We start from the raw sequence: 110,878 nt of genomic DNA on the forward strand, positions 1-110,878 counted from the left end.
ATTTCCCCTGTGGGTGATGTACAGCGTAATGGCAAAGTGGCGAATATTGATGATGCCACACGCCAGAAAGCTATCGATTATCAGACTGCGCTGCGCCGTGATCTGCCGTGGATTGATAGCGGGGCTAAACAGCGCCTGGAAAAAGGGCGCATTGCGCTGGACCGCGTCATTGTTCAGAAACTGGGGCAGAACAGTAATGTGCGTCAGCGTCTGACCACGCTGGACGGGCAGCTTAAGCAGCAGATGAACCGTATTATCGAGAAGCGTAGCGACGGTTTAACCTTCCATCATAAGGCGGTTGAGCAGGTGCGTCAGGATGGCGAGCGTCTGGTACAAAACGCGATGGGTGGGGTGGTGCAGGACAGTCTGAACGAGATGGGCAGCAAGCAGGCAGGAAACGGCGATAACCCGTTGCAGGCGATTATGGGTAATCTTGGTGGTTTACAGCAGGCGATTCAGGCCGAATGGAGCAATCAGGAGCAGGATTTCCAGAATTTCGGTCATGAAGTCTGTAATCGTGTGACCAGCCTTGAAGGCCAACGCAAGGCGTTGATTGCCGGGTTGAAGTAAGCGTTTATGCCGGGCGAGGCATGCCTCGCCCCTACGGGGATACGCGTTATTTCGTCCGGGCGGGGCATTCGCGTTATTTCGTCCGGGCGAGGCATTCGCGTTATTTCGTAGGGGTCAGGCATGCCTGACCCGAACCGCATTACTCCGCTAAAAACAGCTCCAGCAGCGAATTCAGGAACAGTTTTCCCTTCTCCGTAATCTGCCACTCTTCAGCCGTTTCCGTTAGATACCCTTTGGCGAGGGCTTCGTCGATCTGCGCGCGAATGGTGCTTTCCGGCAATCCGGTATAGCGCGTATATTCCTCACGCGGTGCGGCTTCCAGCAGGCGAAAACGGTTCATAAAGAATTCGAACGGCTTCTCGGCGTCGGCTACATTGTGGCGCTTATCGAGATATTTTCCCGTCATAAAACCGCGCGGATGCTTGGTTTTAGCGGTGCGGATAATGGTACCGTCTGGCTGAGTCAGTTTACCGTGAGCACCGCAGCCAATACCGAGGTAATCACCAAAGCGCCAGTAATTGAGGTTGTGCTCACAGCGGTAGCCGGGTTTGGCGTAAGCTGAAGTCTCATACTGCTGATAACCCGCCGCTGTCAGCAACGCATCACCTTGCTCGAAAATATCCCACAGGTCATCTTCATCTGGCAGTCGCGGCGGCCGTGAGGCAAACAGCGTGTTTGGCTCAATGGTGAGCTGATACCAGGACAGGTGCGGCGGATTGAGGGCAATCGCCTGGCGCAAATCGTCCAGCGCCTCTTCCAGCGACTGATCCGGCAGACCGTGCATCAGATCGAGGTTAAAGCTGCGCAGCCCGAGGTTCTCAGCCAGCTGCGCTGCCCGCTTCGCTTCCTCAGGCCCGTGAATGCGCCCCAAACGCGCCAGTTTGGCCGCACTGAAACTCTGCACGCCAATGGAGATACGGTTGATACCGGCGCGCTGATAGCCGCTGAAACGCTCTGCTTCGACCGCCCCCGGATTGGCTTCCATGGTGATCTCAGCCGTGGGTGACAGCGGCAGGCGGGCACGAACGCCGTCCAGCAGCATCTGCATCGCTTCGCTGCTTAACAGGCTTGGCGTACCACCACCGATAAAAATGGTGCTGACTTCGCGCCCGGAAGTCAGCGGCAGGTCAATATCCAGATCGTTCAGCAGATGCTGCACGTACTCTTCGTGCGGCACCTCACCTTTTAACGCGTGGGAATTGAAATCGCAGTACGGACACTTCTGTACACACCAGGGAATATGGATGTACAGGCTTAACGGGGGCAGATTAACCATGTTTCATGGCGCTCAACAACAGCTCTAAGGCCTGCCCACGATGTGACACCGCGAGTTTTTCTGCCTTGCTCAGTTCTGCTGCGGTTTTACCCAGCGCAGGGACGAAGAAGATCGGATCATAGCCGAAGCCCCCTACGCCTGCCGCGCTGCGGGTAATTTCCCCGGCCCAGCTGCCGTGAAACACCAGCGGTGTCGGATCTTCAGCATGGCGCAGATAGACCAGCACGCAGTGAAACTGCGCCTGACGTTTCCCGTCCGGCACCGATTCCAGTGCCGTCAGCAGCTTTTCCAGATTCTGCTGGTCGCTGGCATCAAGCCCGGCATAGCGCGCTGAGTAAATCCCCGGAGCGCCACCCAGAGCATCGACAGCCAGCCCGGAGTCATCGGCAATGGCCGGGAGCCCGGTAATGGCCGCCGCATGGCGCGCCTTAAGAATGGCATTTTCAATAAAGGTCAGCCCGGTCTCTTCGGCAGACTCCACGCCCAGTTCCGTTTGCGCCACGATATCCAGCCCAAACGCGGCTAACAGGTCAGCCAGCTCACGAACCTTTCCGGGATTGCCGGTGGCGAGTACAACTTTTTGCATAGTAGATCCAAGAATATTATTAATTTATAACGTTTTAACCGAGAATTTTGCCCTACAGGAAGGCGGCAACTGAGTGAATCCCCGGGAGCTTACTGTAGTAAGTGACCGGGGTTCACAAGGGCAGCCAACGCATCTGTAGGGTAAAAGACGACAGCTAAAACTGGGCCCAGCCGGGGATGTATTCTAAGCCCAGGAAATTCAGCATATACAGAATCAGAATCACCGCCATTGCCGAGAAGTCGATACCGCCCATCGCCGGAATAATACGGCGCACAGGTGCCATCAGCGGCTCTGTTAACTGAATCAGCACGTAATCAACCGGGTTACGCCCCTGGCTGACCCAGCTCATCAGTGAACGCACGATAATGACCCAGAAGACCAGCACACCCGCCGCCTTCACCAGGATCACCAGACCCAGGTAGAGGAAAATCGGATCCGGCACGAACAGGCGCAACGTCACCGGTCCCAGCAGCACGCTGACGATATAAGCCAGCAGCAGTGAAGCCGTATCAAGCGGCCCGATGGACGGGATTATGCGGCGTACAGGTTTAACGATCGGTTGGGTGATTTTCACCACAAACTGTGAGAATGGGTTGTAGAAGTCACACCGTGCCCACTGCATCCAGACGCGCAGTAACAACACTTTGATGTAAATCGCAATCACCGTTGTGACCAGAAAGATCAACGCTAGCATGAGGTTCCTCAGTTGTTGTGATGAACGGCGGCATGACCGTAGTCGCGCGCGCCGAAAATTGCGGTGCCGATACGCACCATGGTACTGCCTGCCGCGATTGCGGCGTCCATATCGTCACTCATTCCCAGCGAGAGGGTATCCACGCCGGGATAATCTTGTTGCAGCTGTTGAAACGCCTCAGCCATCTGCTGACATACCGCCAACTGGCGCGTGTAGTCGGCTTCGGGTGCCGGGATTGCCATCAATCCGCGCAGTGTGAGGCGCGGCAGATCGGCAATCTGCTGTGCCAGCGCGGGCAGGTCAGCCAGCCTGATACCGGATTTGCTCTGCTCATCGCTGATATTGATTTGAATCAGGACGTTAAGCGGAGGCAAATCGTCAGGGCGCTGCTCGTTGAGACGGCTGGCAATGCGCAAACGGTCAACGGTATGGCACCAGTCAAAATGCTCCGCGACCAGACGGCTTTTGTTAGATTGCAGCGGGCCGATAAAGTGCCAGGTCAGGGCAGAATTTGCCAGTAGCTGGATTTTATCCACGCCTTCCTGCACATAGTTTTCGCCAAAGCTACGCTGCCCGGCCGCCACCGCTTCTTCGACCGCGCTCGCAGGTTTGGTTTTGCTCACTGCAAGCAGCTCAATCTCTTGTGGATCACGCCCGCATTGTGCTGCCGCCGCTGAGATCCGCTGGTGGACTTGCTGTAAGTTGTGCTCAATCGAAGTCATAGTCAGGGATGAAATATGGATATTGAGGAAATTGTGGCCCTTAGTGTAAAGCATAATGCCGGGGATCTGCACCTTTGCAGTGGTCATTCTCCATTCTGGCGCTGTGATGGCCGTCTGACAGCGATTGACGGCGAGCCTGAGGTGCAAAATGCCTGGCTGGAAAGCGTGGCACAGCAGTGGCTGACAGCGTCCCAGCAGCAGGAACTGGCACAGCAGGGGCAGGTGGACTTTGCCCTGACGATGGCAGGGGGTGTGCGCCTGAGGGGCAATCTTTTCCGCCAGCGTCACGGGCTGTCGCTGGCGTTGCGTCTTATTGCCCGTCACTGCCCGGGAATGGACGCGTTGCACCTGCCGGAGGTGACACGAGCGTTGCTGCACCACAAAGAGGGGTTAATCCTGATTACAGGTGCCACCGGCAGCGGCAAGTCCACTACACTGGCGGCGCTGATTGGCGAAATTAATCAGCATCAGCAGCGGCATATCCTGACGCTGGAAGACCCGGTGGAATATCTGCATAGCAGCGCACAGTCGCTGATCCAGCAGCGTGAGAAGGGCCTGCACTTCAACGGTTTTGACTCGGGACTGCGTGCGGCACTGCGTGAAGACCCGGATGTGATCCTGCTGGGCGAACTGCGTGATGCAGAAACCATCCAACTGGCACTGACTGCTGCGGAAACCGGGCATCTGGTGCTGGCAACGCTGCATACGCGCGGGGCAGCGCAGGCAGTGGAGCGGCTGGTGGATGTGTTTCCCGGCAATGAAAAGAACCTGGTGCGTAGCCAGCTGGCAGGGAGTTTACAGGCGGTGATTGCCCAGCGTCTGGTGCAGGCAAAAACGGGCAGGGTCGCGTTGTTCGAGGTGCTGGTTAACAGCCCGGCGGTGGCGAATCTGATCCGCGAGGGGAAAACGCATCAGCTCCCGGCGCTGTTGCAGACGGGCAGCCAGCTGGGAATGCAGACGTTTGAGCAGAGCCTGGCGGAACGGCAGAGATTGGGGGTATTGAGTTAATGTTGTGCCGGGAACGGGCGGGTCATGCCGCGCTCCTACGGCGGGAGGGCGATTGCGTAGGGGGGCTGATATGCCTGACCCGTCTGGCTCATTTACGTGTAATGGTTCTCGAACCAGCTTTCCAGAATGATGACCGCAGAAAGCGAATCGACGCTGCCTTTGCTCAGGGCGCGAAAACCCCCACGCTCAAACAGTTCGGCACGGGCTTCGACAGTGCTCAGACGCTCATCGTGCAGCTCAATCTGAACGCCAAAGCGACCATGCAGACGATTGGCGAATTTGCGCGCCCGCACGGTCAGCGGTTGTTCGGTGCCATCCATATTCAGCGGCAGCCCGACCACTACGCGGTCCGGCTGCCACTCTTTCAGCAGCGCTTCAATTTTGTTCCAGTCCGGTACGCCATCATTGGCTTTCAGCGCTGTTAACGGGCGGGCTGTGCCGGTCAGTTGCTGGCCAATCGCCACGCCAATACTTTTCGTCCCAAAATCAAAGGACAACATGGTCATACTGCTCATCAGGCGTGTCCTGCTTCACTGGCGATATTATGGATATCGACACCCATACTTTTTGCTGCTTCGCGCCAGCGCTCGGCAATCGGGGTATGGAACAGGATATTGCTGTTGGCGGAGGTCGTCAGCCAGGCATTTTCCAGCAGTTCGCTTTCAAGCTGGTCTTTTTCCCACGCACAATAGCCCAGTGCAACCAGTACCTGTTCGGGTTGATCCGGCGTACCTAACGTTTCCAGTACATCGCGGGATGTAGTGATCACCGTGTTGTCAGACACACGAATGCTGGAGGCAAATGTTCGTTGTGCAGAATGCAGAATAAAACCGCGATCCTCTGCCAGCGGCCCCCCGGCAAACACCGGTTTATCCAGTCTTGCATCGGGTTCACGTGGCTCTGGTGAAATTTTTAGCTTGGTGAGAATGCCGTCAACCGTCAGATTTTCCATCGGTTTATTCACGATCAGCCCCATCGCACCATCATCATTGTGTTCGCAGATATAGACCACTGAACGTTTGAACAGCGGGTCCTGTAATGTTGGCATGGCAATCAAAAAGTGATGCTGTAAATTCATACTTAAGTGTTCTGTAGTCTGGTTAACGCCCGGGCGGTTCGCCACGGGCGTTAATGGGTGAGCGGAGGGCAGTCCGGCCCTGCCGCAACAATCAGGCCAGGCGTTTTTCAATCGCATCCATCAGCATGCCGGTGATAGAAATCGGGAATGCGGCTTCGATCTCACGAACGCAGGTTGGGCTGGTCACATTAATTTCAGTCAGTTTGTCACCGATAATATCCAGGCCGACAAAGATCAGCCCTTTCTCTTTCAGGATTGGGCCAACGCGGCGGGCAATTTCCCAGTCGCTTTCGGTCAGTGGGCGAGCTTCACCACGGCCACCGGCGGCCAGGTTGCCACGGGTTTCACCGGATTTAGGAATACGCGCCAGGCAGTAAGGCACCGGCTCACCGTCCACCACCAGCACGCGTTTATCCCCGTCTTTGATGCCAGGAATAAAGTTTTGTGCCATGCAGTAGAACTCGCCGTGGCTGGTCAGGGTTTCGATGATCACTGACAGGTTCGGGTCTTCTTTCTTGACGCGGAAGATAGACGCGCCGCCCATGCCATCCAGGGGTTTAAGGATGATGTCGCCGTGTTCCTGCCAGAATTCACGGATCTGGCTGGCATTACGTGTGACCAGCGTATCCGGGGTCAGTTCGGCAAACCAGGCGGTGAACAGCTTTTCGTTACAGTCACGCAGGCTCTGCGGCTTGTTAACGATCAGTGTGCCTTTCTCTTCCGCACGCTCAAGAATGTAGGTGGCGTAAATAAACTCGGTATCGAACGGAGGATCTTTGCGCATCAGCACCACGTTAAGATCGGCCAACGCAATATCCTGCTCGCTGCCGAACTCGAACCATTTGTCATAGTTCTGCTCTACGCTCAGCAGGCGGGTGCGGGCACGGCCTTCGCCACCACGCAGATAGAGATCGTTCATCTCCATGTAGTGAATTTCGTAACCACGGCGCTGTGCTTCCAGCAACATGGCAAAGCTGGTGTCTTTTTTAATATTGATGGAAGTGATCGGGTCCATCACGATGCCAAGCTTAATCATTCTTTCTTCTCCACTCAGAGCTATCTAGCCTGCAAACTGCCTGCGACGATTACGCTCAAGTATGTTTATTAGTTTTAGCCCAGGTCGCCAAAACGCACCTGCAGGGCGGTAATCGCCGTCAGGGCGGTGGTTTCGGTACGCAGTACGCGCGGCCCCAGCAAAATATCGGTGAAATTATGCTGTGCGGTCATACTGATTTCATCGGACGTGAGTCCTCCTTCCGGGCCAATCAGCAACCTCACGCGCTCAACCGGGAGCGGCAGTGTGTTGATGCTGTGTTCAGCTCGTGGATGGAGATTTAATCTTAACCCGTGATCCTGCTCTGCACACCAGGCGTCAAGTGCCATGGCTGGCCTGACTTCCGGTACGCTGTTTCGCCCACACTGTTCGCAGGCGGCAATGGCGATTTTCTGCCACTGCTGAATTTTTTTCGCCAGACGATCTGCATCCAGCTTTACGCCGCAGCGTTCAGAAAACAAGGGGGTAATCACATTTACTCCCAGTTCTACGGCTTTCTGTATCGTAAACTCCATCTTTTCACCGCGTGACATCACCTGCCCAAGATGCAGATGAAGGGGGGACTCGCGGCTGTCGGCGCGGGTTGCGGTGATTTTGACACGCACATTTTTTTTATCTGCCTGAATAATCTCGGCGGCAAAAGTCAGATTTGTGCCATCGAACAATTCCAGGGCCTGGCCTGGCACCATACGCAGTACGCGGCCAACGTGGTTAGCCGCTTCTTCGCTGAGGGCGGTTTCACTTCCTGTCTCTAATGATTCAGGGTGGTAAATGCGGGGTATACGCATGGAAATCCTGTCAAAATGAATGCACGGATGCTGTGCAGTGTAGGTCAGTGATTTTACCGCTGGCAAGCCTGCTGTACATAAGGGTTATGATTCCCCTGCACACGCGCAATGCGGCGGTCGCGTTCGCACTCCCACTGAGTGGCCGGGTACTGCTTATTCCATGCGGTCATCAGCTGGGTTTGCTGTTTTGACATTTGCAGCTGGTACTGGTCACGCATATAGAACCAGGTGCGGGCAATCGCGCCACGGGCGCGCACTGGCGGCTCAGCCAGCTTATTTTTAAAATCGACCTTCATGGCGCACTGACCGTACTGTGATTCCCCACCGTTCCACTGACTGTACATAAAGTTACCCCGATCGCCGTTCACTTCGCCGATAGAGGGTTGTAGGTTGTGCAGATCGGTTTCCATGCGGCGGTAGCCCTCATCTTTGGCACAGTTTTTACGGCCGCCATTTTGCCAGCACTGACGCTGGTGGCCAAAGCTCCAGGCCGGAACCACATGCTCCCACTCAATACGGCTGGCGCGGTTGGCGTTCTTACGCACCTGATAACCGCATGAGGCGAGGTCAGGCACGCCTTTTTTCCCCTGCCAGTGAATTTTACAGCCGCAGTAGAAAGTGCCGGGCGCAGCCTCATTGATCTGCGCAGCATAAGCTTTCGCCTGGTTGAAGCTGTTCTGATGATAGTTATCCAGGCTGAGGGCATGGGAAAAAAAGGCGGGTAACAGCAGAGCAAAGGCCACAGAGGCTAAAATTTTGCGAGACATATTCCAGTAAATCTGTAATCCATGAAAGGGGCAGGGAGAGTAACAGATATGCGGGATATTACGAATAAGTGGCAGAGATAAGCGTCTTAAATTGCCTGATTTTCAGTCACATCAGGCGGATTTTAAGCGTTCTGGAAGTCACCGGACTTGAGGATGTCACCACAGTGCAGACAGCGGTATTCGCTTTCACCGCGTAACACCCGGTTATGGCGTCTAACCGTCAGCTGATGTTGCTGGCAACGGCAGAAATAGGGGAAGGCCCGGCTGCGGACGGATTCCACTTCGAACTGATGGGTACGGCGTGCGGGAACACCAAGGATGCTTTCCATCATCCATTTCCACTCTTTACCGTGGGGGGCAACGCGACCGAAGTGTTTCCATACCAGCAGGTGCGCCAGCTCATGAGGGACAACTTCATCAATAAACGCCTGCTGATTTTCCAGCAGTAAGACCGGATTCAGGCGGATTTCCCAGTGCTGTAGCCAGGCGGTTCCGGCAGCGGTTCCACGCTGCTGATAAACCAGTGCCGGTTCGGGATAGTCGCGCTCCAGCCGCACATTGGCCTGCTGCAATTTTTCACGCAGCTGGCGCATCACGGCCTGCTGCAAAGCGATGGGAAGTCTCTGGGATTTCATGCAGGCAAGAATACGGTCCGCCACCGGGCAATTCAAGCTGTAGCTGGCATCTTCTGGCGCTATAAAAAGAAACCGGGCCAGCATCATCGCTGGCCCGTTTTTATCGTGGGTCTTTGGTGTCACTGATTGTTCAGTCGCGCTGACCGATATTGCGCAGTTTTTTACCGCCTAACAGATTGCGTTCGATGTGCTCCAGTGAAACGTTTTTCGTTTCCGGGATCAGCCACAGTGTCAGGACAATAAAGAACAGGTTCAGCGCGCCGTACACCCAGAAGGTGTTGGCGTTACCAAGGGTGTTCAGCATGGTCAGGAAGGTGGCTCCGACAATCATGTTGGCAATCCAGTTGGTCGCGGTCGACACCGTGATACCGAAATCACGCCCTTTCAGCGGCTGGATTTCTGAACACAGCACCCAGATCAGCGGACCGGCACTCATCGCAAAACCAACGATAAACATCAGCAGCATCGCAATAGCGAAGTATTGCGCGCCTTCTGAGTGAATCCCCACGTGCAGCATGGTACCCAGCACGCCCATACCGGCAGCCATCACAATGAAGCCAAGGATTAGCGTCGGCTTACGGCCCCAGCGATCCACCAGACCAATAGCGATAAAGGTGGCCAGCACGTTGATCAGTCCGACAATCACCGTTCCCCACATCTGCTGGGTGGTATTGGTGAAGCCAGCAATTTCGAAGATTTTTGGCGCGTAGTACATGATGACGTTCATGCCGGTGAACTGCTGCATCACCTGCAATAACACGCCCAGATAGACCGCGCGGCGGAAGTTGCTGTTGTCTTTGAACAGCGACCAGCCAGACTGCTTGATCTTCAGACTTTCACGAATTTCATCCAGTTCACGTTTAGCCTGTTCGCTGGTATCACGCAGACGATCCAGCACCCGCTGTGCGCTGCGGAAATCACCTTTCGCCGCCAGCCAGCGTGGGCTGTTCGGCAGGAAGAACACACCGACCAGCAGCAGCAGGGCAGGGATAGTGATCACGCCGAGCATCCAGCGCCACTCACCGGAGTAGCTGAAAGCAGTATCCGACAGATAAGCACCGAGAATACCGATGGTAATCATCAGCTGGTATAGCGAGATCATGCTGCCACGGATCTTCTCCGGTGCAATCTCGGACAGATAAAGCGGAGCAGTATACGATGCGACACCTACCGCCAGGCCCAGCAGTACGCGGGCAACAATCAGCATTTCCGGGTTAGGGGAGAAGGCTGACCACAGGGAACCGATAACGAACAGCACAGCCCCGATCATCAGGCTTTTTTTACGCCCGAGGTAGGATGACATCCAGCCGCTGCCGACGGCACCGATTGCGGCGCCAAACATCATTGAACTGACTATCCACTCCTGTTGGTGAGGGGTCACGCTGAAGTCTTTCGCGATGAAGGGTAATGCGCCGGCAATTACACCGATATCCAGGCCGAACAGCAGGCCTGCCAATGCTGCGAGGAAACAGACAAACAGGGTCATGGCCTTGTTTGATGTCCTGCTGCGTTTTTTATTATCAGGCATGGTCGCCTCCATTGAGTAGTACCGCATGTTGTTGTTATAGATGTTAGGAAACCCTGGTACAGCAGACTGTGCTTCAGATCACATTGGTGTAATCGCTTACACACTGGAAGTTTCTGAAAAACACTTTTTATCCCGCTGTAACTCTTTGTAACCAGTAAGTCATAGCACGTTATAGCTTTAACCGTTTTTACAATGAACGGCTATCGGACAACGCTGAAAATAGCGCATTTTAGGATTTAGTTGAAGATTTTGTTTGTTGTAACACTAAGAAAAATAAAGAATTATTTGATGTAATCGTTATCACTGTCTGCAATGTGTTTAGGGCCTTTCAGGCATAAAAAAGGGCACCCGAGGGTGCCCCTGATGCATCAGGCTTGAGTTTATTTCAGGCCGGCAGCATCACGCAGCAGTTCAGCTTTGTCGGTTTTTTCCCAAGGGAAATGCTCGCGACCAAAGTGACCGTATGCGGCCGTTTCGCGGTAGATCGGATGCAGCAGGTCCAGCATCTGAATCAGGCCGTAAGGACGCAGGTCGAAGAACTCGCGCACCAGCAGGGTCAGTTGTTCGGTAGAGACTTTCTCTGTGCCGAAGGTTTCCACCATGATAGAGGTCGGTTCTGCTACGCCGATAGCGTAGGAGACCTGGATTTCGCAACGATCGGCCAGGCCAGCGGCTACGATGTTTTTCGCCACGTAACGTGCCGCATAGGCCGCAGAGCGGTCAACTTTAGACGGATCCTTACCTGAGAACGCACCGCCGCCGTGACGTGCCATGCCGCCGTAGGTATCAACGATGATTTTACGCCCGGTCAGACCGCAGTCGCCCATTGGGCCACCAATAACAAAACGGCCAGTTGGGTTGATATGGTATTTGGTGTTGGCGTTGATCCACTCCGTTGGCAGAACCGGCTTGAGGATCTCTTCCATCACCGCTTCCTGCAGATCTTTCTGCGAAATGTCTTCGGAGTGCTGAGTCGACAGAACTACCGCATCAATACCGACAATTTTACCGTTGTCGTACTGGAAGGTGATCTGGCTTTTCGCATCCGGACGCAGCCACGGCAGGCTGCCGCTTTTACGTACTTCGGCCTGACGCTGCACCAGACGGTGCGCGTAAGTGATCGGCGCAGGCATCAGCACGTCAGTTTCGTTGGTGGCGTAGCCAAACATCAGGCCCTGGTCGCCAGCACCCTGCTCCAGCGGGTCGGTACGGTCAACGCCCTGGTTAATGTCGGGAGACTGTTTGCCAATCGCACTCAGTACGGCACAAGAGTTGGCATCAAAGCCCATATCGGAATGGACATAGCCGATATCACGCACGGTCTGACGAGTGATCTCTTCAATATCGACCCATGCGCTGGTGGTGATTTCACCGCCAACCAGAACCATTCCGGTTTTCACATAGGTTTCGCAGGCCACGCGAGCTTTTGGATCTTGCTCGAGGATGGCATCGAGCACAGCATCTGAAATCTGGTCGGCGATTTTATCAGGATGTCCTTCTGATACGGACTCGGATGTAAAAAGGTGTTTAGCCATTTTATTCTTTACCTTGACTCTAACGGGTTGAAAATCGACTGCATGCGCCAGGACCGGAAACCAGTCTGGAAACTCAGACATGACGCCCCCACAGGCAAAGCCATGAGCAGTACAAACAAGACGCTGATAAGCGTCATACTTCAAGCTGTGGCTTCGCTGGCGACGCTTGTTTGTCGCCCTGCTACAACTCGAATGATTTAGGGTATAGAAGTTAACCAGTTTAGACGGATTAACATCTGGACGGCTATTCTAGGTTACTCATTAATCGGATTGCCAGCGTTTTTTCTTTAATGAAAGTTTCAACTATTGTTCAAAGTGTCAAATTTTCATGACAGAGGGCGCATTGTGCACATTAAGATTTTGCATAATGTTATACTTAAGAGGTTGTTCGGTGCGGAATTTCAGCGTTTTGTGCTGTCTAACCCGCCAGTCGATGGGTTGTTGTCGCGGGTTTTCCCTGCGATAGTAGTTTACTGTTTCGCATCAATGAAATTCGAGGATCGAAATGTCTGACGACATGAAGACAATTAAGGGTTCGTCAGCAGGCGAACAGGGCGTACTCCGTTCCATGCAGGAGGTCGCCATGAGCGATTTGGACGCCAGCAAAATGCTGCGGACTTACAATATCGCCTGGTGGGGTAATAACTACTACGACGTGAACGAACTGGGCCATATCAGTGTTTGTCCCGATCCCGATGTGCCGGAAGCACGCGTCGATCTCGCCAAGCTGGTGAAAGAGCGCGAGGCGGAAGGTCAGCGCTTACCCGCCTTGTTCTGTTTCCCACAAATTTTACAGCATCGCCTGCGCTCGATTAACGCCGCGTTTAAACGTGCGCGTGAGTCTTACGGCTATCGCGGTGATTACTTCCTGGTGTATCCGATCAAGGTTAACCAGCATAAACGCGTCATTGAGTCCCTGATCAACTCCGGTGAACCCCTGGGGCTGGAAGCAGGCTCGAAAGCTGAGCTGATGGCCGTGCTGGCCCATGCCGGGATGACGCGTTCGGTGATCGTCTGTAACGGCTATAAAGACCGTGAATATATCCGCCTCGCACTGATTGGCGAGAAGATGGGCCACAAGGTCTATCTGGTGCTGGAAAAAATGACCGAAGTGAAGCTGGTACTGGAAGAAGCGGAACGCCTGAACGTGGTACCACGCCTGGGTATTCGTGCGCGTCTGGCTTCGCAGGGCTCCGGCAAATGGCAGTCGAGCGGCGGAGAGAAATCTAAGTTTGGTTTGTCCGCGACTCAGGTGCTGAAGCTGGTTGAGATTATGCGCGAAGCAGGCCGTATGGAAAGCCTGCAACTGCTGCATTTCCATCTCGGCTCTCAGATGGCAAACATTCGTGATATTGCGACAGGTGTGCGCGAGTCAGCGCGCTTCTACGTCGAACTGGCGAAGCTTGGCGTTAATATCCAGTGCTTTGACGTGGGTGGTGGCCTCGGTGTGGATTATGAAGGCACGCGCTCGCAGAGCGACTGCTCTGTTAACTACGGTCTGAACGAATACGCTAACAATGTGATCTGGGCTATTGGTGATGCCTGTGAAGAACACGGCTTGCCGCATCCGACGGTGATCACGGAATCCGGCCGGGCAGTGACCGCGCACCATACGGTGCTGGTCTCCAACATTATCGGTGTGGAACGTAACGAATTCAGCGAGCCTCAGGCGCCGCTGGAAGACTCCCCGCGCCCGATTGTCAGTATGTGGGACACCTGGCAGGAGATGCATGAGCCGAGTAACCGCCGCTCATTGCGTGAATGGCTGCATGACAGCCAGATGGATTTGTTCGATATCCATACCGGCTATTCGCAGGGGACTTACGATCTGACCCAGCGTGCCTGGGCCGAGCAGCTGTATCTCAGCATCTGTCACTATATTCAGCAGCACCTTGACCCAAGTAACCGCGCGCACCGCCCGATTATCGATGAGCTGCAGGAGCGTATGGCGGATAAGATTTACGTCAACTTCTCGCTGTTCCAGTCGATGCCGGATGCCTGGGGTATCGATCAGCTGTTCCCGGTGATGCCGCTGGAAGGGCTGAATCAGGTGCCTGAACGCCGCGCCGTGCTGCTGGACATTACCTGTGACTCAGACGGTACTATCGATCACTACATTGACGGTGACGGCATTGCCACCACCATGCCAATGCCGGAATACGATATTGATAATCCGCCGATGCTGGGCTTCTTTATGGTCGGTGCCTATCAGGAAATTCTCGGTAACATGCACAACCTGTTCGGGGATACCGAAGCGGTCGACGTCTTTGCTTTCGCCGACGGTTCGGTGGAAGTACAGCTTTCTGACGAAGGCGATACTGTGGCCGATATGCTGGAATATGTGCAGTTGAACCCGGCAGAGTTGCTGACGCACTTCCGGAATCAGATCAAGCAAAGCGATCTGGACGAAGAGCTGCGTGCGCAGTTCCTGGAAGAGTTTGAAGCAGGCCTGTATGGCTACACGTATTTAGAAGACGAGTAAGTCTGGTCCCCAAATGGTCATACTGAATTAACGAATCCCTTCCGGGTCGGGCTAACGACGCGGTGGGGATTTTTTTCATCTTTTGTTTGTCAGTCAGAAAGGAGTTGCTATGAATAACACCCTGGGTAACCAGTACGATAACTCGCTGGTTTCTAACGCCTTCGGTTTTATGCGTTTTCCGGTCAATTTTCAGCCTTACGACAGTGATGCCGAGTGGGTGATTACCGGTATTCCGTTTGATGCAGCCACCTCCGGTCGTCCGGGAAGCCGTCTTGGTCCAGGCGCTATTCGTCAGATTTCTACCAATCTGGCCTGGGAAGGTTGCCGCTGGCCATGGGAGTTCGATCTGCGTCAGCGCCTGAATGTGATTGACTGCGGTGATCTGGTTTACGCTTTCGGTGATTCTCAGGATCTGAGCGACAAATTGCAGGCACATGCGGAAAAGTTGCTGGCTAACGGCAAACGTATGCTGACGTTCGGCGGCGATCATTACATCACGCTGCCACTGCTGCGCGCGCATGCCAAAACATTCGGTAAGATGGCGCTGGTTCATTTTGATGCGCACACCGACACCTATTCTAACGGCCCGACGTTTGACCACGGCACCATGTTCTATACGGCGCCGAAAGAAGGGCTGATCTCGCCTGAGCATTCCGTACAGATCGGCATTCGTACCGAGTTTGATAAGTCTCTGGGCTTTAATGTGCTGGATGCTGCTCAGGTCAACGACCGCAGTGTGGATGATATTCTCGCGCAGGTGAAAGCGATTGTCGGCGATCTGCCCATCTATCTGACGTTCGATATCGACTGCCTGGACCCGGCCCATGCTCCAGGCACCGGAACGCCGGTGATTGGCGGCCTGACCAGCGATAAGGCCAGCAAGCTGGTGCGCGGTTTACAGGGGATGAATATCGTTGGTATGGATCTGGTGGAAGTGGCACCGGGTTACGATCAGTCCGATATCACGGCGCTGGCGGCTGCCAGTCTGGCGCTGGATATGCTGCACGTACAGGCAGCGAATAAAGGGTAGTTTCCTGTGAGAAGGGCTGACCGCAACAGAAGGTCAGCCCCTGGGTCTGCCGGGGCGACCTTTTTTCGGTCGCCCCATGCCGATTATTTACCGGCCGCAATACGCTGTTTGATGTGGTCTGCACGCGCCTGAGAAGCCGGGTGCGAATCAAACATGCTGCTTTCGTGAGTCCCTTCCATCTTCGCTAACTTCTCGAAACTGGTCACCAGCCCCTGCGGGTTAACGTTACGTTTTTTCAGCAAATCGAACGAGTAGTCGTCTGCCTGGGACTCCTGGCTCTGGGAGAACTGTGCATTGACCAGTTTCTCGCCCAGTGCACCCAACTGAGACTGCGACAGCGATGCGGCAACGCCACCCGCAGAAGCCGCGGCAGTACGTGCGGCAGTGGTGGCATAGGCCAGCTGCATGGCTTTACGTGAGTGGCCCAGCGCGACGTGGCCCATTTCGTGGCCCAGCACGCCTTCGACTTCGTTATCAGTCATCATGTCCATCAGGCCGCTGTAAACGCGGATACAGCCATTAGCCATCGCCCAGGCGTTGACGTCTTTAGTCAGATAAACTTTATAATTTGCCGGGGTGCCGTTGATGTTATCGCCGAGAGCCGCTGAGATTTTGCTCAGGCGTTTGGCATAGGTGCTGCTGGCAGGGGCGATCTGCGCTTCGCTATCCATCTGCTGACAGGATTTATCGCTTAACTCTTTGACCTGCGCATCGCTCAGTGTGGCAGCCTGGTAGGCCTGCGCACCGGACTGCATCAGCGTGTTAGCGTCAAAATTCTGACAGCCAGAGAGGGTCGTTGCCAGTGCCAGTGCAGCGAAAGAAATACGTTTCTTCATTCCAGTTCATCCATTTAGGTAACAAGGTAGTAAAATCATTAAGTTGGAAAAAAACGTCGGAAAAAAAAAGCCGACGGAAGAGGTGTTATAGCGCGTGTAAAGGCGATTGCCTAGTCGCGATGCTCTCAAACTGCAACTTCTGTGATTTTTTTTACATCCTGCGCCATGTACATGTTACCCGTATTTCATGTACATTGATGGTCGACTTTCCTTCGGCTTTGCCTGATAACTCATTCATTACAATAGGTTAAGGACGGCGAAGCGTTAAATCCGACCTGGAGTAGAAAATGTCTTCTCGTAAAGAGCTTGCCAACGCCATTCGCGCATTAAGTATGGATGCGGTGCAAAAAGCCAAATCCGGCCACCCGGGTGCCCCAATGGGTATGGCCGATATCGCCGAAGTCCTGTGGCGTGACTTCCTGAATCATAACCCTACAAACCCTCTGTGGGCAGACCGCGACCGCTTTGTGCTGTCTAATGGTCACGGCTCTATGCTGATCTACAGCCTGTTGCATCTCAGCGGTTATGACCTGCCAATCGATGAACTGGCTAACTTCCGTCAGTTGCACTCCAAAACCCCAGGTCACCCTGAATACGGCTATACCGCTGGCGTGGAAACCACCACCGGCCCACTGGGCCAGGGTATCGCGAACGCGGTAGGTATGGCGATTGCTGAACGCACGCTCTCAGCGCAGTTCAACCGTCCAGGCCACGATGTGGTCGACCATAACACCTACGTGTTCCTGGGCGACGGCTGCATGATGGAAGGTATCTCCCACGAAGTGTGTTCACTGGCGGGAACGCTGAAGTTGGGCAAACTGGTGGCGTTCTATGACGACAATGGTATCTCCATTGACGGCCACATTGAAGGCTGGTTCACCGATGATACGGCGAAACGCTTCGAGTCTTACGGCTGGCACGTTGTACGTGGCGTCGATGGCCACGATGCTGAAGCCATCAAGAAAGCGGTTGAAGAAGCGAAAGCGGTCAGCGATAAGCCTTCGCTGCTGATGTGCAAAACGGTTATCGGTTTCGGTTCTCCGAACAAAGCCGGTACGCATGATTCTCACGGTGCACCGCTGGGTGATGATGAAATTGCACTGACGCGTAAGCAGCTGGGCTGGAACCATGCGCCGTTTGAAATTCCTTCAGACATCTATGCGCAGTGGGATGCTAAAGAAGCCGGCAAGGCGAAAGAAGCCGCATGGAATGAGAAGTTTGCTGCCTATGCGAAAGCCTTCCCTGAACTGGCGGAAGAGTTCAAACGCCGTGTGAACAACGAGCTGCCAGCGAACTGGGCAACCGAGTCGCAGAAATTCGTTGAAGAGCTGCAGGCTAACCCGTCTAAAATCGCCAGCCGTAAAGCGTCACAGAATGCCATCGAAGCCTTTGGTAAACTGCTGCCGGAATACCTGGGCGGCTCCGCTGACCTGGCACCAAGCAACCTGACAATGTGGTCTGGTTCTAAGCCAATCAACGAAGATGCTGCAGGCAACTACATCCATTACGGCGTGCGCGAATTCGGTATGACCGCGATTGCCAATGGTATCACCCTGCACGGTGGTTTCCTGCCGTACACGGCAACCTTCCTGATGTTCGTTGAATATGCCCGAAATGCGGCGCGTATGGCGGCACTGATGAAGATCCGCCAGGTGATGGTCTACACCCATGACTCTATCGGTCTGGGCGAAGACGGCCCGACTCACCAGCCGGTTGAGCAGATCGCCAGCCTGCGTGTCACGCCGAACATGAGCCTGTGGCGTCCGTGTGATCAGGTCGAATCAGCGATCGCATGGAAATATGCGATTGAGCGTAACGATGGCCCGACTGCCCTGATCCTGTCACGTCAGAACCTGGCACAGCAGGACCGTACTGCGGAACAGCTGGCAAACGTAGCACGCGGTGCTTACGTGCTGAAGGACTGCGCAGGTACGCCTGAAGTTATCCTGATTGCGACCGGTTCAGAAGTTGAGCTGGCAGTAGGCGCGTATGACAAACTGACGGCTGAAGGCCGCAAGGTGCGCGTTGTGTCTATGCCGTCTACCGATGCTTTCGACAAGCAGGATGCTGCCTACCGTGAAGCTGTGCTGCCGAAAGCAGTCAGCGCACGCGTGGCGATTGAAGCCGGTATCGCAGATTACTGGTTCAAATACGTGGGTCTGAACGGCGCTATCGTCGGTATGACCAGCTTCGGTGAGTCAGCGCCCGCTGAGAAGCTGTTCGAACTGTTTGGCTTCACCGTGGATAACGTTGTCGCTAAAGCCAAAGGCCTGCTGTAATAGCGTAACGGGTGAGGCATGCCTCACCGCTATGAGGGCCGGGCGTGCCCGACCCCTACGCAGTTTACCTGAAGGGTCGGGCATGCCTTATCCTTACACAGTTCCCCGTAGGGGTCGGGCATGCCCGACCCTTCTTTATCCCGCCAGAAAAATTCCAAATTTGTGACGTAGATCGAAAGTTACGCTCCACAATTGATCCGAATCATTCCTATTATTCCTCACTTCTATTATTCTAGCTGAAGCGTTTCAGTACTATGTCACACAAGGATCACCATTCAGACTGAGCCTTGTTATGATGCAAGAATATCCTGTACAAATCGCGGTGGCTGGCTCAGGCTAATCCTCCGATTTCATCGTGAATTCTGAAGCAGGAGTGATATGACGGTTCGCATTGCCATTAACGGATTTGGTCGCATAGGGCGCAACGTGTTGCGTGCACTGTATGAAACCGGCCGCCGTGCTGAGATTACCGTGGTTGCCATCAATGAGCTGGCAGAGGCCGCCGGAATGGCGCATCTGTTAAAGTATGACACCAGCCATGGGCGCTTCGCCTGGGATGTGCGTCAGGAGCGTGAACTGCTCTCCGTTGGCGATGACACGATCCGTTTGCTGCACCATACTGATATTTCGGCGCTGCCGTGGCGCGATCTGAATGTGGATATCGTGCTGGACTGTACCGGGGTTTATGGCAGTCGTGCAGATGGCGAAGCCCATTTGCAGGCCGGGGCCAAAAAGGTCTTGTTCTCACACCCTGGTGGTAACGATCTTGATGCCACAGTGGTCTTTGGCGTGAATGAAAAAGATCTGCTGCCTGAGCATTTGCTGGTGTCGAACGCCTCCTGCACCACGAATTGCATCATCCCTATTATCAAGCTGTTGGATGATGCGTGGGGTATCGAGTCGGGTACGGTGACAACCATCCATTCTGCCATGCATGACCAGCAGGTGATTGATGCTTATCACCCGGATTTACGCCGTACACGTGCGGCCAGTCAGTCGATTATTCCTGTCGACACCCGCCTGGCTGCCGGGATTACGCGTTTCTTCCCAAAATTTAACGATCGTTTTGAAGCGATTGCGGTGCGTGTTCCCACCATCAACGTGACGGCGATTGACCTCAGCGTCAGTGTGCGGGATCCCGTCAGCGCCTGCGAGGTTAACACCCTGCTGCAAAGTGCGTCAGAAGGGGCATTTAGTGGTATAGTTGACTACACGGAATTGCCGTTAGTCTCCATTGATTTTAACCATGATCCGCACAGTGCTATTGTCGACGGCACCCAAACGCGGGTCAGTGGTCAGCACCTTATCAAGACGTTAGTCTGGTGCGATAACGAATGGGGCTTCGCTAATCGTATGATCGATACAACGTTAGCGATGGCCGCCAGCGGTTTCAGGTAAGGCGCGTACAGCGTCTGTAAAACTTTGAGAATCAACGAGAGGGTTCACCATGTCTGTAATTAAGATGACCGATCTGGATCTGGCTGGTAAACGTGTTCTGATCCGTGCGGATCTGAACGTGCCAGTAAAAGAAGGGAAAGTGACGTCAGATGCACGTATTCGTGCTTCTCTGCCGACCATTGAGGCGGCACTGAAGCAAGGCGCAAAAGTGATGGTCACCTCGCACCTGGGTCGCCCGACCGAAGGTGAATACAACGAAGAATTTTCTCTGCTGCCGGTAGTGAACTACCTGAAAGACAAGTTGGGTGCAGATAACGTTTCCCTGGCGAAAGATTACCTGGACGGCGTTGAACTGACCTCGGGTAAACTGGTTGTTCTGGAAAACGTGCGCTTTAACAAAGGCGAGAAAAAAGACGACGAAACCCTCTCTAAAAAATATGCTGCCCTGTGCGACATCTTCGTGATGGATGCTTTCGGTACTGCTCACCGTGCTCAGGCGTCGACCCATGGCGTGGGCAAATTTGCCCCAATCGCCTGTGCGGGTCCGCTGCTGTCAGGTGAACTGGAAGCGCTGGGCAAAGCCCTGAAAACCCCTGCACGCCCAATGGTTGCTGTGGTTGGTGGTTCTAAAGTGTCTACCAAATTCGATGTGCTTAACTCGCTGGTGAACATTGCGGACACCGTGATTGTGGGCGGGGGTATCGCGAACACCTTCGTGGCTATCGACAACAACGTGGGTAAATCTCTGTACGAACCTGATTTCGTTGATGCCGCTAAGAAACTGCGCGACGAATATAAAATTCCGGTGCCAACTGACTCTCGCGTAGGCACGGAATTCTCTGAAACTGCACCTTCTACCGTGAAGAAAGTGTCTGAAGTTCAGGATAACGAAGAGATCATGGACTTCGGTGACGAAACCGCACTGGCAATGGCTAAGTTGTTGAAAGAAGCCAAAACTATTCTGTGGAACGGCCCGGTAGGCGTGTTCGAATTCCCGAACTTCCGTAAAGGCACCGAAATCATCGCGAACGCGATTGCAGACAGTGACGCATTCTCCATTGCAGGCGGCGGTGATACGCTGGCTGCTATCGACCTGTTTGGTATCGAAGATAAAATCTCTTATATCTCTACCGGTGGCGGTGCATTCCTTGAGTTTGTGGAAGGCAAAACCTTACCTGCGGTTGCCATGCTGGAAGAGCGTGCAAAGCAGAAGTAATTAAACCTCAGCGCGGGGTGTCAGCACCCCGCATGAGAACTGAATCCTTTAATACGACCGAAGAAACAGGACAAGCTAACATGTCTAAAATTTTTGATTTCGTAAAACCAGGCGTTGTCACCGGTGACGACGTGCAGAAGATCTTCCAGGTAGCGAAAGAGAACAAATTCGCTCTGCCAGCAGTTAACTGCGTGGGCACTGACTCCATCAACGCCGTTCTGGAAACCGCAGCGAAAGTGAAAGCGCCGGTTATCATTCAGTTCTCCAACGGTGGTGCTGGTTTCATCGCCGGTAAAGGCCTGAAATCTGACAAGCCTCAGGCTGCGGCTATTTTTGGTGCCATCTCTGGCGCACACCACGTTCACCTGATGGCTGAACACTATGGCGTGCCAGTTATTCTGCATACTGACCACTGCGCGAAGAAACTGCTGCCGTGGATCGACGGTCTGCTGGATGCGGGTGAAGAGCACTTCGCTAAAACCGGTAAGCCACTGTTCTCTTCTCACATGATCGACCTGTCTGAAGAGTCTCTGGAAGAGAACATCGAGATCTCCAGCAAATACCTGGCGCGCATGGCGAAAATCGACATGACCCTGGAAATTGAACTGGGTTGCACCGGTGGCGAAGAAGACGGCGTGGACAACAGCCATATGGACGCTTCTGCTCTGTACACTCAGCCAGAAGACGTTGATTACGCTTACACCAAGCTGAACGCTATCAGCCCGCGTTTCACTATCGCTGCTTCATTCGGTAACGTGCACGGCGTGTACAAGCCAGGCAACGTGAAACTGACCCCGACCATCCTGCGTGATTCTCAGAAATACGTCAGCGAAAAACACGGCCTGCCAGTGAACTCACTGGACTTCGTGTTCCACGGTGGTTCCGGTTCATCAGCGGCTGAGATCGAAGAATCTATCGGTTACGGCGTGATCAAAATGAACATCGATACCGATACCCAGTGGGCAACATGGGACGGTATCCTGCAGTACTACAAAAAGAACGAAGGCTATCTGCAGGCGCAGCTGGGTAACCCGGAAGGCGCTGATAAGCCGAACAAGAAATACTACGACCCACGTGTATGGCTGCGCTCTTCACAGGCTTCCATGATCGTGCGTCTGGAGCAGGCATTCAAAGAGCTGAACGCAGTCGACGTACTGTAAGTTCCCGCTCTGTTTAAAAAAGGCCCTTAGGGGCCTTTTTTTATGCATTCAATCCTGAATTTTCATGTAATTTCGCCGCTTATTTGGCACAACCCCCTTTTCTTGTTTACCATTAACGCCATCGGCTGCTGATTTAACAGCAGAAATTCGAGCGCCTCTTTTGGGCAACTATAAGGAATGGGAAATGGATGATTTAAATGTGGTAGGGGGTATTAGTAGCGCGGGTGGATGGCTGGTACGTAACCAGGCTTTGCTGCTGAGCTACGCGGTGAATATCGTCGCGGCCATTGCTATCATCATCATCGGTATGATTGCTGCCCGGTTTATTTCCGGGACGGTGAATAAGCTGCTTGTTACACGAAAAATTGACCCTACCGTCGCTGACTTCCTGTCCGGGCTGGTACGCTACGGTATCATCGCCTTTACGCTGATTGCTGCTCTGGGGCGCGTAGGCGTGCAGACGGCCTCGGTAATTGCTGCGCTGGCTGCAGCAGGTTTTGCGTTTGCACTGGCTCTGCAAGGTTCGCTCTCGAACCTGGCCGCGGGTGTACTGCTGGTCACCTTCCGTCCGTTCCGCGCGGGAGAGTTTGTTGATCTGGGCGGTGTGATGGGAACGGTGCTTAATGTACAGATCTTCTCGACCACATTACGCAGTGCTGACGGTAAAATTGTTGTGGTGCCAAACGGCAAAATCATTGCGGGGAATATCATTAACTTCTCCCGCGAGCCAGAACGCCGCAATGAATTTATTATTGGCGTCGCCTACGATGCTGATATCGATGAAGTGCTGACACTGCTGCGCGGCGTGGTGGATGCCGAGCCTCGCGTTCTACAGGAGCGCGGCGTGCAGATTGGCCTGAATGAGCTGGCTGCCTCTTCGGTTAATGTGGTGATTCGCTGCTGGAGCAAAGCGGGTGACTTACAGGATGTCTACTGGGACCTGATGAGAAACTTCAAACGTACGCTGGATGCCAACAACATCGGTATTCCTTACCCGCAGATGGATGTTCATCTGCACCAGGTCAAAGCGCCAGAAGCAGAAGTGGCGAAAGCGGAATAATCCTGTCAGGGCCGGCCATTTTCCGGTCGGCCCTTATCTTACTTCGACTCTCTCAATATTAGCCTTCCTTATTAACCATTAAATCTTTCAATTTCCCCTAATGATATTGCCGCTATACACTTGCCGAAAATCTTGACTGGTGAGGCGATTTTAATGTTATCCGTTTATTTTCAGGGGGTTGCCATGGGCGCAGCGCTTATTCTTCCGCTTGGCCCGCAGAATGCCTTTGTGATGAATCAGGGCGTGCGCCGCCAGTATCATCTGATGACCGCTGCACTCTGTACGCTGAGTGATATTGTGCTGATCTGCGGCGGAATATTTGGCGGCAGCGCGCTGCTTAACCAATCCGAACTGCTACTCAATCTGGTGACGTGGGGCGGGGTGGCTTTCCTGTTATGGTATGGCTGGGGCTCGCTAAAAACGGCGTTCAGCGGCGATATCAACCTGGCATCTGCCGCCGTTTTAAAGCAGGGGCGCTGGCGCATTGTCGCGACCATGATGGCGGTGACCTGGCTCAATCCGCACGTCTACCTGGACACCTTTGTGGTGCTGGGCAGTCTGGGCGGGCAGCTACCGGATGAAGCGCGCCGCTGGTTTGCTTTAGGCTCCGCCAGCGCCTCTGTGCTGTGGTTCTTCGGCCTCGCGCTGTTAGCCGCCTGGCTGGCACCGCTGCTGAATACCACGCGTGCCCAGCGCATTATCAATCTGCTTGTGGGGCTGGTGATGTGGGCGATTGCGCTGAAACTGGCGCTACAGGCGCTCGGGATAGCGTAGCGGGAACTCACTATCAGAATCGATGTCATAGTGTGATGCACTGATGTGCCCTAAAATATGTTGTACCGCCGTATTTTGACGGAATAATTCGCTATCGAATGACCGATGGCACTATCGATAAAGATAATGACAGACCCCATGGAGGAAGCAGTGAAGCTAACGAAACTGGCCCTGGCCGCAATGATTGGATTGGGTACTTTACCCTTAGCAGTGCAGGCTGATGAATTACCCAATGGCCCGCACGTGGTGACCTCCGGGCAGTCGAGCGTTGATGCCGCGCCGGATATTGCGACACTGGCTATCGAAGTGAGTGTTTCTGCTAAAGATGCCGGTGAAGCGAAAAAACAGGCAGACAGTCGTGTTGAGCAATATTTTTATTTTCTGAATAAAAACAGCATTGAGAAGAAAGATATCAACGCTGCCAACCTGCGTACTCAACCAGAATATGACTACCTGAAAGACGGTAAATCGGTGCTGAAAGGGTACCGTGCTGTGCGTCAGGTTCAGGTCACGCTGCGTCAGCTGGATAAGTTGAATGAACTGCTCGATGGCGCACTGAAGTCAGGCCTGAACGAAATTCGGTCGGTTGAACTGGGTGTGGCGAACCCTGAAGAGTACAAAGCGAAAGCGCGCAAAGCTGCCATTGATGATGCAACAAAGCAGGCGGGCGATCTGGCGCAGGGCTTCGGTACGAAGTTAGGGCCGGTTTACAGCATTCGTTATCACGTGGCTAACTATCAGCCAATGCCGATGGCACGGATGTACAAAGCCGCTGATGCTGCACCAATGACCTCTGCCGCCCAGACCTATGAGCAGCAGAGTATCCATTTCGACGACCAGGTTGACGTGGTATTTGAATTGCAGCGTAACCCTTAATTCAGGCAGGCTGACGGAAACAAAAGGTCAACCTCTACGCAGAATGTTCCAGGGGCTGGCCTTTTTTCTGGTCGACCCCTGGCCGGGTTATTCTGTATCCTGGCGTAGCACACGATGACCATGCGCCAGCAGGGCATCGGTCACCTTGCGCATCAGACGGCTTTCCGGCGCAAAGCGGTGCCAGTAAAGCATCCGGCGCTGCAACAGACCCGGCGTTAAATCAATCAATTCCCCTTCCGCCAGTTCGCGCTCAATCTGCAAATGCGGGATCATACAGCAGGTGGTTCCCTGACGGGCCAGCTGCACAAAAGCTTCTGACGAGTTGACGATATGGCAGGGCACGCTGCCCGGAGACAGATCAAAATTCTGCTGTAAAAACGCCTGGTGCATATCATCCAGATGGTCAAACGCAACGGCGGGTGCTTTCAGCAGCGCAGAGCGCGTCACGCCATTTGGGAAGTAGCGGGCAGCAAACTCTTTTGAGCCGACAAACAGATAATCGAGCGCACCGAGTTGATCGACCAGACAACTGGGCAACGGCTGCGGCTGGATACTGACGGCACCGACCACTTCACCACGACGCAGGCGCTCCTGGGTGCGGGTTTCATCTTCCACCTGAAGATTCAGGCGTACTGGCGAATCAGTCAGCACGGTTTTCAGCGCGGGCAGCAACCAGGTCGCGAGACTGTCGGCGTTCACCGCCAGCGACAGCAGTAACGGCGTGGTGCCGCTATTATCGTCACCCAACCACTCTTCTTCCAGCAGTTCTACCTGGTGCAATAACGCCAGCAGTTTCTGGCCCTGTTCCGTTGGGCGCGGCGGTACGGTTCGCACCAGCAAAGGCTGGCCAAACATATTCTCAAGCTGCTTAATGCGCTGTGAGACCGCAGACTGGGTAATACAGAGCTTTTGCGCGGCACGTTCAAAGCCGCGCTCGCGAATCACTGCATCCAGCGCCTGAAGCGTTCGATAATCCGGGCGTGTCATTAATCGTTCTACTCTCTTTCAGGTGTGGTTGTGCACTATGCCATAGATTGGGGGTATAGCTTACGCCACTTTACGAATCAACCACTTTGTGGGGTGTGTTCCAATCTCGTCAATCAAACCCCTTGCAGGGCGGTGATTTTGCCCAGCCTTGCTTTATACTACGCGCACACAGTGGCTCACAGGTTTTAAACATACCATGACACAAGACGAACTGAAAAAAGCTGTCGGCTGGGCAGCTCTGGATTACGTCACTCCGGGCACTATCGTTGGCGTTGGCACCGGGTCGACTGCTGCCCATTTCATTGATGCACTGGCGTCGATTAAACATCAAATTGAAGGGGCGGTCTCCAGCTCAGAAGCTTCCACGGCAAAACTGAAAGGCTACGGCATCCATGTCTTCGATCTTAACGAGATCGATCAGCTGGCGGTCTATGTTGATGGTGCCGATGAGATTAACGGGCAGATGCAGATGATCAAGGGCGGCGGCGCAGCGCTGACACGCGAGAAAATTATTGCTGCCGTGGCCGATCGTTTTATCTGTATTGCGGATGCATCCAAGCAGGTTGATGTGCTGGGGCGGTTCCCTTTGCCAGTCGAGGTTATCCCGATGGCGCGCTCGTACGTTGCTCGCGAACTGGTGAAGCTCGGTGGTCAGCCGGAGTACCGCCAGAATGTGGTCACCGACAATGGAAACATCATTCTCGATGTCCATAATCTCAAGATCATTGACCCGATTCGTCTGGAAGCCGCCATTAATGCGCTGCCAGGCGTCGTCACCGTAGGATTGTTTGGTGCCCGTGGTGCGGACGTGGCGTTGATCGGTACCGCCAGCGGCGTGCAAACTATTCAGAAATGATCTGTCTGGCATCCGCGTGGTGCCGGTTATTTTTATGCGAAAAACATCTTTTCTTTTGCAGGCGAAATTTAGTGACTTATGTCACATAGTGGCTGCCTGAGGCGCGATCCTCCTGAAGGTTCACGTTGCACCATGATTTTCTGCCGCAATGTTCTGTGAGTCGGGGGCGCCATGCTGGAGGCCAGGCAATCGTTTGTATTGCCGCCAGCGTAGATTTTGTTATTTTGACAGAAGGCTATCTTATATCCCCACGGTTTTCCCATTGCAGCTGACAGCGATTACGTTGGTCAACGGGAGCAATGATGGGGATTAAGCCACATCTGAAGTCTGCTAAATAGGGTCGGGAAATGGCAAAAGTATCACTGGAGAAAGACAAGATTAAATTCCTGCTGGTGGAAGGCGTTCATCAGAGTGCAGTTGATAATCTGCGCTCTGCGGGCTACACCAACATTGAATTTCACAAGGGCGCATTGGATAGCGAAACACTGAAGGAATCCATCCGTGATGCGCACTTCATCGGGCTGCGTTCGCGCACCAACCTCACCGAAGAGATCTTTGCTGCGGCAGAAAAACTGGTTGCCGTTGGCTGTTTCTGCATCGGGACAAACCAGGTTGATCTGAATGCGGCAGCGAAGCGTGGTATTCCGGTGTTTAACGCACCTTTCTCCAATACCCGATCCGTAGCTGAACTGGTGATCGGTGAGCTGTTGCTGATGCTGCGCGGTGTTCCGGCGGCCAATGCGAAAGCACACCGTGGCGAGTGGCATAAACTGGCTGTGGGTTCCTATGAAGCACGCGGCAAAAAGCTGGGCATCATTGGTTACGGTCATATCGGTATGCAGCTGGGTGTGCTCGCCGAGAGCCTGGGTATGCACGTGTTCTTCTACGATATTGAGAGCAAACTGCCGCTGGGTAATGCCACGCAGGTACAGCATCTCTCTGACCTGCTGAATATGAGCGATGTTGTGAGCCTGCACGTGCCTGAAACGCAGTCCACCCAGAATATGATGGGCCCGGAAGAGTTGGCGCTGATGAAGCCCGGTGCGCTGCTGATCAACGCCTCGCGCGGAACCGTGGTGGATATTCCTGCGTTGTGCCACGTGCTGGCCACGAAGCACCTGGCGGGCGCGGCGATTGACGTCTTCCCGGAAGAACCTGCGACTAACAGCGACCCGTTCAATTCACCGTTGTGTGAGTTCGACAACGTGATCCTGACACCTCATATCGGTGGCTCGACCCAGGAAGCTCAGGAGAACATCGGTATTGAAGTCGCGGGTAAACTGGCCAAGTACTCTGACAATGGCTCTACGCTGTCAGCGGTTAACTTCCCGGAAGCCTCACTGCCAATGCACGGTGCAAATGCCAGCCGTCTGATGCACATCCATGAGAACCGTCCGGGTGTACTGACGGCGATCAACCTGATCTTTGCTGACCAGGGCATCAACATCTCCGCTCAGTATCTGCAAACGACACCGCAGATGGGTTACGTGGTCATCGACGTTGATGCACCGCAAGATGTGGCTGACAGAGCACTGCAGCTGATGAAGGCAATTCCTGGTACCGTTCGCGCACGTCTGCTTTATTAATTATCCGCGTAGGGGTCAGGCATGCCTGACCCAGGGCGAGGCATGCCTCGCCCCTACGGCGATCCCCCCTCACCACTGCCAGATCTTTGAAGGGGTTATCAACGCAGGCAAGGGGATATCCCATTGCTCTACCGGCAAGGTATCTACCTGCTGACAATCATGCGCCAGCCCTATCGGCATAAAGCCGTGCTGCTGCCAGTTCTGTAGCGTCCTGTCATAAAATCCGCCCCCCATCCCCAGACGTTGTCCTCCGGCATCAAACGCCACCAGTGGCACGAGCAGCACATCCAGCTCGCTTAACGGCAGCAGATTGCGGATATCCAGCGACGGTTCAGGAATACGCAGGCGGTTTATTTTCAGTTCGGTATTCTCGTCGTAACGCAGAAACAGTAACTGACCCGCCGAGAAAGGATGAAGCACGGGCAGGTAAACCTGCTGCTTTCGCTGCCACAGTTTGGCGATTAACGGTCGGGTATTGATCTCGCCATCGACGGAAAGAAACAGCGCGATATGCTTCGCCTGCTGTATCGGGGCAAAATTCAGGGCATGGTCTGCCGCCTGCACAGCGGCAAGTTGCTGCTGTTCACCGCTGATTTCACGACGCAAATTGCGTACGTGCTTACGGATATCCTGACGAAGCATCAATGTGGGGTTCATCACGTGGCTGACTCCATGAAATCGTACAGAAGCGTGCCGGATAGCTTAGAGAAAAATGAAATCGATCGGGAGGGGGAGAACAAAAAAAGGGAGGTTCTCCGAGATGCCGCCGCAGGCTGTAACCCTTGAACCCATGGTTCAAGGTGAGTATGCCGTCGTAACCATCAGGCTTCTCGGACGGACCGAGCTTGCGCACAGGTTACAGAGCGTCACACTCTGTTTGGTATTAATTATCGGCTCAGGGGACGGGCCCGCTTGCAAACATCTCAGAGAATTTTTTACTTCACCGTCACTCTATCACAGGTAACGCTAAAGTGTTATTCGAACTTCGCACCGGTACGTTCAGTTATGCGACCTTGCTCAAGCAATGCTTGTTCAATGGTCTGTTGTAGCATCCGAATTCGTTGTTCCATGTTCGACGCATAGTCACGGGTTTTGACTTTTTCCTGCGCGAGTTCATGGCAAATGTTCAGTGCTGCAATGAATACCAGTTGCTCTGTATTTGTGACTCTAGTGCGAACTTTTAAGTCTTGCAACCGTTGATTGAGGTCTTCGGCAGCCAGATTCAGCGCATCTTGCTGTTCGGGCGGACAATTTACTCTTAATGAACGGCCAAAAATTTGAATATCTACCGGTTGTGCAGACATGCCACCATCCTGACTGATTACTGCGCCCGCAATCACCCTTACCGCTCAAGGGCTTGGGAGGGGCGCCACTATAACTACCCCTAATATAAGAAACAACCCCTTTCTGGAATCGTTGAGGCACCTGGTGGTAGCATATCACGAACTTATCCAGCCAACGACGATCAAAACTCATGTCACTAACCAACATAATGCCGGGCTACAACACGCTGGCCTCAGTACTGACGCAGCAGGGTGTAGGAATGACCCCTGCAGAAATGCATGGCCTGATCAGTGGATTGATCTGTGGCGGCAGCCATGACAGCAACTGGCAAACGCTGGTGCACGACCTGACAAACGAAGGCATGGCGTTCTCACAAACCCTGGCGCAGCCTTTGCAGGAGATGCACGAAGCGATCGGCAACTCACTGGAAGATGAAGGCTTCCTGTTCCAGCTTTACCTGCCTGAAGATGACGACATCACCGTATTCGACCGCGCTGATGCGCTGGCCGGCTGGGTGAACCATTTCCTGCTGGGTCTGGGAGTGGCACAGCCAAAAATTGGTCAGGTCAAAGGGGAAACCGGTGAAGCCATCGACGATCTGCGTACCATCGCGCAGCTCGGTTATGATGAAGATGAAGATCAGGAAGAGCTTGAACAGTCGCTGGAAGAGGTGATCGAGTATGTGCGCGTCGCCGCACTGCTGTGTCACGATACCTTTACCCGCGCGATACCGACCAATGTCGTGATGAAAAAGCCAACGCTGCACTAGGGCTGTGCCATCCCGGCCGCCAGTGGTGATGTAACGGAACAGCATTCAGGAGGTCAAATGACCCAGCAAGAGTTTTTGCGCCGCCGTCAGGCGCTGTTAGCGAAGATGGCTCCGGCCAGCGCAGCGGTGATTTTTGCCGCACCGGAAGCAACGCGCAGTAATGACAGCGAGTATCCCTACCGACAGAACAGTGATTTTTGGTACTTCACCGGATTTAACGAGCCGGAAGCCGCGCTGCTGCTGATTAAAAGCGCTGATAATCATAATCACAGCGTCCTGTTCAACCGTGTACGGGATCTGACGGCAGAAATCTGGTTTGGTCGTCGTCTGGGTCAGGATGCTGCACCTGCGACCCTGGCGGTTGACCGTGCTCTGCCGTGGGATGACATTGGCGATCAGCTGCATCTGCTGCTGAACGGCCTGGATGTGGTTTACCATGCTCAGGGTCAGTATGACTTTGCTGACACCATTGTTTTCAAAGCACTGGAGACACTGCGCCGTGGCTCACGACAGAACCTCTCTGCGCCCGCGACGCTGACAGACTGGCGCCCATGGGTGCATGAGCTGCGTCTGATTAAATCACCTGAAGAGCAGGCGGTGCTGCGTGAAGCCGGGCGCATCAGTGCACTGGCCCACACGCGTGCAATGCAAACGTCGCGCCCCGGGATGTATGAATACCAGCTGGAAGGGGAAATTCATCACGAATTTAACCGCCACGGTGCCCGCTTCCCGTCTTACAACACCATCGTTGGCGCGGGCGATAACGGCTGTATTCTGCACTACACAGAAAACGAAAGTCAGATGCGCGACGGGCAGCTGGTGCTGATCGACGCCGGGTGCGAACTCCAGGGGTATGCGGGCGATATCACCCGAACCTTCCCGGTGGGGGGCAAATTTACCGCACCGCAGCGCGCCATCTACGACATTGTACTGGCGGCGCTTTACCGCTCACTGGAGCTGTATCGTCCCGGCACCAGCATTCGTGATGTCACGGCGGCGGCGGTTAACGTCATGGTCAGCGGCCTGGTGAAACTGGGCATTTTGCATGGCGATGTCGACACGCTGATTGCTGAAAATGCCCACCGTCAGTTCTTTATGCACGGCCTGAGCCACTGGCTGGGGCTGGACGTGCATGATGTGGGTGACTACGGTGTGGACCGGGACCGTATTCTGGAAGTGGGCATGGTGCTGACTATCGAACCGGGTTTATACATTGCGCCAGATGCCGATGTACCCGCCGAGTACCGTGGTATTGGTATTCGCATTGAAGATGACATCATTATCACCGCCGAAGGTAACGAAAACCTGACGGACACGGTGGTCAAAGATGCCGATGAGATTGAAGCACTGATGGCGGCAGCGAAGCGTTCATGAGCATAATTATCGCAGGGGGAGGGATGGCTGGCGCTACGCTGGCACTGGCGATCTCACACCTGACGCAAGGAAAACTGGCGGTAACGCTGGTCGAGGGGACGGAGCCTGCCAGCCGGGCCCATCCCGGTTTTGACGGACGGGCGATTGCTCTGGCCGAAGGCACCTGTCAGCAACTGGCCGCTATCGGCCTCTGGCCGGTGCTGGCATCGGCTGCGACCGCGATCACCGATGTGCATGTCAGCGATCGCGGGCATGCCAGTTTTGTCTCGCTGGCGGCGGCTGATTACGATGTGTCGGCGCTGGGGCAGGTGGTTGAGCTGCATGAAGTTGGGCAGCGGCTGTTCGCCCGCCTGAAAAAAGCATCCGGCATCACCCTGCGCTGCCCGGACAAAGTCGCCGGGGTGGAACGCACTCAGGAGAGCGTCAGCGTATTACTGGAGAGCGGTGAGCGGTTGACGGGCGATCTGCTGGTGGCGGCCGATGGTTCGCGCTCACGTGTCGCTGCTGCCTGTGGTATACAGTGGCAAAGTGCGGATTACCAGCAGGTGGCCGTCATCGCTAACGTCTCGACCCAATTACCGCATCAGGGGCAGGCGTTTGAGCGCTTTACCGAACATGGGCCGCTGGCACTGCTGCCCATGTCCGGGGGGCGCAGCTCACTGGTCTGGTGCCATCCGCTGGCGCAGAAAGCGGCGGTCGATAGCTGGAGCGATGCGCGCTTCCTCGCTGAATTACAGAAAGCCTTTGGCTGGCGGCTGGGGCGCATCACCCAGGTGGGGCAGCGCGACAGTTATCCGCTGCAACTGCAAACCGCTGCTCAGCATATTTCCCATCGACTGGCGCTGGTCGGCAATGCGGCACAAACGCTGCATCCGATTGCCGGTCAGGGGTTTAACCTCGGTATCCGTGATGTCATGTCGCTGGCGGAAACGCTGGCGGCCGCATGGCGTGCCGGGCAAGGGGTCGGGGCGTATGCCACGCTGAACCACTATCAGCAACGACGCCAGCCGGACGCGCAGGCCACGATCGGCATCACCGACGGGCTGGTCCGACTGTTTGCAAACCGATATACGCCGCTGGTTGCAGGGCGCAACCTGGGGCTGATGGCGATGGATCATCTGCCGCCATTACGTAATTTGCTGGCCGAGCGCACGTTGGGCTGGGTTAAGCGTTGAGGAGAAAGCAGTCATGCAAACCTATGATGTGATCATCGCCGGTGGCGGAATGGTCGGGCTGTCCGTGGCCTGTGGCCTACAGGGCAGCGGATTGCGCGTTGCGGTACTGGAGCGTGAAATACCGCAGGCGCTGGACAATGCCGCCCCTCCTGCATTACGCGTTTCTGCGATTAATGCGGCCAGCGAACGCCTGTTGCAGCATCTTGGCGTCTGGGATGCGATCCTCAGTTCCGGTGCCAGTGCCTATCACGGCATGGAAGTGTGGGACCGTGACAGTTTTGGTCATATTGCTTTTGATGATGAGCAGCAGGGATTAGCGCACCTCGGGCATATTATTGAAAACCGGGTCATTCACCAGACGCTGTGGCAACGGGCAGAAAGCCTCAGCGATATCACGCTGGTGGCCCCAGCGCAGCTTCAGCAGGTAGCATTTGGTGATAATGAAGCCTTTGTCACGTTGCAGGATGGCAGCATGATGACCGCCCGGCTGCTGGTGGCCGCAGACGGTGCCAACTCCTGGCTGCGTAACAAAGCCGATATTCCGCTGACCTTCTGGGATTATCAGCACCATGCGCTGGTCGCCAATATCCGCACGGCGCAGCCCCATGAGTCGGTAGCCCGTCAGGTGTTTCACGGTGACGGTATTCTGGCCTTCTTACCACTGAGCGATCCGCACCTCTGTTCGATTGTCTGGTCGCTGTCACCGCAGGAGGCTTCGCGCTTACAGGCGATGCCGGAAGCGGTGTTCAATCAGCAGCTATCGGTGGCGTTCGATATGAAGCTTGGCTTGTGTACGCTTTCAAGTGAACGTCAAACCTTCCCGCTGATGGGGCGCTATGCGCGTAACTTTGCGGCACATCGTCTGGCACTGGTAGGCGATGCGGCACATACCATTCATCCGCTGGCCGGGCAGGGCGTTAACCTCGGCTTTATGGATGCCGCCGCGCTAATCGGTGAGGTTAAGCGCCTGCAACAGCAGGGCAAAGACATTGGACAGCACCTTTATCTGCGTCGCTATGAGCGCACTCGCAAGCACAGTGCCGCCGTGATGCTGGCCAGTATGCAGGGCTTCCGCGAGTTGTTTGACGGCAACAACCCGGCGAAAAAACTGCTGCGTGATGTGGGTCTGGCGCTGGCAGACAACCTGCCCGGCGTGAAGCCGCGTCTGTTGAAACAGGCGATGGGCCTGCACGACCTCCCTGAGTGGCTGCGTTGAGCTGAATGAAAGAGCAGGGGAGCTGAGGCTCCCCTTTTTTTATGCCTGCCGTTCTATATTTCTTCTGCTGTGCAATCAGAGTGCAGCGGTTGCCCCTTTTTTGCACATCGTTTGAAAAATTCTAATTTCACCTGTCTCTTCGCATTACTTTTACTAATGTCATCGCTATTATTCGGAAGTCTTTTTTTAGGCTAAGAATGCCATCACTATGTCTTTGAACTGTCTTATTGCCCGTTAATTGCCATCTTTGTGTGTGATAACGCATTTTTCCAGCGAAAAAAACCAGAAAATGGGTTCTGCTCCTTTTTGGCTCAGAGCGAATTCGACCTCGTTTATCTTATGGTTAATTGACAACTTCAGTGGTAAGTTCGTAGCGAAGGTAACGATTGCGTTGGCCGCAGCAGGCGGTAAAAAACACTCGTCAGCAACCGGATGGCACAGGAAAACTATGACTCAGCAAACCCCGACTCAGCAGACCCCGTTATTCGAACAACACCATGCAAGTGGTGCCCGCATGGTCGATTTTCATGGCTGGATGATGCCGCTCCACTATGGCTCTCAGATGGATGAACATCACGCGGTACGTACTGATGCCGGGATGTTTGACGTTTCCCATATGACCATCGTCGATCTGCGCGGTGCGCGCACCCGCGAGTTTCTACGCTATCTGCTGGCCAACGATGTCGCCCGGCTGACTCAGCCCGGCAAAGCCCTCTACACCGCCATGCTCAATGCATCCGCTGGCGTAATAGACGATCTGATTGTTTACTTTATGAGCGAAGACTTTTTCCGACTGGTGGTTAACTCCGCCACACGTGAAAAAGATCTGGCGTGGATCGGCGAGCATGCAGCGGCCTTCGGTGTCCTGCTGACAGAGCGTGATGACCTCTCGCTGATTGCCGTGCAGGGGCCTCATGCTCAGCAAAAAGCACAAACCTTATTCAATGAAGAACAGCGTGCGGCAGTCAGCGCCATGAAGCCGTTCTTCGGCGTTCAGTCCGGCTAACTGTTTATTGCCACGACCGGATACACCGGGGAGTCTGGCTATGAAATTGCCCTGCCCAATGAGCAGGCGGTCGGTTTCTGGCAACAACTGCTGGCTGCGGGGGTGAAACCTGCTGGGCTGGGCGCGCGCGATACCCTGCGTCTTGAAGCCGGAATGAATCTCTACGGCCAGGAAATGGACGAAGGGGTTTCTCCGCTGGCCGCCAATATGGGCTGGACCATTAGCTGGGAACCCACCGACCGCCAGTTTATTGGCCGCGAAGCGCTGGAACTTCAGCGCGAGAAGGGAACGGAACAGTTGGTGGGTCTGATCATGACGGAGAAAGGTGTGCTGCGTAACGCATTGCCAGTGCATTTTACCGATGCCGATGGCAACCTGCGTGAAGGGACTATCACCAGCGGCTCATTTTCCCCAACGCTGGGTTGCAGCATCGCCCTGGCGCGTGTTCCTGCGGGCATTGGTGAACATGCCGTGGTGCAAATCCGCAACCGCGAAATGCCGGTGCGCGTCACTAAACCTGTTTTTGTTCGTGCCGGTAAACCGGTGACAAAATAGTGATTCCACGCCGCAGAACTTCTGCGGCGTATAAAGATAAGACGATTTTTGGAGAGCATGTTGATGAGCAATGTACCAGCAGAACTGAAATACCGTGACAGCCATGAATGGGTGCGTAAAGAGGCCGATGGCACTTATACCGTTGGGATTACCGAACACGCGCAAGAACTGTTAGGTGACATGGTGTTTGTTGACCTGCCGGATGTGGGCAACACCTACAGCCAGGGCGAAGACTGTGCGGTGGCAGAGTCAGTCAAGGCAGCCTCAGATATTTATGCACCGTTAAGTGGTGAAATCGTGGAAGTGAACAGCGGTCTGGATTCAGAGCCGGAACTGGTCAACAGCTCCCCTTACACCGATGGCTGGTTGTTCCGCATCAAAGCGGTTGATGATACCGAGTTTGAGACGTTGTTAGATGCTGCCGCCTATCAGGGACTGATTGAATAAGCGATCCCATCGCTATCTTACTTGTCATTTCGGGATTGGGCCGTTGCCCGTCCCGTCTCTTTATGCCCGATGCAGGATTGACCGATCATGACCCAGAAACTCAGCCAGCTTGAACATCACGGTGCATTTATCGAGCGCCATATTGGACCTTCGCAGGAACAGCAGGACGCCATGCTTCATGCTATTGGCGCGGCCTCACTGACCGATCTGATAACCTCGATTGTGCCCGCCGACATCCAGCTTCCCAGCCCGCCCGCGGTGGGTGATGCGCTGACGGAGCATCTGGCGCTGGCCGAGTTGAAAGCGATTGCAGCGCAGAACCAACGCTATAAATCTTATATCGGCATGGGTTATAGCCCCGTGCTAACGCCACCGGTGATCCTGCGCAATATGCTGGAAAATCCGGGCTGGTACACCGCTTACACCCCTTATCAACCGGAAGTGTCGCAGGGGCGACTGGAAGCGCTGCTGAACTTCCAGCAACTGACGCTGGATCTCACCGGGCTGGATATTGCTTCCGCCTCCCTGCTTGACGAAGCCACCGCCGCAGCTGAAGCGATGGCGATGGCGAAGCGCGTCAGCAAACTGAAACATGCCAACCGTTTCTTTGTCGCGGACGATATTCATCCTCAGACGCTGGATGTGGTGCGTACCCGTGCGGAAACCTTCGGGTTTGACGTGCTGGTGGACAAAGCGGAAAAAGTGCTGGAGCTGGACGATGTCTTTGGTGTGCTGCTGCAGCAGGTGGGGACTGGCGGGGAAGTGCATGATTATGCTGACCTGATTACCGAGCTGAAAAGCCGCAAAGTGGTCGTGAGCGTGGCGGCCGACATGATGACGCTGGTGCTGTTACAGGCACCGGGTAAACAGGGCGCAGATATTGTCTTCGGTTCTGCCCAGCGTTTTGGCGTGCCAATGGGTTACGGCGGCCCACATGCTGCCTTCTTTGCTGCGCGTGACGAGCATAAACGCTCGATGCCAGGACGCATTATCGGCGTATCCCGTGATGCCGCCGGTAATACCGCACTGCGTATGGCGATGCAGACCCGCGAACAGCATATCCGCCGCGAGAAAGCCAACTCCAACATCTGTACCTCTCAGGTACTGCTGGCCAATATTGCCAGCCTGTATGCGGTTTTCCACGGTCCCGTTGGCCTGAAGCGGATTGCCAGTCGCATCCACCGCCTGACCGATATCCTCGCGCAGGGCTTGCAGCAGCGCGGTCTGAAACTGCGCCATGCAACCTGGTTCGATACCCTGACGGTCGAAGTCAGCGATAAAGCGGCGGTGCTGGATCGGGCGCTGAGCTTTGGCATGAACCTGCGCAGCGACATTCTGAATGCCGTGGGCATCACGCTGGATGAAACCACCACCCGTGAAGATGTGGCCTCACTGTTCTCTGTGCTGCTGGGTAATGAACATGGGCTGGATATCGATGCACTGGATACCGACGCTCAGGCGATCCCGGCGGCGATGATCCGTCAGGAAGCGATCCTGACCCATCCGGTATTTAACCGTCATCACAGTGAAACCGAGATGATGCGTTACATGCATAGCCTGGAGCGTAAAGATCTGGCTCTGAACCAGGCAATGATCCCGCTCGGCTCCTGCACCATGAAGTTGAACGCGGCGGCGGAGATGATCCCCATCACCTGGCCCGAATTTGCCGAACTGCACCCGTTCTGCCCGGCCGAACAGGCAGGCGGCTACCTGCAAATGATCGGTCAGCTTTCCCGCTGGCTGGTTCAGCTGACGGGTTACGATGCACTCTGTATGCAGCCGAATTCGGGGGCGCAGGGGGAGTACGCCGGTCTGCTTGCGATCCGCCGTTACCACGAAAGCCGCAACGAAGCGGGGCGTCATATCTGTCTGATCCCAAGCTCAGCACACGGTACCAACCCAGCTTCTGCACAGATGGCGGGCATGGAAGTGGTCGTGGTAGCCTGTGATAAGCAGGGCAATATCGATCTCCACGATCTGCGTTTGAAAGCCGAACAGGCGGGCGACGCGCTCTCCTGCATTATGGTGACCTACCCGTCGACCCACGGTGTTTATGAAGAGACGATCCGTGAGGTCTGTCAGATCGTTCATCAGTTTGGTGGCCAGGTCTATCTCGATGGTGCCAATATGAATGCCCAGGTGGGGATCACCACGCCGGGCTATATCGGCGCAGATGTGTCGCATCTGAACCTGCACAAAACCTTCTGCATTCCGCACGGCGGCGGCGGGCCAGGTATGGGACCGATTGGCGTCAAGGCGCACCTGGCACCGTTTGTTCCGGGCCACAGTGTGGTACAGATTGAAGGCATGCTGACCGGACAGGGCGCGGTTTCTGCTGCGCCGTTTGGCAGCGCCTCCATTCTGCCTATCAGCTGGATGTATATCCGCATGATGGGTGCGGAAGGGCTGAAGCAGGCGAGTTCCGTGGCGATCCTCAATGCCAACTACATTGCTCACCGTCTGCAATCGGCTTACCCGATCCTCTACGCCGGACGTGACGGCCGCGTGGCGCATGAATGTATTCTGGATATCCGCCCGCTGAAAGAGCAGACCGGCATCAGCGAGTTGGATATCGCTAAACGCCTGATCGACTACGGTTTCCATGCGCCGACCATGTCATTCCCGGTGGCCGGTACGCTGATGGTGGAACCGACTGAGTCAGAGAGCAAAACCGAACTGGACCGCTTTATCGATGCCATGCTGGCGATCCGCAGTGAAATTGACCGTGTCGTCGAGGGTGAATGGCCGCTGGAAGATAACCCACTGGTGAATGCACCGCATACCCAGATGGAAATTGTCGGCGAGTGGGGCCATCCTTATACGCGTGAACTGGCGGTATTCCCGGCCGGGAGCGCGAATAAATACTGGCCAACAGTGAAACGTCTGGATGATGTTTACGGTGACCGTAATCTGTTCTGTTCCTGTGTACCGATGAGCGAATACGAATAACCGCATCGTGATCAGCGGCGGATAATCTGTAAGGGTTGACCTTCGTTTCGGTCAACCCTTTTTTATGGGATAAACAGCATGAAAATCGCATTAGTGACAGGCGGCAGTCGCGGCATTGGCCGGGCTACCGCCATTCTGTTGGCACAAATGGGCTGGCGGGTCGCCGTCAACTACGCCCGGCGTACCGATGCTGCGCTTGAAGTCGTGGATCTGATTGAGCAGCAGGGGGGCAGTGCTTTTGCCCTTCAGGCGGATATTGCTGATGAAGCGCAGGTGATGGCGATGTTTGCTGACATCGACCGCCAGCCGGGGCAACTGACGGCGCTGGTTAATAATGCCGGTATTCTGTTTCAGCAGGCCACGCTGGAACAGCTCACGGCAGAGCGCATTAACCGGGTCTTTGCCACCAATGTCACGGGCAGTTTTCTTTGCTGTCGGGAAGCGGTTAAGCGTATGGGCCACCATCACGGCGGGAGCGGCGGGGCGATTGTCAATGTTTCCTCGGCGGCCGCCAGAACGGGGGCGCCGGGTGAATATGTTGATTACGCTGCATCAAAAGGGGCGATGGATACGCTGACTAAAGGGTTATCGCTGGAAGTGGCGGCGCAGGGTATCAGAGTGAACGGCGTGCGTCCGGGTTTTATTTACACCGACATGCATGCGGACGGGGGGGAACCGCAGCGGGTCGATCGGCTGGCACCCGGCATTCCGATGCAGCGCGGTGGCCAGCCGGAAGAGATCGCGCGCGCGATTGCCTGGTTGCTCAGTGATGAGGCGTCATATATTACCGGAACATATATTGATGCGGCGGGCGGCCGCTGAGATAACGTGGTCGGATGATGGCAATAAACGATAACGCCTAAGGCCTATCTTATCGGGTAGAGGGACTGGCTGAAAAAGGTCAGCCCCTCCCTCTCTCTTAAAGCTCGGAAATATAGCCGACATCGTCGGACGTGGGATTCCCGGCCGCCGCGCGTGCCAGCTCATCGCAACGTTCATTCTCAACGTGGCCCGCATGACCTTTAACCCACTTCCAGGTGATCTCATGGTGGCTGAGGGCCGCATCCAGGCGCTTCCACAGGTCGACATTCTTAACCGGCTTTTTATCGGTGGTTTTCCAGCCGCGTTTTTTCCAGTTATGTATCCAGGTGGTAATTCCCTGACGAACATACTGACTGTCGGTACTCAGCACCACCGCACAAGGCTGTGTCAGCGCTTCCAGTGCCACAATCGCCGCCATCATTTCCATGCGGTTGTTGGTGGTCAGGTGGAAACCTGCGCTGTACGTTTTCTCATGCTTGCCATAGCGCATAATCGCGCCATATCCCCCGGGGCCAGGGTTGCCAAGGCACGAACCGTCGGTGAAAATTTCTACCTGCTTAAGCATCTCTGGTAGACTCCCTGTAGAAAAACGCCAAGTCTGCCATAAAACGGGTCCTATGAGCACAGTAAATACCACACGTCAGATCGTTCTCGATACCGAAACCACCGGTATGAACATGATCGGTGTCCATTATGAAGGGCATCGCATTATTGAAATTGGTGCCGTAGAGGTGATTAACCGTCGTCTGACGGGCAATAACTTCCATGTGTATCTCAAGCCCGATCGGCTGGTGGACCCGGAAGCCTTTGGCGTACACGGTATTGCAGACGAATTCCTGCTGGATAAACCCACCTTCGCTCAGGTGGCAGATGACTTCCTGGCGTATATTGATGGCGCAGAGCTGGTGATCCATAACGCGTCGTTCGATATCGGCTTTATGGACTATGAGTTTGCCAAACTGCAGCGTGGCATTGCCAAAACCGAAACTTTCTGTCAGATCACCGACAGCCTGGCGATGGCGCGTAAGATGTTCCCCGGCAAGCGTAACAGCCTTGATGCGCTGTGCTCACGCTATGAGATAGACAACAGCAAACGTACGCTGCACGGCGCACTGCTTGACTCCGAAATACTGGCCGAAGTCTTCCTGATCATGACCGGCGGGCAGACCTCGCTGACCTTCTCAATGGAAGGGGATCGTGAAGAACAGGATGATGGCGAAACCATTCACCGCATTACCCGGCCCTCCTCGGGTCTGCGCGTGGTGCGTGCCAGCGAGCAAGAGCGGATCGCACATGAGTCGCGCCTTGATCTGGTGCAGAAAAAAGGCGGCAGCTGTTTATGGCGCCCGATCGATGCCAGTGATGTATAAGTGATTAAAAAGCAGGCGAAAACGCACTTTCGGTGAAAAAGAGAGCAGTTGAGATAATTCCACAGAAAAAGCGTTGACGCAGCGCAGGCCGCCCCGTAATATGCGCCTCGTTCCCGACGGGGAACATCGGTGGAGCGGTAGTTCAGTTGGTTAGAATACCTGCCTGTCACGCAGGGGGTCGCGGGTTCGAGCCCCGTCCGTTCCGCCAAGCATTTAGAGAAAGGCCGATTCGAAAGAATCGGCCTTTTTCGTTTTACGACGATGATGCCCTTCCTGAATATCTCACCCATCCTGTCTGCTTATCCTTTCGATCGTTATCGTGCTGCCGCGCGGTGAATCACCTTATATCGTAAAATATCTATAGATAATGACCGGGAGTCGATGTATCACTTTCCATCCCTCTGATATAAGAAAAAAGATGAAGATTAAACCGTTCAAGGAGGAGCGATGATAAAGCCGATATTTCTCTTCACCGTACTACTGATCGTTACACTGATATCCGGATTACAAGCAGCCCCCGTTTATGCCGATAAACCTACTGCTGAAGCATCGGATCTCATGAAGCAATATGTCATGTCATCGGTGGCGGAGCGTGCTGAGGTTCTGCACAGACTGGAAGTGCTCTCTACCAAACACCCTGATAATGTTAACGTAAGACGGATGTATGCCAACCTGCTAGTCTCTGACAGAAAATATGATAGTGCCATCTCACAATATGAAATGCTGAATAAAAAAAATCCGCGCCCGGTGCTCTTACTACCGGAATGTATGTTGAAAGAAAGGGTGGGTAAGAAAGAAAAAGGGTGTTACCAGTCTGTCATTGCGATCGCTGAAGAGAAAAACATCCTGGATAGTGATTATCTTACCGCGCTGTATTTTGCGGACGATCAACGTTTCTTGGCAGAGAAAGAGAAACTTATTAACGCTGATAAAATGACAAAGGCTGAACTTGCTGTTTTTTCATTAAGCCGTGATCGCATTCTTTATACCCTGTATCCGTAACTGCGGGCAGGCTTACGGTACAACAAGAAAGCACAGGGGCCAGAAAATCTCTGGCCCCTGGTCATATCACTCTTTCTGCATCGCGACTTTCGCGTTATAGCCTTGTGTCGCGGCATTCTCCACATCGCCACGGGCGATCCAGCGATAGCTGCCAGCGCCCAGCGCCACCCCGATAAACCAGCTAAAGTTGGCCACCGCATGCAGCGAAGGAATAAAGCTGATCACCAGGCCAATGGCTACCGATGGCAGCAGCGCCACAATCGCTTTTGGGTTAAAACCACCGCGATACCAGTATTTACCTTTTGGCGTGGCATCAAACAGATCATCAACGGAGATCTGGCTGCGTTTGATCAGATAGAAATCGGCCAGCAGGATGCCGAACAGTGGCCCGATAAACGCGCCCAGCACATCCAGCGTATAGTGGATCAGCTCCGGTGACTGGAACAGATTCCACGGCGTCAGCAGCACGGAACCGACCGCTGCGATCATCCCGCCGGTGCGGAAGCTGATCTTCTGTGGCGAACAGTTGGAGAAATCGAAAGCCGGAGAAACAAAGTTGGCCACGATGTTGATGCCGATGGTGGCGGTAATCATCGTCAGCAGACCAATCGCCACAGCCAGATCGTTACCGACCATACTCACTGTCTCAATCGGGTCGGTTATCATTCGGCCAAACAGCGACTGCGTACCCGAAACAATCACCACGGTGACCAGCGAGAACAGCAGAAAGTTAAACGGCAGGCCCCAGCGGTTACCCCGGCGGATTTCACCCATACTTTTACCGTAGCGAGAGAAATCACCGAAGTTCAGCAGCGGGCCAGAGAAGTACGACACCACCAGCGCGGTAGCCGTCAGCATCTGCCATGCCTGCTCGCCGCCCGTCAGCGTCTTGCTTGCCAGGGTGAAGGAGATACCGTCAAACCCGGTTTTGTATACAATCCATCCTGCCAGCGCCACCATCACCACGTACACCGCCGGGCCAGCCACATCAATGAAACGCTTAATTGCGCTCATTCCGTGCCAGAACACCATCGCCTGCAACAGCCACATAATACCGAAGCAGATCCAGCCGAGCTGCGATAGTCCCAGCCAGGAGGCGTGCGTCAGTGACGACAGCGCAGGCCAGAACTTCAGCGAGACCAGCATCAGTGCATTCGCTGCAAGGTACGTCTGAATGCCGTACCAGGCAAAGGCGATTAACCCGCGGATCACCGCCGGGATATTGGCACCAAATACGCCGAATGCCTGACGACAGATCACCGCATAGGGTACGCCCGCCATCTGGCTGGGTTTCGCCACCAGGTTGGCACAGACCTGCACAATACAGATGCCGACCAGCAGACACAGCAGCACCTGCCAGCTGGCGAGGCCCAGCGTGAAGAAGCTCGCGGCTACCACATAGCCACCCATGCTGTGTACATCGGACATCCAGAAAGAAAAGATATTGTACCAACTCCAGTTCTGGTCACGCGTTGGCGCCAGATCCTCATTGCACAGCCGTGGGCTGTAGTTGGCGGTGGCGTCTGACGCCGCTGCCGGGGAAGAACCATGATTATTTGGCATGAAACCTGCTCCTGTGAATACAGTTATCAATAAACCGGGTTACAGGAGACATTGCAGGATCCAGGCCAGAATGTAATTTCATGTATACAAAAGTCAGTTTTCATGTGTACGATTCTTGACGGAAATGATGTTTACCGGAGTAGGGAATGAAGAGTGAAACCGGGCTGAAAACGGCCTCCGACCTGAGTGACAAGGATGAGCCTATCTATCAGGCGCTGATGACGGCAATCGTGGAACATCAGTTACCACCGGGGAGTAAATTACCGGAGGAGGCACTCTCCGAGGTGTTCGGCGTCAGCCGTACCGGCATTCGAAAAGTGCTACAACGCCTCGCCGCAGTGCAAATGATCACGCTGACGCCCAAACGTGGTGCGCAGGTCGCTACGCCAACCGTTGAGGAGGCGCAGGATATCTTCCGTACTCGCAGCCTGATTGAGTGCGCGAACCTGTCAGAGGTATTAATGCACTGCCAGGCCCCTCATCTTGCTGCCCTGGAGAAACTCAATCTCCAGGAGCAGCAGGCCCACGAAAATCACGATGGTGCAGCGGCGATCCGCCTCTCAGCGGCATTCCATATTCAGTTACAGGCGATTTCGGGCAACCAGGTGCTGACCGAAATCGTGACGCGGCTGACCCAGCGCTCCTCGCTGGTGGTTGCGGCATATGGTGCGCCCTGGCAGCAGGGCTGCCGCTGTGACGATCACGATCGGCTGGTGGTGCTGTTGCGGGAAAAATCACTGACCCAGTTGACTGACGCACTACGGCAACATTTCGATCATATCGTCGGCAGTCTGCGCTTTGAACGCAGCGGCGAAACGCTGCCGGACTTTTCCCGGCTGTTTGCGTCAAAAGGAGCATGATGATGAGTAGCAAACAGGTCATTCAGGTGATCAACCCCAACACCAGCCTGGCAATGACGGAAACCATCGGTGCAGCGGCACGCGCGGTGGCGGCAGGGAATACCGAGATCCTGGCGGTGTGCCCGACGCAGGGCGTGCCGTCGATTGAAGGGCATTTTGATGAGGCCATCGCCGCCATTGGCGTGCTGGAGCAGATCAAAATCGGCCGTGAGCAGGGCGTCTGTGGCCATGTGATTGCCTGTTTCGGCGACCCGGGATTACTGGCCGCACGCGAGATGGCGCAGGGACCGGTAGTCGGGATTGCCGAAGCCGCGATGCATATGGCGACCCTGGTGGCCACACGATTTTCCATCGTCACCACGCTGCCGCGTACCCTGATTATTGCCCGCCATCTGCTTCAGCAATATGGCTTTGAGCATCACTGTGCAGCCCTGCACGCCATCGACCTGCCGGTGCTGGCACTGGAAGATGGCAGCGGGCTGGCGCAGGAGAAAGTGCGCCAGCGTTGTATACAATCCATCCGCGAAGATGGCTGCGGTGCCATCGTGCTCGGCTGCGGTGGTATGGCCGATCTGGCGCAATCGCTGACACGTGAACTGGGCGTACCGGTGATCGATGGCGTGACGGCTGCCGTGAAAATGGTGGAGTCGCTGGTAGCATTAGGTCTGAACACCAGTAAGCACGGCGATCTTGACTACCCGATACGAAAAAACCTGTCGGGCCAGTTTGAGCGCCTAAACTGAACAGTCGGGTCCCATTTCTTTTTGCGACGTTAAGGACTGAGACGATGAGCAACACACCGGAAAAAAAAGAGTACAGCTTCAACAAAAACTATCCCCGTGACCTGCGCGGCTATGCGGGCAAGCCGCCCCATGCGGCCTGGCCGGGTAACGCGAAGATCGCGGTGCAGTTTGTCCTCAACTACGAAGAGGGCGCCGAAAATAATGTTCTGCATGGTGATACAGGCTCCGAGCAGTTCCTCTCCGATATCATTGGGGCGGCCAGCTATCCTGAGCGCCATATGTCGATGGACTCACTGTATGAATATGGCTCACGCGCCGGATTCTGGCGCATCCATAACGAATTTCAAAAACGTGGCCTGCCGCTGACGGTCTTTGGCGTGGCCATGGCGCTGGCACGGCACCCGGAGATCGTCGAGGCGATCAAAGCCGCTGATTACGATGTCGTCAGTCATGGCTGGCGCTGGATCCACTATCAGGGCATGGATGCAAAAACAGAACGCCAGCATATGCAGCTGGCGCTGGATACCCTGACCGACCTGTTTGGCAAGACGCCAACGGGCTGGTATACCGGTCGCGACAGCCCCAACACCCGGCGTCTGGTCGTGGAGCAGGGCGGCCTGACCTATGACAGCGACTATTATGGCGACGATCTGCCGTTCTGGACGCAGGTCACCTGTCAGGATGGCACGGTGAAACCGCATCTGATCATCCCTTATACGCTTGAAACTAACGATATGCGTTTTGCCACGCCGCAGGGGTTTAACACCGCGGAGCAGTTTTACACCTACCTGAAAGACAGCTTTGATGTGTTGTACGAAGAAGGGGACAGCGCACCGAAAATGCTGTCGATTGGTATGCACTGCCGTCTGCTCGGTCGCCCCGGCCGCTTCCGCGCCTTACAGCGCTTCCTTGACCATATCCAGCAGCATGAAGGGGTGTGGATCTGTACCCGCCAGCAAATCGCTGACCATTGGGTGAAAACCCACCCGGCACCGAAAGCGTAATGCTGACAGCGAGGCTTGCCTCGCTGCCCTGAGCCCGTCCTGTATTATCGCAGAGACCATCAGGTCTCTGCGTACCTGTCAGCTCATCAAACTGACTTGTGCCGCCACGATGCGCCAGCCGCAGGGTAGCCTGACCCAGGTCTGCTGCTGACGACCGATTTTGTCGCTGCCCTCGCGGGTGAACTCTGTGCTGCACACCGCAAAATCATCACCGTAGCTGGTGATCACCGTATTCTGTAACTGACGGAATAACCCGGCTGAAGGACGTGCAGCCCGAAATTCGCGAATCGCATCAATACCGTACAAGTTCTCTCCCGCACCCAGGCGCACTGTGCGTTCGTCATGCCAGAAAAGTTCATCAAGCACCGCAATGTCATTACTGATCAACGCCTCTTCGTAACGATAAAACGCGGCGGTAACTTCGGCGAGGATCGCCGGGCGGTCAATATGTTCACTTTTCATGATCAATGCTCCCTATCCGCAGGGGCCGCGTGCGTAATGCCCATCTGCTCCAGCGCGCTGGCGGCACGCAGGCAGGCGGCTTCATTAAACGGGGCGGCAATCAGTTGCAGACCGATAGGTAATCCGCTGCGGGTGCGTAATGGCACCGTGGTCACCGGCAGGCCGAGGAACGAAATGGGCTGGGTTAACATGCCCATGCTGGCGCGGATCGGCAGGTCATTGCCGTTAATGTGCATGGTCTCCTGGCCAATCAATGTGGCGCTGGTGGGGGTAGCCGGTGCAATCAACACATCCACATGATCGAACAGCGGCAGCACCTGCTGCTGGAAGTAGCGGCGGAAGCGCTGGGCCTGAATGTACCAGGCGGCGGGGATCATCGCCCCGGCCAGCAGGCGCTCACGCGACAACGGTTCAAAGCGATCAGGTGCACGGCGTAGCGCGGGCAGATAATGATTCCCGCCCTCAGATGCGCTGATAATAAACGCCGACGTACGCGCCAGTTCGGCCTCCGGCAGCACGACCTCTTCGCTGGCATTCAGTGCGCTGGCAGCCACCGCCACCGCAGCGCGGGCGTCGTCATCGCACCATTGCTGAAAGTAACCGCCCAGCACGCCAAAGCGTAACCCTTCACTGCCGCATTCCAGCAGGGGGCTGACTGCCTGCATAGCCTTCTCCGCCTGGAAGCTATCGGCAGGATCGCTCCCCTGTAACACATCGTAGACGTGGGTGAGATCGCTGACGCGGCGGGCAAATGGACCAATATGGTCAAGGCTGGCGACAAACGGATGACTGCCGCTGCGCGACAGGCGACCGTAGGTCGGCTTAAGACCAAAAATGCCGCACAGTGAGGCCGGAACGCGGATCGAGCCGTTGGTATCCGAACCGAGGGAGAAATGGACCAGCCCGGCGGCCACGGCGGCAGCCGACCCCCCCGACGATCCCCCGGCAATCCGCGCCAGATCGTGTGGATTACGCGTGGCACCATAATGGCTGTTTTCGGTGGTGAAACCGTAGGCATACGCATCCATGTTCAGCATCCCGGACAGCAGTCCGCCGGCGGCGGCCAGCTTCTGCACGGCCCAGGCATCCTGACGTGCCACCGGACGATCGCTGAATAAACTGGCCCCGGCCAGCGTCGCGTGTCCGGCCACATCAAACAGATTTTTGACTGCGTAAGGCACCGCTGCCAGTGGGGGGAGCGGCAGGTTGCCCTGTTTCAGGCGATCAACCCGGTCCGCCTCCTGCAACATGCGCTCCTGCGTGATTTGGGTCCAGGCATTCAGCTCAGGGTTATGCTGCGAGATCGCCGACAGCGTATGCAGGGCGATCTCGCGTGCACTCAACTCACCTTTAGCCAGCAATTGGGTCAGTTCGGCAATCGACAGTGCGGCCAGATTCATGCTTTATACACTCCAGCCACTTCCAGGCGATCGTCCAGCGGGAAGGCCATCAGCGGCGCGGCCATGCTGGCAATGCGGTTGAACTGGGTCAGCAGCTCGGCGCGGCGTGCGTCGTCGAGTTCCAGTGCCAGCACCTGCTCCATCTGTGTGACATAGGCTGCCCAGTCGGGCGCCGTTTGCTTGATACTCATCTCAGTTTCCCTCTTTTTCAAAACCCGGCCGCGCTGCCGTTGCTACGCGGATCGAATGCCCCTTCGAGCATCCCGTTGTTGTGACGCACAATCGCGCCCGCATGGCCCACGGCTTCGCTGAAATCAGGCAACAGCTCAACTTCATGGCCCAGCGCCCGCAGCGTGGCAATGGTTTCTGGCGGGAAGCGGCCTTCCAGCTTGAGTGAATCGGAGGCCTGGCCCCAGGTGCGCCCCAGCAGCCAGCGTGGCGCACTCACCGCCTGCTGCAATCCCATGCCCTGTACCACATGGCGGGTAAAAATGGCCGCCTGAGTCTGTGGCTGGCCATCGCCGCCCATCGATCCGTATACCATCGTCCTGCCATCGTTCAACCGTGCTGCCGCTGGGTTCAGCGTGTGGAATGGCTGTTTACCCGGCATCAGCGCCAGCAGGTGATCGGGATCGAGGCTGAAAGCCGCGCCGCGATTTTGCCAGGTAATGCCGGTGCCGGGGATCACCACACCGCTACCAAATTCGTGATAAATGCTCTGAATAAAGGAGACGGCCAGCCCGCTGCTGTCCATCACGCCCATCCACACGGTGTCGCCCGGCCCTTTACCCGTTCCCCACGGCGCCGCCTGATTGACGTCGATCTGCGCCGCCATCTGTTGCAGACGATCGCTGTCGAGCAGCGTTTGCATCTGTTCACGCATATGTTGCGGGTCGGTGATGTAACGGTCGCGCAGGCCAAAGGCCAGCTTGGTGGCTTCCACAATGCGGTGAATGGTTTGTGCCTCATCGGCATCGGCCATATTCAGATGGTCGGTGATCCCCAGGATCGCCAGTGATACCAGGCCCTGCGTGGGCGGTGTCATATTAAAGACATCACCGTACTGGTGGCGGATACGCAGCGGCGTCCGGCGTTTCGCCTGCTGACGGTTCAGATCTTCCAGCGTGACTGGCATTCCCAGGCGTGACATCTCACTGGCGAGCTGGCGTGCAAACGGGCCGCGATAGAAGCTGTCCAGCCCGGCTTCGGCCAGATGAATGAGGGTGTTTGCCAGATCGGGCTGGGTAAAACGGCTGCCACACGACGGCACTTCGCCATCGGGTAAGAAGGTGGCGGCAAATCCCGGTTGATTCACCAGTTCGGCTTGTTTACTGGCGGTGGCGGCCGCCTGGGAGGCGGTGACCGGAATGCCATCGGCGGCATAGCGGATCGCATCCGCCAACAGGCGCGGCAACGGCAGTTGCTGGCCGCCCAGTTCACGCGAGATGTCCAGCGCTTCTGACCAGCCGCTGACCGTACCCGCCACCGTCAGGGCCGATTTCGGGCCGCGATGGGGAATGCTGCTGCTGCCCTGATAGAAGTCGATCGTCGCCAGCGAGCCTGCCGCACCGCTGGCATCGATCGCCACCGGGTCGCCCTTTGGTGGCACAATCAGCCAGAAACCATCGCCTCCCAGACCATTCATATGAGGATAGGCAACGGCAACCGTCGCAGCAGCAGCCACCATCGCCTCAATGGCATTCCCCCCTTCACGTAAAATACCCAGTGCGCTTTCACTGGCCAGATGGTGCGGCGTCACCGCCATGCCCAGCGGGGCCATATTACTTTGATTCATTCCATTCCCGTCGTTCAGATAACTGATAGGTTGACTAAAGCAATAGCCGTTCCAGTTTGTCGAGCGGCAGAATGTTAACAATTGAATATCTGTCGTATGGCTCCGGTTTTTGATTCAAAACCGGCTGATTTTCAGCCCGCAACGGTGCGCGCTACAGACAGGCACGTTATTTGTATATCATTCTGAGGATGAAACAAACGTTACAGGGTTAATCACATGATGCAGCTTGATGAACGCCTGCGCAGTCACTACGCGCAGCTTTCGCCGCAGGAACAACGTATCGCTGATTTTGCCTTCGATCATTTCGATGACCTGATCAGCTACAACAGTGCCGATCTGGCACGTCTCAGCGGGGTGTCCAAGGCCACGGTAAGCCGTTTGTTTAAGCGCCTGGGCTATGAAAAATATAAAGATATGCGCGACGAACTGCGCACCCTGCGCCAGAGTGGGATGCCGCTCACTGACCACCGTGATGCGGTGCAGGGGAATACGCTGCTGGCCCGTCACTATAAGCAGGAGATGGCCAACCTCACCCAGTGGGTGAACGGGATTGATGCGGCGCACTTTGGCGAGGTCGTTCAGGCACTGGCAAACAGTAAACGTATTTTTATCATTGGGATGCGTAATGCATACCCGGTGGCACTGCACCTGCGCCAGCAGTTATTGCAGGCCAGAGCACAGGTGCAGATGCTGCCACAGCCGGGGCAGACGCTTTCTGAAGAGCTGGTGGATCTGACCCCGGAGGATATGGTGGTGGTGATGGCGTTCCGGCGCCGCCCACGCATTATCCGCCCGTTGTTACAGCAGCTACAGCACAACGGCATTCCTGTGCTGGCACTGTGTGAACCCCAGGCGCAGGCGGTGATTGCCCTGGCGCGCTGGCAGCTGTGCGCGCCGCTGGACAGTGTCTCTGCCTTCGACAGCTATGCAGCGGCTAACAGCCTGATCAACCTGCTGGCCAACGCATTACTGCACGAATTACTCAGTGACGGTCGTCAGCGTATTCATCAGATTGCTGACCTCTACACCCAGCTGGATGAACTGGAACAGCGCTAATGGGGCGCTATTCTGGTGCATTGCATGGTTTTGGGGCGCCGCAGGGCGCCCTTTTTCGGACCCTTTTTCCCGCCAGTGTTTCCCTCTTTTGCCCGGTTTTTCTGTGCTGAAAATCAGTTTTCTGGGCTGTAATAACGCTTAATGTTTGGATTTAACACACTTTTTGTTTTCTGCGCTTTTACCGTCAAGTAAAAAATGTGAAGCAGATAACGCGCTGGCACATTAGTTGCAATTAAATTCTTTAAGAATCTTTCGTTTCATGATGTATTAACCGGGGAAGTGAAGATGAAAAAAGGGTTATTCGCATTACTGGCAGGTGCCGTGCTGTTTTCTCAGGCCATCACGGCGCATGCCGATCAGTTACAGGACATTGAAAAACGCGGCGTTATCCGCATCGCGGTCCCTCAGGACTTCCCGCCGTTTGGTTCCGTCGGTACCGATTTACAGCCGCAGGGCTATGACATCGATATGGCGAAGTACCTGGCGAAACAGATGAAACTTAAGTTGCAGCTGGTGCCCGTGACCAGCGCCAACCGCGTCCCTTATCTGCAAACCGATAAAGTGGATCTGGTGATCTCCAGCCTGGGGAAAAACCCGGAACGTGAGAAAGTGATCGACTTCAGCCGTGCCTACGCGCCGTTCTTCCTCGGTGTGTTTGGCCCGAAAGACGGCACGCTGAAAGATGCGGCAGCACTGAGCGGCAAATCGATCGGCGTCACCCGTGGGGCAGTGGAAGATATGGTGCTGACCAGCATCGCGCCGAAAGAGGCACAGGTGAAACGTTATGAAGATAACAACACCACGCTGTCGGCTTATCTGTCGGGTCAGGTGGAATATGTGGCCACCGGCAACCTGGTGGTAGCAGCCATTGCTCGCCAGAACGCGGATAAAGCGCCCGTGGCGAAATTTATGCTGAAGGATTCACCGTGCTTTATCGGCATGAAGAAGAATGAACCGGCACTGAAGGCCAAAGTCGATGCGCTGATTGAGCAGGCGATTCAGGACAAAACCCTGAACGGTCTCTCAGAGCAGTGGCTGAAAGCACCGCTGCCAGCCGATCTGGGCTAGTTGGGGCTGACTGATGATGGGGCAACTGAATTTTCCTGCACTGTGGCCCTTCTGGCCGGAGCTTCTCTCCGGCCTGTGGGTGACGATCCAGCTAACGGTGATGGCAACGGTGGGCGGGGTGGCACTGGGTATCTTCGGCGCGGCGCTGCGCAGCGGTAAACCGTCGACGTTGAGCCGTATCTGGGGTGTATATGTCGAGCTGATCCGCAATACGCCGTTTGTGGTCCAGCTGTTTTTTATCGTCTTTGGCTTGCCCAATCTGGGGTTGAAACTCACGGCAGGGGAAGCGGCGCTGCTGGCGATGCTGATTAACCTGGGCGCTTACAGCACGGAAATTATCCGCGCCGGAATACAGGTGACGCCAAAAGGGCAGTGGGAAGCAGGGCGGGTGCTGGGCCTGACGCGCACGCAGACCTTTATTCGGGTAGTGTTGCCACCGTCGATGAAGCGCATTTATCCGGCGCTGGTCAGCCAGTGCATTATCGTGATGCTCGGTTCATCGGTGGTGTCGCAGGTCTCCTATGAAGAGCTGACCTTTGCCGCCAACCTGATCCAGTCGCGCACCTTTTTGAGTTTTGAAGTCTACCTGGTGACCACGCTGATGTATCTGGCGCTGTCGATTGCCATGCGTCAGTTATTACTGGCCGCGGGCCGTAAGTGGTTTGGAGAGCAGCCATGATGACAACCTTTACCGACTGGGACATCCTGCGCAATCTGCTGCTGGCGGCGCGCTGGACGATTGTGCTCTCCCTGACCGCCTTTTTCGGTGGCACGCTGGTGGCGATGCCGCTGGTGATGGTGCGCCTCAGCGGGCGTAAATGGCCGAACCGCATTATCCGCTGCTATATCGAACTGTTCCAGGGTACGCCGTTGCTGATGCAGCTGTTCCTTGCCTTCTTCGGCGTGGCGCTGTTCGGCATAGATGTGTCGCCGTGGACGGCGGCCTCGCTGGCCCTGACGTTTTACACCAGTGCCTTTTTAGTTGATATCTGGCACGGCAGCATCAAAGCCCTGCCAAAAGGCCAGTGGGAAGCCTGCCGCTGCCTCGGTCTGAGTGTTGGCCAGACGCTTTACCGCGTGGTGCTGCCGCAGGCGCTGCGCATTGGCATTGCCCCCACGGTGGGCTTTGCCGTACAGGTGGTGAAAGGAACGGCGCTGGCCTCGATTATCGGTTTTATCGAGCTGACCAAGGCGGGTACCATTCTGAATAACGTCACCTATCAACCTTTCAAAGTGTTCGGATTAGTCGCCCTCGGCTACTTCCTGATGTGTTACCCGCTGTCACGCTACAGCCAGTATCTGGAGAAGAAATTCAATGCCGCTCATCACCATTAATCAGGTGCAGAAATATTATGGCGACAACCACGTACTGAAAGGCGTGGATCTCGACATCGAAATGGGTGAAGTGATCTCCATCATTGGTCGCAGTGGCTCGGGTAAAAGTACCCTGCTGCGCTGCATCAACGGGCTGGAAGGTTACCAGGAAGGCAGTATCAAGCTGGGCGGGATGACCATCACCGATCGGGATACCCAGGCCCGCGATATCAGCCGCTCCGTCGGCATGGTATTTCAGAACTTCAACCTGTTCCCGCACATGACAGCGCTGGAAAATGTGATGCTGGCACCGCGCCGGTACTGAAAAAAAACGACGCCGAGTGCCGCGAGCTGGCGGCCCGGATGCTGGAAAAAGTCGGTCTGGGCGACCGAATGGATTACTATCCTGCCAATCTGTCCGGTGGCCAGCAGCAGCGCGTGGCGATCGCCCGTGCCCTGGCGATGTCACCCAAGGTGCTGTTGTGTGATGAAATCACCTCCGCGCTGGACCCGGAGCTGGTGGGTGAAGTGTTGAAAGTGCTTGAGCAGCTGGCCAAAGAGGGCATGACGCTGATCCTCGTGACGCACGAAATGAATTTTGCCCGTGAAGTCGGTGACCGCGTGGTGTTTATGCACCAGGGGCGGGTATGGGAGCAGGGCGACAGTAAAACAGTCTTCTCTGACCCGCAAACGAATGAATTAAAACAGTTTATCTCCTCGGTGCGTGGGCTTTAGGCGACTTTGTTTGTCATTTTGAACCTGGGCAGTGCTCAGAATCCTCACGTACTACGTGTACGCTCCGGTTCTTGCGCGCTGTCCGTGTTCAAACTGCCTGCACCAGTAACGCCTAAGGGGTTATTTCAATATAGGAATCGATGATGGATCTCTCTACATTTACCCAAATTAACCCGCCGCAGCGCCTGCTGATGGGGCCGGGACCGATCAATGCCGATCCGCGCGTGCTGCGTGCTATGTCCAGCCAGCTGCTGGGCCAGTACGATCCGGCGATGACGCAATACATGAACGAAGTGATGGCGCTTTATCGCGGCGTGTTTCGCACTGAAAATCGCTGGACGATGCTGATCGACGGCACCTCACGCGCCGGGATCGAAGCCATCCTGCTGTCGGCGATCCGCCCTGGCGATAAAGTGCTGGTGCTGGTATTTGGTCGTTTCGGCCACCTGCTGTGTGAAATTGCCCGCCGCTGCCGCGCTGAAGTCCACACCATTGACGTGCCGTGGGGGGAAGTGTTCACCCCGGACCAGATCGAAGATGCTATTAAAAAAGTGAAGCCGCGCCTGCTGCTGACAGTGCAGGGCGATACCTCCACCACGATGCTGCAACCGCTGGAAGAACTGGGTGCCATCTGCCGCAAATATGGCGTGCTGTTCTATACCGATGCTACCGCTTCGTTCGCCGGAAATGTGCTGGAAACCGATGCCTGGGGATTAGATGCTGTCTCCGCCGGGATGCAGAAATGCCTCGGTGGCCCGTCCGGCACCTCGCCGATCACGCTGAGTCCGGCAATGGAAGCCGTGATCCGCCAACGCAAATGCGTGGAAGCCGGGATCCGCACCGATGCGCATCAGGACGGCGATGACGAGATGATCTACTCCAACTATTTCGATCTCGGCATGATCATGGATTACTGGGGCCCTGAGCGACTGAATCACCATACGGAAGCCACCTCGGCGCTGTTTGGCGCCCGTGAATGTGCGCGTCTGATCCTCGAAGAGGGGCTGGACAACGGTATTGCCCGCCACAAGCTGCACGGCGATGCGCTGCTTAAGGGCATCCAGGGAATGGGGCTGGACACCTTCGGTAACCTCGAACACAAAATGAATAACGTGCTCGGCGTGATGATACCGCAGGGTGTCAACGGCGATCAGGTCCGTAAGCTGATGCTGGAAGATTTCGGCATCGAGATCGGCACCTCATTTGGCCCACTGATCGGCAAGGTCTGGCGCATCGGCACCATGGGGTACAACGCGCGCAAAGACTGCGTGATGCAGACCCTGAGCGCACTGGAATCGGTGCTGAACTACCTCGGTTTCCGCAGTACTCAGGGTGCAGCGATGCAGGCGGCCTGGGATCACTACAACGGGAGCCGCGGATGAGTGAGAGCCTGATGAATGCCACTGCCGCCGCCGCCGCCGCTGCGCGCGTGATGGCACGCTGTGATGCGCTGGCAGAAATCAGTGAAACCCCGGAATACCTGACCCGCGTTTACCTCTCGCCGGAGCATTTGCGTGCCAATGCCATGGTGGGCAAGTGGATGAAAGCCGCCGGAATGCAGGTGTGGCAGGACAGCGTGGGTAATATCTGCGGGCGTTATGAAGGCGAGCGGCAGGATGCGAAAGCGCTGTTGTTGGGTTCACATCTGGATACCGTGCGTAATGCCGGGCGCTACGACGGTATGCTCGGCGTGCTGGCGGCGATTGAAACCGTGCAGTATCTGCACGATCGTGGCGAGCGCCTGCCGCTGGCGATTGAGATCATCGGTTTTGCCGACGAAGAAGGGACACGCTTCGGCATCACGCTGCTCGGCAGCCGCGGTCTGACCGGCACCTGGCCCGACAGCTGGCTGACGCACCCGGACGGCAACAGCATTACCGTGGGGCAGGCGATGAGGGATATCGGCTTTAACCCGGATCTGCTGTGGCAGGCTGCGCGTGACGTCGAAGATTTCGTTGCCTACCTGGAGCTGCATATCGAACAGGGGCCTTGCCTGGAGCAGGAGCAGCTGGCGCTGGGGGTGGTCACGGCCATTAATGGTGCCCGCCGCCTGAACTGTCGCTTTACCGGCGAAGCCGGACATGCCGGCACGGTGCCGATGAGCCACCGGAAAGATGCACTGGCCGCCGCCGCCGAATGGATGGTGTTTATTGAGCAACGCACCCCGGAACATAACCCGCAGCTGGTGGCGACCGTCGGGACACTGCAGTGCCATCCGGGTGCGGTCAATGTGATCCCGGGAGAGGTGACCCTGACGCTGGACGTGCGTGGACCGGAAGATCGGCCGTTGGCCGAATTGCTCTCTGAACTGCTGGTTCAGGGCGAAGCCATTGCGCTGCGTCGCGGACTGAGCTTTAGCGCTGAAGAGTATTATCAGATCCCGGCCACACGCTGTGATGACGGTTTGCAGGCGGCGCTGAGCCGTGCGGTGACCACTGTCCAGGGGCGCAGTCTGTCGCTGCCGAGCGGTGCCGGGCATGATGCGATTGCCATTGCCGAACGCTGGCCAGTAGGGATGCTGTTTGTGCGTTGCGATCGGGGTATCAGCCACCATCCGGCGGAATCCGTGATGACGGAAGACGTGGCGCTGGCGGTGCAGGCCTACGTAGAGGTTGTCGTAGGGGTCGGACATACGGCCTGGCCTTCGTAAGGGGCAGGCTTTCGTAGGGGGCGGACATACGGCCTGGCCTTCGTAAGGGGGCATGCTTTCGTAGGGGGCGGACATACGGCCTGGTCTTCGTAAGGGGGCAGGCTTTCGTAGGGGGCGGACATACGGTCTGGTCTTCGTAAGGGGGCAGGCTTTCGTAGGGGGCGGGCATCCCCGCCCCGGCTTGGTGGAGTGATGACTATGAACCTGACGCAGTTCAACCAGGTGAGTGCTGCCGACGCGCAGCACAGTATTGAACACTGTGTCGCGCTACCTGAGTGGGCTGCGGCAGTGGTGGATGCCCGGCCTTATGCTTCGCTGGCGGCGCTACTGGCGCAGGCTGAGTCACTGTCGCAGACCTGGGATGGCGTAGCGCTAGCTCAGGCACTCACTGCTCATCCGCGTATTGGCGAGCGTGCAGGCGGGTCAGGCAAAGAGGCTGCACTGTCCCGCGGTGAACAGGGGCAGGTCAATGCTGCGGACCTTCCGCTGGCGCAGGCATTACAGGCAGGTAATGCGGCTTATGAACAGCGCTTTAGCCAGGTTTTTCTGATCCGCGCCAAAGGCCGCAGCGGTGAGCAGATCCTTACGGAGCTGCAACGCCGCCTGCAAAACGATGCGCAGCAGGAACAGCACGAAGCCCTGCAACAGCTACGCGACATCACGTTATTACGCTTAGAGGAGACGTTCCGTTGAGCACTGTAACTACGCATATTCTTGATACTGCCCTGGGGAAACCGGCGGCAGGTGTGACGATTGCTCTTGAACAAAACAGCCCGACAGGCTGGCAGCTCCGGGCTTCTGGTGTCACCAATGCTGACGGCCGTATTGGCGATCTGACGCCGCAGCCGCTGGCACCGGGCCACTATCGTCTGACGGCCGAAATCGGCGACTATTTTGCTGCCGACGGGCGTGAAACCCTGTACGTCAACGCGCAGATTGATTTCGTGATTGCCACCACCGGCCACTACCATTTACCCTTTTTGATCACCCCGTGGTCGTGGTCCACCTATCGCGGTTCATAAATCGGGGCGACTGGAAAAAGGGTCGCCCACTCTGTTTTCATCGACCCGTGACAATCACAAACGAAAACTGTCCGCATCACGCCATGCCGGGAATTTCTCGCGGTACTCGCGCAGGTTCTCCAGCGACAGCGTGGCATCCAGACGGGCAGGTTGATGCGGTTCACCCTGGGCTAAGATTTCTCCCTGCGGGCTGATGATCCGGCTGTCACCGCTGTACGCGTGGCCGTTGCCATCGGTACCCACGCGGTTACATCCGGCGATATACGCCTGGTTCTCAATGGCGCGCGCCTGTAACAGCGTCTGCCAGTGCAGCGCACGCGGCGCTGGCCAGTTGGCGACATACAGCGCCAGGTCGTAATCGTTCTGATTGCGGGAAAACACCGGGAAGCGCAGGTCGTAACAGACCTGCGGCAGAATACGCCAGCCACGCCACTCGATCACCTCACGGCGATCGCCCGCCAGATAGTGTTCATGTTCCCCGGCCATACGGAACAGATGGCGCTTGTCATAGAAATGCACCTTGCCATCAGGTTCCACGAGGAAGAAGCGGTTCACCGCGCCTTTCTCCACCTGAATCGCGGCGCTGCCAGCCACCATCGCATGGGCCGCGGCGGCTTTCGCCTGCAGCCAGGCAATCACCTCGTTTTCGGGCAGTGAGCTTGCCGCCGCCTCCATGGCAAATCCGGTGGTGAACATTTCCGGCAGGATAATCAGGTCACGATGCTGGATATCGGCGAGCAGACCGTCAAAAAAGGTCAGGTTAGCCGGGCCATCCATCCATACCAGCGGCTGCTGAAGGACGGTAATGTTTAAAGTTGACACAGGCGCTCCGCGGCAGCGTCCAGCGTGGCTTCCTGTTTGGCGAAGCACAGGCGGATCAGTTTATGGGGGAAGGCATCAGCGCAGAATACCGACAGCGGTATGGCGGCCACGCCCACTTCTTTAGTCAGCCACTGGCAGAATGCCACATCATCCAGATCGGAGATGGCGCTGTAATCGGCCAGCAGGAAATAGGTGCCTTCGCACGGCAGCAGTTCGAAACGGCTGCCCGACAGGGCTTTCACAAAGCGGTCACGGCGCGCACGGTAGAAGTCTGGCAGTTCGCGATAGTGTTGCGGTTCAACTTCCAGCATATCCGCGATAGCCAGCTGCGCAGGCGTATTGACGGAGAAGGTCAGGTATTGGTGTACCTTGCGCACTTCAGCACTGATTGCCGCCGGGGCCACGCAGTAACCCACTTTCCAGCCGGTCATATGGAAGGTTTTACCAAATGAAGACACCGCAATAGCACGGGCACGCAGCTCAGGATGTGCCAGCACGCTGGCGTGACCGTTCGCATCGAAACAAATGTGTTCATACACTTCGTCGCTGAGAACGTAGATTTCCTGCTGGCGAATGGCTTGCCACAGCTGGGCGAAGTCGCTCTGCTGCCACACGGTGGCTGACGGATTATGTGGGGTATTGAGGATCACCAGCCGCGTTTTTGGCGACAGCAGTGCGGCAAACGCCTGCCAGTCAGGGCGGAAGCCAGGTGGCTGCAAGGCGATGCGTTTCATCACGCCGCCAGCCAGCGTAACGGCGGGCGCATAGCTGTCGTAGCTCGGGTCAAAGCAGATCACTTCATCGCCCGGACGGACCAGCGCGGTAATTGCTGCATAAAGGGCTTCGGTAGCGCCAGCGGTCACAGTAATTTCGGTGTTCACATCCGGCGCGTAGCCGTACAACCCGGCGGTTTTCTTCGCAATCGCTTCACGTAACGGGGCGACTCCTGTCATCGGGGCATACTGATTTGCGCCCTGGCTGACATGATGTGCCAGACGCTGTTGCAGATATTGCGGGCCGTCAAAGTCGGGAAAACCCTGGGACAGATTGATAGCGTTGTACTGCTGCGCGAGCGCGCTCATCTGAGTGAAAATGGTGGTGCCCAGCGCAGGCAGTTTGCTCTCTGGGGTGAACGGCGTCTGGCTCATCAGTAATAACCCTTTTGCAACGCAGAAATGTGATGTTGGAGTCCTGTATTGCTGCCAATATAACACGATGTTACTATTTGGCAATCAAGACGCTTAGACGTCTATATCTACCTTTATCATCTTTCACACTAAGGAAAGAGATGACACAAAGCTCTCAGTTAGATCAATTAGTTGCTGCCTGTCACTGGATTGGCGCTCGCGGCTGGGCTCCGGCTACGGGGGGTAATATGTCGGTACGCCAGGATGCACAGTTCTGCCTGCTGAGTGAGTCCGGCAAAGACAAAGGCAGCCTGACGCGTGACGACTTTATCCAGGTCGATATTGCTACCAATCTTGTCCCCTCCGGGCGTAAGCCATCGGCGGAAACGGGTCTGCATACGCTGATCTACCGCCTGTTTCCTGATGCGGGGGCGGTGCTGCATACCCACACGGTGAATTCCACCGTGCTGTCGCGTGTGGAGAAAAGTGCGGCGCTGACGTTGCAGGGCTATGAGATGCAGAAGACGCTGGCCGGACAACACTCGCATCTTGATGCGGTGCCGATTGCCCTGTTTGATAACGACCAGGATATTGACGCGCTGGCCCAGCGTATTGAACAGTTTGCGACCCATACCCCACTGCGTTATGGTTTTCTGCTGCGCGGCCACGGGCTGACCTGTTGGGGCAAAGACGTCAATGACGCGCGCCGTCATCTTGAAGGGCTGGAGTTTTTATTCCAGTGTGAATTACAACGTCGCGTTCTGGAGAAATCATGATCCGCGCCATTATCACTGATATTGAAGGCACCACCAGCGATATTCGCTTTGTGCATAACATCCTGTTTCCTTATGCGCGTCAGCATCTTCCCGCTTTTATTACTGAACATCAGCAGCAACCGGCGGTGGCCCAGGCGCTTGACGATCTGCGTGTGGAGGCCGGTAAACCGCAGGCGACACCGGATGAACTGGTGCAGGTGCTATTCGGTTATATGGATCAGGATCGTAAATCCACTGCGCTGAAAGCCTTACAGGGCATGATCTGGCGTGCGGGTTATGAGAATGGCAGTTTCACCGGGCATCTGTATGCCGATGTGCTGCCTGCATTAAAACAGTGGCAGCAGCAGGGCGTGGCGCTGTATGTTTATTCATCTGGCTCCGTAGCTGCGCAGAAATTGTTATTTGGCTACAGCGACGCCGGTGATATCACTGGCCTGTTTAGCGGATACTTTGATACCCATGTGGGTGCCAAACGTGAAGTCGATTCTTATCGCAACATTGCCAGCCAGATTGGGTTGCCCGCAGAGGATTTGCTGTTCTTATCCGATATTCATCAGGAGCTGGACGCCGCACAGGATGCAGGCTGGAATACCGTGCAGTTAATACGCGGCGACGCGGACACTGAGAGCCGCCATCGTCAGGTTGCAGGTTTTGATCAGATTAACCAGGAGCTGTTGAACTCATGAGTGCACTGACTATTTTTACCGATACCGAAGCGACCACACCGGTCTGGCACAGCACCGATGCGGCAGAGATTGCCGACAAGTTGCACAGTAAAGAGGTGCGCTTTGAGCGCTGGGAAGCGGACCGTGATCTGGGTGAAAACCCGGATGCCGCAACGGTGATCAACGCCTATCAGCATGCCATTGATCGTCTGGTGGCAGAAAAGGGCTATCAGAGCTGGGATGTCATCAGCATGCGTGCAGATAACCCGCAGAAAGAGGTGCTGCGCACCAAGTTTCTTTCTGAGCACACCCACGGTGAAGATGAAGTGCGTTTCTTTGTGGAAGGGGCGGGGTTGTTCTGTCTGCACCTTGACGGGCACATCTACCAGATCCTGTGTGAGAAGAATGATCTGATTTCGGTACCCGCCGGAACGCCGCACTGGTTTGATATGGGATCGTCACCCAACTTCACTGCTATCCGTATTTTCGATAACCAGGAAGGCTGGGTCGCGAAGTTTACCGGTGACACCATCGCCGATGCATATCCGCGTTTACCGTAATCCCCGTCATTCTTCAAGCTGCAGCTGCGTTGACTGCAGCTGCTCACCCTGGTCACATAGCTACCTATGCTGCCAGGGACTCACAGCTTTGCCGCCTTGCTGCAACTCGAATAATTTAGGGAATTCATCGTTCTTAAAGCCGTGGCTGAAACTCACCCGCTTCTACCTGCACAGGGGTGACGACCCCGGTATCCAGCACCCAGCCACTAATCAATGAGGCAGGCGTCACATCAAACGCCGGGTTATACACCTGCGCATCGTCTGGCGCCCACTGCACATCACCAAAGCTTCCGGCCACACCCGTCACTTCGCGGGCAGCACGCTGCTCAATCGGGATGGCCTCTCCGTTCGGGCATTCACGGTCCAGCGTGGTATGCGGTGCCGCAACGTAGAACGGAATGTTGTGATACTTCGCCAGTACCGCGAGGCTGTAAGTGCCAATCTTGTTGGCCACGTCACCGTTGGCAGCAATGCGGTCAGCGCCGACCCAGATAGCATCAACCTGTCCCTGAGCCATCAGACTGGCGGCCATCGAGTCACAAATCAGGCGGTAAGGGACACCCAGCTCACCCAGCTCCCAGGCGGTCAGTCGGCCACCCTGCAACAGGGGGCGGGTTTCATCCACCCAGACGCTGGCGACCGTGCCTTCCTGCCAGCCGCGTGCAATCACTCCTAACGCCGTGCCAACGCCTGCGGTGGCCAGCCCGCCGGTATTGCAGTGGGTCAGCAAACGGCTGCCGGGCGTAATCAATGCGCTACCGGCAACAGCAATGCTGTCACACAGCGCTTTATCTTCATCGATCAGGCGCAGTGCTTCTGTGCCCAGCGCGCTAACGAAATCATCCTGCGCCAGTGCCAGCTTCATGCGATCAAGGTTATTCATCAGATTTACCGCCGTCGGGCGCGAAGCACACAACACCTCCAGCGCCTCAGCAAGCTGCGGTTTTGCCATGCCGTTTTCGGCCAGCAGGGCCAGCAACAGGCTGGCAGACAGCCCGATCAGCGGAGCACCGCGCACACGCAGGGCTTTAATATGACCCACCAGCCCGGCAACGTCCGGCGTCGGGCACCAGATTTTCTGCTGCGGCAGGGCCTGCTGGTCGAGGATCCAGAGCTGATTATCACGAACCTGTAAGCTGGTGGTACTGAGTGTTTGCATGAGTTAAATCCTGGTTGCTTTAATGCATCATATTGTGCCAACATGGCCAACGGATGTATAGACGTCTGAACGGCTTATTACAACGAAACATGGGTTATTTTTGAGGGGCAGATCAATGTCGCAATACCGTACGTTCACCGCAGCGGATGCCGTGGAATATGCTCGCCAGTTTGGCGGCGTGGCGAACCCCGAGACGCTGGTTGATTCGCAGGAAGTCGGCGATGGTAATCTCAACCTGGTGTTCAAGATTTTTGATACGGCCGGCGTCAGCCGGGTCATCGTCAAGCAGGCGCTGCCTTATGTGCGCTGCGTGGGCGAATCCTGGCCTCTCACCCTGGACCGTGCGCGTCTGGAAGCGGAAGTGCTGATTGAGCACGGAAAATTCTGCCCGCAGCATACGGTCAACATCCTGCACTACGATCCGGAACTGGCGGTGATGGTGATGGAAGATCTCTCTGACCATGCGATCTGGCGTACCGAGCTGGTGAACGGCGTTGAATATCCTCAGGCGGCAGGGCAACTGGGTGAGTACCTCGCGCAAACCCTGTTCCATACCTCTGATTTTTTCCAGCATCCGTACCAGAAAAAAGCGGACGTGATCCGTTTTACTAACCCGGAGCTGTGCGATATCACTGAAGAGCTGTTCTTCAACGAACCCTACGAAGTTCATGAGCGAAATGCTTATCCGCGTGCGCTGGAGCCGCTGGCTGAATCCCTGCGGGATGATCAGGCCTTAAGGCTCGCCGTTGGCGGCCTGAAGCATCGCTTCTACTGCCACGCAGAAGCCTTGCTGCATGGGGATGTTCACAGCGGTTCGATCTTTGTGAAAGAAGGTCGTCTGAAAGTGATTGATGCGGAGTTCGGTTTCTACGGCCCGATGGGCTTTGATATCGGCAGCGCACTGGGCAATCTGTTGATCAGCTACTGCGCAGCACCGGGCCTGCTGCCACCGCGTGAAGCGGCCGCCGCGCGGGAAAATCGTCTTAACGATGTGCGTGAAGTATGGCTGAGTTTCACCGAGGGTTTCCTGGCGTTGGCGGCAGAGAAGAGCCGCGATCGTGCGCTGGCCGTGCCGGGCTACTCCCGCGAATTCCTGCGTAAGGTGTGGAGCGATACCATCGGCTATTGCGGCACTGAACTTATCCGCCGTACCGTGGGGATGTCGCAGGTCGCAGATATCAAGAAGATCGAAGATGAAGCGATGCGCATCGAATGCGTGCGCCAGGCGATAATCCTGGGGCGCAGCCTGATCCTGCTGGCTGATCATGTGCCGGATGTGGAAGCACTGATTGCACGTATCCGCCAGAACGGTTGAGGATACGGCTGGCAATAGCAAAGGGCCAATCGTATTTTACGACTGGCCCTTTGCCTTTCAGATCGCCGCGCTCTTGTTACGCCGTTTCGCGTTGTGCAGAGCGTTGTGGCAGCAGCAGAATGCAGACGGCTATAAACAGCATCAGCGTGAATGAGGCCCCGTAACGGCTCAGCGCCAGTCCGCCGTGTGCCAGTGGTTTATCCAGGAAGTCTCCGACCACTGCCCCGAGTGGACGCGTCAGGATAAAGGCAGCCCAGAAAATCGCCGTGCGTGACCAACGGGTAAACAGATAACATCCCAGTAAAGCCACCAGTGCCACAACAAAAATGACTATCCCACCAAGATAACCCATTCCTGCCGAATCAGCGGTCCAGTCGCCCAGCGCCGTCCCCAGCGTTTGGGAAAACATAATCGTGACCCAGTAAAAGATCTCTGACTGGCGATTATTCACGGAATATACCGACACCGTGCCGCACACTGCACGCCAGCATAATAAGGAAGTGAATAACAGCAGACTGAGGATAATGGAGCCGCCCAGGTAACCTATGCCTAAAGAGCGGTCGGCAAAGTCGGCCAGCGTTGTACCCACCGTGGTGGTGGCAATCACGGTAAACCAGTAAATATAGGGGTTAAAACGCGGTGATTTAATCTGAACAATCACTGCTGCAATAAATATCACTGCAAAGATCAGTGTGCCCGTCAGATAACCCAGATCCATTGACATGGTCACCGCGTCACCACCGGTTTCACCCAGTGTCGTTGCCGCAATTTTGATTAACCAAAAGATGGCGGTTATCGCCGGAATTTTACTTAAGTTGCGCTGCGTTTCAGTCATTATTATTCCCCCAGAGGAAAGCGATGTGCTTTACGGGAAAATATAAGCGAGTTTTATTAGTTTAAAATTAAGAGCAGGAGCAGGGGGAATAAAAAGAGGGAACGGATCAATAGTACGCTAATATTTAACATCGGTATGATTGATGAAATAAAAAAGGGTGACCCATTTCTGGCCACCCTGTTGATATTATGCGGCTTCAATCTTACGTGGCTCGGCCGCTGGGGATTTGACGGGTTGAGTTGCCAGCGCATCGGCGTCAAATTCATCCACGTTAATTGAGCGCAGACGACTGACTTCAGCACGGATCAGAATATCGGCTTCTTCCTGGGTGACCCATCCCGCCTCCAGCCCTTGTGCTGCCAGTGCATCCAGACGGGTAAACGACAGATGTTTTTTCTGCTGTTTACACAGGCGGTCATGAATCGCTTCTGCGGCCATCACATCGTGCAGCGCTTCTTCCAGCTGGCCTGCCGGGTTGTGTTCACTCGGTGCGAGATACTGACCGCGCCCCAGGCGGCTGCGGGTGGCAGAGGGTACCTGCAAAATAAGCGCCAGTTGATGATCCAGGCGGTCGGACGGCGCCCGGCTGTGACGGCCGGTCGGGAACACCACGGCGCGCACCAGGCCCGCCACCAGGCGGTTCGGGAAGTTGCGCAGCAGGTCGTCGATAGCCGTGTCTGCCTGATTCAGCGCATCCTGAACGCCCCAGTGCAACAGCGGTAAGTCTGCTTCGTTACGTCCTTCATCCTCATAACGTTTCAGCGCTGCCGAGGCCAGATAGAGCTGGCTCAGGATATCGCCAAGGCGCGCCGAAATGCGCTCGCGGCGTTTCAGGCTGCCGCCCAGCACGGACATTGAGACATCCGACAGCAGTGCAAGGTTGGCACTGACGCGGTTCAGATGCTGATAGTAACGGCGGGTGGCATCGCGAGTCGGCGAGGCGCTGGTGCGGCCTCCCGTGAGCCCCAGCCACAGGCTGCGCAGCGTATTGCTGCCCACGTGGCCGATATGGCTGAACAGCGCCTTATCAAAGGCTGTCACATCATTATTCTGCGCTGCCGCCATCTCTTCCAGCACGTAAGGGTGGCAACGAATAGCACCCTGGCCGAAGATAATCATACTGCGGGTCAGAATGTTGGCGCCTTCCACCGTAATGGCAATCGGCGCCCCCTGATAAGCGCGGGCAAGGAAGTTGCTGCTGCCGAGCATAATGCCTTTACCGCCCGCAATATCCATGGCGTCAACAATTGCCCGCTGACCGCGATGAGTACAGTGGTATTTCACGATGGCGGACAGCACCGCCGGTTTTTCACCAAGCATAATGCCACTGGTGATCAGCGTGGCGGCGGCATCCATCACATAGGTGTTCCCGGCGATGCGTGCCAGCGGTTCTTCAATCCCCTCCATCTTGCCAATCGGCAGGCGGAACTGACGACGAATATGCGCATAGGCCCCGATCGCCAGAGCAATGCTTTTCAGGCTGCCGGTGGAGTTGGACGGCAGAGTAATGCCACGGCCCACGGACAGACACTCAACCAGCATTCGCCAGCCCTGTCCGGCCATTTCCGGGCCACCGATAATAAAATCAATCGGCACAAAGATATCCTGGCCGCGTGTCGGGCCGTTCTGGAACGGTACGTTGAGCGGGAAATGCCGTTGACCAATTTCCACGCCCGGTGTCTGCGTCGGGATCAGCGCACAGGTGATCCCTAACTCTTCCGTTTCGCCCAGCAAATGGTCGGGGTCAGAAAGCTTAAACGCCAGGCCGAGCACCGTGGCAATAGGAGCAAGGGTGATATAGCGTTTGTTCCAGGTGAGGCGCATACCCAGCACCTGCTGACCTTCCCATTCACCCATGCATACCACACCAACATCCGGGATGGCACCGGCATCGGAACCCGCTTCCGGGCTGGTCAGGGCAAAGCAGGGGATCTCCTGGCCGCGTGCCAGACGAGGCAGGTAGTGATCTTTCTGCGCTTCAGTCCCGTAATGCTGGAGCAGTTCGCCCGGGCCAAGGGAGTTAGGCACACCCACAGTGATCGCCAGAATACCGGAGACCCCTGACAGTTTTTGCAGTACGCGCGCCTGAGCGTAGGCCGAAAATTCAAGGCCGCCGTACTCTTTCTTGATAATCATGGCGAAGAAGCGGTGCTGTTTGAGATACGCCCAGAGCTCAGGCGGCAGATCGGCCATTTCATGGGTGATCTGGAAGTCATTTGCCATGCGGCAGGCTTCCTCTACCGGACCGTCAATAAATGCCTGCTCTTCCGGCGTCAGTCGCGGTTGCGGATAGGCATGAAGTTTTTTCCAGTCCGGTGTGCCACGGAACAGATCGCCTTCCCACCAGGTGGTACCGGCATCAATGGCTTCTTTTTCGGTGCGTGACATCGGCGGCATCACTTTCTGGAAAGTGTTCAGCGTGGGTTTGCTGAACAGCGCCTGGCGCATGGGCAGGAGAGTAAATGGCAGCAGAATAAGCACCAGCGGAACCAGCAGCCAAAGTGTCCACAGCCCTGCCAATCCGAGCACAGCGGTCCAGAGCAGCAAGACTGCACTGGCAGCCAGCAGATTAATACGGTGATAAAACAGGGCGCCAATCAGCACGATCGTCGCCACAATACTGAGAACCATCATAACATGTGCTCCGTAAGTAGTAAGAGGTCCGACCTGTTGGTTATATGTTTAGATTACCACGGCGCCAGGTGCAATCTGTTTACATAATAATTACAACCTGGCTCACAAAGCGGTGGCACGAAGCGTTAATCCCTCCGGGGGGCGGGGAGATCGCTTCCCGGCTCTCTGGCAACTTGATAAACTCCTACAGTAACTCTTTCCTAAAAGGACATCCCTATGTATCAGGACATCATTCGCGCCGAGCTGAACGAAGCGGCAGAGACGCTGAATAAATTTCTTAGTGAAGATGCAAACATCGAGGCGATCCAGCGTGCGGCCGTGCTGCTGGCTGATTCATTTAAAGCGGGTGGGAAGGTTCTCTCCTGTGGTAATGGCGGTTCCCACTGCGATGCGATGCATTTTGCTGAGGAGCTGACGGGGCGCTACCGTGAAAACCGTCCAGGCTATCCGGCGATCGCGATTTCTGATGTCAGCCACCTGTCCTGCGTCAGTAATGACTTTGGCTATGATTTTGTTTTCTCACGCTACATTGAAGCGGTGGGGAAAGCAGGGGATGTGCTGTTAGGGATCTCCACATCGGGTAACTCCGGTAATATTATTAAAGCGGTTGAAGCTGCGCGCGCCAAAGGGATGAAAGTAATCACCCTGACCGGTAAAGACGGCGGCAAAATGGATGGCGTGGCTGACGTAGAAATTCGTGTGCCGCACTTCGGCTATGCTGACCGCATTCAGGAAATTCACATCAAAGTGATTCATATCCTGATGCTGCTCATCGAAAAAGAGATGGTCAAATAATCCCTTCTTCTTTCACGCCGCAGGTGCGTTGGCTGCTCTCGTGAACCCCGGTCACTTATTCGTGTAAGTTCCCGGGGATTCACTCGTTTGCCGCCTTCCTGCAATGTGAAATCCATTGGGGATAGAATCTATTTTCACGAGGTAATCCTGTGTGCGAACTACTTGGGATGAGCGCGAACGTCCCGACGGACATCTGTTTTAGTTTTACCGGGCTGGTGCAGCGCGGTGGCGGAACGGGTCCGCATAAAGATGGCTGGGGCATTACCTTTTATGAAGGGAAAGGCTGCCGCACATTTAAAGATCCGCAACCCAGTTTTCAATCGCCGATTGCCCGACTGGTGCAGGAATATCCGATTAAGTCCTGTTCGGTGGTGGCGCATATTCGCCAGGCTAACCGGGGTGAAGTGTCGCTGGAAAATACGCACCCGTTTACCCGCGAACTGTGGGGGCGCAACTGGACTTACGCGCACAACGGGCAGCTTAAAGGCTATAAAAACCTGGATACCGGCCCTTATCGCCCAGTGGGTGAAACCGACAGTGAGATTGCCTTCTGCTGGTTGTTGCATAAGCTGACCACTCGCTATCCGCGTACGCCGGGCAACTGGCCAGCCGTCTTCCGCTATATTGCGGAACTGGCGGCAGAGATGCGTGAGAAAGGGGTGTTTAACATGCTGCTGTCAGACGGCCGCTACCTGATGGCGTTTTGTTCGACCAATCTGTTCTGGATCACCCGACGTGCGCCATTCGGCAAAGCCAAGTTGCTGGATCAGGATGTGGAAATTGATTTTCAGAAGCAGACCACGCCGAATGACGTGGTCACAGTGGTGGCCACTCAGCCGCTGACGGCGAATGAAACCTGGCACAAGATTGAGCCAGGTGAATGGGCGTTATTTTGCCTGGGTGAGCGCGAGCGCTGATTCCTCTGCGGCTGAGTTGCCTGCCATCGGGCGGCTCAGTACGTACTTGCCTTCGCTGACGTTGACCGCCGGAGGCTGTTTGGTCTGCACGAACTGCGCATAACCCGGCTGCAACTGCTTCCAGAAATTGATGTAAGTGGAGTAGCGATGGCGCTGCATGTTGCTGTCGGTCATGCGGAACGGATAAATGCTGACTTCAACACGTGGCTGGCCATTGCGCAGCGCGGCTTCCACATAGTGATAAATTTCATCCATATAGGCATCGGTCATGGCATAGCAGCCAATTGACACGCAGTTGCCGTGGATCATCAGATATTTCCCCTGATAACCCTGCTGGCGATCGTATTCGTTCGGGAATCCGACGTTGATCGCACGATAAAAGCGGCTGTCTGGTTTTAACTGGGAAAGTCCCACGCTGTAAAAACCTTCCGGGCTTTTGAAGTCACCCTGTACGCGCTTTGGCCCCAATCCACCCGAAAAATTACAGATGCGATAGCTGTTAAGCAGGCGGAATTCGTTGCCGATTTTGCCGTACAGTTCCAGCGTGCGTTCTTCTTTGAAGATTTGCAGGTACACGGGGGTACCAATTAGTTGTTTCTTTAACTCTTTGCTTACCGGGGCCAGTGGGGTAACCGAATCCGGTACGCTGGCGAAGACAACGGCTGGCAGAAAAATCATCGCAAACAGCAGTGCGATTTTGCCCATTCTGGTTCCCTTGAAATGTAGGGGTTGAAAGCAACGCCGGAAGGCGTCTGTACTGACAATATCGGACAATTCCGCTATCGCTGCGTCACCTTAGCATTGTCTATTTTTTTATCAAGATAGCGAAGAATAAAAACCTTAATTTATGTGCGACCCGTTGCATATTGAACTCTGGTTATTTGACTGTATACTTATACAGTATTATCGGAGGGGGCTATGCGTAAAATCATTCACGTGGATATGGACTGCTTTTTTGCCGCAGTGGAAATGCGCGATAACCCCAGCCTGCGTGATATCCCCATCGCGATTGGCGGCAGTGAAAAACAGCGCGGCGTCATCAGCACGGCGAATTATCCTGCACGGAAATTTGGCGTGCACAGTGCGATGTCAACGGCGATGGCGCTTAAGCTCTGCCCGCACCTGACGGTGATCCGGGGCCGCTATGACGCCTATAAAGAAGCCAGCGCCCATATTCGTGACATTTTTTCCCGCTATACCGCCCTGATTGAACCCCTGTCGCTTGATGAAGCTTACCTGGATGTGACTGACAGCCAGCATTGCCAGGGATCGGCCACGCTGATCGCGCGTGAGATCCGCGACACTATCCAGCAGGAACTGAATCTCACCGCATCAGCCGGGATAGCGCCGATTAAGTTTCTGGCAAAAATCGCCTCCGATATGAATAAACCTAACGGCCAGTTTGTCATTACGCCGCAGCAGATGCCTGACTTCCTGCTGGCCCTGCCGCTGGCGAAAATTCCCGGCGTTGGAAAAGTCACGGCGCGTAAGTTAGAAGAGATGGGGCTGAACACCTGTGCTGATGTGCAAAAAACCGATCTGGTCACCTTGCTGAGGCGGTTTGGTAAGTTTGGCCGCGTGCTGTGGGAGCGCAGTAATGGCATTGATGACCGGGAAGTGATCACCACCCGTGAGCGGAAATCCCTCGGCGTGGAGCGGACGCTGTCGGAGGATATTCATAGCTGGGAAGCCTGCCTGGAGATTATCGACCTGCTGTACGACGAGCTGGCACGGCGGCTGGATAAGATTAAACCGGATCGCCAGATTGCCCGTCAGGGTGTAAAGCTGAAGTTTAATGATTTCCAGCAGACCACGCAGGAGCATGTGTGGCAGGTACTGAATAAGGCCGATCTGATTGAGATTGCGCGAAAAAGCTGGGATGAACGGCGTGCAGGGCGCGGCGTGAGGCTGGTGGGATTGCATGTGACGCTGCTGGACCCGCAGCTGGAAAGGCAATTGTTATTGGGATTGTAAGGGCGGGTCAGGCATACCTGACCCCTGCGAGTGTCGCGATTGTGACAGGGCGCGGGGCATGCTGTAGTAAGGGCGCGGCCTGCCTCGCCCGTATCCTATGCGCAGCATTACTTAACCGGGATCGCCTTCAACAGCGCCGTCAGCAGCTGCCAGTACAGGCCAACGCTTCCAATATGCACCTGCTCATCCGGGGAGTGGGGTCCGGTGATGGTCGGGCCAATCGATACCATGTCCATCTGTGGGTACGGTTCTTTAAACAGACCGCACTCCAGACCGGCGTGGATAACCTGGATGTTCGGGGTTTTATCGAACAGTTTTTCATAGGTTTCACGCACCAGCGCCATCACCGGAGAGGTGGCGTCCGGCTGCCAGCCAGGATAGCTGCCTTTGGCGAGGGTTTTCGCCCCGGCCAGTTGGCCGAGCGCAGTGAGCATTTCCACCACGTACTCTTTGCCGCTGTCGATCAGTGAACGGATCAGCGAGTTGATCTTCGCTTCATTGCCTTCAAACGTCACCACACCGACGTTCAGTGAGGTTTCCACCACGCCTTTCATTACATCTGACTGACGGATCACGCCATTCGGTGTGCTGTTCAGCAGAGCGATAAACGCATCACGGCTGGTGGTGCTCAGAGCCTGCTCCGCATGGGCCAGATCCTCGACCACCACGGCAATGTTTTTCTCTTTCAGGCTCAGCTCATTTTGCAGCGTCAGCAGATAGCCGGCTGCCAGCGATTTCAGCTTATCGAGGCTGGCAACAGGAACGGCCAGCGTGGCGAAGGCTTCACGTGGGATCGCATTCCGCAGCGTACCGCCGCTGAAATCCACCAGACGCAGGTCAAGATCCGCCGCATGGGAGAACAGGAAGCGCGCCAGCAGTTTGTTGGCATTCCCCAGACCAACGTGAATATCACAACCGGAGTGACCGCCTTTCAGGCCTTTCAGCGTCAGTTTTACCGTTTGGTAACCGGCCGGAACCGCTTCACGGGTCAGCGGCAGGGTGCTGGTAAAGTCGATACCGCCAGCACAACCCATATAGATCTCACCTTCCTCTTCGGAATCGGTGTTGATCAAAATATCGGCCTGCAACCAGCCTGCTTTCAATCCGAAGGCACCGACCATGCCGGTCTCTTCGGTCATGGTCAGCAGGACTTCCAGCGGGCCATGTTCCAGGCTGTTATCAGCCAGCACGGCCAGAGCTGAAGCCATACCAATACCGTTATCGGCACCCAGCGTGGTGCCGCGTGCTTTTACCCACTCGCCATCGATCCAGGGCTGAATCGGGTCTTGGGTAAAGTCATGCACCGTGTCGTTGTTTTTCTGCGGCACCATATCCAGGTGCGCCTGAAGCGCCACGGGTTTACGATTTTCATAACCCGGCGTGGCAGGTTTACGGATCAGGATGTTACCCACCTGGTCGCGCTCATTCCAGAAACCCTGCTCCGTCGCCCAGGCGATCACATGGGCAGCCAGTTGTTCTTCATGATAAGAAGGATGGGGAATGGAGCAAATTTTGGCAAAAATATCCCACAGTGGTTGTGGGGATAGTTGAGACAATTCAGACACGATAACTCTCCTGTGTCAGCACTCCCTTTCTGCCGTGCAGGCAGGAAGCATGCGCTGATATCGGTTGGAAAATTCCCGTCAGCGAATCTGACGCGATGGCAAAAGAATATCACCGATTTCTGACACATGCTCACGATGCCCCAGGAAAAAAGGGGGATACAAGGTGCAGCGGGCTGGTTTTTAGTGCCTCAGATCACTATAATTTCGCGCAACCGCTCCCCTTGCACAATTTTTAAGCCAATTTCATTGGCCGGGATTCTTTTAATGAGTGAAAAATACATCGTCACCTGGGACATGCTGCAAATCCATGCCCGTAAACTGGCCGAGCGCCTTCTGCCCGCTGAACAGTGGAAAGGCATTATTGCCGTCAGCCGTGGTGGTCTGGTACCTGCCGCCTTACTGGCGCGTGAGCTGTGTATCCGCCACGTCGACACGGTTTGCATCTCCAGCTATGACCACGATAACCAGCGCGAAATGACCGTGCTGAAGCGTGCAGAAGGGGATGGCGAAGGTTTCATCGTGATCGATGACCTGGTGGACACCGGCGGCACCGCACAGGCTATCCGTGAGATGTACCCGAAAGCGCATTTCGTGACGATTTTCGCTAAACCAGCCGGACGCCCGCTGGTGGATGATTATGTTATCGACATCCCGCAAAATACCTGGATTGAACAGCCGTGGGACATGGGCATTGCCTACCTTCCCCCGCTGGTAAAAAGCTGATTGATTCACTCTGTTATCAGAAACATTTAGTGTGTTAGATCAAAACGCGCCCGATTCTGTCGGGCGCGTCTGTTTTTACCCTTCGCGTGAAACTCCCTGCTACGGTAGACTCAAATCCTACCCGTACGCCAGAGGAACGCCCTGTTATGTCGCCGAAAAACCTCAGCGAAGAACTCTTCAAACCGCGTTTTAAACACCCGGAAACCTCATCGCTGGTGCGACGTCTGCATCATCATCGCCCGTTGAGCATTCAGTCTGCGCTGGATGGTGAAACCCATGCCGGCTGGTATCGCATGATTAACCGCCTGCTGTGGACCTGGCGTGGACTGACGCCGCAGGAAGTGAGTGAAGTGCTGGCACGTATCGCCGTCAGCACCGTTGAGCATACCGATGACCAGCTGCTGGATACGGTCATCGGCTATCGCGGTGGCAACTGGATCTATGAGTGGTCAAAGCAGGCGGCGCTTTGGCAGCAGAAGGCCACCGAATGTGACGATGACGCGCAGGCGGGCCAGTACTGGCTGCATGCGGCACACCTTTACAGCGTGGCGGGTTATCCACATCTGAAAGAGGATGAACTGGCAGAGCAGGCGCAGGTGCTGGCCAGCCGCGCTTATGAAGAAGCCACCCACCGTCTGCCTGGCGAACTGAAAGCGCTGGAATTCGCTATTGCTGGTGGCAGCCCGGTGACCGGTTTCCTGCATATGCCGCCGGACGTGAAAGCCCCTTATCCGACCGTGCTGCTGTGTGGCAGCCTGGATGCGCTGCAAAGCGACCATTACCGTCTTTTCCATGATTATCTCGCCCCGCGTGGCATTGCGATGCTGACGCTGGATATGCCATCCGTGGGATTTTCCTCTAAATGGAAACTGACCCAGGATTCCAGCTTCCTGCACCAGCAGGTGCTGCGTCAGTTGGAAAATGTGGCCTGGGTTGATCACACGCGCGTCGCCGCCTTTGGTTTCCGTTTTGGGGCTAACGTCGCGGTCAGACTGGCTTATCTGGAAAGCCAGCGCCTGCGCGGCGTAGCCTGTCTCGGGCCAGTGGTACACAGCCTGCTCAGCGATACCAACTTACAGGATCGCGTACCTGAGATGTATATGGATATGCTGGCCAGTCGCCTGGGCATGTCAGGGACATCCGACAGTGCATTACGCACTGAACTGAGCCGTTTCTCACTGAAAATTCAGGGACTGCTGGGCCGCCGTTGCCCGACGCCGATGCTGTCCGGTTACTGGGCTCACGACCCGTTTAGCCCGGAAGAAGAATCACGGCTGATCACCAACTCCTCCAGCGCCGGGCGTTTGTTAAAGATTAACACCTCCCCGGCGATGGCGAATTTTGATAAAGGCCTGCGTGACATTTGTGACTGGCTGGCGCAGCGCTTAGACGTATGAGTTGCTAATATTCAATAGTTTGCTACAACTATAGACTCAATTATGGAGGTTTTAACGATGACGTTACCGAGTGGACATCCTAAGAGTCGGCTGATCAAGCGCTTTCACTCTTTGGGTCCTTACATCCGTGAAGGCAAGTGCGAAGGCGACCGCTTCTTCTTTGATTGCCTGGCCGTTTGCGTCAATGTGAAACCTGAACCGGAACTGCGTGAGTTCTGGGGCTGGTGGATGGAGCTGGAAGCCCAGACTGACCATTTCACCTATGAGTATCACTTTGGTCTGTTTGATAAAGAAGGCAACTGGAAGCCGAGCACGGTAAAGGGTAAGGATAATAATGCCCGTCTTGAAGAGACGTTACGTAACTTCCATGAGCGTTTAAAGGCGCAGTTAGCAGAGATCGAGCTGGGCCTGGTCCCGGCAGCCGGTTTTGCTGACCAGCCGGTTAAACTGACCGCGTAGTCCTGCCTGTTTATTCCTGACCCCAAATAAGAAAAGGCTGGATTGCTCCAGCCTTTGTTTTAGACACATAACGAGGGGTAAATCATTTATCGCTGTGGCAGTGGCGTGTCACAGCGCCAAAGGGATTAGAACTGGTACATCACACCCACAGCAACGATATCGTCGGTGTTCAGGTGCAGTTTGTTGTCGTCGTTCAACAGGTTAACTTTGTAATCGACAAAGGTAGACATGTTTTTGTTGAAGTAGTACGTCGCACCGATATCAACAAATTTGTACAGATCAGCATCGCCAACGCCATTTTCCATATCTTTGCCTTTTGTCTGCACATAGGCCAGTGATGGACGCAGGCCCCAGTCGAACTGGTACTGTGCAACAACTTCAAAATTCGACAGTTTATTCACATAACCTGACACGGCGGTTGTTGTGCCGTTAGCCTGAGTGAAGGTTGCACCGCTGTTGATCGGGTTCATGTTACGCGTTTCAGCGTAGGTCGTTGCCAGGTACACACCGTTGTTGTCATATTTCAGACCGGTTGCCCAGGCTTCCGCTTTGTCACCTGAACCGAATGCCGCATTTTTCTGGCCAAGGCCTGGCGTAGTATCATTGGCAATCAGGCGGTTAGAAGAAGAAAATGCACCATTGACACTCAGACCATCAATGATTTTATAAGAAAGGGACGCGCCGTAACCGTCGCCGTTACTCACGTTACCCGCACGTGTTGATGAAGCGTCGTTTTTACCCTGGTACTGCAAGGCAAACTTCAGACCATCGACCAGACCGAAGAAATCGTTGTTACGGTAGGTCAGCATGCTGTTACCACGGGTCAGCATGTAGGTGTCAGCGCGGGTGTAACCGGTGCCGCCGAACTCAGGCATCATATCGGTCCAGGCTTCCACGTCGTAGATCACACCGTAGTTACGGCCGTAGTCGATAGATCCAAAATCGTTCAGTTTCAGACCGGCGAAGCCCAGACGGGTTTTGTTACCGGCTTGCGCATCAGCACCGCCTTCTGAGTTGCTGGCGCTGAAGTTGTATTCCCACTGGCCGTAACCGGTCAGCTGGTCGTTAATCTGCGTCTGACCTTTGAAGCCGATACGGACATAAGATTTGTCAGCATTGTTGCTGGCGTTAGTGTCGGCATCGCTCATGTAACGCATTGCTTTAACTTTGCCGTAGAAATCCAGTTTATTGCCGTCTTTGTTATAGACTTCTGCGGCTTGTGCAGCGGTGGACAGAGCCAGAGCTGCAGTTAAGATTGCCAGTGCGCTTTTCTTCATCATTTTGCTATCAATCCCGAAAGAGTAAAAGTAATAAACGGCCCGAAGGCTCTGTTCGAAGCACGGACTTTTTACCCTTTCTCCATTAAAGTTTTATTACAGTTTTCAACACTTCTTGTTAATTGCGAACTTTTGGACTAGCAAGTGGTCAGGGCTTTTTCGTCCTTTTCCCGCGCTGGCTGTTGGCTTCGGGCACCACACCTGCTAAAACGTTTCTTTGTACTCTTTTTTACGAAATGGCAGGAAATAATGAGCAGCAGCCAGACCCTGGTGGTGAAACTGGGGACCAGCGTACTGACCGGCGGATCGCGTCGGCTGAATCGGGCCCATATTGTGGAGCTGGTGCGTCAGTGCGCACAGCAACATGCCGCAGGCCATCGGATTGTGATTGTGACCTCTGGCGCGATGGCGGCAGGGCGTGAGCACCTTGGCTATCCGGAACTGCCCCCGACCATCGCCTCAAAGCAGCTGCTGGCTGCGGTGGGGCAGAGCCGTCTGATCCAGCTGTGGGAACAGCTGTTCTCGATCTACGGTATTCATATCGGCCAGATGCTGCTGACCCGCGCAGACCTTGAAGATCGCGAGCGTTTCCTTAACGCCCGTGACACCATGCGTGCGCTGCTCGATAACCATATCGTTCCCGTTATCAACGAAAATGACGCGGTCGCCACCGCTGAAATCAAAGTGGGTGATAACGACAATCTCTCTGCGCTGGCGGCCATCCTTGCTGGCGCCGATAAACTGCTGCTGCTCACCGATCAGCAGGGATTATTTACTGCCGATCCGCGTAATAATCCGGAAGCCGAACTGATCCGCGATGTTCACGGTATTGACGATGCGCTGCGTGCGCTGGCGGGTGACAGTGTTTCAGGCCTGGGAACGGGCGGTATGGCGACCAAACTCCAGGCGGCGGATGTGGCCTGTCGCGCCGGTATTGATACCATTATTGCGGCCGGTAACCTTCCTGGCGTGATTGGGGATGTGATTGCCTCCAACCCGGTTGGCACCCGCTTCCACGCTTTTGAAACCCCGCTGGAGAACCGCAAACGCTGGATCTTCGGTGCGCCTCCGGCCGGTGAGCTGGTGGTGGATGATGGGGCGCTGTCAGCGATTCTGGAACGCGGTAGCTCCTTGTTGCCAAAAGGTATCCGTGAAATTAGCGGCAACTTTTCCCGTGGTGAAGTGATCCGTATTCGCAGCTTACAGGGGCGTGATGTTGCCCACGGCGTATCACGCTATAACAGTGACGCCATGCGGATGATTGCCGGGCATCACTCCCAGCAGATCAGCGAAATTTTAGGTTATGAATATGGTCCGGTGGCGATACACCGCGACGATATGATTGTTTCTTAAGGAATACGCATGCTTGAACAAATGGGTAAGGCCGCCAAGGCCGCTTCGTATCAGCTGTCGGTGCTGTCGACCGCACAGAAAAATCAGGTGCTGATGACGATTGCTGACCATCTGGAAGCGCAGAGCGCATCCATTCTGGCCGCCAATGAACTCGACCTGGCGGATGCACGTCAGAACGGCATGAGTGCCGCACTGCTGGACCGCCTGATGCTGGATCAGACGCGCCTGAAAGGGATTGCCGATGATGTACGCCAGGTGTGCCGTCTGGCCGATCCGGTGGGTGTGGTGATCGACGGCGGTAAGCTGGACAGCGGGCTGCGTATTGAGCGCCGCCGCGTGCCGCTGGGTGTGGTCGGCGTGATTTATGAAGCGCGTCCGAACGTGACCGTGGACGTTGCCAGCCTGTGCCTGAAAACCGGTAATGCGGTGATCCTGCGCGGTGGCAAAGAGACGTATCGCACCAACGGTGCCACCGTGCGGGTGATTCAGGATGCTCTGGAACAGCACGGTTTGCCAGCGGGTGCGGTGCAGGCAATTGAAAGCCCGGACCGTGAGCTGGTGAATCAACTGCTGAAGCTCGATCGCTACGTGGATATGCTGATCCCGCGCGGGGGTGCCGGGTTGCATAAGCTGTGCCGTGAGCAGTCCACCATTCCGGTGATCACCGGCGGTATCGGCGTGTGCCATATCTATGTTGATCGCAGCATTGAACAGGATGCGGCACTGAAGGTGATCGTTAACGCCAAAAAGCAGCGGCCAAGCGCCTGTAACTCGGTGGAAACCCTGCTGATTGATGCGGCGATTGCCGACACGTTCCTGCCTGCCCTGAGCGCCCGGATGGCGCAGGAAGGGATCAGCCTGCATGCCGATCCACGCTCGCTGCCGCTGTTAAGCAATGGCCCGGCCAGCGTCAGTGCGGTCACTGAAGCGCAGTATCGCGATGAGTGGCTGGCACTGGATCTGAACGTCAAGCTGGTGGATTCACTGGATGAGGGCATAGCCCATATCCGTGAGTACGGCACGCAGCACTCTGATGCGATTCTGACGCGCACCATTCAGAATGCTGACCGCTTCGTTAACGAAGTGGATTCATCGGCCGTCTACGTCAACGCCAGCACCCGCTTTACCGATGGCGGCCAGTTTGGTCTTGGCGCTGAAGTGGCGGTCAGTACCCAGAAGCTGCATGCCCGCGGCCCGATGGGCCTGGAAGCACTGACCACCTATAAGTGGGTGGCGTATGGCGACGATACGGTGCGTGTTTAACGGATAAAAAGAGGCGGTTGAAATGGTTACGCTTTCCCAGCTTTTACCCTTTGCCGCCATCGCCCTTGGGATGGTGTTAACCCCCGGTCCCAATATGATTTACCTGATCTCGCGTTCCCTTTGTCAGGGGCGCAGGGCCGGGTATATCTCTTTGTGCGGCGTGGCGCTGGGCTTTATGTTTTACATGGTCTGCGCTGCGCTGGGGATTACGGCGTTAGTGATGGCGGTGCCGATGGCTTATGACGCACTGCGCTTAGCCGGTGCGGCCTATTTACTGTGGATGGCATGGCAGGCACTGTTCGGGGGGAAATCCCCGTTTCAGCTGCGCGATCTGCCACCGGACAGCCCGCGTAAGCTGTTTACTATGGGGTTGCTGACCAATCTGCTGAATCCCAAAACGGCGGTGATCTATCTCACCCTGTTGCCGCAGTTTATCCACCCGGAACAGGGCAATGTCCTGGCGCAATCCCTGACGCTGGGCTTCACGCAGATCGCCACCAGTATGCTGGTGAACAGCCTGATTGTTTTTGCCGCTGGCACTATTGCCGCCTTCCTTGCCAGCCGCCCCGGCTGGCAGAAAGCCCAGCGCTGGCTGATGGGAACGGTACTGGCCGGGTTGGCGGTCAAAATGGTGATGGATAAACGCTGAACGGGCCGCCCGGCAGGGCAGCCCACACGTCATCTATCTCTGTCGCGCATGCGCCGCCGCTTTGCGGAACAGCGCATCATCGGGCCGAACGCCGGTATACAGCGCAAACTGTTCCACTGCCTGAATGGCAAACACTTCAGAACCGGTAATGACGGTCTTCTCCTGGCTGCGCGCGTACTGCACCAGCGGTGTCAGTTCCGGCAACGCCACCACGTCAAAAATCACGCTGGCGGCATCAATAGTCGCGCGATCAAATGACAATGCATCGGCATCTGCACCACCCGCCATTCCGGTAGGCGTGGCATTGATCAGCAGCCCAGGGTGTAGTCCTTCCAGGTCAGCACGCCATTCAAAACCGTACAGAGCCGCCAGTTCGCGCCCACGGGTTTCGTTACGCGCAATAATATAACCCTGATGGAAACCGCTGTCTTTTAAGGCGCAGGCCACCGCTTTTGCCATGCCACCACTGCCACGCAAGGCGAAGGTCAGTCCTGTGGGGACCTGATACTGTTTTAACAGGTTATAGATGGCAATGTAATCGGTGTTATAGGCTTTCAGGTAACCCTCGGTATTGACGATGGTATTGACTGAATTGATGGCCTTCGCGGAGGCATCCAGCTCATCCAGCAGGGGAATGCAGGCTTCTTTAAACGGCATTGAAATGGCACAGCCACGGATACCCAGCGCCCGTACGCCGCCAATCGCCGCGCTTAAGTCTTTGGTGGTAAACGCTTTGTAGAGGTAATCGAGATCGAGGGCGTCATAGAGATAGTTATGGAAACGGGTGCCAAAATTGCCGGGCCGTGCCGCCAGTGACATGCAGACCTGGGTGTCTTTATTCAGATTTTTGGTCATCGGATTGTCTCTGTGAAGGGAGTGGCATCCAGCATGGACTAAAATCGCGAGATAAAAAACTGCTGAATTCGCTGACAAATTTCCCCTTTTAAGCGGAACAGAGCGTCATAGACGCTATTTATCTATTTTGTTGATTAATCAAGATTTCAGAGATTAAATTTCAACATTTTGTTTAGTTTGTTGGAGTGGAATGCTAACCTGCTGGGCGATAATCTCCTCACTGTTGAGAACCTGATTGATGACGGACAGAGCGTATTACCACAACGACAGCCTCGAAATGACCAGCGAAGTGATCAGCTGCCAGCCGGATGACAATGGTCAGTACCGGGTGATCCTCTCCTCAACGCTGTTTCATCCGCAGGGCGGTGGGCAGCCCTCTGACCAGGGAACGCTGGGGGGGATTGAGGTGGTGAAAGCCAGCCAGGAAGAGGGGCAGGTGATCCATCTGTTGGCAGCCAGCGTGCCGCTCGGGCCTGTGGCGATCAGGGTTGACGGGCAGGTGCGCGCGCACCATACCCGCATGCACTCGGCCGGGCATTTGATCGGTGTTGTCGGCGAGCAGTTTGGCTGGTATGCCACCAAAGGTGATCATCGCCCCGGTGCCGGGCGCATTGTTTTTACGCCGGGAGAAGAGCCTGTAAAAGCCGTGGACGTGGCAGAACTGGCGCGCATAATCCAGGCACTGGTAGCGGCAGATTTGCCTCGCGTGCTGAGTGAGCAGGAAGGGATGCGTAAAGTCACCTGGGGAACGCTGCCTGCTTACGCCTGCGGCGGTACGCACGTATTGTCGACCGCGCAGGTTGGCCTGGTGCGCATCACCAGTGCCAAAGAGAAGAAAGGACAGTTATCCGTTCAGTACGAACTGGACTGAGGGTCAGCCGCGCAGTGCGGCGGCCATCTTTTGCAGGTGTTCAAGGCTGCTGGTGGCACCACCGCAGACAATGACCAGCAGGTTTTGATAAGCGGCGATCTGCGGATGCTGGTCATAAACCACCGCAAGGCTGGCCCCGCAGGCCGGTTCTACCAGCACCCGGTGATCGTCAAGAAAGCGTTCGCAGGCGGTGACGGCGGCAAGATCAGACACCAGCAGGCTGTGTATCGGATGTTCACCGGCACAGCGTAGCGCCTGGTCGCACACCCGCTTTGCGCCCAGCGAAGAGGCAATACTGCGGATCTCCGCCAGTTCGACGCTGTGCCCGGCGGCCTGCGCCGCATGGAAAGATGCGGCGCCTGTTGTTTCAACGGCCAGCACCGGAACGTCCTGCCAGCCATTACGCTGTAGCCCGGCCACCACGCCTGCCAGCAGGCCGCCACCGCCCACCGACAGCAGCACAGCGTCAGGTTTCATCCCGCTCTGCGCCACTTCATCAATCATCGTTGCGTGCCCCTGCCACAGCAGCGGATCGTCGAACGGATGCAGAAACGCATCCTGTTTGCCCGTCAGTGACTGTGCATACTGATTCGCTTCCTGCCAGGAGCTACCATGTACGATCACCTCAGCGTGCTCCTGCCGCAACAGCTCCTGTGCCCGCAACGGGGTGGTTTCCGGCACCACAACGGTGACGGGCACACCGAGATGGCGCCCGGCCCAGGCCACGGCCAAACCGGCATTGCCCCCTGACGAAGAGACAAAACGCTGTGCCCCCCGGCGCTGCCAGGTTTCGCAGGCGAGGCCAATGCCACGGATTTTAAAGGAACCGGGCGGCTGTAATGCCTCCATTTTCAGCATCACTTCGCGGCCTGTCAGCAGGCTTAACGGGCGTGAAGAGAGAAGCGGGGTGGTGATATGCAGGCTCATAAGGTGCTTCCTGACTGTTCGTCGCGGATTTCATCCAGATAGTTGTAAATGGTGTAGCGGGTCACGCCGAGCGCCGCTGCGGCTTTCTCAATCCCGCCCTTGACGATAAACATGCCGCGATCCTGCATTTTTCGAACCGCCGCCAGTTTGGCCTGCTTACGCGACATGCGCAGGTTGCCATTCAGTTCACTCAGCGAGTCGGCAATGATATCCGCCATGAGCTGCCCCATATCCACGCTCTCTTCTGTTTGAGGAGGCGGCGCATCTGCGTTGAGCAGGTTATCAAGGCAGCGTTTCGCCGCCAGCAGCTCGCTGTTATCAGTATTGATGCAGAGGGCGGCAAACGGCTGACCATTGCTGTCACGATAAAGTGCGGTCGCGCTGCGCAGGGCCTGGCCGTTTTTACCCCGGGTGGGATAGTCAGGGATCACTGTCGGCGTCGTATTGCTCACCTGTGCGTTATCGTTGAGCAGCGCGCGCAGCCCCTGATCCTCTAAGGGAACAGCCAGTACCGGGCTGCCTGGCACGCGGCCGGTGATATGACCGTGAGTGATGGCCAGCACCGATTTTTCCGGGTGTTCCAGGTCATGCAGAACGATTTCTGTATTACGCCCAACCACGCTGCCCAGGGCTGTGATTGCGGCGTGCAGGGTTTGCAGGATCAGGGCGCGTTCGCGGGCAATATCCGGGGAATGGGTTGTCATAATGACTCAACGAGGGTAAGAGAACAGATTGAGGTAGGTTATCAACATAATGTTTATCTATCAACAATCTGTTGATTTTTCAGCAATGATACCGTTTAACAGGCCACTTGCAAAACCCGTGGGCGCTGATTATCTTAAACGCCACAAGGTGATGGTGTTCCACCTTTCCCAACCGCCCTGCCTGTAAGGGGCTGATGACGCCTGATAACCCTGACTCTGTTTAACCAGAGGTCGGTGTATCAGGCCGTGTATCATTTGCCTGTTGGCACCTTCCTCTCCATTTTTGAGGATTTTATGTTGAAACCATTACTGGCTGTCATGATTGGCGGCTGCGCGGGTTGTGTGATCCGCTGGTTGCTGGCTGTACGTCTGAATAGCCTGTTCCCCAACCTGCCACCGGGCACGCTGCTGGTGAATCTGGTGGGCGGTTTTATTATCGGTGCAACGGTGGCCTGGTTTGTGCGCCACCCGGGGATTGATCCGGCCTGGAAGCTGCTGATCACCACTGGGCTGTGCGGTGGGATGACGACATTTTCCACCTTCTCGCTGGAGGTGGTGACGCTACTGCAGGCAGGAAATTATCTTTGGGCGATGACCTCGATTCTGGTGCATGTGATCGGATCGTTGCTGATGACCTTCGCCGGGTTCTGGCTGATGTCTCTTTTATTCTGATTTAGCGTGCCAGCGCACTGGCGCTGGCCTCATCAAACAATGACAGACTTTCTATCTGCTCCAGCATGATCACTTTGCGAAAGGCCATGGCCGATTTCGGTTCTGAATCAAGCGTAATGCCATGTTCGGCATACCAGCGGCTGTAATTATGCTCAATGCATAAATTCAGGTTTTTGCCATCGCGATAACCACTCAGCATCGGGATTAACACAACATTGGCCGTCGCGACATTGTCATAAGAGGCGGCGTGGATCATGCCGATATAGATACGCCGCGATTTCAGCGTAATCCAGGCCAGCTCTCCTTCCTCCATGCACTGAAACAGCAACCCCTCAACGCCATTGGCGCGGGAGAGCTTCTTGTACAGTCTTTTGCGGCCAGAGCTATCCAGTCGGGCGCTACCTGACCAGCTTGAACGGTAAATGCAAAAGGCCACGGCAAAGGTGAGCATGATGACCACGGGGGCCTGAATGCCCAAAAAGCTCCAGGTCATAAATTCGATTTGCCACTGATGATGCTGGCCATCTGCCAGTGACGGAATGGCGTTAAAGGTTGCCGAGGCGGCCAGCAGCAGTAACCAGATCAGTCCGGTAGCCAGAACGCCCTGCAGGACAAAAATGCAGCCATACAGCGCCACCAGGAAGTAGACATCCCAGCCAAATGAACGTTTGATTTTGAAACGTGTGGAGAGATCGCGGCTGGTATACCAGTAACCACAGACCATTAACACCATAAAGATTGCCGTTCCCATCTCAGGCCCTCTTTAGTGCATTAACGTGCCGGGCAAAGTCTTCATGCACTTCCGCACTGGAAAAATTGACCATCGCGCTGCCATCTTCATCAATCAGAATGCGTTCACCCTCTTCGATCGACTCAGCAATATCACGTTGGCTCATCACCTGCAACAGGGACTCCGGGCTGGAAAACAAAGAGCAAATAAAGCGGAACATAGTTTCTCCTCAATGGGTGTCAGGGAAGCCTGGCAGCAGAGTGGGTTTTCCGCTATCAGATGAAGGCGAAAACACACACTGAGAGATTATCTGGAAATCGCAATCATTTGCCTTATCTTGCGGTCTGTCCTGTTTACCAGGATTGGGGAGAGTGGTAGTTTCATACGGATAATCTGATGAGGATAATAGCGACATGAAGCAACTGGTCATCGATATTTTAATGAAGCTCGCCAAAATGGATGTGGATACGAAAGAGCTGACAGCTCAGGTTGAAGCGCAATCCCTGCTGATTGCCGCGCTGCTGTTGACCGCAGGCAAAGAGGGATCGTCCTCGATCTCAGAAAATATCCAGAATGCGGTACTCACCGCGTCACGCAGCGGCGACGGTTTTCTACAAACCGATGTGGATTTACTGTTGACCCACGTCAACCGCCTGCTGGCGGTGACGCGTTATGTGGATGAAGCTGCATCAACAGAAGACAGCTAACGATAAACCTCCCCACACAGCAGCACCACATTGGGGCGGCGCTTCAGGATGCGCTCGGCCATCTCTTCACAGGCGTATCGGGTGGGATAGATATGCTCGGAAACCGGAAGTGCGTCACAAGCATCATATCCACAGGCACTGACGAGTAATACGAAGCCGATTAACATCACTCACTCCTTTGACCGAACAGGGACTGATATTGAGTATAGGCGACAAGTTAAGGGGCGTGTAATCCGCTTGTGCTGAGCTGTTTGGGTTTTTATTACATGCTGTTATCGCATCATCTCTGCAACCTCAGGAGCTTTTATCATGCTGTTCCAAGGACTGTCTGCTTTCCCCATCACGCCTGTAAACTCGTCTGGCGTGGTTGATATTCCTGCTCTGGAAAAACTGTTACTCAGACTGAAACGGGCGGGGGTCGATTCCGTGGGGTTGCTCGGGAGTACCGGGTTGTATGCTTATCTCAGTCGTGAACAGAAGCAGCGATCCATTGAGGCCGCAGTGGCCTGTCTTGGCCCGGATATCCCGGTGATTAGCAGCGCGGGGGCGCTGCGCACCGATGAGGCCTGCCTGTTGGCTGAGGATGCTGAACGCGCCGGCGCTCAGGGGATTTTACTGGCGCCGGTTTCCTATACGCCACTGCGTGAAGAGGAAGTTTTCCAGCACTATTCTGCTGTGGCGCAGTCCAGTCAGTTGCCCATTTGTATCTATAACAATCCTGGCACGACGCACTTTACCTTCACGCAGGGTTTGCTTCAGCGGCTGGCAACATTGCCGCAGATACAGGCACTGAAGCAGCCCGGACAGGCCGATATGCGTGAGAACGATGTCGCGGAGCTGCGAGCGTTGTTTCCCACAACGTTTGCCGTCGGCTACAGCGGTGACTGGCATGCTGCAGGGGCATTGCTGGCCGGGGGCGATGTGTGGTTTAGCGTGCTGGGAGGGTTATTACCGCAACAGGCTCTGGCGTTAACCCGTGCCGCGCAGGGGGGAGAGGGGGAGCGCGTCGCAGAACTCAACCAGCAGCTGGCGCCGTTGTGGCAATTGTTCCAGACGCTGAGTAGCCTGCGTGTGATGTATGCCGCCGCAGATATTCTGGGGATTTGCCAGCCCGTATTGCCACGCCCGCTATTAGGGCTGAACAGTGCCGAGTGTCGTCAGGTTGAGCTGGTGTTACATGCATTACCGGACGTGGGGTGATTTGCAGAAATGGCCCGGCGAGTTCGCAGGGCCATTGAAAGCCTTATGAGACCGGCTTTCTACATGCTGTGTGAAAGAATAATTAACGTGAAACGGTAGAGGTTGTGGTGGTCGTTGTTCCGGTATTGGAGCCATCACCGCCGCCGGAAGTCGCGAGAGCCACGCCTAACAGGGCAGCGACTGCGCCCACGCCGACGGCATCTGAAGTGCCATCTGACATGGATGATGCGCTACTACCTGCTGCCTCACCTGCCCCAGTAACGGCCCAGGTGTTGGCGCTGCCTGCCAGTAATACCAGCAGAAAAACTGATTTAACATATTTCATTTTATTATCCTAAGGTCTGGAGACAGCAGGTGCTGCCAGAGAAGGATAATGAGATTTATTGTGTTGTGATATGGGCATCTCACAGCGGTTTCAGCGAGACTCCAGTCGCAGTGGCAGGAAAAAAGATCCAGTCATAACTGTTCTGTTTTTTCGTCACAATACTGTCATAGTGGGTATTAGCCCAGCGGCGAAAATGCGATGAGAACTTTCTCGCGCTGAGTACGATTAATACTGGCGGTGAAACGTGGCCGCGTGTGACTGGAAAACCGCACTTATTTTCAGAATATCCTCTTAGCGCCATTATCCCTTCCCTGGATGCCCGCGCAGTTTGCGATTAATCCTGGTTTTTGCCAAATAGCCCAGCTTTTAAGAACTTGTTACGCCAGTTATGGCCTACTGAAGATTGCCGTATTGAAGCGAGGGTTTATGTTGCTATCTGCACTGTCATATATCAAAAATAAAACCGGGTATCTCCAGGAGTTTATTGCAGACCCCCGTAAAACGGGCACGATTGCCCCTTCGTCTAAGGCACTATGCAAAACCATGTCTGATGCCGTGGACTGGCAGCACTGCCTGCGAATTGCAGAGCTGGGGGCAGGGGATGGTGTGTTAACCCGTCATCTGTTGACCCGGATGCGCCCGGATGCCAGCCTGCTGACGTTTGAAACGAACCCACGTTTTCATCCACGGCTGGCGGCACTTGATGATGCGCGTTTGCAGGTGAGTGGCGAATCAGCGGAGACGTTATGTGGGGAATTTGATGCAATTTTTTCCGGCCTGCCGCTGTTGTCGCTGCCGCATGAGGTACGTCATCGTATTTTGCAGCAGGCGGCCTCACAGCTGAGTTCCAATGGCGTCTTTATCCAGTTCCAGTACACCTCGCTTTGCGAGCCGTTGCTCTCCGGGTATTTCGCCTGGAATCGCACACGAGTACTGGCGAATTTGCCCCCGGCATGGGTCTATCGTGGCCATTCGCTGGCGCAGTTACCCTGGGCCAGACGTGGACGTTAAATGAGATTGATCTGACTCTGGCTTGTTATTGGTGCAGCTTTGCTATGCTTAATCTTTAACCCAAGAGGAGGACAAGATGAGCACTGAAGAAGCAGTACCGATTTCGAGTGAAGAAGAAGTGTGTACTATCATCGGTAAAGCCGTGGTTGACCTGAGTATTACGGGGCAGCCGGTTAATAAATCCACGCTGGGCTTAAAGCTGCTGGCGATGGCCGATCAGGATCAGGATGACGAACGTATTTTACTCTACTGGATTGCCCGCAGGGCCATCAATCAACCGCACAAATTTGCGGAGGCGAGGTTCTGATACTCGCCTTGTAAACGGTACGTTTGCTACCGGACGACAACGGCCGTTCAGGCAACTCCTGAACGGTCATTGCATCAGATAAGACGTTTCAGCCCTGGAACGCGGTCTATCAACGAGATGAGCAGTACAGACAGCAGATAGCTGGCCAGCGCTACGGCTGGGATCGTCAGTATCGAAGAATAGTTATCAAAGCTGATGGGACACAACCGCATTAGCGTTTCCAGTACCAGCATATGCACAAAGTAAACCCCTACGCTGAGCCTGGCCAGATTGCGGATGATCAGATTGACGCGCCGTGAAAACTGCAAAGGAGCATGCAGCAGCATAAAGAAGCAGGCCAATGCGAGCGTGACAATCGTGGGTGCTGAATAAAACAAGAAAATTTCATTAGGCTGACCAATGCTTTTCGACAGCGAATACCCCATCACTGCCGTTAATACTGCGCTGAGTATAAATATAACCGCCGCAATGGTGACTTTGGGCGCCAGCTTATAACGACGAACCACCCCGCCAATAATATAAAACCCGGAGAGATAAACCACCATGTCGATATTGCTGGGCGTGGGTGCTACCTGGTTTTCCAGTACGGTCTCTTTGAAGTTATCAAATAACATATACACGGAGGCCAGCGCAAACCAGACGGCAATAATGTAGCTAATTCTCTTCTGGCTCCCGTTTTGAATAAACGTATTCAGCAGTGGCGTCACCAGGAACAGCAGGATTAGGGTATAGATAAACCACAAATGCTCGTAGGCTGGGGTGCTGAGCAGATTCAGCAAGCTGAAGGGGGTGGTGCTGTCGTTGATCAAGCGGTCGTAAATAAAATAAATGCCTGTCCAGGCAATCAGGGGTAACAGCAAATTCAACACGCGAGTTTTCAGCGTGCTTAACAACGATTCATTTTTATTCAGTGAGATATAACCGGCGATCAGCAAAAATAAGGGAAATGAAATTCGCCCCAGCGCATCGTACATCACCGCGACTGACCAGGCGCTATGAAACGTGCTGAACGGTATCGCCGCCGTGTGCAACAGAATGACCAGATAAGTAGCGATGAGCGTTAACAGTTTAATATTCAGGGTTTTCAAACAACGGATTCCTTTGCCAGAGGGCTACACTGCATGGCATCTGCAGGTATTCACTGTCTTAAAGGTAACATATCTCTGGTCAAGTCTGATGTTTTTACCCGCAAAAATCCCGGTAGTTTTAACTACGTTGATTATTGATGGTAATTTCCGGGGCGCAGGACTCACCCGGTTTGACGATGCGGAACTCCGCTTTACCCTGATGAACATAGATACAGGCCCGGCCCGCATCACCGCCATCCTGCTCCTGCGATAAAGAAATAACGGTTTTCTCTGCCATGGAAAAAGGCGTCAAAAGGCTCAAACCCGCAAACAAGAGAAATAGCGGGAAGTGTTCAGTGAATTTTATTTTGTCGCTAAATTGCGACATAGCGTGCCCTCCATTAGCCTGTTTTAAGCCGTCGCCAATAAGCGCAGGTCACCATGACCTTTTCGCACTACGATCGTAACTTGTCATAAACCGGAGGCAATATCGGTGTTAATGGGGGCGCTTCTCTATGAGAATACTCTTATTTTATCTGGATCTGAAGTAATGGCGGAAACAATTGCGTTCCCGCGCGAAGACACAGCGATTAATGCTGTAAAAACTGATGCTTGATATGTTTATAGAAGAAGGCGCCTTTAGAGGGAGCCGCCATAAAAAAATGCCAGGTCGTCAGCGGGACATTGCGATAAGTCGACGTCCCATGACCGAGTAATTCCACTTCCAGTATCCGTTTGTCAGCGTCGTAACCGACAGAGTGAATTGCAGATGAGGCAACAACTTGTCGTTTCATATCCCCTCCTGATCCAAATCGTGTGATTAAAATTTAACCTATAAACACGAGTTCATCCTGTCCTAAATCAAATTCATTGAGGTTTTGGCACATTAAGACAAGCGAGGCGGGGAGCGGCAGAAAGAAGCGGAAAAAAATGAGCCTCGGGAAGTGGGAAACCCAGCAACACTTCCTGAGGCCATGCAAATGCATGATTCGTTACAGGGCTACTGTACCTGTCTCGTTAAACTTGTACAAGAATATTTTCATTGCATAGGTTTGGTGGTTTGTATCGATCGGCAAAAAGGATGACGCAAGACGTTCAAACTTGCTAAAGTGCCTTTTTTCACTGGTTTAGCGGAATTTGATATGTCGAATGAAATTGCACACCCGTCCAACAGCCCGAAGCAGGCTGCCTTACAATTGGTGATTGAACTGGTTCGCGCCGGGAAATTGAGCCCGTTGCAGGGCGATGCGGCCAATATGATCTCGATCTATGAGCAGTTTAAGACGCATTTTGAAGCTGAAAAACATAAGCACGCGTCTGACTCCGCGATTTCCTGAGACACGTTTTCAGATAAACAGACGTTCAGCTACGGGCAGGGCCCGTAGCTGAAATGCACTACTTTTTACTGACCCGATCGAAATAGAGCAGGCTGTTGCCCACCCCCTGATAGTCGCCCTGGATATTGTTGCCCAGCCCCACCTGTTTCTGCCCCTGTAATGACACCACATACGGCGAGTTTTGCTGGATGTCGGTTTGCAGTTCCTGATAAAGCGCCGTGCGTTTTTTCACGTCGCTCTCTGCGGCGGCAGCACGTGTTTTGGCACTCAGCTCAGGAATAGACCAGCCGACGCGCCAGGCCAGTGTTTTCGGCCCGCCTTCGACGTTGTAGGCGAAGGTGCTGGCGTTGCTGTTAGCATCAACGTAATCCGCACCCCAGTAGATAAAGATGGACTGGAAGTTACGTCCGCGCATTTTTCCCCAGAGTTCAGACTCTGCCACGGGCTGGATATCAATCTGGATATCCGCTTTGGCAAAGCTGGCCTGCAACGCCTGCGCCACGTCACTGTACGGTGGCTGATTGATAATGGTCAGAGAGAAGCGGGTGCCGGGCTTGATCCCACCCTTCGCCAGAATCGCTTTAGCTTTTGCCACATCGTAGTGGAAGGGTTGATCAGTCAGCGCGCCGTCAAAGCCGGCAGGGAGAAAGGCCTGATGCGTTTGATACTGCCCCTTTAACAGCTGCGTGGACAGGCTATTGTAATCGACCAGCCAGCGTGCGGCCTGCCACAGTGCCGGGTTACCCAGCGCGGGTTGTTGTTTATCCTGGGTATTGAAACCGAGGTAGTAAATCAGTGCAGAGGGATAGCTGGCAACGCGCACATTGGTTTGTTTTTTCAGCGTGGCAAACTGATCTGCGCCCAGATCGTACGCCACATCGGCATCGCCCTTTTCCAGCAACAGTCTGCGTGAACCAGCATCGGCGACGCTCTTCAGCAGCACGCGTTTCAGATGCGGGGCTGGCTGTGCGTTGGGATTCTGTTCGAGCACCAGCGCCTGCTGCGGCACGTACTTGCTGATGGCATAAGGGCCACTGCCTGCCGAATGTGTCCTCAGCCAGTTATTACCGTAATCCTGCTGGCTGACGTGTTGTTTCACCAGTTTGCTGTCGACCGTTGAAGCGACGGCAGAGGTCAGCAGGCGCAGTGCAAGGTCGCGGCCAATGGCTGACTGCCAACGGAGCTCAAACTGCGTATCGCTCTTCCTGGTAAACTGCGCATCAATATTTTCCGGGGTCCAGCCAAACTCACCCAGAATAAAGACCGGCGTTTTGTTGAGTTTCACCGCACGCGTTAGCGAGTAAATCACATCGTCGCTGGTGACCGGATTACCGCTGGCAAATTGTTTCCCGGCGGTGAGCGTAAACAGCAGACTATGTTCGGTGCTACCTGCTTCCCATTTGCTGGCGAGTTCCGGGACCAGATTACGTTCATGGCGGATCTCCGGGGAGACCAGCGTTTGGTAGACGTTGCGCAGACTGCTGTTACTGACGGTTTCAAAACTTTCCGCGGGATCAAAGCTGATAATCCCGTCGAGCGAGATGGCCACCACCAGCGTATCGGCCGGGGTGGCAGCCTGAGTGCCATAGGTCAATGCCAGCGTACTGGCGACGAACAAAGGAAGGATCTTGCGCATGATGGAGTCCTGAATCGGGAGAGATATCAGGACTATAGGCGTATATGTGTGGATCAGAAATGCCAGATCTGACTATGGTTAGCTGTTAAAAACACAACCTGCTTTAACCGACGATGCGGCCCTGATCCATCTGTACGGCACGGTCACACATGTGGTCGATCACGTCAGGATCGTGACTGACCAGCACCATCGTCAGATTGTCCTGCTGTTTAAGCTGATTCAGCAGGTTGAGGATCTCCGCCTGCACCGACATATCCAACGCTGAGGTGGGCTCATCCAGCAGCAGAATTTTCGGCTCAAGCAGCAAGGCACGCACAATCGCAACGCGCTGACGCTGGCCGCCCGAAAGCTGATGCGGGTAGCGATCGGCCAGTGCCGGATCCAGCCCAACGTGACGGAAACCCTGATCGATACGGTCATTAATATTATCCGCTTTAATCAGTTTCAGCGGCTCTGCCAGGGTGCGGCGCAGGCGATGACGCGGGTGCAGGGAGGCGTAAGGGTCTTGAAACACCATCTGCACGTCGCGCCGGAGTTGCCCGGTAAACGGCTTACCCGGCAGCGCCTGATGGCCTGCAAGCAGCATCTCACCCTGCCAGTGCGGGTTCAGACCGGCCATGACCCAAAGCAGTGAGGATTTGCCACAGCCGGAGGGACCCACGAGGCCAAAGCATTCGCCCGGATTGACTGACAGCGTGACGTCATGCACCACGGTACGCAGGTCGTAGCCCTGTTTGTGAGCCACGCTCAGTTGGGATAACTCAATCATGCTGTTGCCCCTGTGTCAGCGCCGCGCGATCCAGCACAGGAAGGGGTTGACCCCGGGTCGATCTATTCGGACGACAGGACCACAGCGTACGGGTGTAAGGATGCGTGGCATGCGGTAATTCAGCTGCCGCCAGCTGGTCGAGCACTTCGCCCTGATACATCACCATCACACGCTCACAATGTTCGGAAACCTGTTGCAGATCGTGGCTGATCAGCAGCAGTCCCATGTCACGTTGTTCGACCAGATTGCGGATCAGCCTGAGTACCTGGTCGCGCATGGCGTGATCGAGCGCGGAAGTGGGTTCATCAGCAATCAGAAAACGCGGTTCTGCGATCAGTGCCATTGCCAGCATCACACGCTGACCCATCCCCCCCGAGAGCTGGTGTGGGTAACGCTTCATCTGTTCTGCGGGCTGCGGCAGGCCCACGGCATCCAGCATGTCGCAGACTTTCTCTTTGATTTCAGCCCGGCTGAAACGGCCGTGTAGCTTAAGCGGTTCTGCCACCTGCCAGCCGATGGTGCGCAGCGGATTCAGGGCATATTTCGGGTCCTGCATCACCATGCCAAGCTGGCTACCGCGCAACTGGCTCCAGCGCCGTTCGTTCAGCGTCAGGGCGTTTTCTCCGGCGATGCTCAGGGTATTCGCCTGTACCTGGAGAGAGGGAGCCAGCAGCCCCATCAGTGCACGCGCGGTCAGGGATTTGCCGGAACCGGATTCCCCGACCAGCGCCACGCGTTCACGGCCGAGCGTAAAGCTGATATTTTTCACCAGCGCCGTACCGTCAGCGCTGCGGATCGTCAAACCGTCTGCCACGATGGGTGCAGAAGAATCAGTTGCCATTTCGGGTATCCAGTCGGTCACGCAGGCCATCGCCTGTCAGGTTAAATGCCAGGCTGGCAAACAGAATCGCACCACCGGGAACGGCGGCGACCCACCACTGGTCAAAAATCACTTTACTGCCTTCGGCGACCATCGAACCCCATTCTGCGGTCGGGGGCTGAATGCCCATCCCAAGGAAACCCAGGCCCGCCGCCGAGAGAATAATCCCGCCGAGGCTGAGGGCTGCACGTACCACGGCGGTGGGCAGGCAGAGCGGTAAAATATGACCAAACATCAGACGCAGACCATTAATTCCCTGCATGCGCGCGGCGGCAAGGTAGTCGCTGCGGCGCAGTGCCAGCGTTTCAGCTCGCGCCTGGCGCGCAAATGGCGGCCAACTGGTGAGTGCCAGCGCCAGCGCGCCGTTCATCAACCCAGGCCCCATCATGGCGACCAGTGCCAGTGCAATGACCAGATTGGGCAGTGACAGAAAAATATCAGTGATGCGCATCAGTACACGCTCACTCCAGCCGCCAAGATAACCGGCGCTGATACCAATAAGCATGCCAACGGGGATGGTCAGCACCAGGATCAGCGAGACCAGCAGCAGCGTAGGACGGGCACCATAAATCACCCGGGAAAGCAGATCGCGGCCAAAACCGTCCGTGCCCAGCCAGTGGCTGGCGGACGGCGGCATCAGACGTATGCCCATTTCCTGGGCGTTAGGATCAAACGGGGCCAGCAGCGGGGCAAACAGCGCAGCAAAAATCAGCAGACCCACCAGGCTCAGCCCGAGGGTCAATGTGATATGACGACGTGGTCGCCGCGTGCGCGGTTTAACGCTTTCAGCATCAGAGAGAGATTGCGTCATCGTGTTCTCGGGTCGGTCAGATAGGTTAACGCATCGGCCAGTGCATTGATGGCAATAAAGCAGCTGCCAATCAGCAGGGTGGAGCCGAGGATCGCCGGGGTATCGGAGGCGAACAGCGCCGTGGTCATGTAGCGCCCGACGCCAGGCCAGGCGAAGACGGTTTCCGTCAGCACGGAGCCTTCCAGCAGGGTAGCGTAAGAGAGCGCCAGCACTGTGATCAGCGTGCCACGTACGTTAGGAAAAATATGCAGCAGCAGAATGCGTCCACGGCTGGCGCCTTTAGCGCGGGCCAGAGTGACATACTCTTTACTGCTTTCTTCCAGCAACGCTGCGCGCAGCAGACGGGTAATGGTTGCCATCGATAGCAGGCCAAGCACCACCACGGGCAGCCACAGGTGGGCAATGGCGTTGCGGAACATCTCCATATCCCCGGAGAGCCAGCTGTCAATCAGCACCAGCCCGGTTTTCGGTTCAAGGGTATAAATCCAGATATCATCCAGACGGCCTGGCCCGGCAGACCAGTGCAGCACGGCGTAAAACAGCAACAGACCCAGCAGGCCGAGCCAGAATACCGGCACCGAATAACCGAGCAGGGAGATCATACGGGCTACGTTATCCAGCACGCTGCCGGGTTTCCATGCGGCCAGCAGGGCCAGCAGGATGCCAAACACCGCGCCAAAGATCATCGCGCAGGTGGCCAGCTCAATCGTGGCAGGGAAGGTACGCAGCAGATCGCTGGCCACCGGCTGATTGGTGATGCTGGAAATACCGAGATCGCCACGGACTAAATGTTCCAGATAGTGCCAGAATTGCACTGGTACTGGCTGGTCCAGCCCGAGACTGGCACGCACCTGGGCATAGGTCGATTCGCTGGCGTGATCGCCGGCAATTTGCAGCACCGGATCAACCGGGGAAAGATGGGACAACGCAAAAGTGAAAACCAGCAGTCCGAGCAATGTCACCACCAGCGAAAGCAGGGCACCGAGTGCCCCACCGCTGCGACGCCAGAAAAGCCGGGCAGAAGGCCCGGCATTGTTTTCGGCTGCTGCCATTACTTGGTGACCTGGCTGTAGTAAACCATATCCGGATTAATCCCCTGCACGTAGCCTTTCAGATTATCGCGCAATGCCACCAGATTACGGGCCTGCATACCGATGACATACGGTGAGTTTTTCTGCACTTCGCGCTGCATTTTTTCATACAGTTCAACGCGCTTCGCTTTGTCGGTTTCTGCCGTGGCCGCCAGCGTCTGCTTGCTCAGTTCCGGGATGTGCCAGTTAGAGCGCCATGCCAGCGTTTTGCTACCGTCTTCCGGGTTGTAGGCAAAGGCGGCGGCATTGGTGTTCGGATCGAAATAGTCGGCACCCCAGGCGTTCAGCGTGGATTCGTACTGGTGTGATTTCACGCGGGTAGCCACTTCAGAACTGATGCCAGGCTGGACTTCAACTTTCACGCCACCTTTAGCGAAGCTGGCCTGCAAGGCCTGGGCAATATCCAGGTACGGTGGCTGGTTGCTGACGGCCAGCTTAAAGCTGACGTTGCTCAGGCCTGCTTTCTTCAGAATGGCTTTGGCTTTTTCCGGGTCGTAGCTGTACGGGTTTTCGTTCAACGCACCGAGGAAACCTTCCGGCAGGAAAGACTGATGTACCTGGAACTGGCCTTTCAGCAGGTCGTTGGCAATGCCTTTATAGTCGAACAGGTAACGCGATGCTTCCCACAATGCCGGGTTTTTCAGCGCCGGGTTGGCATCAATATTGAACTGAATGTAATACAGGGAAGCCATCGGCACCGCGAGGGTTTTCACACCCGGCTTATCTTTCAGAGAGGCCATTTGATCGGCACCCAGGTTACGCGCGATATCGGCATCCCCCTGTTCCAACAGCAGGCGGCGTGCCGCGGGCTCCGGTACGTTTTTGATTAACACATTCTTCAGCTTCGGTGCGCCGGCCGGAGAGGTCGGGTTCGCGCTGAATAACACCACTTCATGCGGAATATATTTACGGATCTGATACGGGCCACTGCCTGCGGAATTCAGTGCCAGCCATTTGTTGCCGAAATCGCCTTTCTGTTCGTGCGCCATCACGGTTTTTTCGTCAACGATAGAGGAGACTGGCGCTGCCAGCAGGCTCAGAACGTAGGTCGGGCTGACGTCTGCGCTCCAGCTGATCTGCACATGGGTATCGTCGATTTTCTTGAACTGGGCGTCAACGTTCTCTTTGGTCCAGCCAAGCTGAGTCAGAATAAAGGACGGATCAAGGTTCAGTTTAACAACGCGTGACAGTGAGAAGATCACATCTTCAGGGCGCAGCGGGTTGCCGGAGGCAAATTTTGCCCCTTCGCGCAAAGTAAAGGTCATGCTGCGGTTATCGCTGCCCGGTGTCCAACTGCTGGCCAGCGTTGGTTTCAGGTCAATCGGGTTTTGCGGGTCAGACTGCACCAGGCGCTGATAAAGGTTGGTGAAAGCCTGTACGGAGGTCAGTTCAAAGCCGTCGGCCGGATCGAAGCTTTTTGCATCATCAATAGACTGGGCGATCACCAGTGTGTCAGCAGGGGTCGCAGCCGACGCAGCAAACGATGCTGCCAGTGCCAGGGCGATAACAGAAGGGACTGCAATTTTCATGACGTTTCCTGAAGTGACGTTTTTCGCGAGTGTAAGGGAACAGGGGATAAGAACAATAGTAGATTATTCGCTATCGTTATGCCTGAAAGTTATAAGTTGAAGGAAACGGTTATAGAACTAATGTGTACCAGGCATCATGGCTGGCTGAACATTTGCCACAGCAACGGAGCGATACTCAGCAGATTGTTAAGCATATGCAGAAAAATCGGCAGTTTCAGACCACCGGATACCATGCGTGCGGCGCACAGCAGTAGCGAAAGCACCATCAGGGCAATCACGGTTTGCAGATGGGCGTACTGGGTGTGCATCGCGGAGAAAATAATCGAGGCCAGCAGAGCACAGGCGATGCGCTGGCGCGGCGCCCACAGCAGGAATGCCTGCAGGATAAAACCGCGAAACAGGATCTCTTCAAATACCGGAGCCAGTATCACCACCGCAAAGGCAAACCATACCAGGGTCAGATCGCTATGGCTGAGCTGCTCGCCGATCCAGCCCTCCTGGCGCAGATAGAGTGACTGGCTGGCAATCACCGCCAGCAACAGACCCGTAAATAACAGCATCTGGCGCAGTTTCAGCTTGCCCAGAGGAATATCCTTATGATGCTGCTGATACCAGCGATAAAGCGGCACGAGGGCGGCGAACTCCAGCAGGCAGAGGATCGGCATCAGCAGGCCGCGACTTTTCAGCATCTCGAAATGAGGAAAACTGCTGACCATCACCGTAATGGCATACCAGACCATAAATACGCCTGCACAAAGCAGGGTGTGGCTGACCCGGTCGGTCGATGGTGTCATGGTCGTAAGGCTCGTTAGCGTCTCAAGGAGTGCGATGTTAGCAAGCACGACATAGGCTGTCGAGAGACGCCAGTTATGGCGATTTACATCAAAATATCTAAATAGTTTCCTATCATTACCGATATTAAGGCAGCGGGGCAGGATAATTTTACGCGCTCCTGAGTGAGGCAGAAGCGCGGGCAGAGGGTTAACGGACTCTGACTGCAACCAGAGTCATGAAGACTGCAAAGGCGACAAAGATAACGAGTTCCACAGGACGCTCCTCTGTAAGGATTAGTCCTAAAATTATAGCCAATGATGAATTTCTTTATAAACAGGGTGTGCGCCTGATACGGGCAAAGCACAATGTCTCATGGGCAAATCTGGCTGCGCAATAACGGTATAATCTGTTAACCTTTCAAAGGCATTGTCGTTTTATCTATGCTTTGAAAGGAGAAATAACCGTGAAACATTATGGGAAAATAACCGTGATTGCCGCACTAATGGCGTTGTCGGGTTGTCAGTCGGCCAGTGAAAAAACGGTGGCAGCAACGCCGGTCGATCCGGCGATGGACCAGTGTGGTGCATCACAGTATCAGCAGTATGTGGGTAAACCGCTGTCGGCCATTGAATCTCTCCGTTTTGAACACGCGGTGCGTGCCATCCCCTACAACTCTGCAGTGACAATGGACTTTAATCTTAATCGAATCAATTTCCTGGGTGATAAGCAGGGCGCGATCAGCAAGGTTTACTGCGGGTAACTGTGGTTGAAATCGCTATCCCGTCCAGTGCGGGCGGCCTGATGATACGGTCGCCCTCCGTCAGTAGTGCCACTTTCTTACCCACCAGAGTCGTAAACCAATGCCGACTGAGCTGGTCCAGCCGCTGGTCGTCCCCACCACTTCCCCTTTTGCCACGATCAACAATGTTGGCGTTGTCGTCACTCCCCAGCTCGCGGCCAGCTCACCGTTGCGATCATTGACGACCGGTAGCGTCAGATGTTGTCCATTCAGGTAACGTACAATATTGATGTCGCCACCTGAGCGATTGGCAATAGTCAGTACACGGGTCCGTTTGTCATTCAGATTCATCAGTAGTGGGAGGGTGTCATGACAGGTTCCACACCAGCGGTCCCAGAACCAGACCAGTAACGGGGTTTTCTCACTGAGCTCCGCCAGCGTCAGGTTCTGACCGTCAATGGTATGCAACATTTGTCCGGCAATATCAGCGGGAAGATCCGGGGCACGAATACCATCTATCAGACGAATAAATAAAATCAGTGATAACAGGGGAAGCAGCAGATAAAAGCTGACCTTCTTAAATTGGTTTATCAGTGTGTTGTGCCAGTTGCGCATTGCCCGTCTCCGCCTGCGTACGGCGCTTATCTTAACGAGGCCATGACGAATGGCAATCGCCTGGCGTGTAAACATTCGTATAGGGAATAATGAATTACGGGTCGAGACTGCGGGCTGTCATCTTGCTGCAACTTCAGTGGGGTAGGGTAAGGCAGCTGAAAAGTGATCTCCTCGTCACTCTGAAAATATGCAATGCTCGTCTTCTCCCGCCCTGTGCGGGATTTTTTTTGCCTGCGATGCCATGCATGAATAATGCTATCCCGTGCCTTCCAAAATCTGTGCCAGCAGGTTGCGATATCCTTCCAGTACGGATTCGTCGACTTCCCGTTCCAGACGCTCAATCACATTCGCAATAATGGCTTTATTACTGGGCGTCCTGCCTGATTGCATCAACTCCTGCATGATCGCTTCCAGCAATTCACTCTCTTTCGGTGCATGAAATGACGGACTATTAAAATAATCGGTGATGGCGCGTCCGGCGCCGGGTAGTGGCTGACTCATGGCTAACCTCCACAAACGCGCCATCTGTGGCCACATGGCCACTGAAGGGTGAGATAATAACGTCATCGGCATTGAACCAGACTGTCAGAACAACAGTCCGCCAGTTGCCTGGAAAATAAACAGGTAAGATTATTAATTACTCTAGATGGCGCGTGCGGGATCGCCAGTCACAAACGGTTTTTTTTTACGGTTGTTATCACGAAATCGGCAAGCTGTGGTAAGTGCTGATGACTTCCAGGATGCCATTAATCATAAACTGCACCCCCATACACACCAGCAAAAAGCCCATCAGACGAGAAATAGCTTCAATACCGCCTTTACCGACAAGACGCATGATCGCACCAGAACTGCGCAGACATCCCCAGAGAATAAGGCTGACGGCAGCAAAGACCAGCGGTGGCGCCGCAGTTATCACCCAGGGGGAAAATGTGCTGCCATTATGGATTGTTGAGGCGCTACTGATGATCATGGCAATGGTTCCAGGACCCGCAGTGCTGGGCATCGCCAGCGGGACAAACGCAATATTCACCGCTTTATGTTCGCTCAACTCGTCCTTTTTATGCTCAGCTTCCACCGAGTGCTCGATGTGCTGCTGCGGGAATAACATGCGGAAACCCAGAAACGCCACAATCAGGCCACCCGCAATACGCAAACCTGGGATGGAAATCCCAAAGGTATCCATCACTACATTTCCTGCGTAATAGGCGATGGCCATAATGAGAAATACATAGAGTGAGGCCTGCGCGGCCTGGCGGTTGCGTTCCTGATAATTCATGTCACCTGCCAGTCCCAGGAACAGCGCCACCGTAGTGAGTGGGTTTGCCAGAGGCAGCAGTACCACCAGGCCAAGGCTAATGGCTTTCATCAGTTCTAACATTGCTGGGATCCTTGCATGCAATTAAATAGGGGGGAGTAGGCCATGATGCATCATACCCACTGTGATGCGAAGCGTAACTGAATTACAACAGGAAGAATTGACTCTGCGTGGTAAAAAGCCCGGATGGAAATCAGCATGAGAGGTACGAGTTCTGTTGAGGTAAACAAAAAGTTAAAAATATTTTTTGTTTAAAATCAATTAATTGTGTTTTTTATCTCGTTTTTATTATTGCAGCACTTGTACTCAGGCCTGGGTTATGAGTAAATGCTCGTGTCGGTTTTGATACAGACCCACGTATGCGAGCAATTTTAGTAAAGCAGTCTTCAGTTCAAGCGTTAGCCTAAGCTTCTTCCTGACTTCCTTCTGAGTGCCTCATAGTAACCCCTGTTGACAAACCCTGTGCCCACTGTGGCTTACTACAATTTTGAAGGAAAGACCCATGTCAATGACTGGTTTAGTAAAATGGTTCAACGCTGAGAAAGGTTTCGGCTTCATTTCCCCAACTGACGGCAGCAAAGATGTATTCGTACATTTCTCTGCAATCCAGAACGGCGGCTTCAAGACGCTGGAAGAAGGTCAGAAAGTATCTTTCACTATCGAAAATGGCCAGAAAGGCCCAGCAGCTGCTAACGTAACTGCTCTGTAAGATAGTGAATGTTCGTTAGTACGATACAGCGTTAAACCTGAATCATACGAAACGAAATCAAAAAACCCGCCTTATGGCGGGTTTTTTGCGTTTGAATGTCGGCCGTCCATTTTGCTCACACTTTTTATCAGACGCATACCGAGAATAACCTGACGGCTCAAGTGAGTGTTGTTACACTCGCCTCTCAGTTCTCCGCGACAGGTTATACGCACAGCACGATGGAATCCTGGAAAGTTAACCTCATCTCGGTCTGGTTCGGTTGTTTATTTACCGGGCTGGCCATCAGCCAGATTATCCCGTTTCTCCCGCTGTACGTTGAGCAACTGGGCGTTACGGATCCCAGCGCACTGACATTATGGTCAGGTCTGATCTTCAGCATCACCTTCCTCGTTTCCGCCATTGTCTCGCCCATGTGGGGCAGTCTTGCTGACCGTAAAGGCCGCAAGCTGATGCTGCTGCGTGCTTCTCTGGGAATGGGGGTGGTGATCCTGTCGCAGGCTTTCGTCACCAACGTGTGGCAGCTTCTGGCCCTGCGGGCGCTGATGGGGCTGACTTCCGGTTATATCCCCAATGCAATGGCGCTGGTCGCTGCACAGGTACCGCGTGAACGCAGTGGCTGGGCGCTGAGTATGGTCAGTACCGCGCAGATCTGCGGTGTTATTATGGGGCCGTTGATGGGGGGGCTGCTGGCTGACTGGGTTGGGCTACAGGCGGTCTTCCTGATCACCTCCGGGCTGCTGCTGATCAGTTTCCTCATCACCTTGTTTCTGATTAAAGAGGGCGGCCCGCCACGGGTGAAGAAAGAGGACAAGCTCAGTGGCAGCATGGTATTTCATACCCTCAGTCGCCCGGGATTAGTGATCAGCCTGTTTGTTACCACGCTGGTGATCCAGTTATGTAATGGTTCGATTAGCCCCATTTTGACGCTGTTTGTGCGTGAACTGGAGCCGAACGTACAGAATATTGCTTTTGTCAGCGGAATGGTTGCTGCTATCCCCGGTGTGTCCGCGCTGCTCTCAGCGCCAACGCTGGGCAAGCTCGGTGACCGAATAGGTGCCGAACGTATTTTGTTTGCAGCGCTGATTTTTTCCGTGGTGCTGTTTGTGGGGATGTCGTGGGCAGACAGTGCCGTGGAGCTAGGGATATTCCGTTTCCTGCTCGGCTTCGCCGATGGTGCGATGATGCCAGCGGTGCAGACGCTGCTGCTGCGCTATTCCAGTGACCAGGTGACCGGGCGTATTTTTGGCTATAACCAGTCCTTTATGTACCTCGGTAACGTCATCGGGCCACTGATGGGGTCGGCTATCTCAGCTGTCGGCGGTTTTCGCTGGGTATTTGCCGCGACGGCGGCGGTGGTCCTGGTGAACAGCGTGCAACTGATTTGGGTTTATCGTCAGTCCCGGCGCACTGCAGTGCTGCGCCGGGATGGGAAGGTCTAGCGGGCGAGCGACATACTCATCTGGTAACGATACTGGCGTTCAGACAACAGGAAGTCCGGGCTGACGCTCGGGCTCCAGGAATCATCACCACCAACGCCCATATGATAGCCATCAACAATCAGCCAGCACCCAGGTTCGTCACGGAGCAGGTGACGGTGTGAAGTCTCCCGCAGCTGTTCCAGGCTGTGACGGCTGAGTGAGAAGTGGAACTCACCGTTGAGCCGCCAGTGACCGTAGGTCAACTGCTGAGTGCCACCGCGCAGGCCATTTTCACCCGGGAAGACATACGGCGTGCTCAATTGGTCAAGCGGTAACTGCCAGCGGGAAAACTCGGCGGCCAGTTGACGGTCAGGATAGTTTTCGTGTGGGCCAAGGCCCAACCAGCTTGCACTGCCTGCCACTTCTGCCAGCTGGCAGCGCAGGCCAATACGTGCAGGTTCCGGCTGTCCGGCGGCAATGTCCACTTCAACTTCAATATGCATTACGCCCTGCTGATCAATCCGATAGCATTTACGGCTGAGGAAACGTAACTCTCCGGCAGACAACCAGGCGTGCTCTGTTCTGATCTGCACGCCATCACTCAGCGCATCGGCTTGCAAACGCAGCAACTGACTTTCCAGCTGATAATGGCCTGCTCGCTTCCAGCGTTCTACCCATGCGTGCGGATCGATACGTGTCACTTCGCTGATGCCGATATCATTATCAATGGGGGCGCGGGCAAAGAGGTCGCGTAGCGGAGAGAGTAACTGGGGTTCACTGCCGTTCAGCCACTGTACCAGTTCACCGCTTTGGCGGCAGAATTGCCAGCATTGTTCCCCACGACGAACCTCAATCCACTGCAGCTCCTGGCTCAGTTGTGGCATTTCCCCCGCGGTTTGCGGTTCAGGGAGAGCCAGGGCCGCAGGCAGACGCCAGCCATCCCATGCTACACGCTGACCCGCAGGTGACCAGTCGGTGGCGAGAGGTTGAATCACCTCAACCCGCAGCCACAGCTCCCCTGTCAGCGAGGGCAGAGCGCCCAGCGTTAATTCAATGCTGCCTTCCGGGGCGATATCCAGCGTATGTTGTCCCTCTGCTACTGATTTTCCCTGATGCTCAATACGCCAGTGCAAATGTTCATTGTCGCTGTGGCGGAACAGGTATTCGCTGGCGATACGTACGGTTAATGGCGCAGTGCTGGTCAGTTCAAACTGGAAGAACTGCTGGGCGCGCTGGGCTTCAAACAGTGCCGGATGAGGCGTGCGGTCCGCAAACACCAGCCCATTCATACAGAACTGACGATCGTTGGGTGTGTCGCCAAAGTCACCGCCATAAGCCTGGAATCGCTCACCGTTTTCGTCCAGGCGCGTCAGGCTCTGGTCGACCCAGTCCCAGACAAAACCGCCCTGCAGGCGAGGGAACTGGCGGAAAGCCTGCCAGTAGCGATCAAAACCGCCAAAACTGTTGCCCATGGCGTGCGCATATTCACACAGGATCAGCGGTCTGTTTTCTTCCGGCAGGCCGATCCATTTTTTAATTGACCATTTTGGCACAGCATCGAAGGGTTGATCCTGATCGACGCGGGCATACATCGGACAGATAATATCGGTCGCGGCGGTATCGGCCCCTCCGCCTTCGTACTGCACCGGACGGCTCGGATCCTGGCTCTTGATCCAGCGATAGAGTGCATCATGGGTGCTGCCATGGCCGGATTCGTTGCCCAGTGACCAGATGATAATGCAGGCGTGGTTACGATCGCGCTGCACCATGCGGATGACGCGTTCGCTGAAGGCGTTAAACCATGATGGATCATCCGACAGTCGGTTCATCGGTTGCATTCCATGGGTTTCGATATTCGCCTCATCCACTACATACAGACCAAAACGGTCGCACAGGCGATACCACAATGGATGGTTTGGATAATGTGAGCAGCGCACCGCATTAAAGTTATGCTGCTTCATCAGCAGGATATCAGTGATCATGGTGGCTTCATCGACCACCTGGCCGAAGTCCGGGTGATGTTCATGGCGGTTAGTCCCGCGGATCAGTAGCGCTTTGCCGTTGAGTTTCAGCAGGCCGCCACTCACTTCGATCTTGCGGAAGCCGACGTCATACGCTTCTGCTTCAATCAGCGTACCGCTGGCATCCAGTAGGGAAACGACAACGCGATAAAGATAAGGTGTTTCGGCACTCCACAGCAAGGGCCGGTCAACATGCAATGTCAGTCGGGTGCGGTCGAGATAACGACCGCGCTCGTCGATAACTGGCGTGCCAAATGGCTGATGATGATGCGCGATTTCCTGACCTTCACGCCACAGCGTTACCTGGAGCTGATAATCGCTGGCGTCCATCAGTGAGGTGAGCGCCAGGATGTTTAATTGTGCAGAACGATATTCCGGGCTGAGAACGGTCTCAATTTGGACATCACACAGCTGTACGGTCGGTTTATGCAGCAGGCAGACATCACGGAAAATCCCGCTCATGCGCCACATATCCTGATCTTCCAGATAGCTGCCGTCACACCAGCGCAGCACCAACACCGCAATGCGGTTTTCACCCTCATGCAGGCTGGTACTGAGGTCAAACTCTGCCGGCAGACGGCTATCCTGCGAGTAACCGATAAACTCGCCGTTGCACCACAGATAAAAGGCAGAGTTCACGCCGTCAAAAATGATTCGCGTCTGTCCCGTCGCCAGCCACTCAGGCTGACATTCGAATGTGAGCGAGTAACATCCCGTGGGGTTATCGGCAGGAACACGCGGAGGATCAACCGGAATGGGGTACTGCACGTTGGTATAGATTGGGGCGTCATACCCCGCCAGCTGCCAGTTCGCCGGAACGGTTAAGCGATCAGCCAGGGGCAGATCGGCAACCACCCACTCATCAGGTACCGCTTCCGGGCGAGTGAAATAGCTAAAGCGCCACTCTCCGTTCAGTGACTGAATACTCTGACTGGCACGATCGTCCCGTGCAGCATCGCTGTCGCGCCAGCTGGAAAAAGGCGGATGAGCGGGCAGACGGTTGAGTTGCGTGACCGCCGGGTTTTCCCAGTGACGCTGAGAAAGTCGCTGTTGCAGGGTGAGTTGTGCAGAGTCGGTCATGCCAGATTCCTTATAAATGTTATGCGCTCACATTGATGCGGAAACGGAATGAAGTAAAGGAAAAAGAGTGTGGAATGCGATGCTGGTCGCAACATTTACGGGTAAAGAAAATCTGTAAATAGCTCGCTGCGCGCAGGGTTGTAGCGGGAAACCAACAGGAAAACGTTAAGCGTCGTTACGCCGGGTAAAAAGGCCCCGGAACCAGAGAATTCTGCATTGTGAGGGGCATACGCGACGCTTACTATCAGCGCCAGTTGTTATTCACTGTTGTACGAGGGATTCACATGATTCGTGTCATTAAAGCGGTAAGTATCATTGCGCTGGTTGCAGCATTAAGCGGATGCCTGTTCCCACCTCCGGGCGGTGGCTGGGGAGGAGGACATGGCGGCGGTGGAGGACACGGTGGCGGTGGGCCTCGCGGTGGCTTTATGGAACAGGGGCGCTAAAACCTGACAGTTCGGGGGCCGACCGGTCCCCGAAAGTGAGTGCCAGCGTTTAAACAGGAAGAGCGTCAGCGAAACGTTTCGAAAAAAACATCGCTTTAATTGCTCTGTTTTGGGGCATAAGTCACGAAAATATAAAGCGAATATCAGTTTTCTTTTTTTGATGTGGATGATAACGTCTTGCTTTAACTCGCTGAGACAGTCGCATGAAAAACCTCATTGCTGAATTACTGGTAAGGCTGGCGGAAAAAGAAGAAGAGTCGAAAGAACTGGTGGCTCAGGTCGAAGCGCTGGAAATCGTCGTGACGGCACTGCTGCGTAAGCTGGATGGCGAACAGCTTCAGCAAATAAATACCCATATTTCTGAGGCGATGCAGACGGCATCAACCGCAATGGCTTCAGATTATAAGAAAGACGCTTCTTTGTTGGAAAGTTATATTCATCGCCTGTTACACCATCCCCGACAGTAGTTCCACGATTCAATTAAACGCACATCGAACTCACATGTATGTGGTGATGGGCGCTTTCATATCACTTTTTGAAAATATTCCTGTTTACCCGCTCGCTGAAAACAAAAGCCGTGCCACACTGATCATTGTGCTTATAACAATAATGGGATGGTATGCGAATGAAAGTTCAGTTACTGATAGCGGCTGCCCTGTTCTCACTGACGGCGGCCGGTTATGCTGGCGCCGCAGAGAAAACCGCACAGCAGCAAAAAATGACCGTCTGTAATCAGCAGGCAGGGGATAAGGCCCTGAAAGGGGATGAGCGCAAAACCTTTATGAGCAACTGTCTGAAGAAAGACAGCAAGATGGATGGCATGACGCCGCAGCAAATGAAGATGAAAACCTGTAATGCCGGGGCAGGTGAAAAAAACCTGAAAGGCGACGAGCGCAAAACCTTTATGAGCAATTGCCTGAAAAAAAGCTAATACATCGTGGGCTACCGTCCCGTGGATGGGCCTCCTGAGCCATTTTTATCGCCTCAGGTCATCAGTGGCACTGATTGTTAATGTCAGTGCCATTTTCTTTTCCTAAACTCTATTCCCTCTCCAACGCCTCACCGGTCTGCCGGGTCGTTGCGCGTTATTCACTAACAACTACAGGATGTGTTGTATGGTGGCTTTCATCATTATCGGTATTTTTATTATTAGCGTGATCTATGCCCACTCGCGTGGACGGATAAAGCTGAAATTCTCACGACAGTTATTCGACCACTCAACCTTTATGGCGCCCATCAATATGTTTATGACCGGTCTGTGCCTGCTGCCGCGTAAACAGCCTTATTTTGATCACGACGTTTTTCCCGAATTAAAAAAGCTGACCGATAACTGGCAGGTTATTCGGGAGGAGGCGGTACGTTTACAGGAGCATATCAAAGCCGCGCAGTCGCCTAATGACGCCGGATTCAATACCTTCTTTAAGCGCGGCTGGAAACGCTTCTATCTGAAATGGTACGGCGATGCGCATCCTTCGGCGCAACAGCTTTGCCCGCTTACGAGTGCATTACTGAGTGAGATCCCCGCTGTTAAAGCGGCCATGTTTGCCGAGCTTCCCGCGGGGAGCCATTTGGGTAAACATCGCGATCCTTACGCGGGATCGGTGCGCTATCACCTTGGGCTGATAACGCCAAATGATGAACGTTGTTTTATTGAGGTGGATGGAATACGGCACAGCTGGCGCGATGGTGAAGCGGTGTTCTTCGATGAAACCTACGTGCACTGGGCGCAAAATACGAGTGAGGAAACACGCATTATTCTCTTCTGTGATGTGGAACGCCCGATGAAATGGCCCTGGGCGCAGGCCGTGAATCGTTGGGTTGGGGCAAAAATCATGTCCGCCGCCAGTTCACCCAATGATGAGGGAGATCGTGTTGGCGGCATCAACCGTATCTTTAAATACGTTAACCGCGCCCGGGATGCAGGGCAGCACCTGAAAAAATGCAATCGCACGCTCTATTACGCGCTGAAGCACACGCTGATCGTGGTGATTTTTCTGCTGATTATTGTGCCGAGCATGATGGGGTAAAAAACGGAACGGTGCCGCCGGATGCGCGGCACCGGGGGGATTACTGTTTGCTCATCTGCTCAGATTTCGCCATACACTGCTGCATCGCTTCGATCACCGCAGAACGGAACCCTTTCTGCTCCAGCACTTTGACGGCTTCGATGGTGGTACCGCCCGGTGAGCACACCATATCCTTCAGCTCGCCAGGATGTTTACCGGTTTCCAGTACCATCTGCGCCGCGCCTTTCACCGCTTGCGCGGCAAATTGATAAGCCTGCGCGCGCGGCATTCCCCCCAGCACGGCGGCATCCGCCATCGCTTCAATAAACATAAACACGTAGGCTGGCGCTGAGCCACTGACGCCGACCACCGCATGAATCAGATATTCTGGCACCAGCGCGGCTTTACCGAAGCCGTTGAAAATTTGCACCACTTCATCGGCTTCTTCGGCGGTCACCAGCACGTTAGGCGTTACCGAGGTCATGCCTTCATTGACCAGCGCCGGGGTATTTGGCATCACACGTATAATTTTACGATCATGCCCCAGCACGGTGGCCAGCGAGTCCAAAGTGACGCCTGCAGCGATGGAGACGATCACTGTCTCTTTGTGCAGGCTGCCAGCGATATCCTTCAATACAGACAGGATCACATTGGGTTTCACTGCGCCAAACAGGATATCGGACTGGCGGGCGACCTCTTCGGCACTCTCTGCCGGGGTGATGCCGTACTGCTGTTGCATCGCCTGGTTGGTGGCGGGTTTACGGTCGAAAACCAGAATGTTTTCAGGTTTGACCTGACCCGCGGCGACCAGGCCCGCAATAATGGCTTTAGACATATTACCGCAGCCAATAAAGCCTACTTTCTTATCCATGACGATCTCCCTGTTTATTCAGTCTGTCAGAATCTGGCTGATGCCATTCCTCCACCTTAACTCAGCTTGGGTCAGGCTTAAACCTCAAAGGATGCCTGAATTTTAGGTTGCCATTGTGGGAAACAATGTTGAAGATCGTGATTGTTCTCGACTCTCAGTAAAAGGAAATGGCGATGCCAATCTGGGTGGATGCCGATGCGTGCCCGAAAGTGATTAAAGAAGTACTGTACCGTGCAGCAGAGCGCGAGCAGATGATGGTAACGCTGGTCGCTAATCAGTCACTGAGCGTGCCGCCGTCGCGTTTTCTGCGGACCCTGCGTGTTCCGGCAGGGTTTGACGTGGCAGATAATGAAATTGTGCAGCGGGCTGAAGCGGGGGATTTGGTGATCACGGCGGATATCCCGCTGGCAGCGGAAGTCATGGAGAAAGGCGCGATAGCGCTGAATCCACGCGGTGAACGCTACAGTGACGCGACTATCCGTGAGCGTCTGACGATGCGTGACTTTATGGACACGATGCGCGCCAGTGGGGTGCAGACGGGTGGACCGCCCACGTTGAACCAGCGTGACCGTCAGCAGTTTGCCAACGAACTGGATAAATGGTTACAACAACAGCGTAAATGACAGACAGCCTCTCCCGCTTTGCAGGAGAGGCATGATCATTATTCAGACAAAACTGTCATCATCAAAATCGTTGTCATCAAAACCGTCATTACTGAAATCGTCATTGGCATAATCCTGTTGCAGACCGTTGTCCTGCGCCAGGAAT

General features: G+C 55.0%; 115 protein-coding genes, 1 tRNA gene, 1 other RNA gene, 2 pseudogenes and 1 riboswitch (2 of these 120 only partly in view). Of the genes and pseudogenes, 65 read left to right on the forward strand and 54 right to left on the reverse strand.

Annotated features, from left to right (window positions below):
• On the forward strand, positions 1 to 570 hold the 3' portion of the coding sequence (locus tag WH279_RS08410; protein WP_200641256.1) for a YggN family protein. It extends 147 nt beyond the left edge of the window; only the last 570 of its 717 coding nucleotides appear in the window; the start codon falls outside the window, past its left edge; it ends in the stop codon at positions 568 to 570.
• Positions 571 to 709: 139 nt separating this feature from the next.
• Here WH279_RS08410 and hemW read toward each other — a convergent pair whose 3' ends face one another.
• The 4 genes from hemW to WH279_RS08430 all read right to left on the reverse strand — a co-directional run bounded on the left by hemW (position 710) and on the right by WH279_RS08430 (position 3,848).
• Entirely contained in the window at positions 710 to 1,846 is a 1,137-nt protein-coding gene (gene hemW, locus WH279_RS08415) for a radical SAM family heme chaperone HemW (protein ID WP_339455800.1), read from the reverse strand.
• Positions 1,839 to 2,432 (reverse strand): RdgB/HAM1 family non-canonical purine NTP pyrophosphatase, encoded by a 594-nt coding sequence (gene rdgB / locus WH279_RS08420; RefSeq protein ID WP_171148825.1) that lies wholly within the window; start codon positions 2,430 to 2,432, stop codon positions 1,839 to 1,841. Before rdgB ends, hemW begins: the two co-directional genes overlap by 8 nt.
• Positions 2,433 to 2,586: 154 nt before the next feature.
• On the reverse strand, positions 2,587 to 3,126 hold the full coding sequence (locus WH279_RS08425; RefSeq protein WP_133846158.1) for a YggT family protein: 540 nt from the start codon (positions 3,124 to 3,126) through the stop codon (positions 2,587 to 2,589).
• Positions 3,127 to 3,134: 8 nt separating this feature from the next.
• A complete protein-coding gene (locus tag WH279_RS08430; RefSeq protein WP_200641599.1) occupies positions 3,135 to 3,848 on the reverse strand; it encodes a YggS family pyridoxal phosphate-dependent enzyme in 714 nt (237 codons plus the stop codon).
• 15 nt (positions 3,849 to 3,863) lie between these two features.
• Here WH279_RS08430 and WH279_RS08435 point away from each other — a divergent pair, with 15 nt between their 5' ends.
• Positions 3,864 to 4,856, forward strand: a complete 993-nt coding sequence (locus WH279_RS08435) for a type IV pilus twitching motility protein PilT (protein ID WP_200641258.1) — start codon at positions 3,864 to 3,866, stop codon at positions 4,854 to 4,856.
• Positions 4,857 to 4,948: 92 nt separating this feature from the next.
• Here WH279_RS08435 and ruvX read toward each other — a convergent pair whose 3' ends face one another.
• The 8 genes from ruvX to metK form a co-directional block, all read right to left on the reverse strand.
• The gene (gene ruvX, locus WH279_RS08440) at positions 4,949 to 5,371 is read right to left on the reverse strand and encodes a Holliday junction resolvase RuvX (RefSeq protein WP_191933856.1); all 423 of its coding nucleotides are present in this window, start codon (positions 5,369 to 5,371) and stop codon (positions 4,949 to 4,951) included.
• The gene (locus WH279_RS08445) at positions 5,371 to 5,934 is read right to left on the reverse strand and encodes a YqgE/AlgH family protein (protein WP_339455809.1); all 564 of its coding nucleotides are present in this window, start codon (positions 5,932 to 5,934) and stop codon (positions 5,371 to 5,373) included. Before WH279_RS08445 ends, ruvX begins: the two co-directional genes overlap by 1 nt.
• Positions 5,935 to 6,025: 91 nt before the next feature.
• A complete protein-coding gene (gene gshB / locus WH279_RS08450; protein WP_339455810.1) occupies positions 6,026 to 6,970 on the reverse strand; it encodes a glutathione synthase in 945 nt (314 codons plus the stop codon).
• Positions 6,971 to 7,044: 74 nt separating this feature from the next.
• Positions 7,045 to 7,776 carry a 16S rRNA (uracil(1498)-N(3))-methyltransferase gene (gene rsmE, locus WH279_RS08455; RefSeq protein ID WP_339455811.1) on the reverse strand — a complete coding sequence of 244 codons (732 nt, stop codon included), beginning with the start codon at positions 7,774 to 7,776 and terminating at the stop codon, positions 7,045 to 7,047.
• Between the two features lie 53 nt (positions 7,777 to 7,829).
• Entirely contained in the window at positions 7,830 to 8,543 is a 714-nt protein-coding gene (gene endA, locus WH279_RS08460; RefSeq protein ID WP_339455813.1) for a deoxyribonuclease I, read from the reverse strand.
• A gap of 122 nt (positions 8,544 to 8,665) precedes the next feature.
• Complete coding sequence (locus tag WH279_RS08465) at positions 8,666 to 9,178, reverse strand: SprT family zinc-dependent metalloprotease (protein WP_339456256.1); 513 nt, start codon at positions 9,176 to 9,178, stop codon at positions 8,666 to 8,668.
• Positions 9,179 to 9,308: 130 nt separating this feature from the next.
• A complete protein-coding gene (locus tag WH279_RS08470; RefSeq protein ID WP_133846165.1) occupies positions 9,309 to 10,706 on the reverse strand; it encodes a sugar porter family MFS transporter in 1,398 nt (465 codons plus the stop codon).
• 380 nt (positions 10,707 to 11,086) lie between these two features.
• Positions 11,087 to 12,241, reverse strand: a complete 1,155-nt coding sequence (gene metK / locus WH279_RS08475) for a methionine adenosyltransferase (protein WP_200641263.1) — start codon at positions 12,239 to 12,241, stop codon at positions 11,087 to 11,089.
• A 345-nt stretch (positions 12,242 to 12,586) separates the two neighbouring features.
• Here metK and WH279_RS08480 point away from each other — a divergent pair, with 345 nt between their 5' ends.
• The 3 genes from WH279_RS08480 to speB all read left to right on the forward strand — a co-directional run bounded on the left by WH279_RS08480 (position 12,587) and on the right by speB (position 15,753).
• On the forward strand, positions 12,587 to 12,754 hold the full coding sequence (locus WH279_RS08480) for a virulence promoting factor (protein WP_227535748.1): 168 nt from the start codon (positions 12,587 to 12,589) through the stop codon (positions 12,752 to 12,754).
• The gene (gene speA / locus WH279_RS08485) at positions 12,747 to 14,723 is read left to right on the forward strand and encodes a biosynthetic arginine decarboxylase (RefSeq protein WP_133846169.1); all 1,977 of its coding nucleotides are present in this window, start codon (positions 12,747 to 12,749) and stop codon (positions 14,721 to 14,723) included. Before WH279_RS08480 ends, speA begins: the two co-directional genes overlap by 8 nt.
• Positions 14,724 to 14,832: 109 nt before the next feature.
• Complete coding sequence (gene speB, locus WH279_RS08490; RefSeq protein ID WP_133846170.1) at positions 14,833 to 15,753, forward strand: agmatinase; 921 nt, start codon at positions 14,833 to 14,835, stop codon at positions 15,751 to 15,753.
• An 83-nt stretch (positions 15,754 to 15,836) separates the two neighbouring features.
• Here the strand turns inward: speB and WH279_RS08495 are convergent, their stop codons facing one another.
• Complete coding sequence (locus WH279_RS08495) at positions 15,837 to 16,589, reverse strand: M48 family metallopeptidase (protein ID WP_339455818.1); 753 nt, start codon at positions 16,587 to 16,589, stop codon at positions 15,837 to 15,839.
• 287 nt (positions 16,590 to 16,876) lie between these two features.
• Between WH279_RS08495 and tkt the strand changes: the two genes are divergently transcribed.
• The 7 genes from tkt (at position 16,877) to WH279_RS08530 (ending at position 25,352) form a co-directional block, all read left to right on the forward strand.
• Positions 16,877 to 18,868 (forward strand): transketolase, encoded by a 1,992-nt coding sequence (gene tkt, locus WH279_RS08500; RefSeq protein ID WP_339455820.1) that lies wholly within the window; start codon positions 16,877 to 16,879, stop codon positions 18,866 to 18,868.
• Between the two features lie 378 nt (positions 18,869 to 19,246).
• On the forward strand, positions 19,247 to 20,266 hold the full coding sequence (epd, locus tag WH279_RS08505; RefSeq protein ID WP_339455822.1) for an erythrose-4-phosphate dehydrogenase: 1,020 nt from the start codon (positions 19,247 to 19,249) through the stop codon (positions 20,264 to 20,266).
• A gap of 49 nt (positions 20,267 to 20,315) precedes the next feature.
• The gene (gene pgk, locus WH279_RS08510; protein WP_339455823.1) at positions 20,316 to 21,482 is read left to right on the forward strand and encodes a phosphoglycerate kinase; all 1,167 of its coding nucleotides are present in this window, start codon (positions 20,316 to 20,318) and stop codon (positions 21,480 to 21,482) included.
• A gap of 80 nt (positions 21,483 to 21,562) precedes the next feature.
• On the forward strand, positions 21,563 to 22,642 hold the full coding sequence (gene fbaA, locus WH279_RS08515; RefSeq protein ID WP_133846175.1) for a class II fructose-bisphosphate aldolase: 1,080 nt from the start codon (positions 21,563 to 21,565) through the stop codon (positions 22,640 to 22,642).
• Positions 22,643 to 22,826: 184 nt separating this feature from the next.
• Complete coding sequence (mscS, locus tag WH279_RS08520) at positions 22,827 to 23,702, forward strand: small-conductance mechanosensitive channel MscS (protein ID WP_339455826.1); 876 nt, start codon at positions 22,827 to 22,829, stop codon at positions 23,700 to 23,702.
• 153 nt (positions 23,703 to 23,855) lie between these two features.
• Positions 23,856 to 24,476 (forward strand): arginine exporter ArgO, encoded by a 621-nt coding sequence (gene argO / locus WH279_RS08525; protein ID WP_339455828.1) that lies wholly within the window; start codon positions 23,856 to 23,858, stop codon positions 24,474 to 24,476.
• A gap of 150 nt (positions 24,477 to 24,626) precedes the next feature.
• Complete coding sequence (locus WH279_RS08530; protein WP_339455830.1) at positions 24,627 to 25,352, forward strand: oxidative stress defense protein; 726 nt, start codon at positions 24,627 to 24,629, stop codon at positions 25,350 to 25,352.
• 87 nt (positions 25,353 to 25,439) lie between these two features.
• Here the strand turns inward: WH279_RS08530 and WH279_RS08535 are convergent, their stop codons facing one another.
• Positions 25,440 to 26,339 (reverse strand): LysR family transcriptional regulator ArgP, encoded by a 900-nt coding sequence (locus WH279_RS08535; protein WP_339455832.1) that lies wholly within the window; start codon positions 26,337 to 26,339, stop codon positions 25,440 to 25,442.
• A gap of 196 nt (positions 26,340 to 26,535) precedes the next feature.
• On the opposite strand from WH279_RS08535, the gene rpiA reads away from it, so the two are divergent.
• Positions 26,536 to 27,195 (forward strand): ribose-5-phosphate isomerase RpiA, encoded by a 660-nt coding sequence (gene rpiA, locus WH279_RS08540; RefSeq protein ID WP_339455834.1) that lies wholly within the window; start codon positions 26,536 to 26,538, stop codon positions 27,193 to 27,195.
• Between the two features lie 347 nt (positions 27,196 to 27,542).
• A complete protein-coding gene (gene serA / locus WH279_RS08545; RefSeq protein ID WP_133846180.1) occupies positions 27,543 to 28,781 on the forward strand; it encodes a phosphoglycerate dehydrogenase in 1,239 nt (412 codons plus the stop codon).
• A gap of 69 nt (positions 28,782 to 28,850) precedes the next feature.
• Here the strand turns inward: serA and WH279_RS08550 are convergent, their stop codons facing one another.
• From WH279_RS08550 to zapA, 3 genes are all read right to left on the reverse strand, one after another.
• Positions 28,851 to 29,438: a 5-formyltetrahydrofolate cyclo-ligase gene (locus WH279_RS08550; RefSeq protein WP_339456258.1), complete on the reverse strand. Its 588-nt coding sequence runs from the start codon at positions 29,436 to 29,438 to the stop codon at positions 28,851 to 28,853.
• A 91-nt stretch (positions 29,439 to 29,529) separates the two neighbouring features.
• Positions 29,530 to 29,714, reverse strand: a non-coding RNA gene (gene ssrS / locus WH279_RS08555) — 6S RNA.
• Positions 29,715 to 29,755: 41 nt separating this feature from the next.
• On the reverse strand, positions 29,756 to 30,085 hold the full coding sequence (gene zapA / locus WH279_RS08560; protein WP_062744299.1) for a cell division protein ZapA: 330 nt from the start codon (positions 30,083 to 30,085) through the stop codon (positions 29,756 to 29,758).
• A 170-nt stretch (positions 30,086 to 30,255) separates the two neighbouring features.
• Here zapA and WH279_RS08565 point away from each other — a divergent pair, with 170 nt between their 5' ends.
• From WH279_RS08565 to WH279_RS08600, 8 genes and pseudogenes are all read left to right on the forward strand, one after another.
• Positions 30,256 to 30,834 (forward strand): YecA/YgfB family protein, encoded by a 579-nt coding sequence (locus WH279_RS08565; protein WP_133846181.1) that lies wholly within the window; start codon positions 30,256 to 30,258, stop codon positions 30,832 to 30,834.
• Positions 30,835 to 30,891: 57 nt separating this feature from the next.
• Positions 30,892 to 32,208: a Xaa-Pro aminopeptidase gene (gene pepP, locus WH279_RS08570; RefSeq protein ID WP_200641271.1), complete on the forward strand. Its 1,317-nt coding sequence runs from the start codon at positions 30,892 to 30,894 to the stop codon at positions 32,206 to 32,208.
• Positions 32,205 to 33,383, forward strand: a complete 1,179-nt coding sequence (gene ubiH / locus WH279_RS08575; protein ID WP_339455837.1) for a 2-octaprenyl-6-methoxyphenyl hydroxylase — start codon at positions 32,205 to 32,207, stop codon at positions 33,381 to 33,383. The genes pepP and ubiH overlap by 4 nt, the downstream gene beginning before the upstream one ends.
• Positions 33,384 to 33,396: 13 nt before the next feature.
• Positions 33,397 to 34,599 carry an FAD-dependent 2-octaprenylphenol hydroxylase gene (gene ubiI / locus WH279_RS08580; protein ID WP_339455838.1) on the forward strand — a complete coding sequence of 401 codons (1,203 nt, stop codon included), beginning with the start codon at positions 33,397 to 33,399 and terminating at the stop codon, positions 34,597 to 34,599.
• 448 nt (positions 34,600 to 35,047) lie between these two features.
• Positions 35,048 to 36,160, forward strand: a pseudogene (gene gcvT / locus WH279_RS08585) (glycine cleavage system aminomethyltransferase GcvT).
• Positions 36,161 to 36,223: 63 nt separating this feature from the next.
• On the forward strand, positions 36,224 to 36,607 hold the full coding sequence (gcvH, locus tag WH279_RS08590) for a glycine cleavage system protein GcvH (protein WP_133846186.1): 384 nt from the start codon (positions 36,224 to 36,226) through the stop codon (positions 36,605 to 36,607).
• Between the two features lie 87 nt (positions 36,608 to 36,694).
• Positions 36,695 to 39,556: an aminomethyl-transferring glycine dehydrogenase gene (gene gcvP, locus WH279_RS08595; RefSeq protein ID WP_339455839.1), complete on the forward strand. Its 2,862-nt coding sequence runs from the start codon at positions 36,695 to 36,697 to the stop codon at positions 39,554 to 39,556.
• A 78-nt stretch (positions 39,557 to 39,634) separates the two neighbouring features.
• Positions 39,635 to 40,378, forward strand: coding sequence for an SDR family oxidoreductase (locus WH279_RS08600; protein ID WP_339455840.1), 744 nt, complete (start codon positions 39,635 to 39,637; stop codon positions 40,376 to 40,378).
• 97 nt (positions 40,379 to 40,475) lie between these two features.
• On the opposite strand, the gene rnhA is transcribed toward WH279_RS08600, so the two are convergent.
• Positions 40,476 to 40,943, reverse strand: coding sequence for a ribonuclease HI (gene rnhA / locus WH279_RS08605; RefSeq protein ID WP_133846189.1), 468 nt, complete (start codon positions 40,941 to 40,943; stop codon positions 40,476 to 40,478).
• A 52-nt stretch (positions 40,944 to 40,995) separates the two neighbouring features.
• Between rnhA and dnaQ the strand changes: the two genes are divergently transcribed.
• The 3 genes from dnaQ (at position 40,996) to WH279_RS08620 (ending at position 42,750) form a co-directional block, all read left to right on the forward strand.
• The gene (gene dnaQ, locus WH279_RS08610; protein ID WP_339455842.1) at positions 40,996 to 41,748 is read left to right on the forward strand and encodes a DNA polymerase III subunit epsilon; all 753 of its coding nucleotides are present in this window, start codon (positions 40,996 to 40,998) and stop codon (positions 41,746 to 41,748) included.
• 131 nt (positions 41,749 to 41,879) lie between these two features.
• Positions 41,880 to 41,956: transfer RNA gene (locus tag WH279_RS08615), tRNA-Asp, on the forward strand.
• A 239-nt stretch (positions 41,957 to 42,195) separates the two neighbouring features.
• The gene (locus tag WH279_RS08620) at positions 42,196 to 42,750 is read left to right on the forward strand and encodes a hypothetical protein (protein WP_339455844.1); all 555 of its coding nucleotides are present in this window, start codon (positions 42,196 to 42,198) and stop codon (positions 42,748 to 42,750) included.
• A gap of 66 nt (positions 42,751 to 42,816) precedes the next feature.
• Here WH279_RS08620 and WH279_RS08625 read toward each other — a convergent pair whose 3' ends face one another.
• Positions 42,817 to 44,313 carry an NCS1 family nucleobase:cation symporter-1 gene (locus WH279_RS08625; protein WP_200641279.1) on the reverse strand — a complete coding sequence of 499 codons (1,497 nt, stop codon included), beginning with the start codon at positions 44,311 to 44,313 and terminating at the stop codon, positions 42,817 to 42,819.
• Positions 44,314 to 44,459: 146 nt separating this feature from the next.
• Between WH279_RS08625 and WH279_RS08630 the strand changes: the two genes are divergently transcribed.
• From WH279_RS08630 to puuE, 3 genes are read left to right on the forward strand one after another with little or no spacing between them, the layout of a single operon-like run.
• Complete coding sequence (locus WH279_RS08630) at positions 44,460 to 45,173, forward strand: GntR family transcriptional regulator (protein ID WP_339455846.1); 714 nt, start codon at positions 44,460 to 44,462, stop codon at positions 45,171 to 45,173.
• Positions 45,174 to 45,175: 2 nt separating this feature from the next.
• Positions 45,176 to 45,916: an allantoin racemase gene (gene hpxA, locus WH279_RS08635; protein WP_133846198.1), complete on the forward strand. Its 741-nt coding sequence runs from the start codon at positions 45,176 to 45,178 to the stop codon at positions 45,914 to 45,916.
• Between the two features lie 44 nt (positions 45,917 to 45,960).
• On the forward strand, positions 45,961 to 46,920 hold the full coding sequence (puuE, locus tag WH279_RS08640; RefSeq protein WP_339455848.1) for an allantoinase PuuE: 960 nt from the start codon (positions 45,961 to 45,963) through the stop codon (positions 46,918 to 46,920).
• Positions 46,921 to 46,998: 78 nt separating this feature from the next.
• Here the strand turns inward: puuE and hpxZ are convergent, their stop codons facing one another.
• Genes hpxZ through WH279_RS08660 form a run of 4 tightly spaced genes read right to left on the reverse strand, consistent with a single transcriptional unit; the run spans position 46,999 to position 50,577 of the window.
• Positions 46,999 to 47,382 carry an oxalurate catabolism protein HpxZ gene (gene hpxZ, locus WH279_RS08645; protein WP_133846200.1) on the reverse strand — a complete coding sequence of 128 codons (384 nt, stop codon included), beginning with the start codon at positions 47,380 to 47,382 and terminating at the stop codon, positions 46,999 to 47,001.
• Positions 47,383 to 47,384: 2 nt separating this feature from the next.
• Positions 47,385 to 48,782 carry an AtzE family amidohydrolase gene (locus tag WH279_RS08650; RefSeq protein WP_339455851.1) on the reverse strand — a complete coding sequence of 466 codons (1,398 nt, stop codon included), beginning with the start codon at positions 48,780 to 48,782 and terminating at the stop codon, positions 47,385 to 47,387.
• Positions 48,779 to 48,973: an oxalurate catabolism protein HpxX gene (gene hpxX / locus WH279_RS08655; protein WP_339455853.1), complete on the reverse strand. Its 195-nt coding sequence runs from the start codon at positions 48,971 to 48,973 to the stop codon at positions 48,779 to 48,781. Before hpxX ends, WH279_RS08650 begins: the two co-directional genes overlap by 4 nt.
• A gap of 17 nt (positions 48,974 to 48,990) precedes the next feature.
• On the reverse strand, positions 48,991 to 50,577 hold the full coding sequence (locus WH279_RS08660) for a gamma-glutamyltransferase family protein (RefSeq protein ID WP_339455855.1): 1,587 nt from the start codon (positions 50,575 to 50,577) through the stop codon (positions 48,991 to 48,993).
• Between the two features lie 216 nt (positions 50,578 to 50,793).
• On the opposite strand from WH279_RS08660, the gene hpxU reads away from it, so the two are divergent.
• From hpxU to uraH, 9 genes and pseudogenes are all read left to right on the forward strand, one after another.
• Entirely contained in the window at positions 50,794 to 51,633 is an 840-nt protein-coding gene (hpxU, locus tag WH279_RS08665) for a MurR/RpiR family transcriptional regulator HpxU (RefSeq protein WP_339455857.1), read from the forward strand.
• Positions 51,634 to 51,918: 285 nt separating this feature from the next.
• Complete coding sequence (locus WH279_RS08670; RefSeq protein WP_339455859.1) at positions 51,919 to 52,701, forward strand: transporter substrate-binding domain-containing protein; 783 nt, start codon at positions 51,919 to 51,921, stop codon at positions 52,699 to 52,701.
• Positions 52,702 to 52,714: 13 nt separating this feature from the next.
• The gene (locus WH279_RS08675) at positions 52,715 to 53,380 is read left to right on the forward strand and encodes an amino acid ABC transporter permease (protein WP_133846205.1); all 666 of its coding nucleotides are present in this window, start codon (positions 52,715 to 52,717) and stop codon (positions 53,378 to 53,380) included.
• Positions 53,380 to 54,036 (forward strand): amino acid ABC transporter permease, encoded by a 657-nt coding sequence (locus WH279_RS08680; RefSeq protein ID WP_339456260.1) that lies wholly within the window; start codon positions 53,380 to 53,382, stop codon positions 54,034 to 54,036. The genes WH279_RS08675 and WH279_RS08680 overlap by 1 nt, the downstream gene beginning before the upstream one ends.
• Positions 54,017 to 54,750 (forward strand): annotated as a pseudogene (locus WH279_RS08685) (amino acid ABC transporter ATP-binding protein). The gene WH279_RS08680 and the pseudogene WH279_RS08685 overlap by 20 nt, the downstream one beginning before the upstream one ends.
• A gap of 143 nt (positions 54,751 to 54,893) precedes the next feature.
• A complete protein-coding gene (locus tag WH279_RS08690) occupies positions 54,894 to 56,132 on the forward strand; it encodes a pyridoxal-phosphate-dependent aminotransferase family protein (protein WP_339455861.1) in 1,239 nt (412 codons plus the stop codon).
• A complete protein-coding gene (hpxK, locus tag WH279_RS08695; protein WP_339455863.1) occupies positions 56,129 to 57,400 on the forward strand; it encodes an allantoate amidohydrolase in 1,272 nt (423 codons plus the stop codon). The genes WH279_RS08690 and hpxK overlap by 4 nt, the downstream gene beginning before the upstream one ends.
• A 198-nt stretch (positions 57,401 to 57,598) precedes the next feature.
• The gene (gene uraD / locus WH279_RS08700) at positions 57,599 to 58,093 is read left to right on the forward strand and encodes a 2-oxo-4-hydroxy-4-carboxy-5-ureidoimidazoline decarboxylase (RefSeq protein ID WP_339455865.1); all 495 of its coding nucleotides are present in this window, start codon (positions 57,599 to 57,601) and stop codon (positions 58,091 to 58,093) included.
• Positions 58,090 to 58,422 (forward strand): hydroxyisourate hydrolase, encoded by a 333-nt coding sequence (gene uraH, locus WH279_RS08705; RefSeq protein ID WP_339455867.1) that lies wholly within the window; start codon positions 58,090 to 58,092, stop codon positions 58,420 to 58,422. Before uraD ends, uraH begins: the two co-directional genes overlap by 4 nt.
• Positions 58,423 to 58,476: 54 nt before the next feature.
• On the opposite strand, the gene WH279_RS08710 is transcribed toward uraH, so the two are convergent.
• Both WH279_RS08710 and WH279_RS08715 read right to left on the reverse strand, forming a co-directional pair.
• Positions 58,477 to 59,244, reverse strand: coding sequence for an amidohydrolase (locus WH279_RS08710; protein WP_339455869.1), 768 nt, complete (start codon positions 59,242 to 59,244; stop codon positions 58,477 to 58,479).
• Positions 59,232 to 60,392 (reverse strand): pyridoxal phosphate-dependent aminotransferase, encoded by a 1,161-nt coding sequence (locus tag WH279_RS08715; RefSeq protein WP_200641286.1) that lies wholly within the window; start codon positions 60,390 to 60,392, stop codon positions 59,232 to 59,234. Before WH279_RS08715 ends, WH279_RS08710 begins: the two co-directional genes overlap by 13 nt.
• 140 nt (positions 60,393 to 60,532) lie before the next feature.
• Between WH279_RS08715 and WH279_RS08720 the strand changes: the two genes are divergently transcribed.
• The 3 genes from WH279_RS08720 to WH279_RS08730 are packed head-to-tail and all read left to right on the forward strand — an operon-like array spanning position 60,533 to position 62,372.
• A complete protein-coding gene (locus tag WH279_RS08720; RefSeq protein WP_200641287.1) occupies positions 60,533 to 61,147 on the forward strand; it encodes a methylthioribulose 1-phosphate dehydratase in 615 nt (204 codons plus the stop codon).
• Positions 61,144 to 61,833 (forward strand): acireductone synthase, encoded by a 690-nt coding sequence (mtnC, locus tag WH279_RS08725; RefSeq protein ID WP_339455871.1) that lies wholly within the window; start codon positions 61,144 to 61,146, stop codon positions 61,831 to 61,833. The genes WH279_RS08720 and mtnC overlap by 4 nt, the downstream gene beginning before the upstream one ends.
• Positions 61,830 to 62,372, forward strand: coding sequence for a 1,2-dihydroxy-3-keto-5-methylthiopentene dioxygenase (locus tag WH279_RS08730; RefSeq protein ID WP_133846214.1), 543 nt, complete (start codon positions 61,830 to 61,832; stop codon positions 62,370 to 62,372). The genes mtnC and WH279_RS08730 overlap by 4 nt, the downstream gene beginning before the upstream one ends.
• A 133-nt stretch (positions 62,373 to 62,505) precedes the next feature.
• On the opposite strand, the gene mtnA is transcribed toward WH279_RS08730, so the two are convergent.
• Positions 62,506 to 63,531, reverse strand: coding sequence for an S-methyl-5-thioribose-1-phosphate isomerase (gene mtnA, locus WH279_RS08735; protein ID WP_339455875.1), 1,026 nt, complete (start codon positions 63,529 to 63,531; stop codon positions 62,506 to 62,508).
• Between the two features lie 115 nt (positions 63,532 to 63,646).
• On the opposite strand from mtnA, the gene mtnK reads away from it, so the two are divergent.
• Positions 63,647 to 64,846 (forward strand): S-methyl-5-thioribose kinase, encoded by a 1,200-nt coding sequence (gene mtnK, locus WH279_RS08740; RefSeq protein ID WP_133846216.1) that lies wholly within the window; start codon positions 63,647 to 63,649, stop codon positions 64,844 to 64,846.
• A 76-nt stretch (positions 64,847 to 64,922) separates the two neighbouring features.
• Here mtnK and WH279_RS08745 read toward each other — a convergent pair whose 3' ends face one another.
• Positions 64,923 to 65,681 (reverse strand): COG4705 family protein, encoded by a 759-nt coding sequence (locus WH279_RS08745; protein WP_339455877.1) that lies wholly within the window; start codon positions 65,679 to 65,681, stop codon positions 64,923 to 64,925.
• 186 nt (positions 65,682 to 65,867) lie between these two features.
• Positions 65,868 to 68,315, reverse strand: coding sequence for an acyl-CoA dehydrogenase FadE (gene fadE / locus WH279_RS08750; protein WP_339455879.1), 2,448 nt, complete (start codon positions 68,313 to 68,315; stop codon positions 65,868 to 65,870).
• Between the two features lie 216 nt (positions 68,316 to 68,531).
• Between fadE and lpcA the strand changes: the two genes are divergently transcribed.
• Both lpcA and WH279_RS08760 read left to right on the forward strand, forming a co-directional pair.
• Positions 68,532 to 69,110, forward strand: coding sequence for a D-sedoheptulose 7-phosphate isomerase (gene lpcA / locus WH279_RS08755; RefSeq protein WP_133846218.1), 579 nt, complete (start codon positions 68,532 to 68,534; stop codon positions 69,108 to 69,110).
• Positions 69,111 to 69,259: 149 nt separating this feature from the next.
• The gene (locus WH279_RS08760) at positions 69,260 to 70,027 is read left to right on the forward strand and encodes a class II glutamine amidotransferase (protein WP_133846219.1); all 768 of its coding nucleotides are present in this window, start codon (positions 69,260 to 69,262) and stop codon (positions 70,025 to 70,027) included.
• Here the strand turns inward: WH279_RS08760 and dpaA are convergent.
• Positions 69,998 to 70,732 carry a peptidoglycan meso-diaminopimelic acid protein amidase gene (gene dpaA, locus WH279_RS08765; protein ID WP_339455882.1) on the reverse strand — a complete coding sequence of 245 codons (735 nt, stop codon included), beginning with the start codon at positions 70,730 to 70,732 and terminating at the stop codon, positions 69,998 to 70,000. The genes WH279_RS08760 and dpaA overlap by 30 nt on opposite strands.
• Positions 70,733 to 70,945: 213 nt before the next feature.
• On the opposite strand from dpaA, the gene dinB reads away from it, so the two are divergent.
• A complete protein-coding gene (dinB, locus tag WH279_RS08770; RefSeq protein WP_339455884.1) occupies positions 70,946 to 72,001 on the forward strand; it encodes a DNA polymerase IV in 1,056 nt (351 codons plus the stop codon).
• 107 nt (positions 72,002 to 72,108) lie between these two features.
• Here the strand turns inward: dinB and pepD are convergent, their stop codons facing one another.
• Positions 72,109 to 73,566, reverse strand: a complete 1,458-nt coding sequence (gene pepD, locus WH279_RS08775) for a beta-Ala-His dipeptidase (protein WP_200641296.1) — start codon at positions 73,564 to 73,566, stop codon at positions 72,109 to 72,111.
• Positions 73,567 to 73,830: 264 nt separating this feature from the next.
• Between pepD and gpt the strand changes: the two genes are divergently transcribed.
• The 3 genes from gpt to crl all read left to right on the forward strand — a co-directional run bounded on the left by gpt (position 73,831) and on the right by crl (position 76,145).
• Complete coding sequence (gene gpt / locus WH279_RS08780) at positions 73,831 to 74,289, forward strand: xanthine phosphoribosyltransferase (RefSeq protein WP_133846223.1); 459 nt, start codon at positions 73,831 to 73,833, stop codon at positions 74,287 to 74,289.
• Between the two features lie 146 nt (positions 74,290 to 74,435).
• Positions 74,436 to 75,686: an esterase FrsA gene (frsA, locus tag WH279_RS08785; RefSeq protein WP_133846224.1), complete on the forward strand. Its 1,251-nt coding sequence runs from the start codon at positions 74,436 to 74,438 to the stop codon at positions 75,684 to 75,686.
• 57 nt (positions 75,687 to 75,743) lie between these two features.
• Positions 75,744 to 76,145 carry a sigma factor-binding protein Crl gene (gene crl, locus WH279_RS08790; RefSeq protein WP_200641298.1) on the forward strand — a complete coding sequence of 134 codons (402 nt, stop codon included), beginning with the start codon at positions 75,744 to 75,746 and terminating at the stop codon, positions 76,143 to 76,145.
• A 125-nt stretch (positions 76,146 to 76,270) separates the two neighbouring features.
• On the opposite strand, the gene WH279_RS08795 is transcribed toward crl, so the two are convergent.
• Positions 76,271 to 77,425, reverse strand: coding sequence for a porin (locus WH279_RS08795; protein WP_325169030.1), 1,155 nt, complete (start codon positions 77,423 to 77,425; stop codon positions 76,271 to 76,273).
• A gap of 246 nt (positions 77,426 to 77,671) precedes the next feature.
• On the opposite strand from WH279_RS08795, the gene proB reads away from it, so the two are divergent.
• The 3 genes from proB to WH279_RS08810 are packed head-to-tail and all read left to right on the forward strand — an operon-like array spanning position 77,672 to position 80,687.
• Positions 77,672 to 78,775 carry a glutamate 5-kinase gene (gene proB / locus WH279_RS08800; RefSeq protein ID WP_200641299.1) on the forward strand — a complete coding sequence of 368 codons (1,104 nt, stop codon included), beginning with the start codon at positions 77,672 to 77,674 and terminating at the stop codon, positions 78,773 to 78,775.
• 9 nt (positions 78,776 to 78,784) lie between these two features.
• Positions 78,785 to 80,038, forward strand: a complete 1,254-nt coding sequence (proA, locus tag WH279_RS08805) for a glutamate-5-semialdehyde dehydrogenase (protein WP_339455889.1) — start codon at positions 78,785 to 78,787, stop codon at positions 80,036 to 80,038.
• A gap of 22 nt (positions 80,039 to 80,060) precedes the next feature.
• A complete protein-coding gene (locus tag WH279_RS08810) occupies positions 80,061 to 80,687 on the forward strand; it encodes a LysE family translocator (protein ID WP_339455891.1) in 627 nt (208 codons plus the stop codon).
• A 33-nt stretch (positions 80,688 to 80,720) separates the two neighbouring features.
• Here the strand turns inward: WH279_RS08810 and WH279_RS08815 are convergent, their stop codons facing one another.
• Entirely contained in the window at positions 80,721 to 81,542 is an 822-nt protein-coding gene (locus WH279_RS08815) for a shikimate 5-dehydrogenase (RefSeq protein WP_339455893.1), read from the reverse strand.
• 238 nt (positions 81,543 to 81,780) lie between these two features.
• On the opposite strand from WH279_RS08815, the gene WH279_RS08820 reads away from it, so the two are divergent.
• Positions 81,781 to 82,413, forward strand: coding sequence for an alanyl-tRNA editing protein (locus WH279_RS08820; RefSeq protein ID WP_339455895.1), 633 nt, complete (start codon positions 81,781 to 81,783; stop codon positions 82,411 to 82,413).
• A 3-nt stretch (positions 82,414 to 82,416) separates the two neighbouring features.
• Here WH279_RS08820 and WH279_RS08825 read toward each other — a convergent pair whose 3' ends face one another.
• Positions 82,417 to 83,340 carry a pyridoxal-phosphate dependent enzyme gene (locus WH279_RS08825; RefSeq protein ID WP_339455897.1) on the reverse strand — a complete coding sequence of 308 codons (924 nt, stop codon included), beginning with the start codon at positions 83,338 to 83,340 and terminating at the stop codon, positions 82,417 to 82,419.
• Positions 83,337 to 84,044, reverse strand: a complete 708-nt coding sequence (locus WH279_RS08830) for a helix-turn-helix transcriptional regulator (RefSeq protein ID WP_339455899.1) — start codon at positions 84,042 to 84,044, stop codon at positions 83,337 to 83,339. The genes WH279_RS08825 and WH279_RS08830 overlap by 4 nt, the downstream gene beginning before the upstream one ends.
• Before the next feature lie 138 nt (positions 84,045 to 84,182).
• Positions 84,183 to 84,255: riboswitch (Fluoride riboswitch) on the forward strand.
• Between the two features lie 83 nt (positions 84,256 to 84,338).
• Here WH279_RS08830 and crcB point away from each other — a divergent pair.
• Positions 84,339 to 84,716, forward strand: a complete 378-nt coding sequence (gene crcB, locus WH279_RS08835; protein WP_339455901.1) for a fluoride efflux transporter CrcB — start codon at positions 84,339 to 84,341, stop codon at positions 84,714 to 84,716.
• A 1-nt stretch (position 84,717) separates the two neighbouring features.
• Here the strand turns inward: crcB and WH279_RS08840 are convergent, their stop codons facing one another.
• A complete protein-coding gene (locus tag WH279_RS08840; protein ID WP_339455903.1) occupies positions 84,718 to 85,467 on the reverse strand; it encodes a hypothetical protein in 750 nt (249 codons plus the stop codon).
• 1 nt (position 85,468) lies between these two features.
• Positions 85,469 to 85,666, reverse strand: a complete 198-nt coding sequence (locus WH279_RS08845) for a hypothetical protein (RefSeq protein WP_339455905.1) — start codon at positions 85,664 to 85,666, stop codon at positions 85,469 to 85,471.
• Between the two features lie 193 nt (positions 85,667 to 85,859).
• On the opposite strand from WH279_RS08845, the gene iraP (WH279_RS08850) reads away from it, so the two are divergent.
• The gene (gene iraP / locus WH279_RS08850; protein ID WP_339455907.1) at positions 85,860 to 86,153 is read left to right on the forward strand and encodes an anti-adapter protein IraP; all 294 of its coding nucleotides are present in this window, start codon (positions 85,860 to 85,862) and stop codon (positions 86,151 to 86,153) included.
• Here iraP (WH279_RS08850) and WH279_RS08855 read toward each other — a convergent pair.
• Positions 86,150 to 86,320: a hypothetical protein gene (locus WH279_RS08855; RefSeq protein ID WP_200641307.1), complete on the reverse strand. Its 171-nt coding sequence runs from the start codon at positions 86,318 to 86,320 to the stop codon at positions 86,150 to 86,152. The two genes, iraP (WH279_RS08850) and WH279_RS08855, sit on opposite strands and share 4 nt — an antisense overlap.
• Positions 86,321 to 86,462: 142 nt before the next feature.
• Here WH279_RS08855 and WH279_RS08860 point away from each other — a divergent pair, with 142 nt between their 5' ends.
• Positions 86,463 to 87,353, forward strand: coding sequence for a dihydrodipicolinate synthase family protein (locus WH279_RS08860; RefSeq protein WP_339455910.1), 891 nt, complete (start codon positions 86,463 to 86,465; stop codon positions 87,351 to 87,353).
• Between the two features lie 82 nt (positions 87,354 to 87,435).
• Here the strand turns inward: WH279_RS08860 and yjbE are convergent, their stop codons facing one another.
• Complete coding sequence (gene yjbE / locus WH279_RS08865) at positions 87,436 to 87,678, reverse strand: exopolysaccharide production protein YjbE (protein WP_133846238.1); 243 nt, start codon at positions 87,676 to 87,678, stop codon at positions 87,436 to 87,438.
• Positions 87,679 to 88,107: 429 nt separating this feature from the next.
• On the opposite strand from yjbE, the gene WH279_RS08870 reads away from it, so the two are divergent.
• Positions 88,108 to 88,689, forward strand: coding sequence for a class I SAM-dependent methyltransferase (locus WH279_RS08870; RefSeq protein WP_339456262.1), 582 nt, complete (start codon positions 88,108 to 88,110; stop codon positions 88,687 to 88,689).
• A gap of 76 nt (positions 88,690 to 88,765) precedes the next feature.
• A complete protein-coding gene (locus WH279_RS08875; RefSeq protein ID WP_133846239.1) occupies positions 88,766 to 88,996 on the forward strand; it encodes a hypothetical protein in 231 nt (76 codons plus the stop codon).
• Between the two features lie 74 nt (positions 88,997 to 89,070).
• Here WH279_RS08875 and WH279_RS08880 read toward each other — a convergent pair whose 3' ends face one another.
• From WH279_RS08880 to WH279_RS08890, 3 genes are all read right to left on the reverse strand, one after another.
• Positions 89,071 to 90,084, reverse strand: coding sequence for an acyltransferase (locus WH279_RS08880; protein ID WP_339455913.1), 1,014 nt, complete (start codon positions 90,082 to 90,084; stop codon positions 89,071 to 89,073).
• A 118-nt stretch (positions 90,085 to 90,202) separates the two neighbouring features.
• Positions 90,203 to 90,451: a hypothetical protein gene (locus WH279_RS08885; protein ID WP_339455915.1), complete on the reverse strand. Its 249-nt coding sequence runs from the start codon at positions 90,449 to 90,451 to the stop codon at positions 90,203 to 90,205.
• Between the two features lie 202 nt (positions 90,452 to 90,653).
• Positions 90,654 to 90,857: a KTSC domain-containing protein gene (locus tag WH279_RS08890; RefSeq protein ID WP_339455917.1), complete on the reverse strand. Its 204-nt coding sequence runs from the start codon at positions 90,855 to 90,857 to the stop codon at positions 90,654 to 90,656.
• Positions 90,858 to 91,205: 348 nt separating this feature from the next.
• Between WH279_RS08890 and WH279_RS08895 the strand changes: the two genes are divergently transcribed.
• On the forward strand, positions 91,206 to 91,400 hold the full coding sequence (locus WH279_RS08895) for a hypothetical protein (RefSeq protein WP_133846243.1): 195 nt from the start codon (positions 91,206 to 91,208) through the stop codon (positions 91,398 to 91,400).
• Between the two features lie 58 nt (positions 91,401 to 91,458).
• On the opposite strand, the gene WH279_RS08900 is transcribed toward WH279_RS08895, so the two are convergent.
• The 7 genes from WH279_RS08900 to WH279_RS08930 all read right to left on the reverse strand — a co-directional run bounded on the left by WH279_RS08900 (position 91,459) and on the right by WH279_RS08930 (position 98,910).
• Positions 91,459 to 93,036, reverse strand: coding sequence for an ABC transporter substrate-binding protein (locus WH279_RS08900; protein ID WP_339455919.1), 1,578 nt, complete (start codon positions 93,034 to 93,036; stop codon positions 91,459 to 91,461).
• Positions 93,037 to 93,139: 103 nt separating this feature from the next.
• On the reverse strand, positions 93,140 to 93,805 hold the full coding sequence (locus WH279_RS08905) for an ABC transporter ATP-binding protein (protein ID WP_200641311.1): 666 nt from the start codon (positions 93,803 to 93,805) through the stop codon (positions 93,140 to 93,142).
• Positions 93,798 to 94,646: an ABC transporter ATP-binding protein gene (locus WH279_RS08910; RefSeq protein WP_339455924.1), complete on the reverse strand. Its 849-nt coding sequence runs from the start codon at positions 94,644 to 94,646 to the stop codon at positions 93,798 to 93,800. Before WH279_RS08910 ends, WH279_RS08905 begins: the two co-directional genes overlap by 8 nt.
• On the reverse strand, positions 94,636 to 95,496 hold the full coding sequence (locus WH279_RS08915) for an ABC transporter permease (RefSeq protein WP_133846247.1): 861 nt from the start codon (positions 95,494 to 95,496) through the stop codon (positions 94,636 to 94,638). The genes WH279_RS08910 and WH279_RS08915 overlap by 11 nt, the downstream gene beginning before the upstream one ends.
• On the reverse strand, positions 95,493 to 96,548 hold the full coding sequence (locus tag WH279_RS08920) for an ABC transporter permease (protein ID WP_133846248.1): 1,056 nt from the start codon (positions 96,546 to 96,548) through the stop codon (positions 95,493 to 95,495). Before WH279_RS08920 ends, WH279_RS08915 begins: the two co-directional genes overlap by 4 nt.
• Positions 96,548 to 98,116 (reverse strand): ABC transporter substrate-binding protein, encoded by a 1,569-nt coding sequence (locus tag WH279_RS08925; protein ID WP_339455928.1) that lies wholly within the window; start codon positions 98,114 to 98,116, stop codon positions 96,548 to 96,550. Before WH279_RS08925 ends, WH279_RS08920 begins: the two co-directional genes overlap by 1 nt.
• A gap of 134 nt (positions 98,117 to 98,250) precedes the next feature.
• Positions 98,251 to 98,910, reverse strand: coding sequence for a CPBP family intramembrane glutamic endopeptidase (locus tag WH279_RS08930; RefSeq protein ID WP_133846250.1), 660 nt, complete (start codon positions 98,908 to 98,910; stop codon positions 98,251 to 98,253).
• Between the two features lie 443 nt (positions 98,911 to 99,353).
• Here WH279_RS08930 and WH279_RS08935 point away from each other — a divergent pair, with 443 nt between their 5' ends.
• Positions 99,354 to 99,650 carry an I78 family peptidase inhibitor gene (locus WH279_RS08935; RefSeq protein WP_339455929.1) on the forward strand — a complete coding sequence of 99 codons (297 nt, stop codon included), beginning with the start codon at positions 99,354 to 99,356 and terminating at the stop codon, positions 99,648 to 99,650.
• A gap of 60 nt (positions 99,651 to 99,710) precedes the next feature.
• Here the strand turns inward: WH279_RS08935 and WH279_RS08940 are convergent, their stop codons facing one another.
• The 3 genes from WH279_RS08940 to WH279_RS08950 form a co-directional block, all read right to left on the reverse strand.
• The gene (locus WH279_RS08940) at positions 99,711 to 100,244 is read right to left on the reverse strand and encodes a redoxin family protein (RefSeq protein ID WP_234472208.1); all 534 of its coding nucleotides are present in this window, start codon (positions 100,242 to 100,244) and stop codon (positions 99,711 to 99,713) included.
• Positions 100,245 to 100,499: 255 nt separating this feature from the next.
• Positions 100,500 to 100,745, reverse strand: coding sequence for a biofilm development regulator YmgB/AriR family protein (locus WH279_RS08945; RefSeq protein ID WP_339456264.1), 246 nt, complete (start codon positions 100,743 to 100,745; stop codon positions 100,500 to 100,502).
• Between the two features lie 196 nt (positions 100,746 to 100,941).
• Positions 100,942 to 101,622 carry a MarC family NAAT transporter gene (locus WH279_RS08950; protein WP_200641315.1) on the reverse strand — a complete coding sequence of 227 codons (681 nt, stop codon included), beginning with the start codon at positions 101,620 to 101,622 and terminating at the stop codon, positions 100,942 to 100,944.
• Between the two features lie 439 nt (positions 101,623 to 102,061).
• On the opposite strand from WH279_RS08950, the gene cspE reads away from it, so the two are divergent.
• The gene (gene cspE / locus WH279_RS08955; protein WP_133846254.1) at positions 102,062 to 102,268 is read left to right on the forward strand and encodes a transcription antiterminator/RNA stability regulator CspE; all 207 of its coding nucleotides are present in this window, start codon (positions 102,062 to 102,064) and stop codon (positions 102,266 to 102,268) included.
• A gap of 218 nt (positions 102,269 to 102,486) precedes the next feature.
• Positions 102,487 to 103,707, forward strand: a complete 1,221-nt coding sequence (locus WH279_RS08960) for a multidrug efflux MFS transporter (RefSeq protein WP_339456266.1) — start codon at positions 102,487 to 102,489, stop codon at positions 103,705 to 103,707.
• On the opposite strand, the gene WH279_RS08965 is transcribed toward WH279_RS08960, so the two are convergent.
• Positions 103,704 to 106,787, reverse strand: a complete 3,084-nt coding sequence (locus WH279_RS08965; protein WP_339455932.1) for a beta-galactosidase — start codon at positions 106,785 to 106,787, stop codon at positions 103,704 to 103,706. The two genes, WH279_RS08960 and WH279_RS08965, sit on opposite strands and share 4 nt — an antisense overlap.
• A 284-nt stretch (positions 106,788 to 107,071) precedes the next feature.
• On the opposite strand from WH279_RS08965, the gene WH279_RS08970 reads away from it, so the two are divergent.
• The 4 genes from WH279_RS08970 to lpxO all read left to right on the forward strand — a co-directional run bounded on the left by WH279_RS08970 (position 107,072) and on the right by lpxO (position 109,260).
• The gene (locus WH279_RS08970; protein WP_166653759.1) at positions 107,072 to 107,233 is read left to right on the forward strand and encodes a hypothetical protein; all 162 of its coding nucleotides are present in this window, start codon (positions 107,072 to 107,074) and stop codon (positions 107,231 to 107,233) included.
• A 203-nt stretch (positions 107,234 to 107,436) separates the two neighbouring features.
• Positions 107,437 to 107,700 carry an anti-adapter protein IraP gene (iraP, locus tag WH279_RS08975; RefSeq protein ID WP_339455936.1) on the forward strand — a complete coding sequence of 88 codons (264 nt, stop codon included), beginning with the start codon at positions 107,437 to 107,439 and terminating at the stop codon, positions 107,698 to 107,700.
• Between the two features lie 158 nt (positions 107,701 to 107,858).
• On the forward strand, positions 107,859 to 108,164 hold the full coding sequence (locus WH279_RS08980; protein ID WP_133846258.1) for a PsiF family protein: 306 nt from the start codon (positions 107,859 to 107,861) through the stop codon (positions 108,162 to 108,164).
• Positions 108,165 to 108,348: 184 nt separating this feature from the next.
• Complete coding sequence (gene lpxO, locus WH279_RS08985; protein ID WP_339455939.1) at positions 108,349 to 109,260, forward strand: lipid A hydroxylase LpxO; 912 nt, start codon at positions 108,349 to 108,351, stop codon at positions 109,258 to 109,260.
• A gap of 40 nt (positions 109,261 to 109,300) precedes the next feature.
• Here lpxO and proC read toward each other — a convergent pair whose 3' ends face one another.
• Positions 109,301 to 110,110 (reverse strand): pyrroline-5-carboxylate reductase, encoded by an 810-nt coding sequence (proC, locus tag WH279_RS08990; protein WP_227535771.1) that lies wholly within the window; start codon positions 110,108 to 110,110, stop codon positions 109,301 to 109,303.
• Between the two features lie 173 nt (positions 110,111 to 110,283).
• Between proC and WH279_RS08995 the strand changes: the two genes are divergently transcribed.
• Positions 110,284 to 110,733, forward strand: a complete 450-nt coding sequence (locus WH279_RS08995) for a YaiI/YqxD family protein (protein WP_339455942.1) — start codon at positions 110,284 to 110,286, stop codon at positions 110,731 to 110,733.
• 42 nt (positions 110,734 to 110,775) lie between these two features.
• On the opposite strand, the gene WH279_RS09000 is transcribed toward WH279_RS08995, so the two are convergent.
• On the reverse strand, positions 110,776 to 110,878 hold the 3' end of the coding sequence (locus tag WH279_RS09000) for a DUF2076 domain-containing protein (protein WP_339455944.1). The gene runs 584 nt beyond the window's last position; 103 of the gene's 687 nt are visible here — the last part of the coding sequence; its start codon lies off the right edge, out of view; it ends in the stop codon at positions 110,776 to 110,778.

The organism is Erwinia sp. MYb375 (assembly GCF_037479175.1).
GTDB lineage: Bacteria > Pseudomonadota > Gammaproteobacteria > Enterobacterales > Enterobacteriaceae > Erwinia > Erwinia rhapontici.

What these genes read in the sequence shown, in the direction of transcription:
- WH279_RS08860 (WP_339455910.1), top strand. Translation starts at nt 86,463, where the DNA reads ATGCTGTTCCAAGGACTGTCTGCTTTCCCCATCACGCCTGTAAACTCG.
- WH279_RS08965 (WP_339455932.1), bottom strand. Translation starts at nt 106,787, where the DNA reads ATGACCGACTCTGCACAACTCACCCTGCAACAGCGACTTTCTCAGCGT.
- hpxU (WP_339455857.1), top strand. Translation starts at nt 50,794, where the DNA reads ATGATGCAGCTTGATGAACGCCTGCGCAGTCACTACGCGCAGCTTTCG.
- WH279_RS08875 (WP_133846239.1), top strand. Translation starts at nt 88,766, where the DNA reads ATGAGCACTGAAGAAGCAGTACCGATTTCGAGTGAAGAAGAAGTGTGT.
- mtnA (WP_339455875.1), bottom strand. Translation starts at nt 63,531, where the DNA reads ATGCAAACACTCAGTACCACCAGCTTACAGGTTCGTGATAATCAGCTC.
- WH279_RS08535 (WP_339455832.1), bottom strand. Translation starts at nt 26,339, where the DNA reads ATGACACGCCCGGATTATCGAACGCTTCAGGCGCTGGATGCAGTGATT.
- WH279_RS08960 (WP_339456266.1), top strand. Translation starts at nt 102,487, where the DNA reads ATGGAATCCTGGAAAGTTAACCTCATCTCGGTCTGGTTCGGTTGTTTA.
- WH279_RS08675 (WP_133846205.1), top strand. Translation starts at nt 52,715, where the DNA reads ATGATGGGGCAACTGAATTTTCCTGCACTGTGGCCCTTCTGGCCGGAG.
- tkt (WP_339455820.1), top strand. Translation starts at nt 16,877, where the DNA reads ATGTCTTCTCGTAAAGAGCTTGCCAACGCCATTCGCGCATTAAGTATG.
- pgk (WP_339455823.1), top strand. Translation starts at nt 20,316, where the DNA reads ATGTCTGTAATTAAGATGACCGATCTGGATCTGGCTGGTAAACGTGTT.
- gpt (WP_133846223.1), top strand. Translation starts at nt 73,831, where the DNA reads ATGAGTGAAAAATACATCGTCACCTGGGACATGCTGCAAATCCATGCC.
- lpcA (WP_133846218.1), top strand. Translation starts at nt 68,532, where the DNA reads ATGTATCAGGACATCATTCGCGCCGAGCTGAACGAAGCGGCAGAGACG.
- WH279_RS08795 (WP_325169030.1), bottom strand. Translation starts at nt 77,425, where the DNA reads ATGATGAAGAAAAGCGCACTGGCAATCTTAACTGCAGCTCTGGCTCTG.
- WH279_RS08970 (WP_166653759.1), top strand. Translation starts at nt 107,072, where the DNA reads ATGATTCGTGTCATTAAAGCGGTAAGTATCATTGCGCTGGTTGCAGCA.
- WH279_RS08845 (WP_339455905.1), bottom strand. Translation starts at nt 85,666, where the DNA reads ATGTTCCGCTTTATTTGCTCTTTGTTTTCCAGCCCGGAGTCCCTGTTG.
- WH279_RS08980 (WP_133846258.1), top strand. Translation starts at nt 107,859, where the DNA reads ATGAAAGTTCAGTTACTGATAGCGGCTGCCCTGTTCTCACTGACGGCG.
- WH279_RS08930 (WP_133846250.1), bottom strand. Translation starts at nt 98,910, where the DNA reads ATGACACCATCGACCGACCGGGTCAGCCACACCCTGCTTTGTGCAGGC.
- WH279_RS08890 (WP_339455917.1), bottom strand. Translation starts at nt 90,857, where the DNA reads ATGAAACGACAAGTTGTTGCCTCATCTGCAATTCACTCTGTCGGTTAC.
- WH279_RS08900 (WP_339455919.1), bottom strand. Translation starts at nt 93,036, where the DNA reads ATGCGCAAGATCCTTCCTTTGTTCGTCGCCAGTACGCTGGCATTGACC.
- WH279_RS08680 (WP_339456260.1), top strand. Translation starts at nt 53,380, where the DNA reads ATGACAACCTTTACCGACTGGGACATCCTGCGCAATCTGCTGCTGGCG.
- zapA (WP_062744299.1), bottom strand. Translation starts at nt 30,085, where the DNA reads ATGTCTGCACAACCGGTAGATATTCAAATTTTTGGCCGTTCATTAAGA.
- gcvH (WP_133846186.1), top strand. Translation starts at nt 36,224, where the DNA reads ATGAGCAATGTACCAGCAGAACTGAAATACCGTGACAGCCATGAATGG.
- fbaA (WP_133846175.1), top strand. Translation starts at nt 21,563, where the DNA reads ATGTCTAAAATTTTTGATTTCGTAAAACCAGGCGTTGTCACCGGTGAC.
- WH279_RS08565 (WP_133846181.1), top strand. Translation starts at nt 30,256, where the DNA reads ATGTCACTAACCAACATAATGCCGGGCTACAACACGCTGGCCTCAGTA.
- proC (WP_227535771.1), bottom strand. Translation starts at nt 110,110, where the DNA reads ATGGATAAGAAAGTAGGCTTTATTGGCTGCGGTAATATGTCTAAAGCC.
- serA (WP_133846180.1), top strand. Translation starts at nt 27,543, where the DNA reads ATGGCAAAAGTATCACTGGAGAAAGACAAGATTAAATTCCTGCTGGTG.
- dpaA (WP_339455882.1), bottom strand. Translation starts at nt 70,732, where the DNA reads ATGGGCAAAATCGCACTGCTGTTTGCGATGATTTTTCTGCCAGCCGTT.
- fadE (WP_339455879.1), bottom strand. Translation starts at nt 68,315, where the DNA reads ATGATGGTTCTCAGTATTGTGGCGACGATCGTGCTGATTGGCGCCCTG.
- WH279_RS08855 (WP_200641307.1), bottom strand. Translation starts at nt 86,320, where the DNA reads ATGTTAATCGGCTTCGTATTACTCGTCAGTGCCTGTGGATATGATGCT.
- WH279_RS08905 (WP_200641311.1), bottom strand. Translation starts at nt 93,805, where the DNA reads ATGATTGAGTTATCCCAACTGAGCGTGGCTCACAAACAGGGCTACGAC.
- WH279_RS08745 (WP_339455877.1), bottom strand. Translation starts at nt 65,681, where the DNA reads ATGACTGAAACGCAGCGCAACTTAAGTAAAATTCCGGCGATAACCGCC.
- WH279_RS08910 (WP_339455924.1), bottom strand. Translation starts at nt 94,646, where the DNA reads ATGGCAACTGATTCTTCTGCACCCATCGTGGCAGACGGTTTGACGATC.
- lpxO (WP_339455939.1), top strand. Translation starts at nt 108,349, where the DNA reads ATGGTGGCTTTCATCATTATCGGTATTTTTATTATTAGCGTGATCTAT.
- WH279_RS08885 (WP_339455915.1), bottom strand. Translation starts at nt 90,451, where the DNA reads ATGTCGCAATTTAGCGACAAAATAAAATTCACTGAACACTTCCCGCTA.
- WH279_RS08435 (WP_200641258.1), top strand. Translation starts at nt 3,864, where the DNA reads ATGGATATTGAGGAAATTGTGGCCCTTAGTGTAAAGCATAATGCCGGG.
- gcvP (WP_339455839.1), top strand. Translation starts at nt 36,695, where the DNA reads ATGACCCAGAAACTCAGCCAGCTTGAACATCACGGTGCATTTATCGAG.
- mtnK (WP_133846216.1), top strand. Translation starts at nt 63,647, where the DNA reads ATGTCGCAATACCGTACGTTCACCGCAGCGGATGCCGTGGAATATGCT.
- hpxZ (WP_133846200.1), bottom strand. Translation starts at nt 47,382, where the DNA reads ATGAAAAGTGAACATATTGACCGCCCGGCGATCCTCGCCGAAGTTACC.
- endA (WP_339455813.1), bottom strand. Translation starts at nt 8,543, where the DNA reads ATGTCTCGCAAAATTTTAGCCTCTGTGGCCTTTGCTCTGCTGTTACCC.
- WH279_RS08650 (WP_339455851.1), bottom strand. Translation starts at nt 48,782, where the DNA reads ATGAATCTGGCCGCACTGTCGATTGCCGAACTGACCCAATTGCTGGCT.
- dinB (WP_339455884.1), top strand. Translation starts at nt 70,946, where the DNA reads ATGCGTAAAATCATTCACGTGGATATGGACTGCTTTTTTGCCGCAGTG.
- hpxK (WP_339455863.1), top strand. Translation starts at nt 56,129, where the DNA reads ATGAGTGAGAGCCTGATGAATGCCACTGCCGCCGCCGCCGCCGCTGCG.
- proA (WP_339455889.1), top strand. Translation starts at nt 78,785, where the DNA reads ATGCTTGAACAAATGGGTAAGGCCGCCAAGGCCGCTTCGTATCAGCTG.
- dnaQ (WP_339455842.1), top strand. Translation starts at nt 40,996, where the DNA reads ATGAGCACAGTAAATACCACACGTCAGATCGTTCTCGATACCGAAACC.
- argO (WP_339455828.1), top strand. Translation starts at nt 23,856, where the DNA reads ATGTTATCCGTTTATTTTCAGGGGGTTGCCATGGGCGCAGCGCTTATT.
- WH279_RS08425 (WP_133846158.1), bottom strand. Translation starts at nt 3,126, where the DNA reads ATGCTAGCGTTGATCTTTCTGGTCACAACGGTGATTGCGATTTACATC.
- WH279_RS08465 (WP_339456256.1), bottom strand. Translation starts at nt 9,178, where the DNA reads ATGAAATCCCAGAGACTTCCCATCGCTTTGCAGCAGGCCGTGATGCGC.
- rsmE (WP_339455811.1), bottom strand. Translation starts at nt 7,776, where the DNA reads ATGCGTATACCCCGCATTTACCACCCTGAATCATTAGAGACAGGAAGT.
- WH279_RS08810 (WP_339455891.1), top strand. Translation starts at nt 80,061, where the DNA reads ATGGTTACGCTTTCCCAGCTTTTACCCTTTGCCGCCATCGCCCTTGGG.
- WH279_RS08660 (WP_339455855.1), bottom strand. Translation starts at nt 50,577, where the DNA reads ATGAATCAAAGTAATATGGCCCCGCTGGGCATGGCGGTGACGCCGCAC.
- crcB (WP_339455901.1), top strand. Translation starts at nt 84,339, where the DNA reads ATGTTGAAACCATTACTGGCTGTCATGATTGGCGGCTGCGCGGGTTGT.
- WH279_RS08630 (WP_339455846.1), top strand. Translation starts at nt 44,460, where the DNA reads ATGAAGAGTGAAACCGGGCTGAAAACGGCCTCCGACCTGAGTGACAAG.
- pepP (WP_200641271.1), top strand. Translation starts at nt 30,892, where the DNA reads ATGACCCAGCAAGAGTTTTTGCGCCGCCGTCAGGCGCTGTTAGCGAAG.
- rpiA (WP_339455834.1), top strand. Translation starts at nt 26,536, where the DNA reads ATGACACAAGACGAACTGAAAAAAGCTGTCGGCTGGGCAGCTCTGGAT.
- WH279_RS08730 (WP_133846214.1), top strand. Translation starts at nt 61,830, where the DNA reads ATGAGTGCACTGACTATTTTTACCGATACCGAAGCGACCACACCGGTC.
- speA (WP_133846169.1), top strand. Translation starts at nt 12,747, where the DNA reads ATGTCTGACGACATGAAGACAATTAAGGGTTCGTCAGCAGGCGAACAG.
- crl (WP_200641298.1), top strand. Translation starts at nt 75,744, where the DNA reads ATGACGTTACCGAGTGGACATCCTAAGAGTCGGCTGATCAAGCGCTTT.
- rnhA (WP_133846189.1), bottom strand. Translation starts at nt 40,943, where the DNA reads ATGCTTAAGCAGGTAGAAATTTTCACCGACGGTTCGTGCCTTGGCAAC.
- WH279_RS08430 (WP_200641599.1), bottom strand. Translation starts at nt 3,848, where the DNA reads ATGACTTCGATTGAGCACAACTTACAGCAAGTCCACCAGCGGATCTCA.
- rdgB (WP_171148825.1), bottom strand. Translation starts at nt 2,432, where the DNA reads ATGCAAAAAGTTGTACTCGCCACCGGCAATCCCGGAAAGGTTCGTGAG.
- WH279_RS08815 (WP_339455893.1), bottom strand. Translation starts at nt 81,542, where the DNA reads ATGACCAAAAATCTGAATAAAGACACCCAGGTCTGCATGTCACTGGCG.
- cspE (WP_133846254.1), top strand. Translation starts at nt 102,062, where the DNA reads ATGTCAATGACTGGTTTAGTAAAATGGTTCAACGCTGAGAAAGGTTTC.
- hpxX (WP_339455853.1), bottom strand. Translation starts at nt 48,973, where the DNA reads ATGAGTATCAAGCAAACGGCGCCCGACTGGGCAGCCTATGTCACACAG.
- iraP (WP_339455907.1), top strand. Translation starts at nt 85,860, where the DNA reads ATGAAGCAACTGGTCATCGATATTTTAATGAAGCTCGCCAAAATGGAT.
- metK (WP_200641263.1), bottom strand. Translation starts at nt 12,241, where the DNA reads ATGGCTAAACACCTTTTTACATCCGAGTCCGTATCAGAAGGACATCCT.
- WH279_RS08925 (WP_339455928.1), bottom strand. Translation starts at nt 98,116, where the DNA reads ATGAAAATTGCAGTCCCTTCTGTTATCGCCCTGGCACTGGCAGCATCG.
- mtnC (WP_339455871.1), top strand. Translation starts at nt 61,144, where the DNA reads ATGATCCGCGCCATTATCACTGATATTGAAGGCACCACCAGCGATATT.
- iraP (WP_339455936.1), top strand. Translation starts at nt 107,437, where the DNA reads ATGAAAAACCTCATTGCTGAATTACTGGTAAGGCTGGCGGAAAAAGAA.
- WH279_RS08915 (WP_133846247.1), bottom strand. Translation starts at nt 95,496, where the DNA reads ATGACGCAATCTCTCTCTGATGCTGAAAGCGTTAAACCGCGCACGCGG.
- WH279_RS08550 (WP_339456258.1), bottom strand. Translation starts at nt 29,438, where the DNA reads ATGAACCCCACATTGATGCTTCGTCAGGATATCCGTAAGCACGTACGC.
- hemW (WP_339455800.1), bottom strand. Translation starts at nt 1,846, where the DNA reads ATGGTTAATCTGCCCCCGTTAAGCCTGTACATCCATATTCCCTGGTGT.
- WH279_RS08620 (WP_339455844.1), top strand. Translation starts at nt 42,196, where the DNA reads ATGATAAAGCCGATATTTCTCTTCACCGTACTACTGATCGTTACACTG.
- WH279_RS08445 (WP_339455809.1), bottom strand. Translation starts at nt 5,934, where the DNA reads ATGAATTTACAGCATCACTTTTTGATTGCCATGCCAACATTACAGGAC.
- epd (WP_339455822.1), top strand. Translation starts at nt 19,247, where the DNA reads ATGACGGTTCGCATTGCCATTAACGGATTTGGTCGCATAGGGCGCAAC.
- ubiH (WP_339455837.1), top strand. Translation starts at nt 32,205, where the DNA reads ATGAGCATAATTATCGCAGGGGGAGGGATGGCTGGCGCTACGCTGGCA.
- uraD (WP_339455865.1), top strand. Translation starts at nt 57,599, where the DNA reads ATGAACCTGACGCAGTTCAACCAGGTGAGTGCTGCCGACGCGCAGCAC.
- WH279_RS08690 (WP_339455861.1), top strand. Translation starts at nt 54,894, where the DNA reads ATGGATCTCTCTACATTTACCCAAATTAACCCGCCGCAGCGCCTGCTG.
- WH279_RS08940 (WP_234472208.1), bottom strand. Translation starts at nt 100,244, where the DNA reads ATGCGCAACTGGCACAACACACTGATAAACCAATTTAAGAAGGTCAGC.
- frsA (WP_133846224.1), top strand. Translation starts at nt 74,436, where the DNA reads ATGTCGCCGAAAAACCTCAGCGAAGAACTCTTCAAACCGCGTTTTAAA.
- WH279_RS08895 (WP_133846243.1), top strand. Translation starts at nt 91,206, where the DNA reads ATGTCGAATGAAATTGCACACCCGTCCAACAGCCCGAAGCAGGCTGCC.
- WH279_RS08950 (WP_200641315.1), bottom strand. Translation starts at nt 101,622, where the DNA reads ATGTTAGAACTGATGAAAGCCATTAGCCTTGGCCTGGTGGTACTGCTG.
- WH279_RS08840 (WP_339455903.1), bottom strand. Translation starts at nt 85,467, where the DNA reads ATGGGAACGGCAATCTTTATGGTGTTAATGGTCTGTGGTTACTGGTAT.
- ubiI (WP_339455838.1), top strand. Translation starts at nt 33,397, where the DNA reads ATGCAAACCTATGATGTGATCATCGCCGGTGGCGGAATGGTCGGGCTG.
- hpxA (WP_133846198.1), top strand. Translation starts at nt 45,176, where the DNA reads ATGAGTAGCAAACAGGTCATTCAGGTGATCAACCCCAACACCAGCCTG.
- gshB (WP_339455810.1), bottom strand. Translation starts at nt 6,970, where the DNA reads ATGATTAAGCTTGGCATCGTGATGGACCCGATCACTTCCATCAATATT.
- WH279_RS08830 (WP_339455899.1), bottom strand. Translation starts at nt 84,044, where the DNA reads ATGACAACCCATTCCCCGGATATTGCCCGCGAACGCGCCCTGATCCTG.
- WH279_RS08995 (WP_339455942.1), top strand. Translation starts at nt 110,284, where the DNA reads ATGCCAATCTGGGTGGATGCCGATGCGTGCCCGAAAGTGATTAAAGAA.
- WH279_RS08825 (WP_339455897.1), bottom strand. Translation starts at nt 83,340, where the DNA reads ATGAGCCTGCATATCACCACCCCGCTTCTCTCTTCACGCCCGTTAAGC.
- WH279_RS08670 (WP_339455859.1), top strand. Translation starts at nt 51,919, where the DNA reads ATGAAAAAAGGGTTATTCGCATTACTGGCAGGTGCCGTGCTGTTTTCT.
- WH279_RS08625 (WP_200641279.1), bottom strand. Translation starts at nt 44,313, where the DNA reads ATGCCAAATAATCATGGTTCTTCCCCGGCAGCGGCGTCAGACGCCACC.
- WH279_RS08600 (WP_339455840.1), top strand. Translation starts at nt 39,635, where the DNA reads ATGAAAATCGCATTAGTGACAGGCGGCAGTCGCGGCATTGGCCGGGCT.
- WH279_RS08495 (WP_339455818.1), bottom strand. Translation starts at nt 16,589, where the DNA reads ATGAAGAAACGTATTTCTTTCGCTGCACTGGCACTGGCAACGACCCTC.
- speB (WP_133846170.1), top strand. Translation starts at nt 14,833, where the DNA reads ATGAATAACACCCTGGGTAACCAGTACGATAACTCGCTGGTTTCTAAC.
- WH279_RS08715 (WP_200641286.1), bottom strand. Translation starts at nt 60,392, where the DNA reads ATGAGCCAGACGCCGTTCACCCCAGAGAGCAAACTGCCTGCGCTGGGC.
- yjbE (WP_133846238.1), bottom strand. Translation starts at nt 87,678, where the DNA reads ATGAAATATGTTAAATCAGTTTTTCTGCTGGTATTACTGGCAGGCAGC.
- WH279_RS08720 (WP_200641287.1), top strand. Translation starts at nt 60,533, where the DNA reads ATGACACAAAGCTCTCAGTTAGATCAATTAGTTGCTGCCTGTCACTGG.
- WH279_RS08945 (WP_339456264.1), bottom strand. Translation starts at nt 100,745, where the DNA reads ATGAGTCAGCCACTACCCGGCGCCGGACGCGCCATCACCGATTATTTT.
- mscS (WP_339455826.1), top strand. Translation starts at nt 22,827, where the DNA reads ATGGATGATTTAAATGTGGTAGGGGGTATTAGTAGCGCGGGTGGATGG.
- proB (WP_200641299.1), top strand. Translation starts at nt 77,672, where the DNA reads ATGAGCAGCAGCCAGACCCTGGTGGTGAAACTGGGGACCAGCGTACTG.
- WH279_RS08470 (WP_133846165.1), bottom strand. Translation starts at nt 10,706, where the DNA reads ATGCCTGATAATAAAAAACGCAGCAGGACATCAAACAAGGCCATGACC.
- ruvX (WP_191933856.1), bottom strand. Translation starts at nt 5,371, where the DNA reads ATGAGCAGTATGACCATGTTGTCCTTTGATTTTGGGACGAAAAGTATT.
- WH279_RS08820 (WP_339455895.1), top strand. Translation starts at nt 81,781, where the DNA reads ATGACGGACAGAGCGTATTACCACAACGACAGCCTCGAAATGACCAGC.
- puuE (WP_339455848.1), top strand. Translation starts at nt 45,961, where the DNA reads ATGAGCAACACACCGGAAAAAAAAGAGTACAGCTTCAACAAAAACTAT.
- WH279_RS08920 (WP_133846248.1), bottom strand. Translation starts at nt 96,548, where the DNA reads ATGGCAGCAGCCGAAAACAATGCCGGGCCTTCTGCCCGGCTTTTCTGG.